101 protein-coding genes (2 of these 101 running past the window's edge) are annotated in these 115,343 nt (G+C 61.4%); 74 read left to right on the top strand and 27 right to left on the bottom strand.

Annotation, left to right across the window (positions count from 1 at the left end):
* The 10 genes from cbiB to CQ002_RS10960 all read left to right on the top strand — a co-directional run.
* On the top strand, positions 1 to 836 hold the 3' portion of the coding sequence (cbiB, locus tag CQ002_RS10915) for an adenosylcobinamide-phosphate synthase CbiB (protein ID WP_034108031.1). 73 nt of this gene lie to the left of the window's left edge; only the last 836 of its 909 coding nucleotides appear in the window; its start codon lies beyond the left edge, outside the window; its stop codon occupies positions 834 to 836.
* On the top strand, positions 829 to 1,818 hold the full coding sequence (gene cobD, locus CQ002_RS10920; protein WP_034108029.1) for a threonine-phosphate decarboxylase CobD: 990 nt from the start codon (positions 829 to 831) through the stop codon (positions 1,816 to 1,818). Before cbiB ends, cobD begins: the two co-directional genes overlap by 8 nt.
* Entirely contained in the window at positions 1,815 to 3,266 is a 1,452-nt protein-coding gene (locus tag CQ002_RS10925) for a cobyric acid synthase (RefSeq protein WP_105162660.1), read from the top strand. Before cobD ends, CQ002_RS10925 begins: the two co-directional genes overlap by 4 nt.
* 139 nt (positions 3,267 to 3,405) lie before the next feature.
* On the top strand, positions 3,406 to 3,927 hold the full coding sequence (gene cobU, locus CQ002_RS10930; RefSeq protein WP_105162659.1) for a bifunctional adenosylcobinamide kinase/adenosylcobinamide-phosphate guanylyltransferase: 522 nt from the start codon (positions 3,406 to 3,408) through the stop codon (positions 3,925 to 3,927).
* Entirely contained in the window at positions 3,924 to 4,979 is a 1,056-nt protein-coding gene (gene cobT / locus CQ002_RS10935; protein WP_034108024.1) for a nicotinate-nucleotide--dimethylbenzimidazole phosphoribosyltransferase, read from the top strand. Before cobU ends, cobT begins: the two co-directional genes overlap by 4 nt.
* On the top strand, positions 4,976 to 5,551 hold the full coding sequence (cobC, locus tag CQ002_RS10940) for an alpha-ribazole phosphatase family protein (RefSeq protein WP_105162658.1): 576 nt from the start codon (positions 4,976 to 4,978) through the stop codon (positions 5,549 to 5,551). The genes cobT and cobC overlap by 4 nt, the downstream gene beginning before the upstream one ends.
* Before the next feature lie 2 nt (positions 5,552 to 5,553).
* A complete protein-coding gene (locus CQ002_RS10945) occupies positions 5,554 to 6,282 on the top strand; it encodes an adenosylcobinamide-GDP ribazoletransferase (protein ID WP_105162657.1) in 729 nt (242 codons plus the stop codon).
* A 42-nt stretch (positions 6,283 to 6,324) separates the two neighbouring features.
* Positions 6,325 to 6,729 carry a MarR family winged helix-turn-helix transcriptional regulator gene (locus CQ002_RS10950; protein WP_034108018.1) on the top strand — a complete coding sequence of 135 codons (405 nt, stop codon included), beginning with the start codon at positions 6,325 to 6,327 and terminating at the stop codon, positions 6,727 to 6,729.
* Positions 6,730 to 6,792: 63 nt separating this feature from the next.
* On the top strand, positions 6,793 to 7,992 hold the full coding sequence (locus CQ002_RS10955; RefSeq protein ID WP_164403608.1) for an MFS transporter: 1,200 nt from the start codon (positions 6,793 to 6,795) through the stop codon (positions 7,990 to 7,992).
* A gap of 150 nt (positions 7,993 to 8,142) precedes the next feature.
* Positions 8,143 to 8,694 (top strand): glutathione peroxidase, encoded by a 552-nt coding sequence (locus CQ002_RS10960; protein WP_069077947.1) that lies wholly within the window; start codon positions 8,143 to 8,145, stop codon positions 8,692 to 8,694.
* A 64-nt stretch (positions 8,695 to 8,758) separates the two neighbouring features.
* Here the strand turns inward: CQ002_RS10960 and CQ002_RS10965 are convergent, their stop codons facing one another.
* The 4 genes from CQ002_RS10965 to CQ002_RS10985 all read right to left on the bottom strand — a co-directional run bounded on the left by CQ002_RS10965 (position 8,759) and on the right by CQ002_RS10985 (position 11,938).
* The gene (locus tag CQ002_RS10965) at positions 8,759 to 10,054 is read right to left on the bottom strand and encodes an OmpP1/FadL family transporter (protein WP_034108013.1); all 1,296 of its coding nucleotides are present in this window, start codon (positions 10,052 to 10,054) and stop codon (positions 8,759 to 8,761) included.
* 146 nt (positions 10,055 to 10,200) lie between these two features.
* Entirely contained in the window at positions 10,201 to 10,683 is a 483-nt protein-coding gene (locus tag CQ002_RS10970) for a hypothetical protein (protein WP_034108010.1), read from the bottom strand.
* A 280-nt stretch (positions 10,684 to 10,963) separates the two neighbouring features.
* On the bottom strand, positions 10,964 to 11,188 hold the full coding sequence (locus CQ002_RS10975) for a hypothetical protein (protein ID WP_034108008.1): 225 nt from the start codon (positions 11,186 to 11,188) through the stop codon (positions 10,964 to 10,966).
* Positions 11,189 to 11,632: 444 nt separating this feature from the next.
* Positions 11,633 to 11,938: a hypothetical protein gene (locus CQ002_RS10985; RefSeq protein ID WP_034108006.1), complete on the bottom strand. Its 306-nt coding sequence runs from the start codon at positions 11,936 to 11,938 to the stop codon at positions 11,633 to 11,635.
* A gap of 457 nt (positions 11,939 to 12,395) precedes the next feature.
* Between CQ002_RS10985 and CQ002_RS10990 the strand changes: the two genes are divergently transcribed.
* Complete coding sequence (locus CQ002_RS10990; protein ID WP_105162656.1) at positions 12,396 to 12,719, top strand: hypothetical protein; 324 nt, start codon at positions 12,396 to 12,398, stop codon at positions 12,717 to 12,719.
* Between the two features lie 175 nt (positions 12,720 to 12,894).
* On the top strand, positions 12,895 to 14,259 hold the full coding sequence (rmuC, locus tag CQ002_RS10995; protein ID WP_164403609.1) for a DNA recombination protein RmuC: 1,365 nt from the start codon (positions 12,895 to 12,897) through the stop codon (positions 14,257 to 14,259).
* Positions 14,260 to 14,318: 59 nt separating this feature from the next.
* Here rmuC and CQ002_RS11000 read toward each other — a convergent pair whose 3' ends face one another.
* The 3 genes from CQ002_RS11000 to CQ002_RS11010 all read right to left on the bottom strand — a co-directional run bounded on the left by CQ002_RS11000 (position 14,319) and on the right by CQ002_RS11010 (position 18,899).
* Entirely contained in the window at positions 14,319 to 17,789 is a 3,471-nt protein-coding gene (locus CQ002_RS11000; RefSeq protein WP_034108001.1) for a PAS domain-containing hybrid sensor histidine kinase/response regulator, read from the bottom strand.
* Positions 17,790 to 17,907: 118 nt separating this feature from the next.
* On the bottom strand, positions 17,908 to 18,291 hold the full coding sequence (locus CQ002_RS11005; protein ID WP_034107999.1) for a YbaN family protein: 384 nt from the start codon (positions 18,289 to 18,291) through the stop codon (positions 17,908 to 17,910).
* 20 nt (positions 18,292 to 18,311) lie between these two features.
* Positions 18,312 to 18,899, bottom strand: coding sequence for a YecA family protein (locus CQ002_RS11010; RefSeq protein WP_016972455.1), 588 nt, complete (start codon positions 18,897 to 18,899; stop codon positions 18,312 to 18,314).
* Positions 18,900 to 19,175: 276 nt separating this feature from the next.
* On the opposite strand from CQ002_RS11010, the gene recQ reads away from it, so the two are divergent.
* Together recQ and CQ002_RS11020 are read left to right on the top strand one after the other, a co-directional pair.
* Positions 19,176 to 21,302, top strand: coding sequence for a DNA helicase RecQ (gene recQ, locus CQ002_RS11015; protein ID WP_105162654.1), 2,127 nt, complete (start codon positions 19,176 to 19,178; stop codon positions 21,300 to 21,302).
* A gap of 121 nt (positions 21,303 to 21,423) precedes the next feature.
* On the top strand, positions 21,424 to 21,858 hold the full coding sequence (locus CQ002_RS11020) for a MarR family transcriptional regulator (protein ID WP_069077945.1): 435 nt from the start codon (positions 21,424 to 21,426) through the stop codon (positions 21,856 to 21,858).
* A gap of 134 nt (positions 21,859 to 21,992) precedes the next feature.
* On the opposite strand, the gene CQ002_RS11025 is transcribed toward CQ002_RS11020, so the two are convergent.
* Entirely contained in the window at positions 21,993 to 24,182 is a 2,190-nt protein-coding gene (locus CQ002_RS11025; protein ID WP_105162653.1) for a patatin-like phospholipase family protein, read from the bottom strand.
* 83 nt (positions 24,183 to 24,265) lie between these two features.
* On the opposite strand from CQ002_RS11025, the gene CQ002_RS11030 reads away from it, so the two are divergent.
* The gene (locus CQ002_RS11030; protein ID WP_034107991.1) at positions 24,266 to 24,553 is read left to right on the top strand and encodes a SelT/SelW/SelH family protein; all 288 of its coding nucleotides are present in this window, start codon (positions 24,266 to 24,268) and stop codon (positions 24,551 to 24,553) included.
* A 41-nt stretch (positions 24,554 to 24,594) separates the two neighbouring features.
* On the opposite strand, the gene CQ002_RS11035 is transcribed toward CQ002_RS11030, so the two are convergent.
* The 3 genes from CQ002_RS11035 to CQ002_RS11045 form a co-directional block, all read right to left on the bottom strand.
* On the bottom strand, positions 24,595 to 24,876 hold the full coding sequence (locus CQ002_RS11035) for a hypothetical protein (RefSeq protein WP_069077944.1): 282 nt from the start codon (positions 24,874 to 24,876) through the stop codon (positions 24,595 to 24,597).
* 132 nt (positions 24,877 to 25,008) lie between these two features.
* On the bottom strand, positions 25,009 to 25,893 hold the full coding sequence (locus tag CQ002_RS11040; RefSeq protein WP_034107987.1) for a DMT family transporter: 885 nt from the start codon (positions 25,891 to 25,893) through the stop codon (positions 25,009 to 25,011).
* 99 nt (positions 25,894 to 25,992) lie between these two features.
* Positions 25,993 to 26,742: a helix-turn-helix domain-containing protein gene (locus CQ002_RS11045; protein WP_105162652.1), complete on the bottom strand. Its 750-nt coding sequence runs from the start codon at positions 26,740 to 26,742 to the stop codon at positions 25,993 to 25,995.
* A gap of 136 nt (positions 26,743 to 26,878) precedes the next feature.
* Between CQ002_RS11045 and CQ002_RS11050 the strand changes: the two genes are divergently transcribed.
* The gene (locus CQ002_RS11050) at positions 26,879 to 27,688 is read left to right on the top strand and encodes a UDP-2,3-diacylglucosamine diphosphatase (protein WP_105162651.1); all 810 of its coding nucleotides are present in this window, start codon (positions 26,879 to 26,881) and stop codon (positions 27,686 to 27,688) included.
* 127 nt (positions 27,689 to 27,815) lie between these two features.
* On the opposite strand, the gene CQ002_RS11055 is transcribed toward CQ002_RS11050, so the two are convergent.
* The 3 genes from CQ002_RS11055 to phhA all read right to left on the bottom strand — a co-directional run bounded on the left by CQ002_RS11055 (position 27,816) and on the right by phhA (position 30,254).
* On the bottom strand, positions 27,816 to 29,009 hold the full coding sequence (locus tag CQ002_RS11055) for an amino acid aminotransferase (RefSeq protein ID WP_105162650.1): 1,194 nt from the start codon (positions 29,007 to 29,009) through the stop codon (positions 27,816 to 27,818).
* Positions 29,009 to 29,365 carry a 4a-hydroxytetrahydrobiopterin dehydratase gene (locus tag CQ002_RS11060; RefSeq protein WP_010208721.1) on the bottom strand — a complete coding sequence of 119 codons (357 nt, stop codon included), beginning with the start codon at positions 29,363 to 29,365 and terminating at the stop codon, positions 29,009 to 29,011. The genes CQ002_RS11055 and CQ002_RS11060 overlap by 1 nt, the downstream gene beginning before the upstream one ends.
* A gap of 97 nt (positions 29,366 to 29,462) precedes the next feature.
* Complete coding sequence (phhA, locus tag CQ002_RS11065) at positions 29,463 to 30,254, bottom strand: phenylalanine 4-monooxygenase (RefSeq protein ID WP_034107983.1); 792 nt, start codon at positions 30,252 to 30,254, stop codon at positions 29,463 to 29,465.
* A gap of 257 nt (positions 30,255 to 30,511) precedes the next feature.
* On the opposite strand from phhA, the gene CQ002_RS11070 reads away from it, so the two are divergent.
* From CQ002_RS11070 to flhB, 35 genes are all read left to right on the top strand, one after another.
* On the top strand, positions 30,512 to 32,077 hold the full coding sequence (locus CQ002_RS11070; protein WP_034107982.1) for a sigma-54-dependent phenylalanine hydroxylase transcriptional regulator PhhR: 1,566 nt from the start codon (positions 30,512 to 30,514) through the stop codon (positions 32,075 to 32,077).
* A gap of 307 nt (positions 32,078 to 32,384) precedes the next feature.
* A complete protein-coding gene (locus tag CQ002_RS11075; RefSeq protein WP_034107980.1) occupies positions 32,385 to 33,125 on the top strand; it encodes a flagellar basal body rod protein FlgF in 741 nt (246 codons plus the stop codon).
* Positions 33,126 to 33,196: 71 nt separating this feature from the next.
* Positions 33,197 to 33,982 carry a flagellar basal-body rod protein FlgG gene (gene flgG, locus CQ002_RS11080; RefSeq protein WP_005790105.1) on the top strand — a complete coding sequence of 262 codons (786 nt, stop codon included), beginning with the start codon at positions 33,197 to 33,199 and terminating at the stop codon, positions 33,980 to 33,982.
* 53 nt (positions 33,983 to 34,035) lie between these two features.
* A complete protein-coding gene (gene flgH, locus CQ002_RS11085; protein ID WP_034107976.1) occupies positions 34,036 to 34,731 on the top strand; it encodes a flagellar basal body L-ring protein FlgH in 696 nt (231 codons plus the stop codon).
* Between the two features lie 27 nt (positions 34,732 to 34,758).
* Positions 34,759 to 35,847, top strand: a complete 1,089-nt coding sequence (locus tag CQ002_RS11090; RefSeq protein ID WP_033901075.1) for a flagellar basal body P-ring protein FlgI — start codon at positions 34,759 to 34,761, stop codon at positions 35,845 to 35,847.
* Positions 35,848 to 35,851: 4 nt separating this feature from the next.
* Complete coding sequence (gene flgJ, locus CQ002_RS11095; protein ID WP_034107974.1) at positions 35,852 to 37,123, top strand: flagellar assembly peptidoglycan hydrolase FlgJ; 1,272 nt, start codon at positions 35,852 to 35,854, stop codon at positions 37,121 to 37,123.
* Positions 37,124 to 37,133: 10 nt separating this feature from the next.
* Positions 37,134 to 39,179 carry a flagellar hook-associated protein FlgK gene (gene flgK / locus CQ002_RS11100; protein WP_034107972.1) on the top strand — a complete coding sequence of 682 codons (2,046 nt, stop codon included), beginning with the start codon at positions 37,134 to 37,136 and terminating at the stop codon, positions 39,177 to 39,179.
* Positions 39,180 to 39,193: 14 nt separating this feature from the next.
* The gene (locus CQ002_RS11105; protein WP_034107971.1) at positions 39,194 to 40,798 is read left to right on the top strand and encodes a flagellar hook-associated protein 3; all 1,605 of its coding nucleotides are present in this window, start codon (positions 39,194 to 39,196) and stop codon (positions 40,796 to 40,798) included.
* Between the two features lie 275 nt (positions 40,799 to 41,073).
* Complete coding sequence (locus CQ002_RS11110; protein ID WP_034107968.1) at positions 41,074 to 42,003, top strand: ketoacyl-ACP synthase III; 930 nt, start codon at positions 41,074 to 41,076, stop codon at positions 42,001 to 42,003.
* Positions 42,004 to 42,267: 264 nt separating this feature from the next.
* Positions 42,268 to 43,692: a flagellin gene (locus CQ002_RS11115; RefSeq protein WP_034107966.1), complete on the top strand. Its 1,425-nt coding sequence runs from the start codon at positions 42,268 to 42,270 to the stop codon at positions 43,690 to 43,692.
* Between the two features lie 75 nt (positions 43,693 to 43,767).
* Entirely contained in the window at positions 43,768 to 44,118 is a 351-nt protein-coding gene (locus tag CQ002_RS11120; RefSeq protein ID WP_034107964.1) for a flagellar protein FlaG, read from the top strand.
* An 81-nt stretch (positions 44,119 to 44,199) separates the two neighbouring features.
* Positions 44,200 to 45,588: a flagellar filament capping protein FliD gene (fliD, locus tag CQ002_RS11125; protein WP_034107962.1), complete on the top strand. Its 1,389-nt coding sequence runs from the start codon at positions 44,200 to 44,202 to the stop codon at positions 45,586 to 45,588.
* Between the two features lie 140 nt (positions 45,589 to 45,728).
* Positions 45,729 to 46,133: a flagellar export chaperone FliS gene (fliS, locus tag CQ002_RS11130; RefSeq protein ID WP_025855861.1), complete on the top strand. Its 405-nt coding sequence runs from the start codon at positions 45,729 to 45,731 to the stop codon at positions 46,131 to 46,133.
* A gap of 25 nt (positions 46,134 to 46,158) precedes the next feature.
* Entirely contained in the window at positions 46,159 to 46,455 is a 297-nt protein-coding gene (locus CQ002_RS11135; RefSeq protein WP_034108515.1) for a hypothetical protein, read from the top strand.
* 170 nt (positions 46,456 to 46,625) lie between these two features.
* Positions 46,626 to 48,101 carry a sigma-54 dependent transcriptional regulator gene (locus CQ002_RS11140; RefSeq protein WP_034107959.1) on the top strand — a complete coding sequence of 492 codons (1,476 nt, stop codon included), beginning with the start codon at positions 46,626 to 46,628 and terminating at the stop codon, positions 48,099 to 48,101.
* A gap of 110 nt (positions 48,102 to 48,211) precedes the next feature.
* Positions 48,212 to 49,423 carry a PAS domain-containing sensor histidine kinase gene (locus CQ002_RS11145; RefSeq protein WP_105163154.1) on the top strand — a complete coding sequence of 404 codons (1,212 nt, stop codon included), beginning with the start codon at positions 48,212 to 48,214 and terminating at the stop codon, positions 49,421 to 49,423.
* Positions 49,424 to 49,430: 7 nt separating this feature from the next.
* Positions 49,431 to 50,807, top strand: a complete 1,377-nt coding sequence (locus tag CQ002_RS11150) for a sigma-54 dependent transcriptional regulator (RefSeq protein ID WP_034107956.1) — start codon at positions 49,431 to 49,433, stop codon at positions 50,805 to 50,807.
* Positions 50,808 to 50,955: 148 nt separating this feature from the next.
* Positions 50,956 to 51,285, top strand: a complete 330-nt coding sequence (gene fliE / locus CQ002_RS11155) for a flagellar hook-basal body complex protein FliE (protein WP_015885194.1) — start codon at positions 50,956 to 50,958, stop codon at positions 51,283 to 51,285.
* A 16-nt stretch (positions 51,286 to 51,301) separates the two neighbouring features.
* Entirely contained in the window at positions 51,302 to 53,083 is a 1,782-nt protein-coding gene (gene fliF / locus CQ002_RS11160; protein WP_034107954.1) for a flagellar basal-body MS-ring/collar protein FliF, read from the top strand.
* Positions 53,076 to 54,095 carry a flagellar motor switch protein FliG gene (gene fliG / locus CQ002_RS11165; protein WP_010208743.1) on the top strand — a complete coding sequence of 340 codons (1,020 nt, stop codon included), beginning with the start codon at positions 53,076 to 53,078 and terminating at the stop codon, positions 54,093 to 54,095. Before fliF ends, fliG begins: the two co-directional genes overlap by 8 nt.
* A gap of 10 nt (positions 54,096 to 54,105) precedes the next feature.
* A complete protein-coding gene (gene fliH, locus CQ002_RS11170; RefSeq protein ID WP_105162649.1) occupies positions 54,106 to 54,870 on the top strand; it encodes a flagellar assembly protein FliH in 765 nt (254 codons plus the stop codon).
* Positions 54,860 to 56,218: a flagellar protein export ATPase FliI gene (gene fliI / locus CQ002_RS11175; protein ID WP_034107950.1), complete on the top strand. Its 1,359-nt coding sequence runs from the start codon at positions 54,860 to 54,862 to the stop codon at positions 56,216 to 56,218. Before fliH ends, fliI begins: the two co-directional genes overlap by 11 nt.
* A 3-nt stretch (positions 56,219 to 56,221) precedes the next feature.
* Positions 56,222 to 56,671 (top strand): flagellar export protein FliJ, encoded by a 450-nt coding sequence (gene fliJ, locus CQ002_RS11180; RefSeq protein WP_028617325.1) that lies wholly within the window; start codon positions 56,222 to 56,224, stop codon positions 56,669 to 56,671.
* 88 nt (positions 56,672 to 56,759) lie between these two features.
* On the top strand, positions 56,760 to 57,065 hold the full coding sequence (locus tag CQ002_RS11185) for an STAS domain-containing protein (RefSeq protein WP_034107945.1): 306 nt from the start codon (positions 56,760 to 56,762) through the stop codon (positions 57,063 to 57,065).
* Positions 57,062 to 58,780 (top strand): fused response regulator/phosphatase, encoded by a 1,719-nt coding sequence (locus tag CQ002_RS11190; RefSeq protein WP_034107943.1) that lies wholly within the window; start codon positions 57,062 to 57,064, stop codon positions 58,778 to 58,780. Before CQ002_RS11185 ends, CQ002_RS11190 begins: the two co-directional genes overlap by 4 nt.
* Positions 58,781 to 58,810: 30 nt before the next feature.
* Positions 58,811 to 59,158, top strand: coding sequence for an Hpt domain-containing protein (locus CQ002_RS11195; RefSeq protein ID WP_025855872.1), 348 nt, complete (start codon positions 58,811 to 58,813; stop codon positions 59,156 to 59,158).
* Positions 59,159 to 60,035: 877 nt separating this feature from the next.
* Positions 60,036 to 61,376, top strand: coding sequence for a flagellar hook-length control protein FliK (locus tag CQ002_RS11205; RefSeq protein ID WP_034107941.1), 1,341 nt, complete (start codon positions 60,036 to 60,038; stop codon positions 61,374 to 61,376).
* 175 nt (positions 61,377 to 61,551) lie between these two features.
* Positions 61,552 to 62,052, top strand: a complete 501-nt coding sequence (gene fliL / locus CQ002_RS11210) for a flagellar basal body-associated protein FliL (RefSeq protein ID WP_105162648.1) — start codon at positions 61,552 to 61,554, stop codon at positions 62,050 to 62,052.
* Between the two features lie 9 nt (positions 62,053 to 62,061).
* Positions 62,062 to 63,030, top strand: coding sequence for a flagellar motor switch protein FliM (gene fliM, locus CQ002_RS11215; RefSeq protein ID WP_010208755.1), 969 nt, complete (start codon positions 62,062 to 62,064; stop codon positions 63,028 to 63,030).
* Between the two features lie 56 nt (positions 63,031 to 63,086).
* Positions 63,087 to 63,554: a flagellar motor switch protein FliN gene (gene fliN / locus CQ002_RS11220; protein ID WP_033900765.1), complete on the top strand. Its 468-nt coding sequence runs from the start codon at positions 63,087 to 63,089 to the stop codon at positions 63,552 to 63,554.
* A gap of 1 nt (position 63,555) precedes the next feature.
* Entirely contained in the window at positions 63,556 to 63,999 is a 444-nt protein-coding gene (gene fliO, locus CQ002_RS11225; protein ID WP_034107935.1) for a flagellar biosynthetic protein FliO, read from the top strand.
* Positions 63,999 to 64,742: a flagellar type III secretion system pore protein FliP gene (gene fliP / locus CQ002_RS11230; RefSeq protein WP_016976565.1), complete on the top strand. Its 744-nt coding sequence runs from the start codon at positions 63,999 to 64,001 to the stop codon at positions 64,740 to 64,742. Before fliO ends, fliP begins: the two co-directional genes overlap by 1 nt.
* Before the next feature lie 4 nt (positions 64,743 to 64,746).
* Positions 64,747 to 65,016 carry a flagellar biosynthesis protein FliQ gene (gene fliQ, locus CQ002_RS11235; RefSeq protein ID WP_010208761.1) on the top strand — a complete coding sequence of 90 codons (270 nt, stop codon included), beginning with the start codon at positions 64,747 to 64,749 and terminating at the stop codon, positions 65,014 to 65,016.
* Positions 65,017 to 65,020: 4 nt separating this feature from the next.
* The gene (gene fliR, locus CQ002_RS11240) at positions 65,021 to 65,806 is read left to right on the top strand and encodes a flagellar biosynthetic protein FliR (protein WP_034107933.1); all 786 of its coding nucleotides are present in this window, start codon (positions 65,021 to 65,023) and stop codon (positions 65,804 to 65,806) included.
* A gap of 3 nt (positions 65,807 to 65,809) precedes the next feature.
* Positions 65,810 to 66,946 (top strand): flagellar biosynthesis protein FlhB, encoded by a 1,137-nt coding sequence (flhB, locus tag CQ002_RS11245; RefSeq protein ID WP_105162647.1) that lies wholly within the window; start codon positions 65,810 to 65,812, stop codon positions 66,944 to 66,946.
* A 174-nt stretch (positions 66,947 to 67,120) separates the two neighbouring features.
* Here the strand turns inward: flhB and CQ002_RS11250 are convergent, their stop codons facing one another.
* Entirely contained in the window at positions 67,121 to 70,291 is a 3,171-nt protein-coding gene (locus CQ002_RS11250) for a hypothetical protein (RefSeq protein WP_105162646.1), read from the bottom strand.
* A gap of 396 nt (positions 70,292 to 70,687) precedes the next feature.
* On the opposite strand from CQ002_RS11250, the gene CQ002_RS11255 reads away from it, so the two are divergent.
* From CQ002_RS11255 to yegS, 17 genes are all read left to right on the top strand, one after another.
* Positions 70,688 to 70,888 (top strand): cold-shock protein, encoded by a 201-nt coding sequence (locus CQ002_RS11255; RefSeq protein ID WP_034107929.1) that lies wholly within the window; start codon positions 70,688 to 70,690, stop codon positions 70,886 to 70,888.
* A 44-nt stretch (positions 70,889 to 70,932) separates the two neighbouring features.
* Positions 70,933 to 71,136: a cold-shock protein gene (locus CQ002_RS11260; RefSeq protein ID WP_034108509.1), complete on the top strand. Its 204-nt coding sequence runs from the start codon at positions 70,933 to 70,935 to the stop codon at positions 71,134 to 71,136.
* A 271-nt stretch (positions 71,137 to 71,407) separates the two neighbouring features.
* Positions 71,408 to 73,522: a flagellar biosynthesis protein FlhA gene (flhA, locus tag CQ002_RS11265; protein WP_155003103.1), complete on the top strand. Its 2,115-nt coding sequence runs from the start codon at positions 71,408 to 71,410 to the stop codon at positions 73,520 to 73,522.
* A 12-nt stretch (positions 73,523 to 73,534) separates the two neighbouring features.
* The gene (flhF, locus tag CQ002_RS11270; protein WP_034107925.1) at positions 73,535 to 74,851 is read left to right on the top strand and encodes a flagellar biosynthesis protein FlhF; all 1,317 of its coding nucleotides are present in this window, start codon (positions 73,535 to 73,537) and stop codon (positions 74,849 to 74,851) included.
* Positions 74,852 to 74,956: 105 nt separating this feature from the next.
* The gene (fleN, locus tag CQ002_RS11275; protein ID WP_003192912.1) at positions 74,957 to 75,790 is read left to right on the top strand and encodes a flagellar synthesis regulator FleN; all 834 of its coding nucleotides are present in this window, start codon (positions 74,957 to 74,959) and stop codon (positions 75,788 to 75,790) included.
* Positions 75,787 to 76,527 carry an RNA polymerase sigma factor FliA gene (fliA, locus tag CQ002_RS11280; protein WP_034107923.1) on the top strand — a complete coding sequence of 247 codons (741 nt, stop codon included), beginning with the start codon at positions 75,787 to 75,789 and terminating at the stop codon, positions 76,525 to 76,527. Before fleN ends, fliA begins: the two co-directional genes overlap by 4 nt.
* Positions 76,528 to 76,695: 168 nt before the next feature.
* A complete protein-coding gene (locus CQ002_RS11285) occupies positions 76,696 to 77,070 on the top strand; it encodes a chemotaxis response regulator CheY (protein ID WP_015885173.1) in 375 nt (124 codons plus the stop codon).
* 18 nt (positions 77,071 to 77,088) lie between these two features.
* On the top strand, positions 77,089 to 77,877 hold the full coding sequence (locus tag CQ002_RS11290) for a protein phosphatase CheZ (RefSeq protein ID WP_034107921.1): 789 nt from the start codon (positions 77,089 to 77,091) through the stop codon (positions 77,875 to 77,877).
* Between the two features lie 11 nt (positions 77,878 to 77,888).
* A complete protein-coding gene (locus CQ002_RS11295; protein WP_105162645.1) occupies positions 77,889 to 80,096 on the top strand; it encodes a chemotaxis protein CheA in 2,208 nt (735 codons plus the stop codon).
* Positions 80,097 to 80,144: 48 nt separating this feature from the next.
* Positions 80,145 to 81,281 (top strand): chemotaxis response regulator protein-glutamate methylesterase, encoded by a 1,137-nt coding sequence (locus CQ002_RS11300; protein WP_034107917.1) that lies wholly within the window; start codon positions 80,145 to 80,147, stop codon positions 81,279 to 81,281.
* Entirely contained in the window at positions 81,281 to 82,021 is a 741-nt protein-coding gene (locus CQ002_RS11305; protein WP_010208778.1) for a flagellar motor protein, read from the top strand. The genes CQ002_RS11300 and CQ002_RS11305 overlap by 1 nt, the downstream gene beginning before the upstream one ends.
* A 15-nt stretch (positions 82,022 to 82,036) precedes the next feature.
* Positions 82,037 to 82,924 carry a flagellar motor protein MotD gene (gene motD / locus CQ002_RS11310; protein ID WP_034107915.1) on the top strand — a complete coding sequence of 296 codons (888 nt, stop codon included), beginning with the start codon at positions 82,037 to 82,039 and terminating at the stop codon, positions 82,922 to 82,924.
* A gap of 51 nt (positions 82,925 to 82,975) precedes the next feature.
* Positions 82,976 to 83,764: a ParA family protein gene (locus tag CQ002_RS11315; protein ID WP_010208781.1), complete on the top strand. Its 789-nt coding sequence runs from the start codon at positions 82,976 to 82,978 to the stop codon at positions 83,762 to 83,764.
* Entirely contained in the window at positions 83,764 to 84,558 is a 795-nt protein-coding gene (locus tag CQ002_RS11320; protein ID WP_105162644.1) for a CheW domain-containing protein, read from the top strand. The genes CQ002_RS11315 and CQ002_RS11320 overlap by 1 nt, the downstream gene beginning before the upstream one ends.
* A gap of 80 nt (positions 84,559 to 84,638) precedes the next feature.
* On the top strand, positions 84,639 to 85,121 hold the full coding sequence (locus tag CQ002_RS11325) for a chemotaxis protein CheW (protein WP_010564003.1): 483 nt from the start codon (positions 84,639 to 84,641) through the stop codon (positions 85,119 to 85,121).
* Positions 85,122 to 85,514 (top strand): DUF2802 domain-containing protein, encoded by a 393-nt coding sequence (locus CQ002_RS11330; RefSeq protein ID WP_034107911.1) that lies wholly within the window; start codon positions 85,122 to 85,124, stop codon positions 85,512 to 85,514.
* Positions 85,515 to 86,285: 771 nt separating this feature from the next.
* Positions 86,286 to 87,206, top strand: a complete 921-nt coding sequence (gene yegS, locus CQ002_RS11340) for a lipid kinase YegS (protein ID WP_105162642.1) — start codon at positions 86,286 to 86,288, stop codon at positions 87,204 to 87,206.
* On the opposite strand, the gene CQ002_RS11345 is transcribed toward yegS, so the two are convergent.
* The 3 genes from CQ002_RS11345 to CQ002_RS11355 all read right to left on the bottom strand — a co-directional run bounded on the left by CQ002_RS11345 (position 87,165) and on the right by CQ002_RS11355 (position 89,534).
* On the bottom strand, positions 87,165 to 87,824 hold the full coding sequence (locus CQ002_RS11345) for a response regulator transcription factor (RefSeq protein ID WP_034107907.1): 660 nt from the start codon (positions 87,822 to 87,824) through the stop codon (positions 87,165 to 87,167). The genes yegS and CQ002_RS11345 overlap by 42 nt on opposite strands.
* A complete protein-coding gene (locus tag CQ002_RS11350; protein ID WP_034107905.1) occupies positions 87,821 to 88,714 on the bottom strand; it encodes a sensor histidine kinase in 894 nt (297 codons plus the stop codon). The genes CQ002_RS11345 and CQ002_RS11350 overlap by 4 nt, the downstream gene beginning before the upstream one ends.
* 370 nt (positions 88,715 to 89,084) lie before the next feature.
* On the bottom strand, positions 89,085 to 89,534 hold the full coding sequence (locus CQ002_RS11355) for a hypothetical protein (RefSeq protein ID WP_177431165.1): 450 nt from the start codon (positions 89,532 to 89,534) through the stop codon (positions 89,085 to 89,087).
* Between the two features lie 540 nt (positions 89,535 to 90,074).
* Between CQ002_RS11355 and CQ002_RS11360 the strand changes: the two genes are divergently transcribed.
* Positions 90,075 to 91,010, top strand: coding sequence for a chemotaxis protein CheV (locus CQ002_RS11360; protein WP_034107902.1), 936 nt, complete (start codon positions 90,075 to 90,077; stop codon positions 91,008 to 91,010).
* 39 nt (positions 91,011 to 91,049) lie between these two features.
* Positions 91,050 to 91,856, top strand: a complete 807-nt coding sequence (locus CQ002_RS11365; RefSeq protein ID WP_105162641.1) for an MOSC domain-containing protein — start codon at positions 91,050 to 91,052, stop codon at positions 91,854 to 91,856.
* A 66-nt stretch (positions 91,857 to 91,922) separates the two neighbouring features.
* Here the strand turns inward: CQ002_RS11365 and CQ002_RS11370 are convergent, their stop codons facing one another.
* The 8 genes from CQ002_RS11370 to CQ002_RS11405 form a co-directional block, all read right to left on the bottom strand.
* The gene (locus CQ002_RS11370) at positions 91,923 to 92,207 is read right to left on the bottom strand and encodes a pyrimidine/purine nucleoside phosphorylase (RefSeq protein ID WP_034107898.1); all 285 of its coding nucleotides are present in this window, start codon (positions 92,205 to 92,207) and stop codon (positions 91,923 to 91,925) included.
* Between the two features lie 124 nt (positions 92,208 to 92,331).
* On the bottom strand, positions 92,332 to 92,874 hold the full coding sequence (locus CQ002_RS11375) for an exonuclease domain-containing protein (RefSeq protein ID WP_034107896.1): 543 nt from the start codon (positions 92,872 to 92,874) through the stop codon (positions 92,332 to 92,334).
* Positions 92,875 to 92,946: 72 nt separating this feature from the next.
* On the bottom strand, positions 92,947 to 94,830 hold the full coding sequence (locus CQ002_RS11380; RefSeq protein WP_105162640.1) for an acetyl/propionyl/methylcrotonyl-CoA carboxylase subunit alpha: 1,884 nt from the start codon (positions 94,828 to 94,830) through the stop codon (positions 92,947 to 92,949).
* A 183-nt stretch (positions 94,831 to 95,013) separates the two neighbouring features.
* Entirely contained in the window at positions 95,014 to 95,775 is a 762-nt protein-coding gene (locus CQ002_RS11385) for an enoyl-CoA hydratase/isomerase family protein (protein WP_034107892.1), read from the bottom strand.
* Positions 95,772 to 96,929 carry a citronellyl-CoA dehydrogenase gene (gene atuD, locus CQ002_RS11390; protein WP_034107890.1) on the bottom strand — a complete coding sequence of 386 codons (1,158 nt, stop codon included), beginning with the start codon at positions 96,927 to 96,929 and terminating at the stop codon, positions 95,772 to 95,774. The genes CQ002_RS11385 and atuD overlap by 4 nt, the downstream gene beginning before the upstream one ends.
* A gap of 16 nt (positions 96,930 to 96,945) precedes the next feature.
* Positions 96,946 to 98,562, bottom strand: coding sequence for a geranyl-CoA carboxylase subunit beta (atuC, locus tag CQ002_RS11395; RefSeq protein ID WP_069077920.1), 1,617 nt, complete (start codon positions 98,560 to 98,562; stop codon positions 96,946 to 96,948).
* 3 nt (positions 98,563 to 98,565) lie between these two features.
* Positions 98,566 to 99,438 (bottom strand): SDR family oxidoreductase, encoded by an 873-nt coding sequence (locus CQ002_RS11400; protein WP_105162639.1) that lies wholly within the window; start codon positions 99,436 to 99,438, stop codon positions 98,566 to 98,568.
* 13 nt (positions 99,439 to 99,451) lie between these two features.
* On the bottom strand, positions 99,452 to 101,230 hold the full coding sequence (locus CQ002_RS11405) for an acyclic terpene utilization AtuA family protein (protein WP_105162638.1): 1,779 nt from the start codon (positions 101,228 to 101,230) through the stop codon (positions 99,452 to 99,454).
* 153 nt (positions 101,231 to 101,383) lie between these two features.
* Between CQ002_RS11405 and CQ002_RS11410 the strand changes: the two genes are divergently transcribed.
* Together CQ002_RS11410 and CQ002_RS11415 are read left to right on the top strand one after the other, a co-directional pair.
* Positions 101,384 to 102,007: a TetR/AcrR family transcriptional regulator gene (locus CQ002_RS11410; protein WP_034107881.1), complete on the top strand. Its 624-nt coding sequence runs from the start codon at positions 101,384 to 101,386 to the stop codon at positions 102,005 to 102,007.
* Between the two features lie 94 nt (positions 102,008 to 102,101).
* Positions 102,102 to 102,890: an ABC transporter substrate-binding protein gene (locus tag CQ002_RS11415; protein WP_052211135.1), complete on the top strand. Its 789-nt coding sequence runs from the start codon at positions 102,102 to 102,104 to the stop codon at positions 102,888 to 102,890.
* 160 nt (positions 102,891 to 103,050) lie between these two features.
* Here the strand turns inward: CQ002_RS11415 and CQ002_RS11420 are convergent, their stop codons facing one another.
* Positions 103,051 to 103,602, bottom strand: coding sequence for an RNA polymerase factor sigma-70 (locus CQ002_RS11420; RefSeq protein WP_005789991.1), 552 nt, complete (start codon positions 103,600 to 103,602; stop codon positions 103,051 to 103,053).
* 302 nt (positions 103,603 to 103,904) lie between these two features.
* Between CQ002_RS11420 and CQ002_RS11425 the strand changes: the two genes are divergently transcribed.
* On the top strand, positions 103,905 to 104,657 hold the full coding sequence (locus CQ002_RS11425) for a thioesterase II family protein (RefSeq protein WP_105162637.1): 753 nt from the start codon (positions 103,905 to 103,907) through the stop codon (positions 104,655 to 104,657).
* A gap of 51 nt (positions 104,658 to 104,708) precedes the next feature.
* On the top strand, positions 104,709 to 115,343 hold the 5' portion of the coding sequence (locus tag CQ002_RS11430) for a non-ribosomal peptide synthetase (RefSeq protein ID WP_105162636.1). The gene runs 2,247 nt beyond the window's last position; 10,635 of the gene's 12,882 nt are visible here — the first part of the coding sequence; its start codon is at positions 104,709 to 104,711; the stop codon falls past the right edge of the window.

Raw genomic sequence — 115,343 nt, forward strand, 5'->3', positions numbered from 1 at the left:
CGCTGGTGGCGTTCGGCAATTTCGCCGGGCGCATCGAGCGACGTTTCAACTCCGGGGGGCGCGGCTGGCGCAGCCATGGCGTGACGGCGTGGTTTATCGCCGTGGTGCCGCTGACCCTGCTGGCCACGGCGTTGTCGTGGGCGCCATATATCGGTTGGGTCCTGGAGATCCTGGCGTTGTATTGCGCCCTCGGCATGCGCAGCCTCGGCGAGCATGTGATGCCGGTGGCCCAGGCCCTGCGCAGCGACGACCTGGAGCAAGCGCGCAAGCGCGTGAGCTACCTGGTCAGCCGCCAGACCAGTGAGCTGGACCGCACCGAAGTCGCCCGCGCCGCCACCGAATCGGTGCTGGAGAACGGCAGCGATGCAGTGTTCGCCGCGATTTTCTGGTTTGTGGTCGCCGGCGTACCGGGCGTGGTGCTTTACCGCCTGAGCAACACCCTCGACGCCATGTGGGGCTACCGCAACGAACGCTTCGAACGTTTCGGCTGGGCAGCGGCAAAAATCGACGATGTGCTGAACTACATTCCTGCGCGCCTGGTGGCCTTGACCTACGCGGTGCTGGGCAAGACGCGCCTGGCGCTCAAATGCTGGCGCACCCAGGGCCCGACCTGGGACAGCCCCAACGCCGGTCCGGTGATGGCCGCCGGTGCAGGTGCCCTGGGCGTGGCGTTGGGCGGTGCGGCGATCTACCACGGTGAGGTGCACCAGCGCCCGCAACTGGGCGAAGGTCCGGCGGCGGATGCCGATGCCATCGACCGGGGCTGGCAACTGGTGCAGCGCGGCGTATGGTTGTGGCTGCTGATCCTATGTGCAGGGGCGCAATTCTATGCTTGAACACGGTGGCCGGCTGCGCAAGGCAGCGATTCAGTACGGGATAGCCGAGGCCGACTGGCTTGATCTCTCCAGCGGCCTTGCGCCCTGGCCCTGGCCGATCCCCGAGATACCCCTGCGCGCCTGGGCACGCCTGCCCGAAACCGACGACGGCCTGGAGCAGGCCGCCAGCGAGTATTACGGCGCTGCGCATCTATTGCCGGTGCCGGGCTCCCAGGCGGCGATCCAGTTGCTGCCACGCCTGCGCCGCTCCGGCAAGGTCGGCGTGCTGTCGCCTTGCTATGCCGAACACGCTGAAGCCTGGCGCCGCGCCGGTTACGTGGTGCGCGAAGTGCAGGAGCAGGAAGTCGATTTCTTCCTTGATGGCCTCGACGTGTTGGTGGTGGTCAACCCCAATAACCCCACCGGCTTGACCCTCACCCCGCAACGCTTGTTGGACTGGCACTCGCGGCTGGCCCAGCGCGGCGGCTGGCTGGTGGTGGATGAAGCGTTCATGGACGTGACCCCGCAACTGAGCCTGGCGGGCCAGGCGCATCAGGTCGGCCTGATTGTGTTGCGCTCGTTCGGTAAATTCTTCGGCCTAGCCGGCGTGCGACTGGGCTTCGTGTTGGCCGAGCGCAAGCTGCTCAAGTTACTGGCCGAGCAGGTCGGCCCTTGGGCCGTCAGCGGGCCGACGCGGGTGTTGGGCCAAGTGTGTTTGCGCGACACGGCCGGGCAGGTGCAGCAACGCGTGCGATGCATCGAGGCCGGCCAGCGCTTGTTCGCCTTGCTGGAGCGCCACGGCTTTCAACCCCAGGGCGGCTGTGCCTTGTTCCAATGGCTGATCACGCCCCACGCCGAACGCATGCACGAATTCATGGCCCAGCGCGGCATCCTGCTGCGCCTGTTTGTCCACGACAGCAGCCTGCGCTTTGGCCTGCCCGATACCGAGGCCGACTGGCTGCGCCTCGACGAGGCCCTGATCGCCTACAAGGAAGCGACATGAGTACGCTGATGGTGCAAGGCACCACCTCTGACGCCGGCAAAAGTACGCTGGTGACGGCGCTGTGCCGCTGGCTGGTACGCCAGGGCGTCGCAGTGGCGCCATTCAAGCCACAGAACATGGCGCTCAATAGCGCGGTGACGGCCGAAGGCGGCGAGATCGGCCGCGCCCAGGCGGTGCAGGCCCAGGCCGCCAACCTGGCGCCGCACACCGACATGAACCCGGTATTGCTCAAGCCCAACAGCGACACGGGTTCGCAAGTGATCATCCATGGCCGCGCCGTGACCAGCATGAACGCGGTGGCCTACCACGACTACAAAGCCATTGCGATGCAGGCGGTGCTGGCTTCTCACGCTCGATTGAGCCACGCCTACCCGGTGGTGATGGTCGAAGGCGCGGGCTCGCCGGCGGAGATCAACCTGCGCGCCAATGACATCGCCAACATGGGCTTTGCCGAGGCGGTCGACTGCCCGGTGTTGCTGATCGCCGATATCAATCGCGGCGGCGTGTTTGCCCACCTGGTCGGCACCCTGGAATTGCTGTCGCCCACGGAACAGGCGCGGGTCAAAGGGTTCATCATCAACCGCTTTCGCGGTGACATCGCGTTGTTGCAACCGGGCCTGGACTGGCTGGAAGCGCGCACCGGTAAACCGGTGGTGGGCGTTCTGCCCTACGTGATGGACCTGCACCTGGAAGCCGAAGATGGCATCGACCAGCGCCAGATCGACAAGGCGGCGCAGGTGCTCAAGGTGGTGGTGCCGGTGTTGCCGCGAATCAGCAACCACACGGATTTCGATCCACTGCGCCTGCATCCTCAAGTGGACCTGCAGTTTGTCGGCCCGGGCCAGCCCATACCGGCCGCCGACCTGATCATCCTCCCGGGCTCGAAAAGCGTGCGCAGCGACCTGGCCTACCTGCGCGCCAACGGCTGGGAAACCGCTGTGGCGCGGCACTTGCGCTATGGCGGCAAGGTGCTCGGTATTTGTGGCGGCTTGCAGATGCTCGGCGAGCAGGTGCACGACCCGCTAGGCCTGGAGGGGCCTGCTGGCACCAGCGATGGCCTTGGGCTGCTGTCGTTCAGCACCACGCTGGAACAAGAGAAACAACTGCGCAATGTGCGCGGGCGGTTGTTGCTGGAGGATGCGCAAGTCAGCGGTTATGAGATCCATGCGGGCGTGACGACCGGCGAGGCCTTGTCGAATGCGGCGGTGTTGCTCGATGACGGTCGCAGCGATGGCGCCCAGAGTGACGACGGGCAGATCCTCGGCACTTACCTGCACGGGCTGTTCGAAAGCCCGGCTGCCTGCAGCGCCTTGCTACGCTGGGCTGGGTTGCAGGACGTGCAGGAGGTTGACTACCACGCCTTGCGCGAGCGCGATATCGAGCGCCTGGCTGACCTGGTGGAGAATCATTTGGATACTGAGTTGTTGCGCAATCTATGTGGGATTTAAGGGTGCGCACGCGTCCCTCCTGTGAGGACTGGCTTGCCTGCGATTTAACTGACGCACCACGCTCAAAATGTGGGAGCGGGCTTGCCCGCGAAGGCGGCCTGACGGTCAACCCATTTCAGCCCACCCGAGGTGCCATCCCATGCTTCAACTGATCCTCGGCGGCGCCCGCTCCGGCAAAAGCCGCCTGGCCGAAAAGCTCGCCAGCGACAGTGCCTTGCCTGTCACTTACATCGCCACCAGCCAGCCATTGGATTGCGAGATGAACGAGCGCGTCGCCCTGCACCGCCAGCGTCGTCCGGACCATTGGGGCCTGATCGAGGAGCCGATTGAACTGGCGCGAGTGTTGCGGGAAAACGCAGCCGCCGGGCAGTGCCTGCTGGTGGACTGCCTGACCTTGTGGCTGACTAATCTGCTGATGCTCGAAGACGCCGGGCGCCTGGCATTCGAGCGCGATCAACTGCTGGAAACCCTGGCCTCGCTGCCGGGTGAACTCATTTTTGTCAGCAACGAGACCGGTCTGGGTGTCGTGCCGCTGGGCGAATTGACTCGCCGCTATGTGGATGAAGCCGGTTGGCTGCATCAAGCCTTGGCCGAGCGTTGTCAGCGTGTTGTCCTGACCGTCGCCGGCCTGCCCCTGACTTTGAAAGGTACTGCGTTATGACTGACACCTGGTGGCTCAACCCTTGTAAGGCGATCGACGCGCAAGCGTACGAACACGCTCTGGCACGCCAGCAGCAGTTGACCAAGCCGGCCGGCTCCCTGGGCCAGCTGGAAGCGCTGGCAGTGCAATTGGCTGGCTTGCAGGGCCAGGTCAAGCCATCGGTGGATCGGCTGTGGATCGCCATCTTCGCTGGCGATCATGGCGTGGTTGCAGAAGGAGTGTCGGCATATCCCCAGGCAGTCACTGGGCAGATGCTGCAAAACTTCGTCAGCGGTGGCGCGGCCATCAGCGTATTGGCGCGGCAACTGGATGCGCAGTTGGACGTGGTCGACCTGGGGACAGTGACCTCGTCCCTGGACCTGCCCGGTGTGCGTCACCTGAACATCGGCACGGGCACCGCCAACTTCGTCCACGGTCCGGCGATGACCGAGGCCCAGGGGCAGCTCGCCCTGCAAGCCGGTCGTGACAGTGCACGGCGTGCGTTGGCAAACGGAACGCAACTGTTTATCGGTGGCGAGATGGGCATCGGCAACACCACCGCTGCCAGTGCGTTGGCGTGTGCCTTGCTTGATTGCCAGGTCAGCGACCTCACGGGGCCGGGCACCGGGTTGAACGCCCAGGGCGTCAGCCACAAGGTGGCGGTGATCGAACGCGCACTGGCGTTGCATGCCGGCCAGCGCGGTGATGCATTGCAGACGTTGTTCAATCTTGGCGGCTTTGAGATTGCCGCGCTGGTGGGGGCGTATCTGGCCTGTGCCCAGGAAGGCATCGTGGTGCTGGTGGATGGGTTTATCTGTACCGTCGCGGCGCTGGTCGCGACGCGCTTGAACCCGGCGTGCCGCGAGTGGCTGGTGTTCGGCCATGGCGGTGCCGAACCGGGTCATCGCCATGTGCTGCAGAGCCTCGACGCCAAGCCACTGCTGGAACTTGGCTTGCGCCTGGGTGAGGGCAGCGGTGCTGCGTTGGCGGTGCCGTTATTGCGCCTGGCCTGTGCGTTGCACGGGCAAATGGCGACCTTCGCCGAAGCCGCCGTGGCGGACCGCCCGGCATGATTTTGCACCTGGACCTGCTGCGCCACGGCGAAACCGAACGGGGTGGCGGCCTGCGCGGTAGCCTCGACGACGCGCTCACCGCCAAGGGGTGGGCACAGATGCGCGACGCGGTGGTGGCGCAGGGGCCGTGGGACCGTTTGGTCAGTTCGCCACTGCAGCGTTGCGCGCGGTTTGCCGACGAATTGGGTGCTCGGCTCAACCTGCCAGTGACGCTCGAGAAGGACCTGCAAGAGCTGCACTTCGGCGCCTGGGAAGGACAGAGTGCGGCAGCCTTGATGGAGACCGACGCCGAGGGGCTGGGGTTATTCTGGGCTGACCCCTACAGCTTTACGCCACCGGACGGCGAGCCCGTCAGCGCTTTTTCCGATCGGGTGCTGGGTGCAGTCGCACGCTTGCACCAGGCCTACGCTGGTGAGCGTGTGTTGCTGATCAGTCATGGCGGTGTGATGCGGCTGCTGCTGGCGCAGGCGCGCGACTTGCCCAGGGAGCAGCTGTTAAATGTCGAAGTCGGTCACGGTGGGTTATTCAACCTGCAGGTGCGCGCTGACGGCGCGCTGAAGGAAGTGGGGTAGACATGCTGCCGTTCTGGATCGCCCTGCAATTTCTCAGCAGCCTGCCGATTCGCCTGCCGGGCATGCCGCAGCCCCAGGAGCTGGGACGCTCATTGTTGTTTTATCCGCTCGTGGGCGTGTTGTTCGGCGTGCTGTTGTTGGCACTGAACACCGCGTTGATGGGCGCGCCGTTGTTGCTGCACGCGGCGCTGTTGCTGACAGCCTGGGTGTTGCTCAGTGGTGGCCTACACCTAGACGGCCTGGCAGACAGCGCCGATGCCTGGCTGGGTGGCTTCGGCGATCGCGAGCGTACGCTCACGATCATGAAAGACCCGCGCAGCGGGCCCATTGCCGTGGTCACCCTTGGGCTGGTGTTGCTTGTCAAATTCACCGCGTTGGTGGCTTTAATCGAGCAACATAACGGCGCGGCCTTGATCCTGGCACCGTTGATCGGCCGCGCATCGATGCTGGCGTTGTTTCTCACCACGCGCTATGTGCGTGCCGGTGGATTGGGCCAGGCATTGTCGGATCATTTACCGAGAATCGTCGGTCAACAGGTGCTGATCCTCAGCGGTCTTGCGTGCATCCTGATCGGTGGCTTCAGCGGTGGGGTTGCCGTGCTGCTTGCGGCTATCTGCTTTGTGGCGTTGCGCCAACTGATGGTCAACCGCCTGGGCGGTACCACGGGCGACACCGCAGGGGCCTTGCTGGAGCTGTTGGAAGTCGCGGTGTTGGTCGGCCTGGCCCTGTAACACTTTCTTGCATTTCCTCAATCGCGGGTATATACACCTACCATGCTTGCCTCCCAATGTTTGTGTACCAACCTGCGACGTGCCGCCCGTGGCGTCAGCCGGCATTACGACGGCGCCCTTGATGGCTTCGGGATTAACGTTGCCCAGTATTCTTTGCTTTGCAACCTGCAGCGACTCGACCAGCCAAGCATTTCCAGCTTGGCCGAAGCCATGGGCCTGGATCGCAGCACCCTGGGGCGCAACCTGCGGGTGCTGGAAGGCGAGGGCCTGGTGCAGTTGGTAGAGGGCGACGATTTGCGTAACCGCCTGGTGAAGTTGACCGAGGACGGTGAGGCACGACTCGCCGCCGCGTTGCCCGCCTGGGAGGCGGCGCAGCAGAAATTGATCGATCAACTCGGCGCGGAAAAACGCGAAACCTTGTTGGCCTTGCTGGACGAACTCGCCTGAACGCGGGTTGGTTCGACTATAAGCGGGTATATACCCGCGAGCGGAGAATAAGAAATGACCTCGATGTGGCGCACCAGTGGCTGGATTCTTGTGGGGAGTGCGCTGATCCTGGCGTTGTCGTTGGGCGTGCGACACGGTTTCGGCCTGTTCCTTGCGCCGATGAGCAGCGAGTTCGGCTGGGGTCGTGAGACCTTCGCCTTTGCGATCGCCTTGCAGAACCTGATCTGGGGGCTGGCGCAGCCGTTTACCGGTGCCCTGGCCGACCGTTTCGGTGCCACCAAAGCTGTGTTTGTCGGCGGTGTCCTCTACGCCGTGGGCCTGGTGTTGATGGGGATGTCCGATTCAGCGTGGTCGTTGTCCCTCAGTGCTGGCTTGCTGATTGGTATCGGTCTGTCTGGCACGTCGTTCTCGGTGATTCTCGGTGTGGTCGGCCGGGCCGTGGCTCCGGAAAAACGCAGCATGGCGATGGGCATTGCAAGCGCTGCTGGTTCGTTTGGACAGTTTGCAATGGTGCCGGGCACCTTGGGCCTGATCAGTTGGCTCGGCTGGTCTGCAGCACTGCTGGCACTGGGCCTGATGGTGGCCCTGATCCTGCCACTGGTCGCGATGCTCAAGGATAAGCCGCTGCCGGTGCTCGCCGGCCAGCAAACCCTGCGTGAAGCCTTGAAGGAAGCGTGCTCCCATTCCGGTTTCTGGCTGTTGGCCTTTGGCTTTTTCGTCTGCGGTTTCCAGGTGGTGTTCATCGGCGTGCACTTGCCGGCGTACCTGGTGGACCAGCATTTGCCGGCCACCGTCGGCACCACGGTATTGGCGCTGATTGGCCTGTTCAATATCTTCGGCACCTATACCGCCGGCTGGCTGGGTGGGCGCATGTCCAAGCCCCGTTTGCTGACAGGCTTGTACCTGCTGCGCGCGGTGGTGATCGTGCTGTTTCTGTGGGCACCGGTCACCGAGGTCACCGCCTACTTGTTTGGCATGGCCATGGGCTTCCTGTGGCTGTCCACCGTACCGCTGACCAACGGCACCGTCGCGACGTTGTTTGGTGTGCGAAACCTCTCCATGCTCGGTGGGATCGTGTTCCTGTTCCATCAGCTCGGCTCGTTCCTGGGTGGCTGGTTGGGTGGGGTGGTCTATGATCGAACCGGCAACTACGATTTGATCTGGCAGGTGGCAATTCTATTGAGCCTGCTCGCGGCGGCGCTGAACTGGCCGGTGCGTGAGCGGCCGGTGGCGCGATTGCAGGCGCAGATGGAGGCAGCATGAGCATAGCGGTACGCGGTGTGATACTCGTTGCCGGGGGCGTCCTGGTGCTGTTGGCCTGGTGGGGCTGGCAACACGGCGGGCTGGCGTTGATGCAACTGGGTATGTCGATCTGTTAAGTTGATTGTCTGAATATCGTCAAGGACACACGACATGCACATGCGCTGGCTCGCTGTACCCGTCCTGATGGCCATTGGCAGTGCCGCCCTGGCCGCCAGTTGCCCGCCGCTGCTAGAAGGCCAATTGCCCAAGCTGCGCGCCAAGGAATCCATCGACCTGTGCCAGCGCTTTGCTGGTAAACCGCTGGTGATCGTCAATACCGCCAGTTTCTGCGGGTTCGCTCCGCAATTCAAAGGCCTCGAAGCCTTGTATCAACGCTACAAGGGCGAAGGGCTGGAAGTGATCGGCGTGCCGTCCGATGACTTCAAGCAGGAAGCCAAGACGGGTGAAGAGACCGCCAAGGTCTGCTACGTGAATTATGGCGTGACCTTCACCATGACCGAGCCGCAAAAGGTCAAGGGGCCGGATGCGGTGCATCTGTTCAAGGTGCTGGCGCAGCAGACCGACGCGCCGCCGAAGTGGAATTTCTACAAGTACGTGGTGGATCGGCAGGGCAAGGTGATTGCCAATTTTTCCAGCCTGACCAAGCCGGACAGTCCGGACCTGATCAAGGCCGTGGAGGAGGCGATAGCGTCCAAGCCTTGATAGTGAGCCATTAAAAAGCCCCGCCTCCTTTGCAGGAGAGCGGGGCTTTTTTATACGGTTTTACTCAGAACTTGTAGGTCAAGCCCAGGCCGAAACCGTTGGCGCTGTTTTCGTACTTGGCATTGTACGTCTGACGCAGGGCGTTGGTGCGCTGCACTTTGACGTCTTCTTCCTTGAGGTAAGAGTAAGCCAGGTCGATGGTCATGTTATCCATGACCGCGTAGCCCAGGCCCACGCTGAAGATCGTACGGTCGCCTGTCGGGATGCGCGGTGAGCGATCGGTATTGTTGGTGGGCGACTGGTCGAAGGTCAGGCCGGTACGCAGTACAACCTGCTTGGTCAGCTGGTACGAAGTACCAACGGCATATGCCCAGGTATCGTGCCAGTTCTGGTCTTCTTTGATGGTGCCAACCAGGGCCGGGGCAACGCCGCCGCCGCTGACAGCGGTTACGCCTTCGTTGTTGACGGTGATGTCTTTCAGGCGGCTCCAGCGGGTCCAGGTGGCACCTGCATACAGTTTCCATGCATCGTTCATGTCCTGAGTGACCGACAGATCCCAAGACTCAGGGGTATCGATTTTCAGCGAAGCATCGTAACGGTTTCCGCGCAAGGCAATGCCTGGAACACCCGTGCCCGGGGTCACTTCAGTATGGCCTTCGAGCTTGTACTTCACTTTCGAGTGATAGGTCAGGCCCACGCGAGTGGTGTCGGTGGCTTGAACCAGAACACCGAAGTTAAAGCCCAGGGCGGTGTCGTCACCCTTGATCTTGATGTTATTCGGGCCGCTGCCTGGAACCTGAGGCAACGAAACATCTGACTCCAGTACACCAGAGATCCGGTTGATGGTCGGGCCGAAACCGATGGAAACTTTGTCGTTGAAAGCGTAGCTGACAGTCGGCTGGAAGGTCATGACCTTCACTTCGCTCTTGCTGCCGAAGCCACGGCCTTGGAAACCACTTTCGTAGTCTGTTACCAAGCCGAACGGAGCATAGACGCCGAAGCCGACAGCCCACTGGTCGTTGAGTTTGTTGGTGTAGAAGCCGAATGGAACGGCTGTGAAGGGCACCATGTCACCTTTGTTGCTACCGGTGGTGTTGGTATTGCCGCTGACATTGCTGATATCGGTCGAAGCATCAATGGCCGCAACACCGCCCGTGATTTGTTGGCCACTCAGGCGAGCCATACCGGCAGGGTTACCGTAAACAGTGCTTGCATCATCGGCAGAAGAAGAGCGACCTGCGAAACCCGTCCCCATTCCGCTGACGCTCTGTTCGTTCAATGCGAAACCGCTTGCAAACAGGTGGGAAGAGGCCATGGCAACGGCGAGGCTAAGTGTGGTCTTGAGCATTACTTTTTTCATTATTAGAACTCCGTGGTGATCACCGCTGCGGAAAGTAACAATAATTTTAAGATCGCGCTATAGGCTGTAATGCAGGAGATAGAGCGGTTTTGTAGGACAATCCGACCAAAATTTAGAGTTTTTAACGAATCTTGCAAATTGCCCGGTCAGCAAACCACCTGATTCATGGGTGAAACACAGGTTTGCCAGGCTTGAGTGAAATCGCGCAGCCGTCCTTGTGGGTGAAAAATTTCTTTCCAGATACGTGCCATTGCCAAGACATCGCCGGCCGGTGGCAGTGCGGGAGTGTGTTGTTCGACCAAAAGCCAGGCGATTGCCGTGGCGTAACGCAGGTTGACTGTGAGTTCCAGCTGCGGCGCACTGAGGAAGGCATGCTGGCTGGCCAGCCCGCGTACCAGGCTGGCGCGGTCGGGGTCCAGCGCCAGGTAGTTATCCCACAGGGCCCGATGGCGCGGTTCAGTGATGCTGTACAGGCCGTGCCCGCGCCGGTCGTGCAAGGCGGAACCGAGTTCCGACTGGCTGGCGGCAATGCCCAGCAGCAGGGATTCAGCCGTCGGGTTATGGCGGCCGAGGTACATTAAGGTCGGCCGGATCACATAACGACACAATTCGCTGGCAGCGATACCCATACAAGCCTCAATCCGTGAAAGTGGTCGGCGAGGCCTGAGAAGGGGGGGCTTGGCAGCAGTGGATCGGATCTCAGGCTCGCCGGAAGCGGATCATGCCGCTTGAGTTGAAGTGTAGTGTCATATTTATGATGTAAAGGACTGTTTTTAAAACATCTTTCTCATTTAGTTATAATGTTTATATCTATTTGAACTTAATGCAAAGCGTCAATGCACGAATCGCAGGCAATAAAAAACCCTGCTTTTTAAACAGGGTTTTTCGTGTTTCAGCGACTCGGGTCGATCAGGCAGTCAGTGCCTGACGGGTACGCTCGATCACGGCCTGCAGCGGTTCTGCGCTGGAGTATTGATCGGGGTACAGGCGTTCGCTGTGACGGGCGATGCCGTGTTCGTTGACCAGGGTGAAGCTGAAGCAGCCTTTGCGAGCGGCCATGATCAGGCAATTCATTGGAGCAAAAGCGTTGGTAAGGGTGCGAATGGCATCCTGAGTATGGATTTGAGCGTGCATATTATTGGTGTTCCTACAAATGACACGGATTAAGAACCGTGCAACGTTAAAACGTTCCAGTAACGTTGATCACCATTGATCAAACGAAGAACCCGACTGGAACAAAGCAGCCAGTTTGAAGCGCTATTAAGTTAGGCGCGCTTGGGCTGGCAGGTAGGTACTTAGGAGGGCAGGCAACACAACAGGGGCAAAGGTTCTGGGCCCAGGGTGAAGATCCTGATCAATCGGCAGGTTGGTTCGGTCAGCGTATGGATACTTCGCGGCACCCTTTGATTGTTCAAAGGCCGTGTCGTCGCAAGTGATACCTGGAAACCATCGAGGTGGTCGATCCCTTGTTGTTCAGGGGAGTTATTCGACCAGAATTGACTTTCAGCTTGGTACTAACGCTGCGGATAATAACGGATTGAAGCAGGTATTGGAAGTGTGCTAGCCAAAAAACTTCAGTCAGCCGCCCAACAGGCCCCGATAGACCAGCACCGTGGTTGCCGCTGCCAGCGAGCAACCCAGCCCGTAGGCGGCAAGGGTCAAGCGCAGGGACTGGCCGGTCTCGACCACCTTCATCACATCGCCCATGTCATTGATCCGGCCTTCGCCCAACTCAATGCATAAGCTGACGGCAGTAAATGCCGCCGACAGCAGGATGGCGATGGCGAACAGTGCGCCGTCAGGGGATGGCAGTGCCGCGTTGATCCCCAGTGAAATAGCGCAGATAGCCAGTAGCAACACGGCGAATAGCAGAATTCCTTTCATCGACCCTCCCTCTGTTGCGCTGCAGGTTGGGGAGTGTGGCGAGCCGGGAAAGATTTGAAAAGTCCCAGGTTTGCCCTGGCGGTAACATTTTTGCAGCGAGTTGCTTCAAAAAAAGCTGGCGATATAACCATCGGATGGGTACTTGTACACATGAGTTGTCAGGTGTGTAACCACGCTGTCACCTGCGCCGCAGGGGCGCCATTAGCCTGCAATGGAAATTTAAGTCAATGAAAAATCTGGCTTTTTTTTATTGGTGAAAAAATCGTCAGTTTGACTGCGGCCCCCATTCCATGGGCCTTTGCGCGAGTTAAAGGGGGGTTGTCCACTGAGTTATCCACAGCTTCTGTGGATTGTCCCGAGCGCTTGCTCTAGAACGGGCGTGCCGAGTTTTTTCAGCTTTACCTGTACGAAAAAAAGAGTAGAGTGGCGCGCCTTCCGTTCTGTCCCACAGTGCTTTATGAAGTTTCGCTCAGTATCACCTTCTGTTACCGATGCCCCTCACACTGTTACCGCCCCAAAGCGCTTTTCCTTGAAAGTTGCCTTGTGGTTGCTCGACAGTCCGCGCCTGGGCCACAACACCAACGTCAAACACTTCGCCGGACGTTTGCTCAAGCAGCCGGCCCGTGAGGGTGTGGTCGCTGCACAAAGCCGACTGGGCCAATTGATGTGCCGTGAGTGCGGGAATGCCCGTGACCGTCGCATCGGTCACGACCTCCTGCGCCAAGCGGCTCGCGCCGGTGACCGCCGTGCCCAGCGTGAACTGGGCCAGGTCGAAGACTGAGCTGTCCTCAGGCCCTGTGCTCCGCTAACCTTGGTTTTTTTCGGTGATGGCAGACATGTCTATGGCTTTTGACTGGACCAGTATCGCCTTGGGCCTCGCTGGCGCTGCCGTGCCTTTATTGGCCGTGTGCTGGCAGCTTCAGCGACGACTGGCCGCGCGCATGACCGGCTGGGAACTGCTCGAAGAGCGTCTGGCCACTGCGCAACTGGCTCAGGAAGGCCTCGCCGCGCAGCTAGATGCCAGTCGTGATGAAATCAGCGACCTGAGCCAGGCCAATGCTGCCAAGCAGGCTGACCTGGCCGCGGTGCGCCGGGAAGTCGAATTGCTGCAGATCGACCGCGACAATGCCCGCGACGCCGCCCACGCCTGGAACCTCGACCGCAGCGCCAAGGAGACCGAACTACGCCGCCTCGACGCGTTGGCCGCGGCCTTGCGCGCCGAACTGCGCGAGCAGCAGGACAGCCACCAGCAGCGTCTTGCCGACCTGCAAGGCTCGCGGGATGAATTGCGCGCGCAGTTCGCCGAGCTGGCCGGCAAGATCTTCGACGAGCGCGAACAACGCTTCGCCGAAACCAGCCAGGAACGCCTGGGCCAATTGCTCGACCCGTTGAAGGAACGCATCCAGTCCTTCGAAAAACGCGTCGAAGAGAGCTACCAGAACGAGGCGCGCGAGCGTTTTTCGCTGGCCAAGGAGCTTGAACGCCTGCAACAACTGAACCTGCGGCTGTCAGACGAGGCCACTAACCTCACGCGTGCACTCAAGGGCCAGAAAACCCAAGGCAACTGGGGCGAACTGATCCTCGAACGGGTGCTCGAGCATGCGGGCCTGGAGAAGGGCCGCGAGTATCAGACCCAGGTCAGCCTCAAGGGGCCGGACGGCGAGCGTTTCCAGCCGGACGTGCTGATCATGTTGCCCGGCGACAAGCAGGTGGTGGTGGATTCCAAGGTCAGCCTCACCGCTTATCAACAATACGTGGCCGCCGATGACGAAGTGATCGGTCAGGCGGCGTTGAAGCAACACGTGCTGTCGCTGCGCAATCACGTCAAAGGCTTGGCCAGCAAGGACTACAAGCGCCTGGAGGGGCTGCACAGCCTGGATTTCGTGTTGCTGTTCGTGCCTATCGAGGCCGCGTTTTCCGCCGCGTTGCAGGCTGAACCGAACTTGTTCCAGGAGGCGTTCGACCGTCATATCGTCATCGTCAGCCCAACCACGTTGCTGGCCACCCTGCGGGTGATCGACAGCCTGTGGAAGCAGGAGCGCCAGAGCCAGAACGCCCGGGAAATCGCCGAGCGTGCGGGGTGGCTGTACGACAAGTTCGTGCTGTTTATCCAGGACCTGGATGAAGTGGGCAACCGTTTGCAACAGTTGGATAAGGCTTACAGCGCAGCGCGAAACAAGCTGACAGACGGACGCGGGAATTTGGTCAGCCGTACCGAGCAACTGAGGCTACTCGGGGCGCGGGCCAGCAAGAGTCTTCCCGCTGATCTGCTGGAGCGGGCGATGACCGACTCCGATGGTGTAGCGCACCTGCCCGAATAAAACACGGTCGGTGGAGGAGCCGGCGAGCCAGCTCCTGCATGGGGCCGTTTCAGACCGGTCTACAGCGGCAAATGCCGGCTCAGCAACGCCCGTAACGCCGCCGGTTTCACCGGTTTGGCCAAGTAGTCCAACCCTGCCGCATGCACCTCGGCCACCATCTCCGGGCGGCCGTCGGCGCTGATCACCACGCCGGGAATCGGTTCTGCCAACTGCGCGCGCAGCCAACCCATCAGCTCAGTACCGGTTTCACCGTGGTCCAGGTGGTAGTCCACCAGTGCCAATTGCGGGCGCACGCCCTCGGCCAGCAACGCGGCGCATTGCGCCTGGTCGGTGGCGGTCCACACTTCACAGCCCCAGCGCGTCAACAGGCTGCGCATGCCGATCAGGATGCTCTCTTCGTTATCCACGCACAGCACCTGTGCACCGCTCAACGGCAGCCCGGTTTCCTGAGGCGTCTTGATCTGTGGGCTCGCCTGGTTACGCGCCAGCGGCACACGCACACTGAACACGCTGCCCTTGCCTGGCCACGAGCGCACGCTCAAGCGGTGTCCCAGCACGCGGCACAAACCGTCGGCGATCGCCAGGCCAAGGCCCAAGCCTTTCTCTGCACGGGTCTGGTGGCTGTCCAGGCGCTTGAACTCTTCGAAGATCACCTTCTGTTTATCCTGCGGGATGCCTGGGCCACGGTCCCACACTTCCAGGCACAGCTCGCCTTTGCGCCGGCGTACGCCCAGCAGCACCGGGCCGTCGGCATAACGGAAGGCGTTGGTAAGAAAATTCTGCAGAATCCGTCGTAGCAACTTGATGTCGCTGTCCACGCGCAGCCGACTGCCGCGCAGGCGGAAGCGCAAACCCTGGTCCTGGGCGAGTGCCTTGAACTCCGCGCCCAGGGTGTCGAACAGCTCGTTGAGCACAAAAGGCTGACGCTGTGGGTTGATCTTGCCGTTTTCCAGGCGCGAAATATCCAGCAGATCGCTGATCAGGTCTTCGGCGGAACGCAGCGAGCTGTCCAGGTGCTGCACCAATTGCCGGGCTTCGCTGGACAGGCCGTCGTTCTGGTGGGAGAGGGCGGCAGAGAACAGGCGTGCGGCGTTCAGTGGTTGCATCAGGTCATGGCTGACGGCCGCCAGGAAGCGTGTCTTCGACTGGCTGGCGGACTCTGCCACGCCCTTGGCATCCGTGAGGGCCACGTTGAGCTGGGACAGCTCGTGGGTGCGCTCGGTCACTCGCTGCTCCAGGCCTTCGTTGGCCTCGGTGAGCGCCTGCTCGGCCTCGCGGAACGCGGTAATGTCAGTGAAGCTCATGACGAAGCCGCCGCCGGGCATCGGGTTGCCGATCAGCTCGATCACGCGTCCATTGGGAAACAAGCGTTCGGAGGTGTGCGCACGGCCCTGGCGCATCCAGTGCAGGCGACGCGCCACGTGAACTTCGGCCTCGCCCGGCCCGCACAGCCCGCGCTCGGCGTTGTAGCGGATGATGTCGGCAATTGGACGGCCCACGCTGATCAGTCCGTCCGGGTAATTGAACAGCTCCAGATAGCGCCGGTTCCAGGCCACCAGCTTGAGCGACTGGTCGACCACGCTGATGCCCTGGGTGATGTTCTCGATAGCCCCTTGCAGCAACGCGCGGTTGAACTGCAGCACTTCCGACGCTTCATCGGCGATGCGTACGACGTCCTCCAGCTGCATTTCCCGCCCTTCGATTGCGGCTTTCACCACCGCACGGGTCGACGATGCGCCCAATACGCCGGCGAGCAGTCGCTCGGTGTGGGCGATCCAATCATTGTCGGCATTCTGGTTGGGGTTGAAGCCTTTGCCCTGGCGATAGGCGAAGCGGATAAAACTCTGCTGGGCACGTTCATCCCCGACAAAGCGGGCGGCCAGGCTGAGCAAGTCGCTGATCTGTACCGACAGCATCGAGCGGGCGCTGGCGCGCTGGCTGATTTCCTGGCCAATGAAGCGCCCGGCTTGCCAGTGCTCGGAGACCCGTGTGCGCGAGAGCATCGACACCCACACGAACAGCGTGAAGTTACCCGCAAGGGAGAACACCGTGCCGAGCGTCAACGAAGTGACGGACAACCCCAGCGGGTGCGAATGCATCCACGTCAGCCCTGGGAAAAGGCCAAGGGACCAACCCAGGCTTTTCGCTGTCACCGGTAGGACCAAGGTGTAGAACCACAGGAAGGTGCCCGCCGCCAGCCCGGCAAATACGCCGCGTCGGTTGGCCTGCTTCCAATACAGCGCACCTAGCATCGCCGGCGCCAATTGGGTCACGGCGGCAAAGGCGATCTGGCCAATGGTCGCCAGGCTGGCGGACGATCCCAGCAGGCGGTAACTGACGTAGGCCAGCAGCAGGATGATCACGATGCTGACCCGGCGTACCGACAGCATCCAGTGGCGAAACACTTCGAATGGTCGCTCGGCGCTGGAGCGGCGCAGCAACCACGGCAGCAGCATGTCGTTGGAAACCATGGTCGACAGCGCGATGCTCGCCACGATCACCATGCCGGTGGCCGCCGACGCGCCGCCGATAAACGCCAGCACGGCCAGTGCCGGGTGGGCTTCGGCCATGGGCAGGCTGATCACGTAGGAGTCTGGCAGCACCGAGCTGGGTAGCATCATCTTGCCGCCCAAGGCGATGGGTACTACAAACAGTGCGGCAAGAATCAGGTACGCGGGGAACACCCATTTGGCCAGGCGCAGGTCCTGCGGGTCGATGTTCTCGACCACCGTGACATGGAACTGCCGAGGCAGGCAGATGATCGCCATCATGGCCACCCCGGTCTGCACCACCATCGACGGCCAGTTGACGGTCTCCTTCCAGTATTCCTCCAGCCGTGGCGCCAGCATGGCCTGGCTTAACAGGTCGCCGAAACCGTCGTACAGGCCGAAGGTCACAAACGCGCCGACTGCGAGAAACGCGAACAACTTGACCAGGGATTCAAACGCGATCGCCAGCACCATGCCGCGGTGGTGCTCCGTGGCGTCGAGGTTGCGCGTACCGAAGACAATGGTGAACAGCGCCAGCACCAGCGACACGATCAGCGCGGTGTCCTGGGCGCGGGTGCCCGTGGTGTCGACGCCGGCGCCGATCAACAGGTTGACCCCCAGCACGATGCCTTTGAGCTGCAGCGCGATATAAGGCAGTACGCCCACCAGGCAGATCAGCGCGACCACGACTGCAAGGGACTGGGATTTGCCGTAGCGCGCCGCAATAAAGTCAGCGATGGAGGTAATGTTTTCCTGCTTGCTGATCAGAATCATCTTCTGCAGCACCCAGGGTGCCAGCACCAGCAACAGCACCGGCCCCAGGTAGATCGGTAAAAATGCCCACAACTGTTCTGCGGCCTGGCCAACGGCGCCGAAGAAGGTCCAGCTGGTGCAATAAACGGCCAGCGACAGGCTATACACCCAGGCACGCATGCGCGGCGGCAGTGGCGCACGGCGACGGTCACCGTAGAAGGCGATGGCAAACATAATGGCCATATAGGCCAGGGCAACGGCGGCGATCAGCCCGCTGGACAGCGTCATGGTAACTCCGAGCATAGGAACACCCGGGCATTCCAGACCCGGTTGGACAGTCTCGCATGATGCCTGGGGTTAGTCAGTGTCGACCAAGGTCGTGTGGGATCGAATGTCGCAGGGGCGTTCAGCGCGGCGGCAGGGTTTTCTGACGCAGGATGTAGATCGTCACCAGCACGGCGCTGGTCAGCATGAAGCCACGTGCCCACGGGAGCGGCACCAGGTAGCAGGACACGCCGATGCTCAGCCACATCAAGCCGATGGCGTAGACCTTGCCCTTGAGGGGGATACCGTTGCCGTCCAGGTAATCGCGGATCCACGGGCCCAGGCGCGGGTGTTGCACCAGCCAGTGGTAAAAGCGCGGGGAGCTTCGAGCGAAGCAGGCGGCGGCGAGCAGCAGGAAGGGCGTAGTCGGCAGTACCGGTAGGAAAATGCCGATTACCCCCAACGCCACGCTCAACCAGCCGATGGCCAGCAGGACGTAGCGCAGGAGCAGCGAACGATTGCCCATGGGTGTCACGGGCAAGCGGCTCAGTGGTGACGTGGCTTGAGGATCGCCGGTTTTTCGTCGGGTGCGTTGCACAGCAGGTACAGGGCGGTGAGCGCTTCCGGGATCTGTACGATCATGTCGTCCATCAGGTTGGCGTCGGCGGCGATGTCGGAAAACTCCGGCTGGTCGTCGAACAGGCCCGAACCGACCATGATCGGCAACAGCATTTCGCTGACTTCTTCTTCGGCGGTTTCAAACCAGGCGGCTTCGCGCAGGAACACGCCTTCCATGAAGCCGATGCACCAGCCGCGCAGGTCGGAGTCATCCGGTTCTTCGCCGAGGTCCAGCTCGCACGGCAGCTCGAATTCCTCGTCGGAAGCCAGTTGGCGACCGATGTGGGCCTTGAGGGCGAGCAGGGTGGATTCGATTTCTTCGCGTTGGGCGGCGTCGGTGTAGTGCGGCTCTTCGGCGAACAGTGCATCGATCCATTCACGGTCGGGCACGACCTCGGAGCAGATCGACAGGGCGGTCAGGTAGCCGTGGGCGGCCACGTAGTCCAGCGCCTCGTCATGCAGCTCATCGGCGTCGAGGAAGGCTTGCAGGCGGGTTAGTTGCTCAGCGAAGGACATTGAAGGACTACCTTGGGAATAAACGATGCTGAATTCTAGGCCTTCTTGAGCGCCCAGGCCAGCCACACTGCATATTTGCCAGGTTTTAGATAGCGCTCGCTGTTCGTCAGTGGCGCCCTTTGCCGGGTATCGCTCGGGTATACTGCCGCGTTTTGTGATGCCCTTGCAGGCTAGGCGCCAGTCCGCGAAAACTTCGCTTACGGATTATTTCCCGTGAAAGCGCATTTCTTCGGCCAGCCTGTACAGAGGGTTTTCGGCACTATTTTGGAGTTTTACATGCTCGAGCAGGCACAACGCGTCCTCAAGGACATCTTCGGCTACGACAGTTTTCGTGGCCGCCAGGGTGCGATCATTGAGCGCGTGGCCAGTGGCGGTGACGCACTGGTACTGATGCCTACCGGCGGCGGCAAGTCATTGTGCTTCCAGGTGCCGGCGCTGTTGCGCAACGGCCTGGCCGTGGTGGTGTCGCCTTTGATCGCGTTGATGGACGACCAGGTCGCGACCCTCGAAGAACTCGGTGTTGCTGCGGCGTCCTTGAACTCCACCCTCAGTGCCGAGCAGCAACGCGACCTGGCTGCGCGGATCAAGCGCGGTGAAGTGAAGATGCTCTACCTGGCCCCCGAGCGCCTGGTGCAGCCGCGCATGCTGGCCTTTTTGCAGAGCTTGGAAATCGCCCTGTTCGCCATCGATGAAGCCCACTGCGTATCGCAATGGGGCCATGATTTCCGCCGCGAATATTTGCAGCTTGGCCAGTTGGCGGAGCTGTTTCCCGATGTGCCGCGCATCGCTCTGACGGCCACTGCCGACAAGCGCACCCGCGAAGAAATCGTCGAGCGCCTGCATCTGCAGAACGCTGAGCGCTTCCTGTCGAGTTTCGACCGGCCGAATATTTTCTACCGCATCGTGCCCAAGGAGCAGCCGCGCAAGCAGTTGCTGGCGTTCCTCTCCGAGCGGCGCAGCGATGCGGGGATTGTCTATTGCCTGTCGCGCAAGAAGGTCGACGAAGTGGCGGCGTTCCTGTGCGAGCAGGGTTACCCGGCGCTGCCTTATCACGCCGGCCTGCCCAACGAAACGCGTTCGGCTCACCAGAAGCGCTTCCTCAACGAGGAAGGCCTGATCATGGTGGCCACCATTGCGTTCGGCATGGGCATCGACAAGTCCAACGTGCGCTTCGTCGCGCACATGGACCTGCCCAAGTCCCTCGAGGCGTACTACCAGGAAACCGGGCGTGCCGGCCGTGATGGTCTGCCTGCGGATGCGTGGATGGTCTACGGCCTGCAGGATGTGGTGATGCTCAAGCAGATGCTGCAGAACTCCGAGGGCGATGAGCGTCATAAGCGTCTGGAGCAGCACAAGCTCGACGCGATGCTCTCGCTGTGCGAGGAGACCCGTTGCCGTCGCCAGACCTTGCTGGCGTATTTCGACGAAGACATGCCTGAGCCTTGTGGCCATTGCGATAACTGCGTCGACGGCGTGCAGACCTGGGACGCCACTGAGCCGGCGCGCCAGGGGTTGTCTGCCATCTATCGCACGGGCCAGCGTTATGGCGTGGGCCATCTGGTGGACGTATTGCTGGGCAAGGACAACGAGAAAGTCCGCAGCTTCGGCCACGAGAAACTCTCGGTCTACGGCGTCGGCAAGGCCCGCGCAGAAGGCGAGTGGCGCTCGCTGTTCCGGCAGATGGTTGCGCGTGGGTTGGTAGATATCGATATCGAAGGCTTTGGCGGCCTGCGCCTGAACGACAGCTGCCGGCCGTTGCTCAAGGGTGAGGTCAGCCTGGAGTTGCGCCGCGACCTCAAGCCGCAGACCACCGCCAAGAGCAGCACCAGCCAGGCCAGCCAACTGGTGCGTGGCGAGGAGCGTGAACAGTGGGAAGCGTTGCGCACCCTGCGGCGCAAACTGGCGCAGGAACACAGCGTGCCGCCGTACGTTATTTTCCCTGACTCCACGCTGCTGGAGATGCTGCGCGAGCAACCCACCAGCATGGCCGAGATGGCGCGGGTCAGCGGCGTGGGCGCGCGCAAGCTGGAGCGTTACGGCCAGGCCTTCCTCGAAGTCCTCGGCGGCCAGGCCGAAGCGCCGAAGGAAGTCGCCGATATTCGCCACGAGCTGATCAGCCTGGCACGCGCCGGCATGACCCCGATCCAGATCGCCGGTCAGTTGCAGTGTTCGGAGAAGAACGTCTACACCTTGCTCGCTGAATCGATCGGCAAGCAGCAGCTGTCGCTGGAGCAGGCCCTCGATCTGCCAGAGGATCTGCTCGGGGAAATCCAGGACGCGTTCCTCGACGGAGAGGGCGAATTGCCATCGGTGGCGGAGATTGCGCCGCTGTTTACCGGGCGCGTACCTGAGGGTGTGTTGTATTGCGTGCGGGCGGCTTTGCAGTCTGAATTCGAGATTTAGTGCGCCGATCAGGACAATGTAACGAATCAGTACATAGCAACTCTTGCCTACTGGCAAAGCTCATGCTTAGCTGACTAATAATTAGCCACACTTTATTTTCAGTCTAAAACATGAGTTTTTTATGCCGTTAACCGATCAACACCGATTTGGCATGCAGCTGGCACAAATGTCCCGTGGTTGGCGTGCCGAGCTGGACCGTCGCCTGGCCGGGCTTGGGCTCTCCCAGGCGCGCTGGCTGGTGCTGCTGCACCTTGCTCGTTTCGAAGACGCACCCACCCAGCGTGAATTGGCGCAAAGTGTTGGCGTCGAGGGGCCGACACTGGCCCGCCTGCTGGACAGCCTTGAGGCCCAGGGCCTGGTGCAACGCCAGGCCGTGGTGGAAGACCGTCGTGCCAAGCGCATCCTGCTGTGTGACACCGCCCGACCGCTGATCGAACAGATCGAAACCATCGCCACCGCGCTGCGCCACGAGTTGTTTGTGGGTGTGGACGAAGCCGATTTGCGTGTGTGCATGCGGGTGCATGGGCACATCCTGGCGAATCTGGAAAAGTCCTGACCTCACCTACGCTGCAGGTCAAAAATGTGGGCGCTGGCTTGCCTGCGATAGCATCACCTCGGAGTCTCTGAACAACTGAGGTACCTGCATCGCAGACAAGCCAGCGCCCACATTTGGTTTAGCGCACAACCTTTTTAGAACGTCTGGCCCAGGTTCAGGTACACCGCCTTCTGGTTGTCATCGTTGAACCCATAGCTGAAGTTCAGCGGCCCCAAGGGTGTATCGAAGCCCAGGAAAATGCTGGCTGCGTTGATGTAGCCACTGTCGAATTCATTGTCGTTGTTCCACGCTCGGCCCCGTTCCAGCGAGGCTCCCAGGTACAGCGGGAAATCCAGCGGCAGGTACGAACGTGGCGTGAGCCGGCGGTAGTACACGGCCCGCATCAGGCTGATGTTCTGCCCTGAAATCGCATCCTGGCGGAAGCCCGACAATTGCCGCGCACCGCCCAGCAGGAAGCTGGAGATCACCACATCGGAATCATCCAGGGTGCGTCCGTAGCGTCCACCCAGCACCAGGGTGTCCGGGCCGTGGCTCATGGCCTTGTCCAATTTGAATTCCCATTGGCGATAGCGCTGGTCCGAACCCAGCCCCGGTTCGAATTCGCGGTAGGCCAGGCCGATGTCTTCGCCGGTGTGCGGGAAGTACACGTTGTCCAGGGAGTCGAAGGAGTACTTCAGCTCATAGAAGCCTTCGCTGAAACTCACACTGGGCAGATCGCGGTCGCCGATGCGCACGTCCGCCTTGCCCCAGGCTTCGCCGACGCCGAAGCGTATTTCGCCGCTGTTGCCGATCTGCCTGCCTACGTTCAAGCCGAAGCCGTAGCGTTCCAGGCGGTATTCGGAGATGGGATCGTTGTCCAGGATCAGCTCGACGTTCTGTACCTGGGCACTGATGTAAGGCGCGACAAAGTAACGCGAGCCGGTGTCCATCGGCTGGTAGAACTCGCTGTACAGCTCTTGCCGGTCACCGATCTGTACGCGCGTCAGCCATTCGGCGCCCAGGCGGTTGATGCCGTTCATGCGGTAGCTGGCGCCGAGGTTGAAGGCACTGTCGCCACGCATGTCATCGGAGAGGTTCAGGCCCAGGCGCAGGTAGTCTGTGCCGCTGCGCTTGCCGCGCGCGCTGATCACCAGGGTATTGTCCTGGCCTTTCTTGACCACGCGGTACTGCACCTGCTCGAAGTAATCCAGGCCGTACAAGGTGCCCATGTCCGACTGCAGGCGGCCGAGGTTCAGCGGTTCGCCCAGGGGTTGGCGGATGTAGTAGCGGATGACGTCGTCGCTGACTTTCGAGTCGTTCTCCACGTTGATGGCGGTGATCACCGGCGTACGTTCGCCGGGGGTACGGGCGGCCACCAATTGCGGGTCGATCGGTTCGGCGGGGCGCAGGTGTGCCAGGCGCGCATCAAGGGCGCGCGTGGCGCGGTAGCCGGCGTCGATCATGTCTTTGGCGCGGCCGAAGTCGGTCACCCCAAAGGCGGCGAGGGGCGGCTGGATCAGTACGTCCTTGGGGTGCAGGTCCTTGAGTTGTTCTTCGGAGTTGCGCCGGGTCATCAGCGTGATTGACTGGTTGAGCACGTCCACCACCGTGGCCAGTTGTTTGCGCGAGCGCAGCGGGGTGCCGATGTCGACGACGATGGCGATGTCCACGCCCATTTCCCGCGCCACATCCAGCGGGATGTTATCGGTCATGCCGCCGTCCACCAGCAGCCGGCCGTCCAGCTCCACCGGGGCGAACACCGCCGGGATCGACATGCTGGCGCGGATCACCTGGGGAAGGTGGCCCTTGCGGAACACCACCTTCTCGCCGGTGGTGATATCGGTGGCCACCGCCCTGAAGGGAATGGGCAGCTTGTCGAAATTACGCGTATTGCTGCTGTGGGCGAACATGCTTTCCAGCAGCAGCGCCAGGTTCTGGCCCTGGATCACCCCCAATGGCAGGCCCAGGCTGCCGTCGTCACGGAAACTGAGTTTTTGTTTCACCAGGAAATCCCGATCATCCTGCTTGCGCCGGAACGGCACGTCTTCCCGGGGTGGTGCGTCGGACAGCGCCTGTTGCCAGTCGATGCTCAGCGCCAGCTTTTCCAGCTCGTCGATCTTGTAGCCCGAGGCGTAGAGCCCTCCGATCACCGCGCCCATGCTGGTGCCGGCAATCGCATCGACCTGGATGCCTTGCTCTTCCAGCGCCTTGAGCACGCCAATATGGGCCAGGCCACGGGCGGCGCCGCCGGACAGCACCAGGCCGATTTTCGGGCGCGGCGATTCAACGGCATCGGCAAGAACAGGGAGCAGGCACAGAAGCAGGCAGGACAGCAGGCGGCGCATCATGAATCTCGAGGCTGGGCGATAAAGGCCGGTATTATAGCCACTCGATCCGCTGAGTCCGTTACGCCAGGAGCCTCCAAGTCATGTCTTCGATCAAACCCGAGATCGTTATCACCTATTGCACACAGTGTCAGTGGCTACTGCGCGCGGCGTGGTTGGCGCAGGAATTGTTGAGTACGTTTGCCGATGACCTGGGCAAGGTGTCGCTGGCACCGGCTACCGGTGGCGCATTCCGCATCACCTGCGATGGCGTGCAGATTTGGGAACGCAAGGCCGAGGGTGGCTTTCCCGAAGCCAAGGTGCTCAAGCAGCGCGTGCGCGACCAGATCGACCCGCAGCGTGACCTGGGGCACAACGACCGTACGCAGTGACAGTCACCGTCGTAAGCCGGCGGTGACCGTGCTGGGGGGGATTATTTGGTGGCCATCTTTTGCTTGATGAAGCCAATCAGCCAAGTCAGCACCAGCCCGCCGACGCCACCGCCGACAATATTGCTGCCGACTGCCGCCACATCCAGCGCTTCGCCACCGGAGGTGCCCGTGAGCGCCGCGACGACCTGGCCCAGCACCAACCCGCCGACACCTCCTATCACTGTATTAAGCCCCGTCCCAAGACTCTGCTTGGTCATTCCGGCGAGGTTGCCGCCGACGGCGCCGCTGATGATCTGCACCAACAAACTGATGAACATTTCCATGGTAAAGCTCCCGCATCGCGTTGAGGTTTTGACCACTCGCGTGCAGCAACTTCGGAGAACACCCAGGCTGTCGTCGAGCTGTCGATTATCCGGTGAACGACGACAAACTGTTGCGGATGTTCAAAGTGTAGATCAAGCCGCTGCCACGGGCTGTTTGGCCTGGCTGGCGCCGCCCATCAAGCCGGACAGCACAATGGCGATGATGATCAGCACGCCGCCCAGAAGCATGCGCAATGTCGGGGTTTCGGCAAACAGCAGCCAGGCCGCAGTGATGCCGTAGACCGGCTCCATGGCGAACACCACCGAGGCGGTGCGCGCCTTGATCACTGCGAGGCTGGCGACAAACAGGCTATGGGCCAGGCCCGTGCAGAACACCCCGAGCAAGCCGATCCACAGCCAGTCGAGCGCCCGCACCTCGGAGAGCCCCGGTGCCGCCACGGGCAACAGGCACAGCGCAACCACCACGTTCTGGCACAGCGCCGCCTGCACCGCCGGGATGCGTCCGGAGCTGGCGCGGTTGTTCAGTGACAACAGGGAAAACAGCAGCCCCGAGGCGATCCCCCAGAGCAACCCGCCGGTGGCTTCACTGGCGAGGTTGAAGTCGGGGGTCACCAGCACCAGGCCGACGCTGACCAGCACTACCAGCACCACTTCGTTGGCGCGGATGCGCTCGCGGAAGATCAGCCCTTCGAGGATCACGGTAAAGGCTGGGAAAGCGGTAAAACCCAGGGTTGCAACGGCCACGCCGGCGACTTTTACCGCCATAAAGAAGGTCACCCAATGCGCCGCTAGCAATACGCCGCTGACCAGCAGCCGGCGCCAGTCGCGCAGTTCCAGCGTTTTCCAGGCGGTGTTGCTGGCAAACCGGGCAAAGATCGCCAGGGCCAGCACGGCAAACACGGCGCGACCAAACACGATGATGGCCGGCGAGGCCGCCGCCAGTTTGCCGAATACGCCGGTAAGGCCAAACATCAGTGCGCCGATATGCAGGGCGCCGAGGGCTGAGCGGGGAGTCATTGCGGTCCTTGAATCAAGCGGGTGGCAGAAGCGCAGTCTAGTGGGTCACTTGTGCAGGCGTCTGTCGTCCGGCTCGCGATTTTTATCGCAAGACTCTTCCTACGCGTTGCGTCGCAATGCGCCCGGGGAGGCGCCAAATTCACGCAGCATCGCGGCGGCAAATGCACTTTGCGAGGTATAGCCGACGCGGTCAGCGATCTCACCAATGGGCAGCGGCGTCTTGCGCAGCAGGTCCAGGGCCATTTGCAGGCGGCGACTGCGGATATAGTCCATGGGCGTTTGCCCGCGTTCCGCCATGAACCGTGCATGCAGGCGTGCCACCGACAGGTCGGCGATGCGTGCCAGGTCTGCCACTTGCAACGGGTGTGCAACGTGGCGCTCGATGTGCGCATCGAACGCCGCATACGGCAGGCGCCGTCCCGGCAGTGGTTGGGCCTGCGGATGATTGAGGCTGGCCAGCAATAGCACCGCGCCTTGCTGCACGATCAGCGGGTCATCCACCGGGCTCTGCGCCAGCCATTGCACCAATTGGTTTTGCCGCGGGTCCAGGGCCAGCCGCGCGGGTTGGTCGAGCAGGCGGCGACTGGCATCGGCATGCTCGCCCAAGGATTGCAGCACCCAATGTTCGGTGGGCACATCCAGCACCAGGCAGCGGCTGCCATCGCGACTGCCGCACGCATGATGCGCGCGGAAGGGCAGCACCATCACGCTGCTTTCGCGCACTTGGCTGCCACGCCCATCGACTTCCAGGTCCAAATGCCCGGACAGGCCGAACACCAACTGCGCATGGTCATGGCTGTGGGCGAGGGGCGCTTCGACGTAGTGGCGTAGCGTGAGAGTGGGGCTCATCGCGGTCTCCTGGGTGGCTGGCGTCAGTCTACAACGCTTCGCGGTCGGCGAGCGCTGTCATCAGACTGACGCACATCTGTCATGGGCTATTAATCGCGCTGGCGCAAGCTCGCGAAAACACCGTCGAGGGACGCCCATGACCAGTGCCGAATTCACCAAGCCCAGCCGCAAGCAACGGGTGCGTACCCTGTGGATTTCCGATGTGCACCTGGGCACCCGGGATTGCCAGGCCGAACATCTGTCGCAGTTCCTCAAGGGCTACCACGCCGATAAGGTCTACCTGGTGGGTGACATCATCGATGGTTGGAAGCTGCGTGGCGGCATGTATTGGCCCCAGGCCCACACCAACGTGATCCGTCGCCTGCTGACCATGGCCAAGCGCGGCACCGAGGTGATCTACGTCACCGGCAACCACGACGAATTCCTGCGTCGCTATTCCAAGCTGATCCTGGGCAATATCCAATTGGTGGACGAAGCCGTGCACGTGACCGCCGATGGCCGGCACCTGCTGGTGATCCACGGTGATCAGTTCGATGTGATCACCCGCTATCACCGCTGGCTCGCTTTCCTCGGTGACTCGGCCTACGAATTTACCCTCACGTTGAACCGCTGGCTGAACCACTGGCGAGCGCGCTATGGCTATGGCTATTGGTCGCTGTCGGCGTACCTCAAGCACAAGGTCAAGACGGCGGTGAACTTCATCAGTGATTTTGAAGAGGCCATCGCCTACGAAGTGACCAAGCGCGAGTTGCATGGTGTGGTCTGCGGGCATATCCACCATGCGGAGATCCGCAAGGTGGGCGAGGTGGATTACCTCAATTGTGGGGATTGGGTGGAGTCGTGCACGGCATTGATCGAGCACTGGGATGGGAGCATCGAGTTGTATCGCTTGGCGGATGCGCAGGCCAAGGAAGCGCTGCTCAAGGCTGAGATGGTCGCGGGTTAAAAGGGTGTGCTCGATCCAAATGTGGCGGCGGGCTTACTCGCGAATCCAGAGTGTCAGTCACCTGATGCATTGACTGATACACCGCATTCGCGAGCAAGCCCGCTGCCAACGTGTTGATTCGGTTCCGTCAGTTGGAGACGTCCGCGATGGCTTCGGCGAGCAGCGCCAGGCGCGTCGCATCAATCCCCGCGACGTTAGCCCGTCCCGAGCTCACCATGTACACGCTGTGTTTTTCCCGCAGCTGTTTCACCTGCTCGGCACTCAAGCCGGTATAGGAAAACATCCCGCGCTGCGCGCCGATGTGCGCAAACCGCTCCGACAGGCCGTGGGGCGCCAATGCCTCTACCAGCCCGGAACGCAGGTGTGCGATGCGCGAACGCATGGCTTCGACCTCGTCGCTCCAGCGCTTTTTCAGCTCGGCGTCACCCAGGATGGTCGCCACCACCGCGGCACCATGATCCGGGGGTGTCGACCACAGGTTGCGCGCAGTATTTGCCAGCTGGCTGCGCACGTCCGTCAGCTTCTCGGCATCCTCCGCGCACACGATCAATGCGCCGACGCGGTCGCTGTACAGGCCGAAGTTCTTCGAGCAGGAGCTGGTGACCAGCACTTCCGGCAGTTCGGTCGCAAACAGCCGCACCGCCCAGGCGTCCTGCTCCAGGCCATCGCCAAAGCCCTGGTAGGCGAAGTCGATCAGCGGCAATAGCTGGCGTTCGCGCACGAGCTGCAGCACTTGGCGCCAGTCATCCTGCGACAGGTCGAAACCGGTCGGGTTATGGCAGCAGGCGTGCAACAGCACGACATCGCCCTTGGGCACAGTGGACAGGGTGGCGAGCATCGCCGCCACGTCCAGGCGATTGTCGGCGCCCACATACGGGTAATGGCTGACCGGGATCCCGGCCTTGGCGAAGATGGTTTCGTGGATCGGCCAGGTTGGGTTGCTCAACCAGACGCCACGGCCCGGCAGGTTGTGCGCGATGAAATCAGCGCTGAGGCGCAGGGCGCCGGTGCCGCCTGGGGTCTGGGTGGCGCCGGCACGGTGTTCACGGATCAGTGCGGAGTCCGCGCCGAGTACCAGCTCACTGATCAACTTGCCGAACGCGGCGTTGCCGTGGCCACCGATGTAGGTCTTGGTGGCCTGGGTGTCCACCAGGCGTTGTTCAGCCAGTTTCACTGAGTGTGGGATCGGCGTCAGCCCCTGATCATCCTTGTAGACACCAACGCCCAGGTCGAACTTGTTCGGGTGGGTGTCCTGGGCATACAGGTCCATCAACCCCAGGATAGGGTCGCCGGGCACGCGGCCAATGGCATCGAAATGCATTACTTGCGGCCCTCGGCGTCCTTGGCCACTTCGTCGGTGCGTGCGGCCATGATGAAGTCGTTGCGGTGCAGGCCCTTGATGGAGTGGCTCCACCAGGTCACGGTGACTTTGCCCCACTCGGTGAGCAGGCCTGGGTGATGGCCTTCGGCTTCGGAAATCTCGCCCATGGCGTTGGTGAACGCCAGGGCGAATTTGAAGTTCTTGAACAGGAAAACCTTTTCCAGCTGCATCACGCCGTCGCGGACTTCGATGTTCCAGTCAGGGATCTGCTTGAGCAGTACCGGCAATTCTTCATCGCTGACTTGCGGGGCATCGGCACGGCAGGCTTCGCAATGGGCTTGGTTCAAGGTGGTCATGGGGGTGTCCTGAATTCGAATGTGTGAAGGTCAGTAGCGTCACCCTAAAGCAACGCGGGGCCAGGGAACAGACTCACCTGGCCTCAATATGCAAGGTTCAAGCAGCCTTGGGCTTTGGCGGAAATTTCGGGGCATGCAGACCCAACTGCATGCCGCGCTCGACCATGCCCATGATGTCTTCCTGCGCCACTTCGAACAGACGCTTGAGGTTGGGCAGCACGAAGTACACAGGTTGCAGGATGTCGATGCGATAGGGCGTGCGCATCGCCTCCAGCGGGTCGAACAGCTGATGCTCAGGCTCGGACGACAGGCTGTACACCGTCTCCTTGGGCGACGACAGAATGCCGCCACCGTAGATGCGCCGGCCTTCGGGCGTGTCCACCAGGCCGAATTCGATGGTCATCCAGTACAGGCGCGCCAGGTACACCCGTTGCTCTTTGGTCGCCGCCAGGCCGAGCTTGCCGTAGGTGTGGGTGAATTCGGCGAACCAGGGGTTGGTCAGCAGCGGGCAGTGGCCGAAGATCTCGTGGAAGATATCCGGCTCTTGCAGGTAGTCCAGTTCTTCGCGGGTACGGATAAACGTCGCCACCGGAAACTGTTTGTTGGCGAGCAATTCGAAGAAGGTCTGGAAGGGGATCAGGGCCGGCACGCGTGCGACTTGCCAGCCAGTCGTCTCGGCAAGCACTTCGTTGATTTCGCCCAGTTGCGGAATACGGTCCATGGGCAGGCCGAGCTTGTCGATGCCGTCCAGGTATTCCTGGCAGGCGCGACCCTCGATCACTTTCAATTGGCGAGTGATCAGGGTGTTCCACACCGCGTGTTCTTCCGGCGGGTAGTGGATAAAACCTTGCGCGTCGGGCTCGCGGGCCACGTACTGCGTCTGCTTCATACGGCTCTCCTGCTAGGCATTCGTTCTTGTTATGTCCTGCGATGAGCCTATTGATAACCCGTTCGCGGCCCGATTCCATCTGTTTAAAGCGCTTTCCTGTAGGAAAAGTTACCGGTTTTCGTAAAGTATTCGTTACGCTTGCGCACGTGGTCGCCGCAATGGGCTGGGAAAACCGTCTGGGCTGTCACATAATCTTGACGACTATCTGCGAGCAGCGACAAAAAGACGCGGCGCCTACCCATTTTCAGAGCCTTCTCATGCGTATCAAAGTGCACTGCCAGAACCGCATCGGCATCCTGCGGGACATTCTCAACCTGCTGGTGGAGTACGGCGTCAACGTCGCCAAGGGCGAAGTGGGCGGTGAGCATGGCAACGCCATTTACCTGTATTGCCCCAACCTGGTGAACATGCAGTTCCAGGCACTGCGCCCGCAGTTCGAGGCGATTGCCGGGGTGTTCGGGGTAAAGAGGGTAGGGCTGATGCCCAGCGAGCGGCGGCATATGGAGCTCAATGCGCTGCTCGGCGCCTTGGAGTTTCCGGTGCTGTCGATTGACATGGGCGGCTCCATCGTCGCCGCTAATCGCGCAGCGGCGCAGTTGCTCGGGGTGCGGGTGGATGAGGTGCCGGGTATCCCGTTGTCGCGCTATGCCGAGGACTTCGATTTGCCGGAACTGGTGCGCGCGAGTAAATCGCGAATCAATGGCCTGCGGGTCAAGGTCAAGGGTGACGTGTTCCTGGCGGACATCGCGCCGCTGCAATCGTCCGAACATGATGACAGTGAAGCCATGGCCGGTGCGGTACTGACCCTTCACCGTGCGGACCGTGTCGGTGAGCGCATCTACAATGTGCGCAAGCAGGAGCTGCGCGGCTTTGACAGCATTTTCCAGAGCTCCAAAGTCATGGCTGCCGTGGTGCGCGAAGCTCGCCGCATGGCGCCGTTGGATGCGCCTCTATTAATAGAAGGCGAAACGGGCACCGGCAAGGAACTGTTGGCCCGCGCTTGTCACTTGGCCAGCCCGCGTGGGCAGTCGCCGTTGATGGCCCTTAACTGCGCCGGCCTGCCCGAGTCGATGGCCGAGACTGAACTGTTCGGCTACGGGCCCGGCGCCTTCGAAGGCGCGCGGGCCGAAGGCAAGCTGGGGCTGCTTGAGCTGACGGCCGGCGGTACGTTGTTCCTCGATGGTGTGGGGGAGATGAGTGCGCGCTTGCAGGCGAAACTGCTGCGCTTTTTGCAGGACGGCTGCTTCCGTCGCGTGGGCAGTGATGAAGAGGTGTACCTGGATGTGCGGGTGATTTGTGCCACGCAGGTGGACTTGTCCGAGCTGTGCGCCCGCGGCGAATTCCGCCAAGACCTCTACCACCGCCTCAACGTGCTGTCCCTGCATATTCCGCCGCTGCGCGAATGCCTTGACGGCCTGGCGCCGTTGGTTGAGCACTTTCTCGACCAGGCCAGCCGCCAGATAGGCTGCCCGCTGCCCAAGCTGGCCCCCGCCGCGATGGATCGCCTGAGTCATTACCACTGGCCAGGCAACGTGCGGCAGTTGGAAAATGTGCTGTTCCAGGCGGTGTCGTTGTGCGATGGCGGGACGGTCAAGGCCGAGCATATCCGCCTGCCGGACTACGGCGTACGCCAGCCCCTTGGCGATTTTTCCCTGGAAGGCGGCCTGGACGAAATCGTCGGGCGGTTCGAGAAGGCGGTCCTGGAAAGCTTGTACGCCGAGCATTCCAGTAGCCGGCAATTGGGCAAGCGACTGGGGGTATCCCACACCACCATCGCCAATAAATTGCGTGATTACGAAATCCTCAAGGCTGAGCGCGGTTAAGACCCGTGGGCGCTGGCTTGCCTGGGATTGCGGTCCTTCAGTCACTGATGAGCAAAAGGACACTCCGCTGTCGCAGGCAAGCCAGCGCCTACATGTGATCTTTGTCGCCAATAAGACCGCTCCTTGCCGCAGGCGGCAGTAGTCCGCCGTTTTTTCGACTCGCGCTCAACCCTGAAATCCTCACGCCTCGCCGCAAACCCCCGTCCCGCCTGCACTTTCTGCGCTTTTCAAAAGTTGGTTCGCAAATTGCTTAAGCCTCATCAGTACAGCGGTGGGCGGCAAGCGTCCGTCAGAAAGAGGAAAGAGCGTGGACAAGTACCTTTATGTGGCAATGACCGGCGCCAGCCAGAATGCGCTGGCGCAGAAGGCCCATGCCAACAACCTGGCGAACATCTCCACCAATGGTTTCCAGCGTGACCTGGAACAGGCACGTTCGATGCCGGTGTTCGGTGACAGCTTTCCGGCGCGGGCGTTTGCCATGACCGAGCGCCCAGCCACCGACTTCACCCCGGGTGCCATGATCGAGACCGGTCGTGACCTGGACGTGGCCGTCAACGGTAATGGCTGGATGGCCGTGCAGACCCCGGACGGCAGCGAAGCCTACGTGCGCAGCGCCAGCATGAACGTCGACGCATTGGGTGTGCTGCGGGCCGGCAACGGCATGCCGATCATGGGCAACGGTGGCCCGATCGCCGTGCCGCCCCAGCAGAAAATTGAAGTAGGTGCTGACGGCACCATCAGCATCCGCGCCATGGGCGAAGGCCCGCGGGTCATGGCTGAAGTGGACCGCATCAAGCTGGTCCAGCCAGACCTCAAGAACATGAATAAAGGCTTGGACGGCACCATCCATACCAAGGATGGCCAGCCGGCCCAGGCCGACGCGAACGTCACGCTGACGTCTGGCTTCCTGCAGGCGAGCAACGTCAATGCCGTGGAAGAAATGACCGCGGTGCTGGCGCTTTCCAAACAGTTCGAGCTGCACATCAAGATGATGAACAGCGCCAAGGAAGACGATCAGGCCATGACACGCGTCATGCAGATGAGCTGATAGTCACATCACTGACTCACTACTAATTTTGCAGCGCAGCGCCAACAAACAGGCGCACGAAGGAGAACAGCATGCTTCCGGCTCTATGGGTTGCCAAAACAGGTCTGTCCGCCCAGGACACCAACCTGACCACCATTTCCAACAACTTGGCCAACGTGTCGACCACGGGCTTCAAACGCGACCGTGCCGAGTTCCAGGACTTGCTCTATCAGATCAAGAAGCAGCCAGGCGCCCAGTCGACCCAGGACAGCGAACTGCCGTCGGGCCTGCAATTGGGTACCGGTGTGCAGATCGTCGGCACCCAGAAGAACTTCAGCGCCGGTAACCTGCAGCAGACCGGCCAGCCGCTGGACATGGCCATCAACGGCCGTGGTTTCTTCCAGATCCTGCAACCGGACGGCACCACGTCCTACACCCGTGACGGTACTTTCCACCTGGATTCCAACGGCCAGATCGTGACCGCCAACGGTTTCGCCCTGGAGCCGGCTGTTGTCGTTCCAGCAGATGCCAAGACCTTCACCGTCGGCAACGACGGCACCGTGTCCATCACCGTTGCCGGCAACCCGGCGTCGCAGGTGATCGGCAACCTGCAAACCGCCGACTTCATCAACCCGGCCGGCCTGCAGGCCATGGGTAACAACCTGTTCCTGGAAACCGCCTCCAGCGGCGCGCCACAAATCGGCACCCCTGGCTTGAACGGTTTCGGCACCACGCTGCAAAGCACCCTGGAAACGTCCAACGTGAGCACCGTTGAGGAGATGGTCAACATGATCACCACCCAGCGCGCCTACGAGATGAACTCCAAGGTGATTTCCACCGCCGACCAGATGCTTTCGTTCGTAACGCAGAATCTGTAATCAAGTCTATGGGGCGCTCTTGAGGGCGCCTGCAGCACCGTGAGGTAAGGGTCATGAATCGCTATGTTTCTGTTCTGGCATTGAGTGGGATTGCCGTGCTCGCGGGCTGTGTCGCCCCGACGCCAAAACCCAATGACCCGTACTACGCGCCGGTGTTGCCACGCACGCCGTTGCCGGCGGCCGCCAACAATGGCTCGATCTACCAGGCCGGTTTCGAGCAGAACCTGTACAGCGACCGCAAGGCGTTCCGGGTCGGTGACATCATCACCATCACCCTGAACGAGAAGACCCAGGCCAGCAAGAACGCCAACTCGCAGATCGGCAAGACCAGCAAGGCCGGCATTGGCCTGACCTCGTTGTTTGGCGCCGTACCGAACACCAATAACCCATTGGGCAGTGGCGACCTGAGCCTGGACGCCGGCTACAGCGGCGACCGTGCCACCAATGGCAAGAGCGCGGCGGGGCAGGGCAACAGCCTGACGGGTTCGATTACCGTGACCGTGGCCGATGTACTGCCCAACGGCATCATCGCCGTACGCGGTGAAAAGTGGATGACGCTCAACACTGGTGACGAGCTGGTGCGTATTGCCGGCATGGTCCGCGCCGATGACATCTCCACCGACAACACCGTGCCGTCGACGCGGATTGCCGATGCGCGCATTACCTATTCGGGTACAGGTTCGTTTGCTGATGCGAGTCAGCCGGGCTGGTTCGACCGTTTCTTCCTTAGCCCGCTGTTCCCTTTCTAGGTGGCCACTTTGAACTTCAAACAGCTGATGGCGGCCGCACTCCTGCTTTCCTTGAGCGCTGTCGCCCAGGCCGAACGCCTGAAGGACATCGCCAGCATCTCCGGCGTGCGTTCCAACCAGTTGATCGGCTACGGCCTGGTGGTAGGGCTCAACGGCACGGGTGACCAGACCACCCAGACCCCGTTCACCCTGCAGACCTTCAACAACATGCTGTCGCAGTTCGGCATCAAGGTGCCGGCCGGTTCGGGCAACGTGCAGCTCAAGAACGTCGCGGCCGTGTCCATCAGTGCCGACTTGCCGGCGTTTTCCAAGCCGGGGCAGGTGGTGGACATCACCGTGTCGTCCATCGGTAACTCGAAAAGCCTGCGCGGCGGCACCTTGCTGATGACGCCTCTGAAGGGTATCGACGGCAACGTCTATGCCATCGCCCAGGGCAACCTGGTCGTGGGCGGGTTCGATGCCGAGGGGCGCGACGGTTCGAAGATCACCGTCAACGTGCCGTCGGCCGGTCGTATCCCTGGCGGCGCCACGGTTGAACGCACCGTGCCGAGTGGTTTCAACCAGGGCAACAGCCTGACCCTGAACCTCAACCGCTCCGACTTCACCACTGCCAAGCGTGTGGTCGACAAGATCAACGACATGCTCGGCCCTGGCGTGGCCCAGGCCATCGACGGCGGCTCGATCCGTGTGACGGCGCCGCTGGACCCCAGCCAGCGTGTCGACTATTTGTCGATCCTGGAAAACCTTGAGGTCGACCCGGGCCAGGCCGTCGCCAAAGTCATCATCAACTCGCGTACCGGTACCATCGTGATCGGCCAGAACGTCAAGGTGTCGCCAGCGGCCGTGACCCACGGCAGCCTGACCGTGACCATCACCGAAGACCCGATCGTCAGCCAGCCTGGGCCGTTGTCCAACGGCCAGACGGCGGTAGTGCCGCGTTCGCGTGTCAATGCCCAGCAAGAAGCCAAGCCGATGTTCAAGTTCGGCCCTGGCACCACCCTGGATGAGATTGTCCGTGCGGTGAACCAGGTGGGCGCAGCGCCCGGCGACTTGATGGCGATCCTCGAAGCGCTGAAACAGGCCGGCGCCTTGCAAGCCGACCTGATCGTGATCTGAGGCGATGGCCATGGATATGCGCAAGAGCGGCATCAGCAGCACGGCGGACTCGGGGTCTTACTCCGACTTGAACCGGCTTAACCAGCTCAAGGTCGGCGACGACAAGAACAGCGAAGGCAACATGCGCAAGGTGGCGCAGGAGTTTGAGTCGCTGTTTTTGAGCGAGATGCTCAAGTCCATGCGTTCGGCCACCGAAGCGTTGGGTAAAGACAACCCGATGAACACGCCAGCGGCCAAGCAGTACCAGGAAATGTACGACCAGCAACTGGCCGTCTCGATGTCGCGCGAGGGCGGTGGTATCGGCCTGGCCGATGTGCTGATGCGCCAGATGCAGAAGAACAAACCGGTGGAGGCCCAGGCCGCTACCCTGCAAGGCCCGGCGGCGGCCGAGCCGGTGAAGAAGGTTGATGTGCCGACGGAAATTGCGGCAGGCACCCAGGCGCAAGGGCCGCTGGGCCGCTCCAATGGTCAGCGCCCGTTGTGGGCTTATCGCGTGGCGGAGCCACAGGCCGGCGCTGCAGCGTCCCACAGCAATGACATGGAGCTGATGAATCAGCGCCGCATTGCCTTGCCAAGCAAGCTGACGGATCGCCTGCTCGCCGGCATCGTGCCGAACGCGCCGGTCGCGATCGATGCCAAAAGCGCGCCGCTGCGTAACAGTGCGGCCGACGACAACGTGGTCAACAGCACCGCACGCACGTTTGCCGTGCCGAGCGGGCGCATGCAGGTCTACGGCCGTGCCGTGGCCCAGCCGCCGTTGGCGCCGGCGAAGAAGGCCTTCAGCTCGCAGGATGAATTTGTCGCCACCATGTTGCCGATGGCCAAGGCGGCCGCCGCGCGCATTGGTGTCGATCCGAAATACCTGGTGGCCCAGGCCGCCCTGGAAACCGGTTGGGGTAAATCGGTGATGCGCGCCGAAGATGGCAGCAGCAGCCACAACCTGTTCGGCATCAAGGCCGGCCAGAGTTGGCAGGGCGGCCAGGCCCGCGCAATCACCAGTGAGTTCCGTGACGGCGCGATGGTCAAGGAAACGGCGCAGTTCCGTTCCTACAACTCGTACCAGGACAGCTTCCATGACCTGGTGACATTGCTGCAAAGCAATGATCGCTATAAAGAAGTTGTGAAGTCGGCCGACAACCCGGAACAGTTTGTGCGCGAGTTGCAAAAAGCCGGGTACGCAACCGATCCGGACTACGCCAGCAAGATTTCGCAGATCGCAAAAACTATGAACAGTTACCAGAACTACGCTGCCGCGGGCGCAACCACACATTTATAAGGTCTGAACCATGAGTTTGCTCAGTATCGGGATGTCAGGGCTTAACGCCTCTCAAGGATCGTTGTCGGTCTTGAGTAACAACATTGCCAACGCCAATACCTCGGGATACTCGCGCCAGCAGACCACCCAGAATGCGAGTGCGTCGAACCCCTATGGCGGCGTGTTCATCGGCAGCGGCACGACCCTGGCTGACGTGCGCCGGGTCTATAACGAATTCCTCGATGCGGCCTACCAGAACAGTACCGCGCTGAATAATGACGCCAAGGCCTATTCGAGCCAGGCCAGTGCCATCGACAAGACCCTGTCGGACAAGACCACCGGTATGTCCTCGGTGCTCAGTGCGTTCTTTGCTGCCGTGCAGACCTCTGCGGCCAACCCCAGCGATGTGTCCGCACGCCAGGTGCTGCTGACTAGTGCCCAGACCTTGAGCAACCGCTTCAACTCGATCTCGACCCAGCTGAACCAGCAGAAAGAGTCGATCAATGGTCAACTCAAGACCATGAGCGATCAGGTCAACCAGTTGACCTCCTCGATTGCCTCGCTCAACAAGCAGATCACCCAGGCGCAGGGCTCCAGCAACAGTGCTCCGGCCAACCTGCTGGATGCGCGCAACGAGGCGGTGCGCTCGCTGAACGAATTGGTTGGCGTCACTGCTGTCGAGAAGAACGGTGTGTTCAGCGTCAGTACCGGCACTGGCCAGTCCTTGGTGCTGGGTGACCAGTCCAACAGTATTTCGGCCGTGCCGAGCGCGAGCGACCCGAGCCAGTACACCATCCAGCTCAATGCGGGCGGCGGCACCTCGGTGGACCTGGGTAACGTACTCAGTGGCGGCAGCATCGGTGGCTTGTTGCGTTATCGCAGCGATGCCTTGATGCCGGCCATCAATGACCTGGGGCGTATCGCAATTGTCACTGCGGACGCGGTCAACAGCCAGCTGGGCCAAGGCCTGGACCTGAACGGTGACTTTGGTTCGTCGTTGTTCAAGGACATCAACAGCGCCGCGGCCATTGCGCAGCGTAGCGTGGGCTCGGGGAACAACAGCACCGGTTCCGGCAACTTGAACGTGTCCATCAGCGACACCAGCAAGCTGACGACCTACGACTATAAAGTCACTTTCACCAGCGGCAACAACTACACGGTGATGCGTTCCGACGGCAAGTCCATGGGGGCGTTCGACACCACGACCACGCCGCCGCCGGTGATTGACGGGTTCACCCTGGCCTTGGACGGCAAGGGGCCGATGGCGGCAGGTGACAGCTTCAAAGTCAGCCCTACTGCCAATGGCGCGACCAGCATTGGCACCGATTTGAAGGACGCCAATAAGATCGCCTTCGCCGGGCCGTTGCTGGGCGAGGGCAGCAAGACCAACGAGGGTACCGGCACCTTTACGCCGCCGACGCTGACCTTGCCTATCGATATTCATGGCGGCGCCGACACCGCCCAACTGCGCACCGGGATTGAACACTCGATGCCGGTGAAGATGGTGTTTGGCAAGCCGGCGACCGACGGCACCCAGACCTATACGGTCAACGATGCGCAGGGCAACCCGATTGGCACCGGCAGCATCATTCCGGGCCAAAGCAACAACATCACCATCAACGTGCCAATGCGTGACGCCAACGGTGCGCTGGTCGTACCCGCCAAGAGCTTCAAGTTCGACACCACTGTCGGCGGTGCGCCCGCCGATGGCGACAGCACGACCTTTTCCTTCAATGCTTCGGGCAAGTCGGATAACCGTAATGCCCAGGCATTGCTCGACCTGCAGACCAAGGCGACCGTCGGCCTGGCGGATGGCAGCGGTGGCGGTGTGAGCTTGGTGGCGGCCAACAGCCGGCTGGTGTCGACCGTGGGTGCCAAGGCCGCTTCGGCCATTACCGACACCACCGCCACGGGCGCATTGCTCAAGGCCAACCAGGACGCACGCAACTCGGTATCCCAGGTCAACCTGGATGAAGAGGCGGGCGACATGATCAAGTTCCAGCAGTACTACACCGCGTCGTCGCAAATCATCAAGGCTGCGCAAGAAACCTTCAGTACGCTGATCAATAGTCTTTAAGGGAGTCTGGGACGATGCGCATTTCCACAGCACAATACTTCGAAACCAGTTCCGCCAAGTATTCGGATAACTACTCAAGCGTCGTGAAGGCCCAGAATCAGGCCAGCACCGGTGTGCGCGTAGAGACCGCCTCCGATGACCCGGTCGCGGCAGCGCGCCTGTTGATGCTGCAACAGCAGAAAGACATGCTGGGCCAGTTCAACGGCAACATCACCAGCTTGAAGAACTCGCTGACCAACGAAGAAAGCGTGTTGGGTTCGATCAACGACGCACTACAAGCCGCCAGTACCCTGGCCCTCCAGGCGGGTGGCTCGCTCAGTGATGCCGACCGCAAATCTATTGCCGGTCAGGTCGCGGCCTTGGAAGACCAGGTGCTGGGCCTGCTCAACAGCAAGGATTCGTCGGGTAACTACCTGTTTTCCGGTTCCAAGACGTCGACGCCGCCTTACAGTCGCAACAGTGACGGGACCTACACCTATCAGGGCGATGAGACTCCGTTGAGCCTGCAGGTCTCAGACACGTTGAAGGTCAGTGCTGGCGATACCGGCAAGAGCATCATGGGCGGTGCAGTCAACTCGGGCCGTACCCAATCGACATGGATCGTACCGCCGATCGTGCCGCCGGCAACGGCGCCGGTGCCCAATGACAACAAGGTCTCGTTGTCGGCCGGCCTGGTGACGTCGGGCACCGACTACACCAAGAAGTTCGCGGAAGGCCAGCCTTACAAGCTGACCTTTACTAGCAGCACCCAGTACAAGGTGTCTGATAAAGACGGCAACGATATCACTTCGGAAATTCCGGGCAACGGCACGTTTGATTCCACTAAGGAAGGCGCTTCCACGGTGAGCCTGCGGGGCGTGAACTTTGACATCAATCTCGATCTCAAGGGGGTTGCCCCGGGACCTGACTCCGATGCGTTGGTCAAGGACCGTTCGTTCAGCCTAGCCGCCAAACCCGACACTTTCAGTGTCTCGCGTACGCCGAGTAACACGTCCACAGCACAGTTGAATAATGCGACCGTGAGCGATCAGGCGGCGTATTCCAGTACCTTCCCTGCCAACAGTGGCGCGGTGATCAAGTTCACCTCCGGCACTGCGTATGAGGTGTATGCCCAACCGTACACGGCTGACAGCAAGGCCATTGCCACGGGCGACACCGGTGGCGGAACGACGGTGACTGCCGCCGGTGTGACTTTTGATATCAGCGGTACGCCACAAAACGGCGATCAGTTTGCGGTGGCTGCCAGTACGCAAAAGACCCAGAACGCGCTGGATACTTTGAGCCAGCTGCGCCAGGCGCTGGAGCAGCCAGCCGATGGAAACCCGGCGGCGATGCTCAAGTTGAAGGATGTCCTGAGCTCGTCGGTGGCCAATCTGGCCAACTCCCGTGCCCAGGTTGACAACGTGCGTGGCTCCATTGGCGCGCGCGGCGCGGCGCTGGACATCCAGGCCAGTGAAAACAACAGCATCGGCCTGGCCAATACCAGCACCATGAGTGACTTGGGCAACATCGACACGGCCCAGGCCGCGATCAACCTGACCTTGCAGCAAACCATGCTGCAGGCCTCGCAACTGGCCTTCGTGAAAATCTCGCAGTTGAGCCTGTTCAGCAAGATGTAAGTGGCGTTACTTCAAGCGGCTCGCTCTGGAAACAGGGCGGGCCGTTGCCGTTTCTAGGGTTTAATTGTTTGAAGGTTTTGCACAAAGCACGGACAATTGAGTGACCTGTGAGTCATAAAGCGCATCTTCACTGTATCGTGTGAAAAGGATAAGTCGTCACAGGGGCCTTGCGGGGCGGCTTTCAGCGAGATTTTTATGGGGTTATCCCCTTTATTGTCAGCACTCCGGGCGTGGTCCAGGGGTGTTCTCCAGCTATTTAGTATTGGGAAGCCACAATGATTGGCATAAAAAGCATCGCCAGTTACGTGCCGGCAGACGGGATCGATAACTACGCCCAGGGTGCCAAATTCGCCAAGGATGAAGAGTTCATCATTGGCAAGATCGGTTCCGCGTTCCTGCCGCGCAAGGAAGCTGCACAGGAAACCTCCGATCTGTGTGTCGAGGCGGTCAACGCTTTGTTTGCCAACAATCCGGACCTGAAGCGCGAGTCCATCGATGCGCTTATCGTTGTCACCCAGAACGGTGATGAAGAAGGCCTGCCGCACACGGCCGCCATCGTCCAGGACAAGCTCGGCCTGCCGACCCATGTGGCGGCCTTTGATATTTCCCTGGGCTGCTCCGGTTACGTCTACGGCATCTACGCGATGAAGGGCTTCATGGAAGCCGCCGGCCTGAAAAACGGCCTGTTGATCACCGCCGACCCGTATTCGAAGATCGTCGACCCGGAAGACCGCAACACCACCATGCTGTTCGGCGATGCGGCCACCGCCACCTGGATGGGCGAAGACGCCCCGTGGTTGCTGGGCAAGTCCAAATTCGGCACCGACGGTTCAGGCGCACCGCACCTGAAGGTCAGCGACGGCGTGTTCTTCATGAACGGCCGCCAGGTGTTCAACTTCGCCTTGCTCAAGGTGCCGGCGCATTTGCACGAGCTGCTCAATGAGTCGGACCTCAAGGCTGACGACATCGATGCCTTCTGCATTCACCAGGGCAGTGCGGCAATTGTCGACGCAGTAGCACGCCGCTTTGAAGATGCGCCGGTGGACAAGTTCATCAAGGACATGGTCGAGACCGGCAACACCGTGTCGTCGAGCATTCCGTTGCTGCTGGAAAAGCATGTGATGGACGCCACCTGGAAGCGCGTGGCCATCAGCGGGTTTGGTGTGGGCCTGTCGTGGGGCTCGGCGATTCTCTATCGTCCCTGATGCCTTGATAGCTTCAACAAAAAACGCCGATGATCGAACGACCATCGGCGTTTTTTATTTGACGCCAGAAAACCCAATGAAATCGGGGGGTTAAGCCCGCGTAAACCCTTGAATTGCAAGGGGTGGCACGGCGCCAGTAAAAAAATCAAAAAAAATCCTCAAGCAACCGGCTGCCACGACGATAACTATTACGTAGGTTCTCAGGCCACACCCGGCGGTTGCCAGGGCCGGAAGCCGCAGTATCCATCCAACGAGGATTTCGTCATGGCTTTAACAGTAAACACCAACATTGCTTCCATCACTACCCAGAACGGCCTTGGCAAAGCGGCCAGCTCGCTGCAAACCTCCATGCAGCGTCTGTCCACTGGTCTGAGCATCAACAGCGCTAAAGACAACGCCGCCGGCCTGCAGATCTCCAACCGCCTGACCAGCCAAATCAACGGCCTGGGTCAAGCTGTCAAGAACGCCAACGATGGTATCTCCATCGCGCAAACCGCTGAAGGCGCAATGCAGGCTTCGACCGACATTCTGCAAAAGATGCGTACCCTGGCTCTGTCCTCGGCTACCGGTTCCCTGAGCGACGCTGACCGTACTTCCAACCAGGAAGAATACCAGGCTCTGACTTCGGAACTGACCCGTATCTCCCAGACCACCACTTTCGGTGGCCAGAAGCTGTTGGACGGTTCGTACGGTACCAAGTCGATCCAAGTCGGCGCCAACGCCAACGAAACCATCAACCTGTCCCTGGACAACGTTGCTGCCAACAACATCGGTTCCCAGCAGATCAAGAGCGTTGCAGTTGCTCCTAGCACCACGGGTGTAGGCGCAGGTGCCATCGGCGTGACCGGCAACGGCCAGAGCAAGAGCATTGCAGTAACTGCCGGCGACTCGGCTAAAACCATCGCCAGCAACCTGAACGGCGCAGTGGGTGGCCTGAGCGCTACCGCTAGCACTGAAGCTCAGTTCGTGGTTGGCGCTGCTGCCAAGACTGCTCCTGCTACCTTCACCATGACCGTTGGTGGCCAAGCCACTACGTTCACTGGCGTTACCGATACCGCCAGCCTGGCAGACCAACTGAAGTCCAACGCTGCCAAGCTGGGCATCAGCGTTAACTACGATGAATCCAAAGGCGCTCTGTCGGTTAAGTCCGATTCTGGCGAAAACCTGGTGTTCAGCGCTTCGACCGACGCCGGCTCGATCACTGTCAACACCCGTGACGGCAGCGGCAACTTCGCAGCGGCTGGCGTTGCCCTCGCTGACGGCCTGATCGCCACCGGCGCTGTAAACCTGGACTCGTCCAAAGGCTACGCTCTGAACGGCGCTGGTGTAACTGGCCTGTTCGCAGCTACCGGTACTGCCGCTGCTTCGACCAAGACCTCTGTTGCTCAAACCGACGTGACCAGTGCCTTCAACGCACAGTCCGCCATCGCTGTAATCGACAAAGCCATCGGCGGCATCGACAGCGTACGTTCGGGCCTGGGTGCTGTTCAGAACCGTCTGACCACTACCGTAGACAACCTGACCAACATTCAGAAGAACTCCACCGCTGCACGTTCGACTGTACAGGACACCGACTTCGCTGCTGAAACAGCTGAGCTGACCAAGCAACAAACTCTGCAGTCGGCTGCTACTGCGATCCTGTCGCAAGCCAACCAACTGCCATCCGCTGTACTGAAGCTGCTTCAGTAATAACGGCGCTTGGTAAATGACGGAAGGGCGCGTTTACGTGCCCTTTCGTCTTTTCGGTTTCAGAGGAGATTGGACATGGACATGAGTATAAAGCTGGCCTCGTCTTATCCACCGGTTGCACCTCAAAGCGCACCCGTCCCAGCAGTTGCGGACAAAGACAAAACCAAGGTCGAGGCGATTGCGCCGACCGCGGGTGAGCCTGAGCGGGCTGACCTGGAAAAAGCAGTCACCGATATTCGAGAATTCGTACAAGCGGCCCAGCGCAAACTGGATTTTTCCATTGATGATTCCACCCATCGGGTCGTGGTCAAGGTCATTGCCACTGAAAGTGGTGAGGTGATCCGCCAGATCCCTTCGGAAACGGCCTTGAAACTGGCCCAGAGCCTGGCCACGGCCAGCCACGTGCTGTTCGACGAAAAGGTCTGAGCTGGCACGAAACTTGTTGCGATGATTTCTTGAAGTGTTGTTCGTCAAGAAAGCGGCAACAACCGCATTAGGAGAAAGACGATGGCGAGTACAACTGTTAACGGTGTTGGTTCTGGCATCGACATCCAGGGTATCGTGAAGTCCCTGGTGGACGCCGATCGGGCGCCGAAGCAGACCCAGATCAACACCCAGTCACAGAAAGCGACCACCCAGCTGTCGTCGATCGGCAAGATCCAGGCGGCCCTGGACGCGTTTCGTGGCTACCTCAAGAGCACGACTGACGACAACAGCTTCAGCGGCTTGACCGGTACGTCTTCGAACGAAAAAGTCGCCACCATGACCACCGGCAAGGGCGCTGCCAACGGCAGTTTCAACCTGGTGGTCAATAAGTTGGCCCAGCCGTCGAAACTTTCGACCGCTACGCTGGCGGGCGGCGCCTCGACGGTCGTCAACAAGGGCAGCACCGCCACCACATTGTCGATCTCCCAGTCTGGCAAGAAGTTCGACGTGAGCATCCCGCCCGGCGCGACGCTACAGAGCGTACGTGACTCGATCAACACGCAGTTTGGCACGTCGGGGCTCAGCGCAAACATCGTGACCGACGCCAGTGGCTCGCGCATGGTGTTGACCTCCACCACCGGCGGTGTGGGGTCGGACCTGACATTGTCGGGCAATTCGGGAATCGATACAGGCTACAAGGTGATCGATGAGCCTCAGAACGCCGAATACACTATTGACGGTGTTGCCTACACCTCCAAGACCAACAACATCACCGAAGCGGTCAGTGGCGTGAGCATCAAGCTGCTGTCGGTCTCGCCGCCGGTAAGCAGTACCGACTCCACCAAGTCTGTGACCACTATCTCCGTGAGTACGAGCAGCGCCGCCCTCAAGTCCGGGGTGAAAGGCTTTGTCGACAGTTACAATGCCCTGCTCAAGGCGATCAATACCGAAACCAAGGTGACCAAGGATGCGGCGGGTAACTCCGTGTCGGCAACCTTGACCGGTGATGCGAACATGCGTTCGCTGCAAAGCGCCCTGCGGACAGAGTTCAACGCACTGTCCGGCAACGGCGCGCTCAAGTCCCTGGCGCAGTTCGGGATCAGTACTGACTCCGGCACGGGCCTGCTGACCATGGATGACAAAGCCTTTGACAAGGCCGTACTGACCAACGCAGCTGACATCAACAGCATGTTGGGTGGCAAGGATGGTCTGCTGGCCCGCATGAACGCTGCGACCGAGGATTACGCCAAGCCCACCACCGGCGTGTTCGCGACCCGCACCACGGCGCTGTCCGACAGCCTCAAGAAGCTGTCCAAGGATCAGTCCGACCTCGACGCCCACGTCCAGGACCTGACCGACAGCCTGACCCGCAAATACGCGGCGATGGACTCCCTGGTCGCCCAGCTGCGTCAGCAAAGTAACAACATCATGGGTACCCTCAACGCGCTGAACAACCAGAAGAGCAGTTGATCGCGCGCCCATGAAAAAGCCCAGGTCCACTGACCTGGGCTTTGTTCTTCAAAAGACCATCGGGTTAAAGTTTTTTGCGACCCAGTCGACACAATGGTTACTGAAATCCTTTTCGCTGTTACCTGTCACGAGGTAGAACCATGAATCCCATGAGAGCCCTTCGCCAATACCAGAAGGTCAATTCCCATGCCCAGATCTCCGAAGCCAGCCCGCATCGCCTGGTGCAAATGCTGATGGAGGGCGGGCTTGACCGCATGGCGCAGGCCAAAGGTGCATTGGCTCGTGGGGACATCGCACAGAAGGGCCTGATGCTCGGCAAGGCGGTGGACATCATCATCGGCCTGCGCGATGGCCTGGATGCGGAGAAGAGCGAAGATCCGGCTTACGTCCAGCAATTGGAAAGTCTGTACGCGTACATGACCAACCGTTTGATGGAAGCCAATCTGCACAACGATGCCAGCATGATCGACGAAGTCGCTCGGTTGCTGATTACCGTGAAAGAAGGCTGGGATGCCATCGCAACACCACAAGGTGCCGCACAATAAGGCCATCGGCCTTGAGGAACACATCATGAGCCACGCACTGCAACGCATAGACGAAACCCGCGAAGCCCTGATCGGCGCGCTGGCGGAACGGAATTGGGACGCCATCGGCGAACTCGACCTGGGCTGCCGCAACGTGATCGAGGAAGTGCTCAGCGAGGTGCCAGTGAACGAGGACGTGCTGCGAGAGAAGTTGGAGAGCTTGCTGGCGGTGTATCAGCAGTTGCTTGAGGTGACGACCGGCGAGCGCCAGGCGATTTTTGAAGAGATGTCGCTGATCAACCGAGCGAAAAACGCGTCAAAGGTTTACCATCTGTTCGGCTGAATGGGCTCAGTTAGTCCGAACGGCGCGTCATATATTTGACTGTGCCAGCATTTTTGACTTAACTAGTGCTGTTTTCAGATTTCAGACGTCTAGTAAGGTACAAAGTCTTACAGACGTCTCGATTGCCCTCACTTCGGGGCAGGAAGTTTTACTAGGGAAGTTGCTATTGCATGTGGCGTGAAACCAAAATTCTGCTGATTGATGACGATAGCGTCCGCCGCCGCGATTTAGCGGTGATTTTGAATTTTCTTGGCGAAGAAAATCTGCCCTGCGGCAGCCATGATTGGCAGCAGGCGGTCAGCTCATTGTCGTCGAGCCGTGAAGTCATTTGTGTGCTGATCGGGACGGTAAACGCTCCTGGCGGTGTTTTGGGCTTGTTAAAGACACTGTCTACGTGGGATGAGTTCCTTCCCGTGTTGCTAATGGGCGATATTTCTTCCGTCGACCTGCCGGAAGACCAGCGCCGCCGAGTGCTTTCTACCCTGGAAATGCCCCCCAGCTACAGTAAACTGCTGGACTCCCTGCACCGTGCCCAGGTCTATCGCGAGATGTACGACCAGGCGCGCGAGCGCGGTCGCCACCGTGAACCCAACCTGTTCCGCAGCCTGGTCGGCACCAGCCGTGCCATCCAGCACGTGCGCCAGATGATGCAGCAGGTTGCCGACACCGACGCCAGCGTGCTGATACTCGGCGAGTCCGGTACCGGCAAGGAAGTGGTCGCGCGCAACCTGCACTATCACTCCAAGCGCCGCGACGGGCCTTTCGTGCCGGTCAACTGCGGGGCGATCCCGGCAGAGCTGCTCGAAAGCGAATTGTTCGGCCACGAGAAGGGCGCCTTTACCGGGGCGATCACCAGCCGTGCCGGGCGTTTCGAGCTGGCCAACGGCGGTACGCTGTTCCTCGACGAAATCGGCGACATGCCGCTGCCGATGCAGGTCAAGCTGTTGCGCGTATTGCAAGAGCGTACCTTCGAGCGCGTGGGCAGCAACAAGACCCAGAGCGTCGACGTGCGCATCATCGCGGCGACTCACAAAAACCTCGAGAGCATGATCGAGGTTGGCAGCTTCCGCGAAGACCTGTACTACCGCCTCAACGTATTCCCGATCGAGATGGCTCCCCTGCGTGAGCGCGTGGAAGACATCCCGTTGTTGATGAATGAACTGATCTCGCGCATGGAGCATGAAAAGCGCGGTTCGATCCGCTTCAACTCCGCAGCAATCATGTCCCTGTGCCGCCACGGCTGGCCGGGCAACGTGCGCGAGCTGGCCAACCTGGTGGAGCGCATGGCGATCATGCACCCCTATGGTGTGATCGGCGTGGTCGAGTTACCGAAGAAATTCCGCTACGTCGACGACGAAGACGAGCAACTGGTCGACAGCCTGCGCAGCGACATGGAAGAGCGCGTGGCCATCAACGGCCATACCCCGGACTTCGGCTCTACCGCCATGCTGCCGCCCGAAGGCCTGGACTTGAAGGACTACCTCGGCAACCTGGAACAAGGCTTGATTCAACAGGCGTTGGACGATGCCAACGGCATCGTCGCCCGTGCCGCCGAGCGCCTGCGCATCCGTCGAACCACCTTGGTGGAGAAGATGCGCAAGTACGGTATGAGCCGCAAAGAAGGTGATGAACAGGCGGATGATTGACGCCTGTTTTTCAACTGACTGAAAAGTAAGACTATTTTTTTCGGCACGGGTATTGCTACAGCCCTCGCAACGTTCCGTTTAACTGACGGTCAGCCAAGCGAGAGAGCATGATGCCCCACGCCGCCCAACATTCTTCCAGCCCTGCCATCGCGGGGCTCGTTCCGTCTGTAGAACAGCAAAGCCGCCAGGGCCTGGAACAGGCCTTTTCGCTGTTCAACCAGATGTCCAGCCAATTGACCGACTCCTACAGCCTGCTCGAAGCCCGGGTCTCCGAGCTTAAAGGCGAGTTGGCGGTGGTCAGTGCCCAGCGCATGGAAGAGTTGGCCGAGAAAGAGCGCCTCGCCAACCGTCTGCAGAACCTGCTGTCGCTGCTGCCCGGTGGCGTGATCGTCATCGACGAAGAAGGGCGCGTGCGCGAGGCCAACCCGGCTGCCTGCGACATGCTCGGCCTGCCGCTGGAGGGTGAACTGTGGCGCCACGTCATCACCCGCTGCTTTGCACCGCGTGAAGACGATGGCCACGAAATCTCCCTCAAGGACGGCCGTCGCCTGTCTATCGCGACCCGCTCCCTGGACGCGGAGCCGGGCCAGTTGGTGCTGCTCAACGACCTGACTGAAACCCGTCATCTGCAAGACCAGTTGGCGCGTCACGAGCGTTTGTCGTCGTTGGGGCGCATGGTTGCTTCCCTGGCGCATCAGATCCGTACACCGCTGTCGGCGGCGTTGATCTACGCCAGTCATTTGACTGATGAACAGTTGCCTGCCGCGACCCACCAACGGTTTGCCGGGCGCCTCAAGGAGCGCCTGCACGAATTGGAACACCAGGTGCGCGACATGCTGGTGTTTGCCCGCGGCGAATTGCCGCTGACCGACCGCATCACCCCGGCCGAGTTGATGCAGGCCCTGCAGGCGGCGGCCGCTACCCATGTTCAAGAGGTACAAGTGCGCTGGCAGTGCGACAGCCACCTCGGTGAGTTGCTGTGCAACCGCGACACGCTTGTTGGTTCGCTGCTCAACTTGATCGAGAACGCCATCCAGGCCAGCGGCCCCGGTGCGCGGCTCAAGGTGCACCTGTACAACCGCGAGCAAAACCTGCGCCTGTGCATCAGCGACAGTGGCAGCGGTATCGAGCCCGCCGTATTGCAGCGTCTGGGCGAACCTTTTTTCACCACCAAGACCAACGGTACCGGCCTGGGCCTGACCGTGGTCAAGGCAGTAGCGCGTGCCCATCAGGGAGAATTGCAGCTGCACTCCCGGGTTGGGCGTGGCACCTGTGCATTGATGACCTTGCCGCTGTTTTCATGCGCGGCAAGCGCGGAGTAGAAAGGTTATGGCTATCAAGGTTCTGTTGGTGGAAGACGATCGCGCCCTGCGTGAAGCATTGGCTGACACGCTGCTGTTGGCGGGCCATGACTACCGGGCGGTCGGTTCTGCCGAAGACGCCTTGGAGGCGGTGGAGCAGGAGTCCTTCAGCCTGGTGGTCAGCGATGTGAACATGCCTGGCATGGACGGGCACCAGTTGCTTGGCCTGTTGCGTGCGCGTCAGCCGCAACTGCCAGTGTTGCTGATGACCGCCCACGGCGCCGTTGAGCGTGCAGTCGATGCCATGCGCCAGGGCGCGGCGGATTACCTGGTCAAGCCATTTGAACCCAAGGCCTTGATCGAGTTGGTCGCGCGGCATGCCCTGGGTGTGATCCCGGCCAGTGATGGCGAGGGTCCGATTGCCTTCGAACCGGCCAGTGCACAATTGCTGGAGCTGGCGGCCCGCGTGGCGCGCAGCGATTCCACGGTGTTGATTTCCGGCGAGTCCGGCACGGGCAAGGAAGTGCTGGCCCGCTACATCCACCAGCAATCGACCCGCGCCAAGCAACCTTTTATCGCCATCAACTGCGCGGCGATTCCCGACAACATGCTCGAAGCCACGCTGTTCGGCCACGAAAAAGGCTCGTTCACCGGCGCCATTGCGGCCCAGGCGGGCAAGTTCGAGCAGGCCGACGGCGGCACCATCCTGCTCGACGAGATTTCGGAGATGCCCCTGGGCCTGCAAGCCAAGTTGCTGCGGGTGCTGCAGGAGCGTGAAGTGGAACGCGTCGGCGCACGCAAGCCGATCCAGCTGGACATCCGCGTGGTGGCCACCACCAACCGCGACCTGGCGGGCGAAGTGGCGGCGGGGCGCTTCCGTGAGGACCTGTTCTATCGACTTTCCGTATTCCCCCTGGCCTGGCGCCCGTTGCGCGAGCGTCCGGCGGACATCATTCCGCTGGCCGAGCGCCTGCTCAACAACCACGTCAAAAAAATGAAGCATGCCCAGGCGCGCCTGTCGCCCGAGGCCCAGGCTTGCCTGATCGGCTACCCGTGGCCGGGGAATGTGCGCGAACTCGACAACGCCATCCAGCGGGCGTTGATCCTGCAACAGGGTGGCCTGATCCAGCCGCAGGATTTTTGCCTGGCCATGGGCAGCGGTGTCGCGCCGCTGCCGACCCTGGCGCCCGCGCCAGTGATTGTCGAAACCGAAACCGCCGGTGCCTTGGGCGATGACCTGCGGCGCCGCGAATTCCAGATGATCATCGACACCCTGCGATCCGAGCGTGGCCGCCGTAAAGAGGCCGCCGAGCGCCTGGGAATAAGCCCGCGTACCTTGCGCTACAAGCTGGCGCAGATGCGCGATGCCGGCATGGATGTGGAAGCGTATCTGTTCGCCACCTAAGTAATTATCCAGGCCATTGGTACCAAGGCCGACAAGGTTTGTCGCCTTTTCTTACGAGTTGATACAGAGCTGGCACCCTTGTTGCTACCTCCCCTAGTAATTGCGGCGTAGCGTCAAAAAAAATGCGGGTTGTCGGAGAGAGAAGTTCATGAGCCAGGGTATTGAGTTCAATCGGTTGATGTTGGATATGCGCTCCATGCAAATGGATGCCATGGCTCAACCGAAATCCGTCGCGCCAGCGCCGGAATTGGGCCAAAGCAGCTTCGCCGACATGCTCGGCCAGGCCATCAACAAAGTCAGTGACACCCAGCAAGCTTCCAGCCAGTTGGCCAACGCGTTCGAGATCGGCAAAAGCGGCGTGGACCTCACCGATGTGATGGTCGCCTCGCAAAAGGCCAGCGTTTCGTTCCAGGCGCTGACCCAGGTGCGTAACAAGTTGGTTCAGGCTTACCAAGACATCATGCAGATGCCGGTTTAAGGACGAGATTTAAGTCATGGCAGAAGCAGTCGTGGACAACGCACCCGCCAAGGCAGACGGCAAGCCGCCGCTGTTTGGCCTGTCGTTCCTGGAAAACCTTTCCGAAATGACCATGTTGCGTCAGGTAGGCCTGATGGTCGGCCTGGCTGCCAGCGTGGCGATTGGTTTTGCCGTGGTGTTGTGGTCGCAGCAACCCGATTACCGGCCGCTTTACGGCAGCCTGGCGGGCATGGACTCCAAGCAGATCATGGAAACCCTGGCCGCCGCCGACATCGCCTACACCGTGGAGCCCAACTCCGGGGCCCTGCTGGTCAAGGCCGACGATGTGGCCCGCGCGCGCATGAAGCTCGCCGCCGCTGGCGTGACCCCGTCCGACAGCAACATCGGTTTTGAAATACTCGACAAGGACCAGGGCCTGGGTACCAGCCAGTTCATGGAAGCCACCCGCTACCGTCGTGGCCTGGAAGGCGAACTGGCGCGCACCATCTCCAGCTTGAACAACGTCAAGGGTGCCCGCGTGCACCTGGCCATCCCGAAAAGCTCGGTGTTTGTGCGCGATGAGCGCAAGCCGAGCGCCTCGGTGTTGGTCGAACTGTTCGCTGGCCGCTCCCTGGAACCTGGGCAGGTGCTGGCGATCGTCAACCTGGTCGCCACCAGCGTGCCTGAACTGAGCAAATCGCAGATCACCGTGGTGGACCAGAAGGGCAACCTGCTGTCCGATCAGGCGGAAAACTCCGCGCTGACCCAGGCCGGCAAGCAGTTCGACTACAGCCGTCGCGTCGAAAGCATGCTGACCCAGCGTGTGCATAACATCCTGCAACCGGTGCTGGGCAACGACCGCTACAAGGCAGAAGTGTCCGCCGACGTGGACTTCAGTGCCGTGGAGTCGACCTCCGAGCAGTTCAACCCCGACCAGCCGGCGTTGCGCAGCGAGCAGTCCACGAGCGAACAACGCACCGCCGCCAATGGCCCGCCGCAAGGTGTGCCGGGTGCCCTGAGCAACCAGCCGCCAGCGCCGGCCTCAGCCCCGCAAACCACTGGTGGTGCGGCGGCCAGCGCAGGTGCGGTGCAACCTGGCCAGCCATTGCTGGACGCCAACGGCCAGCAGATCATGGACCCGGCTACCGGCCAGCCCATGCTCGCACCGTACCCGGCGGACAAGCGTAACCAGTCCACCAAGAACTTCGAACTCGATCGTTCCATCAGCCACACCAAGCAGCAACAAGGCCGCGTCAATCGCCTGTCGGTGTCGGTGGTGGTGGATGACCAGGTCAAGGTCAATGCCGCAGATGGTGCCGTTACCCGTGCCCCATGGAGCGCCGACGAGTTGGCACGCTTCACTCGCCTGGTACAGGACGCCGTCGGTTTTGACGCCAGCCGTGGTGACAGTGTCAGCGTGATCAACATGCCGTTCTCCGCAGAGCGCGGCGAAGTGATTGCCGAGCCGGCGTTCTACTCGCAGCCGTGGTTCTGGGACATCGTCAAGCAAGTGCTGGGTGTGTTGTTCATCCTGGTACTGGTATTCGGCGTGCTGCGCCCGGTGCTCAACAACATCACCGGCAACGGCAAGAAACAACTGGCCGCTTTCGGGGGCAGTGACGTCGAGTTGGGTGGCATGGGCGGCCTGGACGGCGAACTGGCCAACGACCGCGTCAGCCTCGGTGGCCCGCAAAGCATCCTGTTGCCAAGCCCGAGCGAAGGCTATGACGCTCAGCTGAATGCAATCAAGAGTCTGGTGGCAGAAGACCCGGGCCGTGTGGCCCAGGTCGTGAAAGAGTGGATCAACGCAGATGAGTGATAATCGAGCCGCTGTTGCCAAGCTCACCAAGGTCGACAAAGCCGCAGTCCTGCTGCTGTCCCTCGGTGAAACCGACGCCGCCCAAGTGCTGCGCCACATGGGCCCCAAGGAGGTTCAACGCGTGGGCGTGGCCATGGCGCAGATGCGCAATGTGCACCGCGAGCAAGTCGAACAGGTGATGAGCGAATTCGTCGAGATCGTCGGCGACCAGACCAGCCTGGGCGTCGGCTCCGACAGCTACATCCGCAAGATGCTCACCTCGGCCCTGGGCGAAGACAAGGCCAACGGCCTGATCGACCGCATCCTGCTCGGTGGCAACACCAGCGGCCTCGACAGCCTTAAATGGATGGAGCCCCGCGCCGTCGCTGACGTGATCCGCTATGAGCACCCGCAGATCCAGGCGATCGTAGTGGCCTACCTCGACCCGGACCAGGCCGGTGAAGTACTCGGCCATTTCGACCATAAAGTGCGCCTGGACATCATCCTGCGCGTGTCGTCGCTGAACACTGTGCAGCCGGCGGCCTTGAAAGAACTCAACACGATTCTGGAGAAGCAGTTCTCCGGCAACTCGAATGCCTCGCGTACCACCCTGGGTGGTATCAAGCGCGCGGCCGATATCATGAACTTCCTCGACAGCTCGGTCGAAGGCCAGTTGATGGATTCGATCCGCGAGATCGACGACACCCTGTCCGGCCAGATCGAAGACCTCATGTTCGTGTTCAACAACCTGTCCGACGTCGACGACCGTGGCATCCAGGCGTTGCTGCGCGAAGTGTCCTCCGACGTGCTGGTACTGGCCCTCAAGGGCTCGGACGAAAACGTCAAAGAGAAGATCTTCAAGAACATGTCCAAGCGTGCCTCGGAACTGTTGCGCGACGACCTGGAAGCCAAAGGTCCGGTACGTGTCAGCGACGTGGAAACCGCGCAGAAAGAAATCCTCACCATTGCCCGCCGTATGGCCGAAGCCGGAGAAATCGTTCTCGGCGGGAAGGGCGGCGAAGAAATGATCTAAGGCGCCTCTCATGTCGAACAAAGATGAGGCGCCCAGCGATCTGATTCGCGCACGGGACGTCGGTGGGTTCGACATCTGGTCGTTGCCCAGCTTCGATCCGCATGTGCCCGAGCCTGAGCCCGAGCCGGTTGAAGAGCCGCCAGCAGAAATGGAAGAAGTGCCGCTGGACGAAGTCCAGCCACTGACCCTTGAAGAGCTGGAAACCATCCGCCAGGAGGCCTACAACGAAGGTTTTGCTGCTGGCGAAAAAGACGGTTTTCGCAGCACCACCCTCAAGGTGCGCCAGGAAGCCGAGGAGGCACTGAGCCTCAAGCTCGCCAGCCTGGAACGCTTGATGGGGGTGTTGTTCGACCCGATCGCCGAGCAGGACTCGCAGATCGAAAAAGCCATGGTCGACCTGGTGCGGCACATCACTCGCCAGGTGATCCAGCGCGAGCTGACGCTGGACTCCAGCCACATCGAAAGCGTGATGCGCGAAGCCCTCAAGTTGTTGCCCCTGGGCGTCGGCAATGTGCGGCTGTACATCAACCCCCAGGACTTCGAACAGGTCAAGGCCTTGCGCGAGCGGCATGAAGAAACCTGGCGTATCGTCGAGGATGCCTCGCTGCAGCCCGGTGGTTGCCGCGTCGAAACCGAACACAGCCGCATCGATGCCACGGTGGAGACCCGCATCAGCCAGATCATGGCCAAGCTCTTTGATCAACTTCACGAACAGGCCCTGCACCCGGCAGAGCCCGACCTGAGCGTGGACCTGGACGCCCCCGATGCGCCTTGATCGCACCAGCTTCGCCAAGCGCTTGAGCGGTTATACCGAGGCCACCGAATTACCTGGCCAACCGATCCTCGAAGGGCGCCTGTTGCGCATGGTCGGCCTCACCCTCGAAGCCGAAGGCCTGCGCGCCGCCATGGGCAGTCGCTGCATGGTGATCAACGACGACAGCTACCACCCGGTGCAGGTCGAAGCCGAAGTGATGGGCTTTTCCGGCAGCAAGATTTTCTTGATGCCCGTGGGCAGCCTGGCGGGCATCGCCCCCGGCGCCCGCGTGGTGCCATTGGCCGACACCGGCCGCCTGCCGATGGGCATGGGCATGCTTGGCCGCGTGCTGGACGGCGCCGGTCGCGCGCTGGATGGCAAGGGCGGCATGAAGGCTGAGGACTGGGTGCCAATGGACGGCCCCACCATCAACCCGCTCAACCGTAACCCGATCAGCGTGCCGCTGGACGTCGGTATCCGCAGTATCAACGGATTATTGACGGTCGGCCGCGGTCAGCGTCTGGGCCTGTTTGCCGGTACCGGCGTGGGTAAGTCGGTGTTGCTGGGCATGATGACCCGCTTCACCGAGGCTGACATCATCGTGGTGGGGCTGATTGGCGAGCGGGGTCGCGAGGTGAAGGAATTCATCGAGCATAGCCTGGGTGAAGAAGGCCTCAAGCGCTCAGTGGTGGTCGCCTCCCCAGCGGACGATGCGCCGCTGATGCGTTTGCGTGCTGCCATGTACTGCACGCGTATCGCTGAATATTTCCGCGACAAGGGCAAGAACGTCCTGTTGCTGATGGACTCGCTCACGCGTTTCGCCCAGGCCCAGCGGGAAATCGCGCTGGCCATTGGCGAGCCGCCGGCTACCAAGGGTTACCCACCGTCGGTGTTCGCCAAGTTGCCCAAACTGGTGGAGCGTGCCGGTAATGCCGAGGCGGGCGGGGGTTCGATCACCGCGTTCTACACCGTACTGTCCGAAGGCGATGACCAGCAGGACCCCATTGCCGACTCGGCACGGGGTGTGCTCGATGGTCACATCGTGCTGTCGCGGCGTTTGGCCGAGGAAGGGCACTACCCGGCTATCGACATCGAAGCGTCCATCAGCCGGGTGATGCCGGCGGTGGTCACGCCTGAACACATGGCTCGCGCGCAACAATTCAAGCAATTGTGGTCGCGCTACCAACAGAGCCGCGATCTGATCAGCGTCGGCGCCTACGTGGCGGGCGGTGATCGCGACACCGACTTGGCCATCGCCCTGCAGCCGCAGTTGGTGACCTACCTGCGCCAGGGGCTCAACGACAAGATCAGCATGGGCGAAAGCGAAGCGCACCTGCAGTCGATCTTCGCCCCCGCACCGGGCGGCTAAGCCATGGCCAACAGCCGCGCAGCGCGCCTGGCCCCGGTGGTGGACATGGCCGAAAAGGCCGAGAAAACCGCCGTCCAGCGCCTGGGTTATTTCCAGGGTCAAGTCCGTTTGGCGGAAAGCAAACTGGGCGACCTGGAGCGTTTTCGTGGCGAGTACCAACAGCAGTGGATCGAACGCGGCAGCAAGGGCGTTTCCGGCCAATGGCTGATGGGCTACCAGGGCTTCCTCAACCAACTGGAAACTGCCGTTGGCCAGCAACGCCAAAGCCTGGCGTGGCACCAGAACAACCTCGATAAAGCGCGCGAGAGCTGGCAAGCGGCATTTGCTCGAGTCGAAGGCCTGCGCAAGCTGGTGCAGCGCTACATCGACGAAGCCCGGGCGCTTGAAGACAAGCGTGAGCAGAAGCTGCTCGACGAACTGTCCCAGCGTCTTCCGCGCCAATCCCAGTTCTAACCCGCTCCTTCAATTGATCTGAGTTGTTGCTCAGAACCGGTTCGCCTGCTAAACCTTGTGTCATTGCCAATGACAAGGAAGCAGTCGCATGTCAGTCGAGTCAGAAGTATCCCTGGATGGGACCAAATTGACGATCGCCATAAGAGGCCGGTTCGATTTCGGCAGCCACCAAGCGTTTCGCGATGCCTACGAGCGTTACTATAAAGTGCCTGAGTTGTACGTCGTCGACTTGAAGGAAACCACCTACATGGACAGTTCGGCCCTGGGCATGCTCCTGCTGCTGCGTGATCACGCCGGTGGCGACGAGTCGCAAGTCAGCGTAGTCAACAGCAACTCCGATGTGCGCAAGATCCTCGCCATCTCCAACTTCGACAAACTGTTCGACATCAGTTGAGCGTCCTGGCCCCGGTTCTTGAACCGCTGACGATCCTGATCGCCGAAGACAGTGCCGCCGATCTGCTGTTGCTGTCGACCATCGTGCGGCGTCAGGGCCATCAGGTACTCACCGCCACCAACGGCGCTGAAGCGGTGGAGGTGTTTACCCGCGAGCGTCCGCAGCTGGTGTTGATGGACGCGCTGATGCCGGTGATGGACGGCTTTGAGGCGGCGCGCCGGATCAAGCAATTGGCGGGTGAAGAATTGGTGCCGCTGATCTTCCTCACGTCGCTGCGCGAGAGCGAAGCGCTTGCCCAGTGCCTGGATGCTGGCGGCGATGACTTTTTACCCAAGCCCTATAACCAGCTGATCCTGGCCGCCAAGATCAATGCCATGGATCGCCTGCGTCGGTTGCAGGCCACGGTCTTGCAGCAGCGCGACCTGATCGCCAAGCATCACGGCTATCTCCTGCATGAGCAGCGGGTGGCCAAGGCGGTGTTCGATAAGGTCGCGCATTCCGGTTGCATCAATGCCGCGCCGAATATCCGCTACCTGCAATCGCCCTATGCGCTGTTCAATGGCGACCTGTTGTTGGCGGCCTACACCCCCTCTGGCGATATGCACGTGCTGCTCGGAGACTTCACCGGTCATGGCTTGCCGGCAGCGGTGGGGGCCATGCCCCTGGCGGAAGTGTTCTACGGCATGACCGCCAAGGGTTACGGCCTGGCACAGACCCTGCGGGAGATGAACGCCAAGCTCAAGCGCATCCTGCCGGTGGACATGTTCTGCTGCGCCACCTTGCTGTGCCTGAGCACGCAGCGGCGGGTGGTGGAGGTGTGGAACGGCGGCATGCCCGATGGTTATGTGCATGAAGTCGCCACCGGCAAGCGCACGCCGCTGGCGTCACGGCATTTGCCGTTGGGGGTGCTGTCGGCCGAAGCCTTTGATGATCGCACCGAAGTCTGGCCCATGGCGTTGGGCGATCGGGTGTTCCTGCTGTCCGATGGGGTGTTGGATACCGCCGATGCCAATGACCAGTTGTTCGGCGCCGAACGCTTGCAGCAGGTGTTCGCCGACAACCGCGAGCCTGACCGTTTGTTTGAAGACATTGAACGGGCCCTGGCGGCCTTTCGAGGCGAGGCGCGGGATGACGTGAGCATGGTGGAAATCACCCTGCACACCGGCCAGCAACTGCGTGCCACCGGGCCGTTGTATGCCGACAGCGGGCAGTCGTGCCCGCTGGATTGGTCGGTGAGTTTCGAATTCCGTGCCGAGACCCTAAAGCGTTACAACCCCTTGCCGTACCTGCTGCAGCTATTGCTGGAGATCCACGGCCTGCGGGAGCAGAGCGGGGCGCTCTACAGCGTGATGGCCGAGTTGTATTCCAATGCCCTGGAGCATGGCGTGCTGGGCCTGGATTCACGGCTCAAATGCGATGCACGAGGGTTCGCCGAGTATTACCGCCAGCGTAATGACCGCCTGGCGCAGCTCAATAGCGGCTACATACGCGTGCATGTGCAGGTCGTACCGACCGAGGCAGGCGGCAAGCTGACCCTGCGCGTCGAAGACAGTGGCCCGGGGTTCGATGTGGAGCAGGTGCTGGCGCGGCCCCTGGGTATCGACCGCCTGTCTGGCCGGGGCTTGAGCCTGGTGCGTCAGTTGAGCAGCGATGTACGCTGGTCCGATGGAGGGCGCAGTGTCTGCGTGGAGTTTTCCTGGGGCGCTCTGGCATAATTCGCCGATTCTTGATCAAGGAGCGAGCAAGTGGTTGATCTACATCTGGACCCGCAGGTGCTGTCGGGTTTGCAGGAAGTCATGGAAGGCGAATATCCCAAGTTGCTCGATACCTTTCTCGATGATTCCCAAAAGCGCGTCGAAGCGCTGCGCAAGGCCAGGGATGATGCGAAGGCGTTGGGAAGGATTGCGCATAGCTTCAAGGGGAGCAGTGGGAACTTGGGGGCGGTGCGGTTGGCGCAGTTGTGTCAGCGGTTGGAGGTTGAGTCGGTTGAGTCTGCGGTTGGTGATCTGGGGGAGCTGGTCGATCAGATTGATCGGGAGTTTGCGTTGGTGAAGCCGTTGTATGAGTCGGAGCGGCAGCGGTTTCAGGTTTGATTGTGTACATATCCGTTTCTTCGGTAACGGCTACTTATGGTTCCGCTCTTACAGCGGGTCACTTTTTGAAGAGCGCAAAAAAAACCAAAAACGCTTCGCCCCAACACTCGGCACCTCGCCTAGGCTCGGTGTGCCCTCACTCCGGCTTGAATCCGTGGGCCGCCGCCACGCGCCATCCATGGCGAGGGGCGGCTAACCCGGCGTCCTGCCGGGTTACCCACGGATTCAAGCCTGCGTTCGGCCAGCGTGTTTGACGGGGCGCTCCAGATCAAGATCAAGAGCGACTCGCTTCGCATCGTAGATACGCTTTTTGTTCTGTCTAGCCGCCTTACTGTGTTGCCGCCTTACTGTGGCGAGCGGGCTTGCCCCGCGTTGGGCTGCGAAGCAGCCCTAAAACCAGTGAGCGCGCCGCGTTTATCCTGGTTTCCCGCGTCATCGTTAACGACCTTCGCGGGCAAGCCAGCTCCACAGGGGAACGCGTACGCCTCAACGATCCGGTCGGCTACCAGGCCGCCGCGCTTTGCTTTTGATTTTGAACTTAGGCGCCCCGTCAAACACGCTGGCCGGAATTCGGCAGGGATTTGGGGGGTAAACCGGCAGGGATGCCGGTTTAGCCGCCCCGCGCCATGGAGGGCGCGTGGCGGCGGCCCCCCAAATCCCTGTCGGATTACGGGCACACCGAGCCTAGGCGAGGTGCCGAGTGTTGGGGCAAGAGCGCTTTGGTTACTTTCGCGCTTTTCGAAAGTAACCCGCCGTAAGGGCGGAACCATAAGCCGCCGTTGCCCAAATAATGGATATACACACAAAACCTGGCCCGACTCTTGCTCTACCTCCAGATACTGCATCCCCGATCCCCATGCAGTGGAGACCTTTACCTATGCCAGTCGCCCCGAATTCGCTCCTTCAGGCTGCCCCCGCGGCCAAGCCTCAAGCGCCCGCCGCCAACTCACCGGCTGTGGCTGCGGACCCACGGGACAAGGGCCCTGGCTTCGCTCAAGTGTTTGCCAACCAGGCCTCCAAACCCACGGCGAAGGCCGACGACAACGCGTCCAAACCCACCGCGGGCAAGTCGTCCGACGCCAGCGCCAAGCCGGCATCAGGCAACGACAAGCCTGCCGCCAGCACGCCAGCGGTTGCCGATAGCGGCAATACCTTGCCTGCCAAGCCGCCGGCCAGTACCGACGACAGTGCCAGCAAGGATGACGACGCACCTACCGATCCGACGCTGGTGCAGCAGCCTCCCGCTGACCCGGTGGTCGACCCGGCATTGATTGCCGCCGTCACCCCGGTGGCGGTGCCGGTGCCGGTCGAGACCCCGGCGCCCGTCACCACCGCCAAGGATGAGAAAGCCCAGCCGGTGGCTGCAGCCCCGGTTGCCGCGACCGAGGAGGCCAAGCCGGCCTTCGACCCGGAAGCCGATCCCCTCGACGCCATGCCGGCCGTGCGACTGGCGATGGAGCAGGGCGGGCATGTGTCGGCCAGCAGTCAGGCTCCGGCGAAAACCGCGCCGGCGCCGACTCAGGATCAGCCGACCGCCGCGCAGAATTTTGCCGCCGGCCTGGCCAATATGGTCGACCAGCAAGCCACCAAGGACAGCACCGACCAGGGCGGCGACAAGGCATTCAGCGGGCTGATCGAGGACGGTCTCAAGGACCTGAAGAACGCCAGCAGCGATACCCGTGTGGATGACTTCGCCAATCGCCTGGCCGCATTGACCCAAGCCGCTACGCCGAAAACCGCCAACGCCTTGCCGCCCGTGGCCAATGCGCCGTTGGCCATGCACCAGAGCGGCTGGACCGACGAAATCGTCAACCGTGTGATGTACCTGTCCAGTGCCAACCTCAAGTCGGCGGAGATCCAGTTGCAGCCGGCTGAGCTCGGTCGCCTGGATATCAAGGTCAACATGACTGCCGACCAGCAGGCCCAGGTCAACTTCATGAGCGCCCACCCGGTGGTGCGTGAAGCGCTGGAAAGCCAGTCGGGCCGCTTGCGGGAGATGTTCGCCCAGCAGGGGATGGGCCAGGTGGACGTCAACGTATCCGACCAGTCCCGTGGCCAGGAACAACAGCAACAGCAGGCCCAGACCCGTGGCGTGAGCAGCAGCGGGGGGCGCGGCGGCGATAATGGCGACAGCGGCAACCACGCTGATGTGGCTGAAGCCGTGACGCCGGTGACGTCGACCGTGATCGGCTCCAGCGCGGTCGACTACTACGCCTGATCCCTGTCAAAACACGCTCAGTGTGGGAGCTGGCTTGCCTGCGATGGCGGTGAGTCAGCTCCCACAAATGATTGATGGTGTCCCTTCTTCCCCGGTTGCCAGACAACTCTGGCATAACACTTGCTCTTGCCTTTCCGTAGATCTATGAATTCCCGAATAGTGACGGATTATTGGCATGGCGAAGAGCGACGACGCAGCAAAAGCACCCGCAGGCAAAGGTAAGCTTAAGCTTATCCTGTTGATAGTCCTGGGCTTGCTCCTGGCCATCGGCGCCTCGATAGGCGGCACCTGGTACATCATGCACAGCAGCGCTAGCAAACCGGCGCCCGCCGCCGAAACCGCCAGCAACGTCAAGCAACCGGCAATCTTCGAGCCGATGCTTCCGGCCTTTGTCGCCAACTTCAGTCAGAACGGTCGCCAGCGCTACCTGCAGGTAAGCATCACCTTGCTGGCGCGCAACCAGTCGGACCTGGACGCCCTCAAGGTGCATATGCCAGTGATCCGCAACAACCTGGTGATGCTGTTCTCCGGTCAGAGCTTCGACACACTTGCCACCCCGGTGGGCCAGGAAATGCTGCGCCAGAAGGTCACTGCCAGCGTGCAGGAAGTGGCCCAGAAGGAACTCGGCAAAGTCGTGGTCGAGCAGGCGCTCTTCACTAACTTCGTATTGCAGTAGGATCACGACATGGCCGTGCAAGACCTGCTGTCCCAGGATGAAATCGACGCGCTGCTGCATGGCGTGGACGATGGTCTGGTACAGACCGAAATGGCTGCCGAGCCCGGCAGCGTCAAAAGTTATGACCTCACCAGCCAGGATCGCATCGTCCGTGGACGCATGCCGACCCTGGAGATGATCAACGAGCGTTTTGCCCGCTATACCCGGATCAGTATGTTCAACATGCTGCGCCGCTCGGCGGACGTGGCCGTGGGTGGCGTGCAGGTGATGAAGTTTGGCGAGTACGTGCACTCGCTGTACGTGCCGACCAGCCTCAACCTGGTCAAGATCAAGCCGCTGCGCGGCACCGCGCTGTTCATTCTTGACGCCAAGCTGGTGTTCAAGCTGGTGGACAACTTCTTCGGCGGCGACGGCCGCCACGCCAAGATCGAAGGCCGTGAGTTCACCCCTACCGAGCTGCGGGTGGTGCGCATGGTGCTGGAGCAGGCCTTCATCGACTTGAAGGAAGCGTGGCAAGCGATCATGGAAGTCAATTTCGAGTACATCAACTCGGAAGTGAACCCGGCCATGGCCAATATCGTCGGCCCCAGCGAGGCCATTGTGGTGTCGACCTTCCACATCGAACTCGATGGCGGTGGCGGCGACCTGCACGTGACCATGCCGTACTCGATGATCGAGCCGGTGCGCGAGATGCTCGACGCCGGCTTCCAGTCCGACCTGGACGACCAGGACGAGCGCTGGGTCAAGGCCCTGCGCGAAGACCTGCTGGATGTCGACGTACCGCTGAGCGCCACCGTGGCCCGTCGCCAGTTGCGTTTGCGCGACATTTTGCACATGCAGCCGGGGGACATCATCCCCGTCGAATTGCCGGAAGAAATGATCATGCGCGCCAACGGCGTGCCGTCATTCAAGGTCAAGCTCGGTTCCCACAAGGGCAACCTGGCGTTGCAAGTGGTTGAGCCGATCAACCGTCGCTGACTCAACCCGATGATGCATACCCTATTTATGAATGTTTGCTCCGCCGAGGACATGTAATGGCTACCGAACACGAAAACACTTCCGCCGAAGACCAGGCTCTGGCTGACGAATGGGCGGCTGCCCTGGAAGAAACCGGCGATGTTGGCCAGGACGATATCGATGCGCTGCTGGCGGCTGACGCTGCCACCGCGCCGGCTGGCAACCGCCTGCCCATGGAAGAATTCGGCAGCGTGCCGAAAAACAACGACCCGGTGACCCTCGACGGCCCGAACCTGGACGTGATCCTCGACATCCCGGTGTCGATTTCCATGGAAGTGGGCAGCACCGAAATCAACATCCGCAACCTGCTGCAACTCAACCAGGGCTCGGTGATTGAACTCGACCGCCTGGCCGGTGAGCCACTGGACGTGCTGGTCAACGGCACCTTGATCGCCCACGGCGAAGTGGTCGTGGTCAACGAGAAGTTCGGCATCCGCCTGACGGACGTGATCAGCCCGAGCGAACGCATCAAGAAGTTGCGCTGACATGAAGTATTCGATGGCGGGACTGTTTCTGGCGCTGCCATTGAGCGCCCTCGCGGCTGAGCCGGTCGCGCAGGCGACTGCCGCAGCGGCACCGGTGGTGAGCAGCGGCATCGGTGGGCAATTGACCCAACTGGTGCTCGGCCTGTTGCTGGTGGTGGGCCTTATTTTTGTGTTGGCCTGGCTGATGCGCCGCGTGCAGCGCGTCGGCCCGGGCAACGGCCAGGTGATCGAGATGATCGGTTCCCGTGCCCTCGGTCCGCGTGATCGGCTGGTGCTGGTGCAAGTGGGTGAGGAACAGATTCTGTTGGGCATCACTCCAGGGCGCATCACCCCGCTGCATGTGCTCAAGACTCCGGTGAACGTGGACCAGAGCCAGTCCGCCACGCCAGAATTCGCCCAGCGCCTGATGGAGTTGCTGGGCAAGGATCAGAAGGATAAGAAGTAATGCGCGTTTTATTGACGCTCATGCTGTTGCTGGCGGCGCCATTGGCGTTCGGCGCCGACCCGCTGTCGATCCCGGCCATTACGCTGGGCACCAACGCGGCGGGCGCACAGGAGTATTCGGTCAGCCTGCAGATCCTGCTGATCATGACCGCGCTGAGTTTTATCCCGGCGTTCGTGATGCTGATGACCAGCTTCACGCGGATCATCATCGTGTTCTCGATCCTGCGCCAGGCCCTGGGGCTGCAGCAGACCCCGTCGAACCAGATCCTTACCGGCATGGCGTTGTTCTTGACGCTGTTCATCATGGCGCCCGTATTCGACAAGGTTAACCAGCAAGCCCTGCAACCCTACCTGGCAGAGAAAATGACGGCCCAGGACGCGATCGACAAGGCCCAGGGCCCGATCAAGGATTTCATGCTGTCGCAGACTCGCTCCAGCGACCTTGAGCTGTTCATGCGCCTGTCCAAGCGGACCGACATCGCCACCCCGGACCAGGCGCCACTGACCATCCTGGTGCCGGCGTTCGTCACGTCGGAGTTGAAGACCGCGTTCCAGATCGGCTTCATGATCTTCATTCCGTTCCTGATCATCGACCTGGTGGTGGCGAGCGTGCTGATGGCCATGGGTATGATGATGCTGTCGCCGCTGATCATCTCGTTGCCGTTCAAGATCATGCTGTTTGTGCTGGTGGACGGCTGGGCGCTGATTATCGGCACCCTGGCCGGCAGTTTCGGCGGGGTATAGCGCGATGACGCCAGAAGTTGCTGTCGACCTGTTTCGTGAAGCGCTGTGGCTGACCACCGTGATGGTCGCCGTGCTGGTGGTGCCGAGCCTGTTGGTGGGCCTGCTGGTGGCGATGTTCCAGGCTGCGACGCAGATCAACGAACAAACCTTGAGCTTCCTGCCACGCTTGTTGGTGATGCTGGTCACCCTGATCGTGGCCGGCCCGTGGCTGGTGCAGACCTTCATGGAATACATCCTGCAGTTGTACGGCAGTATTCCGCAGTTGATCGGCTGACCTGATGCAGTCCTTGCTGGCATTGACCGACACCCAGATCAGCACCTGGGTGGCGTCCTTCATCCTGCCGCTGTTTCGCGTGACGGCGATGTTGATGGCTATGCCAGTGTTCGGCACCACCCTCGTACCACGGCGCGTACGCTTGTACTTCGCGGTGGCGATTACGGTGGTGATCGTGCCGGGGTTGCCGCCGATGCCGCCGGTCAACGCCATTGATCTCAGCGCATTGCTGCTGATTGCCGAGCAGATCCTGATCGGCGCGTTGATGGGGTTTTCCCTCACGTTGTTTTTCCAGGCGTTTGTGATCGCCGGGCAAATCATTTCGATCCAGATGGGCATGGGCTTCGCATCCATGGTCGACCCCACCAACGGCGTGTCGGCGGCAGTGATCGGGCAATTCCTGACCATGCTGGTGACCCTGCTGTTCCTGGCCATGAACGGCCATCTGGTGGCCTTTGAAGTGATGACCGAAAGCTTTACCACCTTGCCGGTAGGGTCGGGGCTGGTGGTCAATCACTTCTGGGAGGTCGTGGGGCGTCTCGGTTGGGTGTTGGGCGCCTCCCTGTTGCTGGTATTGCCGGCGATCACGGCGTTGCTGGTGGTCAACATCGCGTTTGGGGTGATGACCCGTGCGGCGCCGCAGCTGAACATTTTCTCGATTGGTTTCCCGTTGACCCTGGTGTTGGGCATGGGGATTTTCTGGATCGGCCTGGCCGACATTCTCAATCAGTATCAACCGCTGGCGACCGACGCCCTGCAGTTCTTACGTGATCTGGCACGGGCGCGCTGAGCCATGGCCGAGAGCGAGAGTGGTCAGGACAAGACAGAAGACCCCACGGAGAAACGCAAAAAGGACTCCAGGGAAAAGGGCGAAATTGCGCGCTCCAAAGAGCTCAATACCGTCGCCACCATGATGGCGGGTGCCGGTGCCTTGCTGATCTACGGCGGCGGCCTGGCGCTGGACTTGATGGAATTGATGAAGCACAACTTTGCCTTGCCCCGCGAAGTGCTGCTCAACCCCGACGCCATGGGCCAGTACCTGTTGCACTCGGGCAAGATCGCGATCCTGGCGGTGCAGCCGATCCTGATCACGTTGCTGCTGGCCGCGCTGATCGGCCCGGTCGCCCTGGGTGGCTGGCTGTTCGCCGCCAGTAGCATGGCCCCCAAGTTCAGCCGCATGAACCCCGCGGCCGGGCTCAAACGTATGTTTTCTGCCAAGGCCTTGGTGGAATTGCTCAAGGCATTGGCAAAATTCATCCTGATTCTGTTCGTGGCGCTGATGGTGTTGTCGTCCGACATCGACGACCTGCTGCGCATCGCCCACGAACCGCTCGAGTCGGCGATCATCCACAGCGTGCAGGTGGTGGGCTGGAGCGCCCTGTGGATGGCGGCCGGGCTGATCATCATTGCCGCGGTGGACGCGCCGATCCAGCTGTGGGAAAGCCACAAGAAGCTGCTGATGACCAAGCAGGAAGTGCGCGACGAGCATAAGGACCAAGAGGGCCGCCCCGAGGTCAAGCAGCGTATTCGCCAACTGCAGCGGGAAATGTCTCAGCGCAAGATGATGGCCTCGGTGCCCGACGCCGACGTGGTCATCACCAACCCGACCCACTATGCCGTCGCCCTCAAATACGACCCGGAGAAGGGCGGCGCGCCGATGTTGCTGGCCAAGGGCAGCGACTTTACCGCGTTGAAGATCCGCGAAATCGCGGTGGCCAATGACATCCTGCTGCTGGAGTCGCCGGAGTTGGCGCGGTCGATCTTCTACTCCACCGACCTCGACCAGGAAATCCCCGCCGGGCTGTACCTGGCCGTGGCCCAGGTGTTGGCGTACGTCTATCAGATTCGCCAATACCGCGCGGGCAAGGGCAAGCGACCGGATCCGCTGAAGGACCTGCCGATTCCGCCGGATTTGCGTCGGGATTCTTAATTCGTTGAGAAGGTTTTTATGTCGTGTGGCACGCATTAAGTTTGTTAGAGTTGCGTGAAGTATAATTTTTTAAAAAAACGAAGTGGTTGTGCAATTGCTTTTGTCACTTACGATGCATAAAACATGCCCGTATTGCTACGGGCGTTTTTATTTGGGGATTTAACAACGGGCTTTTTATTCGCGAGTGACTATAATGTTGTCAAGCTGAAAGTCGTTTCCTCCTTCTGTTCCGCTCCCCGAACCACGTTCTTGGTGGTTGTGGATTCTGATTGTATACTCCCCGCTTTCATTAAATGAGAAAGTATTTGCCAATGTCTTCCATTTGGCATCCCTTGGAACGGTATATCGCGGGATTATAGTCATGTTTGGGGCGAACACCTCAAGTATAGGTGCCACATTATCGCTATGAGGGCTGTAATTCAGTACGTCAAGGGTGAACCGGTATTGTTGGTTTTTGGTGAATGTAAAGTCCCTATACAGTACAGTCCCACTGTTGTCTGGATAGATTGTTATCACGTCCATTGTTCCTAGTCTGAAAATTGCATCTCTCCCTGCGGTGCCGATAGTCCATTCGCCGGATGTGCCATCATTAAAGTTGGTGATTGAGTCTAGCCAGTTATCGAAAATGTAGTGAGTGGGGGGGAACTCGATAGCTTTATCTCTGTTGGGGGTTGCGTCGAGTGCAACTTTAAAATCGAGCTGTATTCTTGCGCCTGCATCAATTTGGCTGAACCAGGTACGAATTGCTTCCTTGTCTTTTATCCCGGTACCAATCTCCGTAGATTTAACTTTGTAGTTTTTAAGTATATCCAAAGGCTCAATCCCAGCGCTGCTAAGAGTCATCCAGGCTCGCTGGTCAGCTCTTATTAATGGCCATGGTAGAACGCTGGCTTTTGGATTCTCCGTAAATGACGCTAAATTTAATGTGGCACCTGACACCAAGCCGTTGATAGTCGCTTGAGGTAGCGGATTTCCACCGGGGAGTTCGTGGAAGTTCAGAACCCGTAATTCCAGTACACCCGAGTCGTATACGGCACCCGCACGTGATACGTGATACTGAATTTTTAGAATCTCACCAATGTGATCGGCAATATTGGTATTGGAAACCGTGAAATCTACATACCCTTGACTAGGGTTTCCGGGTTTGGGCGTAATGATTGGTGCGGTCAAGCCTGGCTTCACGATGAGTTTCACTGTGATGTCATCGCTGGCGAACATTGGCGAATAGTCGACGCGAACGGTGAAAACCGGCGGGCTAACGACGTGGGTTGGGTTAAGCGTCGAGCTGGTCGGGCTCACGACGGTGGCTTCCAGCACGGTTGGGACGCCCAACTCAGGCGCACTGCCCACGTTCATGTCCACCTGATGAGAAAACCGTGTTGGCGCATGCAACCGCTCACGCGCGTAGTAGATACGCATCACGGTATTGGGCAGCACGTTCGCGCGCGGCAGTGTGAACGGAAGCGGGCGTCCTTCCCAAAAGTCCGTGATAGGGAAGGGTTGTAGTGTCGGCGTACCGCCTGGCGCATTGCCTAGGGCATACAGCCTTACGGTATCGCCCTCCTTGATATCGGTGTCTGGCTGAACCCGAACACTGGCATTGCCCAGTGAAACAGCAGGATCGAATTGATAGCCAGGCGCGGGCGCCTCCAGTACAAGTGGTTCAAGCAAGGAGGCCGCTGGCTGACCGACGTTGTATAGGTTGCCCCGGGACGCACGCACGCCGCTTTCGTTCTGGACGGTGTAGTAGATCTCCAGCGTGCCCCCCTCCAGCTTGTTAATGTCGCCAAGGGGGCCGTTGGAGATCAAGCGAATTCCCTCTCCATCCCCGGCAACATCTATATCTTCGCGGTAATAGGCGTTGCCATTGGCGTAGGTGCCGGCAAAGACCAGCGTTACCAGATCGAAATAGTTCTGACCCTGGTAGCTGGGGATCACCACATTGAAGAACAGCTCCTGAGGATTGAGCGTGTCGCCGGTGGCCTCGATCACATAAGGCGGCGCGAGGCCGACAGGCAGGGCAGTACCGATCACATCGACGATATTGCTGCGCGAGTTTCGATCAGGCACATCGCTGCGGATTCGTTTGTAGCGCAGCTGAAAGCGTCCGCCCACCAGTGCTTTGATATCCGCATTGGGAACAGGGACCGTGATGTAGACGGCGGTGGTAGAGGTCAGGGGCGCTGAGTCGTAGGTCGTGACAAGGGGCTCGCCCTCTACCGTACGGCCATTGACCGTGACCCGGATAATGTCGCCCAGGGCATAGCCATTGCCACTGATAAAAATGAACACATGAGCATCGCCCACCAAGGCATCGTGGTCCAGGATGTTCTCCGGTGCTTCCTGGACAAAGGTCATGGGCAGCAGTGGCTCGGAGCCGTCGTCCAACTGCACGTCAAGGATTTGTGCAGGTGACCAGCCATCGGAGTGGTTACCGGCTTCATCGACCACTTCATATTCGCAGACATGCGAACCACTGCCGATAGATGTCCAGGTCGATGTATTGACCATGATAACGATGTCACCGGCGCCGCCTGCTTCGGCCTCCGTCACGCTATGCACAACGATCACGCCGCCAATGCTCAGGCGAATCCGGTCGCGTGGCTTGCGAAAGGTGTCGTCGGGTAGCGCGGTATTGACGGGGTAGGGTTTGATTTGCACAGGGATGGGCGAGCCGATGTCCTCTTGGCCTACGCCAAAATCAATGAGGTGTTGTGGGAACACGGGCAGGGCCAGGTTTTCGTTTTGCACCGTGCTGGCGACCGGGTTTCTGCCGCCTGGACGCGCCAGGTCGATAAACAGGTTCAGGTGTAGCGTTTCATTAGTGCTGCCCCCCAGCCGAGTCAATCTTACGAAGACCGGGTTGGCAGGCCCATGAATGATTCGGGTGGGAGGCACGTACAATGGAATAGCGCGGCCGCTGTCGACATCGTCCTGGTTGATGGTGTAGCTGGCGACGGGATCTGACGGGTCCTTGAAAAACAATTCCAGATGGTCGAACTCGGCTTTATCCAGGTAGGGCATCAAAATGAATAACAGGCCTTTTTCCTTGTTGACCTCTACCCCGGCAATGTTGATTGCGCCATTAAAACTGACATAGGGCGCTCGAATGTTCGGAATGTAGTACGGCAGATCGGAGAACGGAACTGATTTGAATGAGTCGGTTGTCCTGGGGCGGCTTCCTGGTTGGGGTGGGACCAGGAACTTGCGGTTCACTAGCGATGGTGGCGCCGGAATATCGTCGGGATTCGCTACATGTTCCTGTTGGTTTACCACGAGGTTACGCGCTGGCGTATTCGAGGCATCTGGGCAAGCGGAAATGGGGAGATCCGAGTCTTTTTTCATGATGAGAGTCCTTTGCTGACATGAGCGTTACTGTCTGTACGCCCGAGACATTGAGCGGGCTGTAGCTGCAAAGAGGTGTAACACCGGCAGTATTTGGCAACTACCTGTGAGAAATGACAGTGCCGACCAGCGGTTGAAGTGAGGTGTTTGCTCGAACGCCTGTTTCGCCAAGGCGACGGTGGTGTTGCTCGAGGACCTGCTTGTTCCTCCGGATTCCCTGCGACATCGTCAACGACCCTCGCTGGCAAGCCCGCGCCTCCAGTAGGCGAGCGACCTGCCGTTCGTCGAAAGCCGTGCGCAAGCTGTCAACTTTGACAGTAGCCAGCGTCGCGTTCTTGCGGTTCCATGGCAGCACACACTGCGTACACGTTGTTATGAGATGCAGAAGGAGTGGTGATGGAAGCGTTGACGGGCACGATCAAATCCTACAGCCGAAAAACCGGGGAAGGCTTGATTGCACTGGATGGCGAGGACGAGCCTGTGCGGGTGGACCTCCACAGCTCGGCTGGGGTCTGGCTGAAGGAAGGCCTGCGCGTGCAGTTCGCGAGGATTCATCGACCCAAAGGCGTTTTTGCGTTTCGTATCAAGCTCATTTAGCGATGTTCGTAAGCGGCATCGAGCGAGAGATCAGGAGAACGGCAATGGCAACAGGTACTGTGAAGTGGTTTAACGCGGAGAAGGGCTTTGGGTTTATTGCTCCGGATGACAAAAGCGCGGACGTGTTTGTCCACTTTTCGGCCATCGCCGCCGCAGGGTTCAAGACCCTTGAAGAAGGGCAAAAGGTTGAGTTCGGCGTAACCCAGGGCCCAAAAGGGCTACAGGCCGCTGATGTGAAGCCGTTGTAGATAACCCTCGTGAGGCGTTGGCGCTATTGGTCTGGGGCCATCATGCGCCCGACCCGCCAATCACCAGCCCGTTCAATCAGCTGCGCAGCTGACTCAAGCGCATCAGTGCACTGGCGCAAGCCCAGGTTTGCCGCGGCGGACCGGGCCGGCGCCAGCGATCTACGGCCTGAAGCAAAAGTTGGAAGGCTTCTTGCAATACCGCCACCAGGACGCCTCCCGGCGTCAAAAGTTTGCTTCACGGTGACGAGGAATACTGGTGGAACGTTCTCAAATGCTCAGCACGGCCCGTGGCACCCTGACTGACCTCTCGCGGGGCAATCTGGGTGTGCCGTTGTTGTTGCTGGTGATGCTGGCAATGATGATGTTGCCAATGCCGCCGTTCCTGTTGGACGTGTTCTTCACCTTCAACATTGCCTTGTCCGTCGTGGTGCTGCTGGTCTGCGTCTACGCCTTGCGGCCGCTGGATTTCGCCGTATTCCCGACAATCCTGCTGGTGGCGACCTTGCTGCGCCTGGCGCTCAACGTGGCCTCGACCCGAGTGGTCATGCTCCATGGCCAGGACGGCCACGCCGCTGCCGGTAAGGTGATCCAGGCCTTCGGTGAGGTGGTGATCGGCGGTAACTACGTGGTCGGTATCGTGGTGTTCGCGATCTTGATGATCATCAACTTCGTGGTGGTCACCAAGGGCGCCGGGCGGATCTCCGAGGTGAGCGCGCGGTTTACCCTCGACGCCATGCCCGGTAAACAGATGGCCATCGACGCCGACCTCAACGCCGGCCTGATCGACCAGAACCAAGCCAAGTCGCGCCGCCTGGAAGTGGCCCAGGAGGCCGAGTTCTATGGCTCCATGGACGGTGCCAGTAAATTCGTGCGCGGTGACGCCATCGCCGGCCTGCTGATCCTGTTCATCAACCTCATCGGCGGCATGGCGGTGGGTATCTTCCAGCACGGCATGACCTTCGGCGATGCCGGCAAGGTCTATGCCTTGCTGACCATTGGTGACGGTTTAGTGGCGCAATTGCCATCACTGTTGTTATCTACAGCGGCGGCGATCATGGTGACCCGTGCTTCGGGCTCCGAAGACATGGGCAAGCAGATCAGCCGGCAGATGTTTGCCTCGCCCAAGGCCCTGGCCGTGGCGGCGGGCATCATGGCCATCATGGGGATCGTGCCGGGCATGCCCCATGTGTCGTTCCTGAGCATGGCGGCCATGGCGGGCGGCGGTGCCTACCTGTTCTGGAAAAAGCAGAATGCGGTCAAGGTCCAGGCCCAGCAAGAGATTGCGCGCCAGCAGGAACTGCTGCCATCCCCGGCTCGCGCCCAGGAAACCAAGGAGCTTGGCTGGGATGACGTCACCCCGATCGACATGATCGGCCTGGAAGTCGGCTACCGCCTCATCCCTCTGGTGGACCGTAACCAGGGCGGCCAATTGCTCGCGCGGATCAAGGGCGTACGCAAGAAGCTGTCCCAGGACCTGGGCTTCCTGATGCCCACCGTGCATATCCGCGACAACCTCGACCTAGCGCCGAGCGCCTACCGCCTGACCCTGATGGGCGTGATCCTGGCCGAAGCCGAGATCTACCCGGACCGCGAACTGGCAATCAACCCCGGCCAGGTGTTCGGTAGCCTCAACGGCATTACCGCCAAAGATCCGGCTTTTGGCCTGGACGCGGTGTGGATCGAAATCAGCCAGCGCAGCCAGGCGCAGTCGCTGGGCTACACCGTGGTGGACGCCAGCACCGTGGTCGCCACCCACCTCAACCAGATTCTGTACAAGCACTCCCACGAGCTGATCGGGCACGAGGAAGTCCAGCAATTGATGGGTTTGCTCGCCAAAGCCTCGCCAAAACTCGCCGAAGAACTGGTGCCGGGCGTGCTGTCGCTGTCGCAGTTGCTCAAGGTGTTGCAGGCGTTGCTGGCCGAGCAGGTGCCGGTACGCGACATTCGCAGCATTGCCGAGGCTATCGCCAACAACGCCGCCAAGAGTCAAGATACTGCCGCCCTGGTGGCCGCGGTGCGCGTCGGATTGTCCCGTGCAATCGTCCAAAGCATTGTAGGGATTGACTCCGAGCTGCCTGTGATCACCTTGGAACCAAGGTTGGAACAAATATTGCTCAATAGTATTCAGAAGGCGGGACAAGGCCAGGAAGAGGGCGTCCTGCTGGAGCCAAGCATGGCTGAAAAGCTGCAGCGCTCGTTGATCGACGCTGCACAGCGCCAGGAAATGCAGGGCCAACCGGTGATTCTGCTGGTGGCCGGCCCAGTCCGGGCGATGTTGTCGCGGTTTGGACGCCTGGCAGTACCGAATTTGCACGTTTTGGCTTATCAGGAAATTCCTGACAACAAGCAAGTGACTATCGTCGCGACAGTAGGGCCCAACGGCTGAGGGTAGTGGGTTATGCAAGTTAAGCGTTTTTTCGCCGCCGATATGCGTCAGGCCATGAAACTGGTTCGTGATGAGTTGGGCGCCGACGCCGCGATTATTGGTAACCGTCGTATTGCCGGCGGTGTCGAGCTGACGGCTGCCCTGGATTACACGCCTTCGGCCTTGGCGCCGCGCGTGCCGAACATGGAGCTCGAAGACGAGCTGCGCAAGACTGCGTCGCGGATTGTCTCGGCCCAGGCTGAACTGAGCATGCGTGGCGACAGCGATGCCACCACCAATCGCCAATTGTTCGCCGGCTTGCCGCTGACCGCGGCCGAGCCGCTGGTCGAACCTACGTTCAAGGAGCCGCCGCGCCCTGCTGCGCCTGCTCCGGCGCCGGCTGTCGACCCGCGTGTGTTCGACTCGATGCGTTTTGAACTCAATGGCCTGCGCGAACTGCTGGAAGTGCAGCTCGGCTCGCTGGCCTGGACGCAACTGCAAGGCAGCAAGCCGCAACAGGCCAACCTGTGGCGTCGCCTGCAACGCATCGGCCTGTCCGGCCCGTTGTCCCGCGACCTGTTGGCCCTGACCACTGAAATCGAAGAGCCGCGCCAGGCCTGGCGCATGTTGCTGGCCCACCTGGCGCGGATGATTGCCACCCCGGAAATCGAACCGTTGGAAGAGGGCGGTGTGATCGCCATGGTCGGCCCTGCCGGCATGGGCAAGACCACCACCCTGGCCAAGCTGGCGGCCCGCTACGTGCTCAAGTACGGCGCGCAGAATATCGCGCTGGTGAGCATGGACAGTTATCGTATCGGTGCCCAGGAGCAACTCAAGACCCTGGGCCGGATCCTCAATGTGTCGGTGACCCATGTCGACCCGGGCCAGTCCCTGGCCAACGCCCTCGACCCACTGCTGCGCAAGCGCGTGGTGCTGATCGATACCGCCGGCCTGCAAGCCAGCGATCCGGCGTTGCGCATGCAACTGGAAAGCCTGGCTGGGCGTGGCATCCGGTCAAAGAATTACCTGGTGCTTGCAACCACCAGCCAGAAACAGGTTCTTACCGCTGCTTATCATAGTTACAAGCGTTGTGGCCTGGCCGGTTGCATCCTTACCAAGCTCGATGAAACCGCGAGCCTGGGCGAGGTGCTGAGCCTGGCTATCAGTCATGAATTACCGGTCGCCTACCTGACCGACGGCCCGCGGATCCCGGATGATCTGCATCTGCCGCGCCGTCATCAGTTGGTCAGCCGTGCAGTCAGTGTGCAAATGCAAGACGAGCCTAGCGAGGAAGCGATGGCCGATATGTTCGCCGACCTTTACCACAGCCCGGCAAAGCGGGTGGGTTGAGTCAGGATGAACGCCGTGAAATGTATCTACATCGATGGTCTGCAAGCGATTCACGCGGCCAAGCCATGTAGCCTGCGTCTAAGCAAGACAAGGTAAAGAAATAAAATGGGCAGCATGCATCCCGTACAGGTGATCGCGGTGACCGGCGGCAAAGGTGGCGTCGGGAAAACTAACGTGTCAGTGAATTTGTCCCTGGCCCTGGCAGAGCTTGGCCGTCGCGTCATGCTGCTGGATGCTGACCTGGGGCTGGCGAACGTCGACGTTCTGCTGGGGCTGACGCCCAAACACACCCTTGCCGATGTGATCGAAGGCCGCTGTGAGCTGCGCGATGTGCTGCTGCAGGGCCCCGGTGGCATACGCATCGTGCCAGCGGCTTCCGGCACCCAGAGCATGGTGCACCTGAGCCCGGCGCAGCATGCCGGCCTGATCCAGGCATTCAGTGATATCGGTGACAACCTCGACGTGCTGGTGATCGACACCGCCGCCGGGATCGGCGAGTCCGTGGTCAGCTTCGTGCGCGCCGCGCAGGAAGTCTTGTTGGTGGTCTGTGATGAACCCACCTCGATCACCGACGCCTACGCCCTGATCAAACTGCTTAACCGTGACTACGGCATGAACCGCTTCCGCGTGCTGGCCAACATGGCCCAGAGCCCGCAGGAAGGACGCAACCTGTTCGCCAAGTTGACCAAGGTCACGGATCGGTTCCTCGATGTCGCCTTACAATACGTCGGCGCAGTTCCCTACGACGAGTGTGTGCGCAAGGCTGTGCAAAAGCAGCGTGCAGTCTACGAAGCGTTCCCTCGTTCCAAGTGCGCATTGGCGTTCAAGGCTATTGCCCAGAAGGTCGATACCTGGCCGTTGCCCGCCAACCCTCGGGGGCATCTGGAGTTTTTCGTCGAGCGATTGGTGCATCAGACGAGCGCAGGACCGGTGCTATGACAGCCAGCGGCTACAACCTTTACAAGAAATCGGCACGTGACAGCCAGGGTGAATTGATCGAGCGCTATGCGCCCCTGGTCAAGCGCATCGCCTATCACTTGCTGGCACGCCTGCCCGCCAGCGTCCAGGTCGAAGACCTGATCCAGGCGGGCATGATCGGCCTGCTCGAAGTGTCGACCAAATACGACGCGAGCAAGGGCGCGAGTTTCGAAACGTATGCGGGTATCCGTATCCGTGGCGCGATGCTCGATGAAGTGCGTAAAGGTGACTGGGCGCCGCGTTCGGTACATCGCAATACACGCATGGTCAGTGACGCAATTCGCGCAATTGAAGCAAAAACCGGTCGCGACGCTAAAGATCACGAAGTTGCGGCCGAACTCCAATTGAGTCTCGACGATTACTACGGGATTTTGAACGATACCTTGGGCAGCCGCCTGTTCAGTTTCGACGACCTCTTGCAGGACGGCGAGCACGAAGGGCTGCACGAGGACGGCGCGAGTGCTCATATGGAGCCATCGCGTGACCTGGAAGATGAGCGTTTCCAGGGGGCGTTGGCGGATGCGATTGCCAATTTGCCGGAGCGTGAGCGACTGGTGTTGGCGCTGTACTACGACGAAGAGCTGAACCTCAAGGAAATCGGTGAGGTCCTGGGCGTCAGCGAGTCGCGGGTCAGCCAGTTGCACAGCCAGTGCGCAGCCCGCTTGCGGGGGCGTTTGGGAGAGTGGCGAGCGCGCTGACAGGCAGTGTGGGGACACTGCAGACGATACCGCGAGGGCAACCAGCCTTCGCGGTTTCGACCCGTGGTGCCCCCGGCAGTCCTTTTTGTGTAATGCCTGTTGATTGAAATGGCGCGTCCAGGTGCTGGGCGCGTTTAAGACTGCTTGGAGGTCGAATTGGACAAGAACATGAAAATCCTCATCGTTGATGACTTCTCAACGATGCGGCGGATCATAAAAAACCTGTTGCGTGACCTTGGGTTCACTAACACGGTCGAGGCGGATGACGGCATTACGGCGATTCCGATCCTCAACAGCGGGAGCATCGACTTTCTGGTAACAGACTGGAACATGCCGGGCATGACCGGTATCGACTTGCTGCGCCACGTGCGCGCTGACGAAAAGCTGCGCAGCCTGCCTGTGCTGATGGTAACCGCCGAAGCCAAGCGTGAGCAGATCATCGAAGCCGCCCAAGCCGGGGTTAACGGTTACGTGGTCAAGCCATTCACTGCATTGGCCTTGAAAGAGAAGATCGAAAAAATCTTCGAACGCATCCACGGCTAATGCCATCGCGGGGGAGCTATGGAGCATAAAGAAACGTCACAGGGAGACTTCGAGTCGACCCTGAAAAAGCATGCTCACCAATTGGTCGAAAGCCTTGAAAGAGGCCAGTTCGGCGACGCGGTGCAGTTAATCCATGAGCTCAACCAGACCCGTGACCGCGGCCTGTACCAGGAAGTGGGCAAGCTCACGCGCGAGCTGCACAGTGCAATCGTCAATTTCCAGATTGACCCGCACATGCCCCAGGCCGAAGAAATTTCCCAGATCACGGATGCCACCGAACGCCTGTCCTATGTGGTCAGGCTGACTGAGGCGGCGGCCAACCGCACCATGGACCTGGTGGAAAATGCCACGCCTCTGGTCAATGGCATGGCCACTGAAGCCCAGGCCCTCAGCGTTGACTGGGGCCGTTTCATGCGCCGTGAAGTGGGGGCTGAAGAGTTTCGTGAGCTGGCGCGCCGGGTCGAAGGGTTCTTGTCACGCAGTGAGCAGGAAAACCGCACGGTTTCCAGCAACCTCAACGACATTCTGCTCGCCCAGGATTACCAGGACCTCACCGGTCAGGTGATCAAGCGTGTGACCCAGTTGGTCACCGAAGTGGAAAGCAACTTGCTCAAATTGGTGCTTATGGCAGGCCAGGTTGACCGTTTTGCCGGCATTGAACATGACCGCGAAGCGATCCTCTCGGAAAAAGATCCACAAAAACATCTCGCCAAGGGTGAAGGTCCGCAGATTCATGCCGATAAACGTGAAGACGTTGTGTCAGGTCAGGATGACGTAGATGACCTGTTATCCAGTTTAGGCTTCTAAGGAGCACCCACATGAGCTTCGGCGCCGATGAAGAAATCCTTCAGGATTTCCTTGTAGAGGCCGGCGAAATTTTAGAGCAACTGTCCGAACAACTGGTCGAGCTGGAAAGCCGCCCGGATGATGCGAACCTGCTCAATGCAATTTTTCGCGGTTTTCACACTGTAAAAGGGGGCGCCGGCTTCCTCCAGCTCCATGAGCTGGTGGAGTGCTGCCACATCGCCGAGAACGTGTTCGACATCCTGCGCAAGGGTGAGCGGCACGTTGACTCGGAGTTGATGGACGTGATTCTCGAAGCACTGGACGCGGTCAACGGCATGTTCGGCGAAGTCCGCGAACGTGCCCCGATCACCGCGGCCACGCCGGAGCTGCTAGCCGCCCTGGCGCGCTACGCAGAGCCTGCCGACTTATCGGCTGCGCCGGTGGCTGAAGCTGCGCCGGAACCGGTGGCAGAGCCCGAAGCGGATGTGACGGACAGCGAGTTCGAACAACTGCTCAACTCGCTCAGTGCGGTGAAGGCCGAGGCTGAAGCACCCGCTGCGCCTGTTGCCGCACCGACCAGCGAAGACATTACCGACGCCGAGTTCGAGTCCCTGCTTGACCAGTTGCATGGCAAAGGCCAGTTCGCGGCTGACGCCGTGGCACCGGTCGCTGCGCCTGAGGCGCCTGCCGCCAGTGGCAGTGCCAGCACCGATATCACCGACGATGAATTCGAAGCGTTGCTCGACCAACTGCACGGCAAGGGCACCTTTGCGGCCGACGCCTTGCCGGCAGTCGCCGCCACCGTCGCAGCGCCTGCCGCCAGTGCCGCACCTGCTGGCGATGGCTTGATCTCCGATCAGGAGTTCGAATCCCTGCTGGACGAATTGCACGGCAAGGGCAAGTTCAGTGAAGTGGCGCCGGCCGCTGCGGTGGCGACCGCTGCACCGGTTGCCGCCAAAGCCGCGGCGCCGGCACCCGCTCCGGCGGCCAAACCTGCACCGACTCCAGCCGCCGCCCCGGCGCCGGCGCGTGCTGCCGCCGCGCCGGTGGCCGAGAAACCTGCCAGTGAAGCCGAAACCACCGTGCGCGTTGATACCGCGCGCCTGGACGACATCATGAACATGGTCGGCGAACTGGTACTGGTGCGTAACCGCTTGGTGCGCCTGGGCTTGAGCAGCGGCGATGAAGCCATGCAAAAGGCCGTGTCGAACCTCGACGTGGTGACCGCCGACCTGCAGACCGCCGTGATGAAAACGCGGATGCAGCCGATCAAGAAAGTCTTCGGCCGCTTCCCACGCCTGGTTCGTGACCTGGCGCGTCAGCTGAAGAAAGAGATCAACCTGGAGCTGGTGGGTGAAGAAACCGACCTCGACAAAAACCTTGTCGAGGCCCTGGCCGACCCGCTGGTCCACTTGGTGCGCAACGCCGTCGACCACGGCGTGGAAACCCCGGAAGAACGCGAGGCGTCGGGCAAGTCGCGCAACGGCAAGGTCATCCTGGCAGCCGAGCAAGAAGGCGACCATATCCTGCTGTCGATCACCGATGACGGCAAGGGCATGGACCCGACCATTCTGCGCAATATCGCCGTCAAGCGTGGCGTGATGGACAAGGACGCCGCCGATCGCCTGACCGACACCGAGTGCTACAACCTGATCTTCGCCCCGGGTTTCTCCACCAAGACCGAGATTTCCGACGTGTCCGGCCGTGGCGTCGGCATGGACGTGGTGAAGACCAAGATCAGCCAGCTCAACGGCTCGATCAACATTTACTCGACCAAGGGCCAAGGCTCCAAGATCGTCATCAAGGTGCCGTTGACCCTGGCGATCATGCCGACCTTGATGGTGATGCTGGGTAACCAGGCCTTCGCCTTCCCGCTGGTCAACGTCAACGAGATCTTCCACCTCGACCTGTCCCGCACCAACGTGGTGGACGGCCAGGAAGTCGTGATCGTGCGCGACAAGGCGTTGCCACTGTTCTACCTCAAGCGCTGGCTGGTGGCATCGGCCAAGCATGAAGAGCAGCGCGAAGGCCATGTAGTGATTCTCTCCGTGGGCACCCAGCGTATCGGCTTTGTGGTCGATCAACTGGTTGGCCAGGAAGAAGTGGTCATCAAGCCTTTGGGCAAAATGCTGCAGGGAACCCCGGGCATGTCGGGTGCGACCATCACCGGTGACGGTCGGATCGCGCTGATTCTCGATGTTCCGAGCATGCTCAAGCGTTACGCCGCTCGGCGTATTTGATTCTGGTGGGGCAGGGCGGTATTGCCCGCCCCGCCTAACGGAGTGTTTATGGCAGTCAAGGTCCTGGTGGTGGACGATTCGGGTTTCTTCCGCCGCCGCGTCTCGGAAATTCTTTCCGCCGATCCAACGATCCAGGTGGTCGGCACGGCCACCAACGGCAAAGAGGCGATTGATCAAGCCATTGCGTTGAAACCGGACGTGATCACCATGGACTACGAGATGCCGATGATGGATGGCATCACGGCAGTTCGACACATCATGCAACGCTGCCCGACCCCGGTGTTGATGTTCTCCTCGCTGACCCACGAAGGCGCCCGGGTCACCCTGGATGCGTTGGACGCCGGCGCGGTGGACTTCCTGCCGAAAAATTTCGAAGACATCTCGCGCAACCCCGAGAAGGTCAAGCAGATGCTGTGCGAGAAGGTGCACAGCATTTCGCGCAGCAACCGTCGCAGCCTGTTCAGCACGCCGGCGCCGTCGCAAGCACCTGCTCCCGCTCCCGCCGCGGCACCGACAACCTCGTTCGGGCGTCCTGCGCCGGCACCGGTTGCCCGCCCCGTGTCGCCTGCGCCCGTGCGTGCCGCTGCGCCTGCGGCGGCTCATTCACCCGCGCCCAAGCGCAAGGCCTACAAGCTGGTGGCGATCGGTACGTCCACTGGCGGCCCGGTTGCCCTGCAGCGCGTATTGACCCAATTGCCGGCCAACTTCCCGGCGCCCATCGTGTTGATCCAGCACATGCCCGCTGCGTTCACCAAGGCTTTCGCCGAGCGCCTGGACAAGCTGTGCCGCATCAGCGTCAAGGAAGCCGAGGATGGCGACATCCTGCGCCCTGGCTTGGCGTTGCTGGCCCCAGGTGGCAAGCAAATGATGGTCGACGGGCGTGGCGCGATCAAAATCCTGCCGGGCGATGAGCGCCTGAACTACAAGCCGTGCGTGGACATCACCTTCGGTTCGGCGGCCAAGTCCTACGGTGACAAAGTTCTGGCGGTGGTGCTCACCGGCATGGGCGCCGACGGCCGCGAAGGCGCGCGTCTGCTCAAGCAGGGCGGCAGCGCCATCTGGGCCCAGGATGAAGCCAGCTGCGTGATCTATGGCATGCCCATGGCCATCGTCAAGGCGGACCTGGCCGACGCCGTCTACAGCCTGGACGACATTGGCAAGCATCTGGTGGAGGCCTGCCTCTGATGGATGTCTTGAGCCTGATCGGTATCATCATGGCGTTTGTCGCGATCATTGGTGGCAACTACCTCGAAGGCGGTCACCTCGGCGCGTTGGCCAATGGCCCGGCGGCGCTGATCGTGATCGGCGGCACGGTGGGGGCGGCATTGCTGCAGTCACCCTTGAGCTCGTTCAAGCGCGCCATGCAGATCCTGGTGTGGATCATTTTCCCGCCACGCGTGGACCTGCCCGGCGGCATCGATCGCGTGGTCAACTGGAGCCTCACCGCCCGCAAGGAAGGCCTGCTGGGCCTGGAAGGCGTAGCCGATGCCGAACCCGACAGCTACGCACGCAAAGGCCTGCAGTTGCTGGTGGACGGTGCCGAACCGGAAGCGATCCGCAGCATCCTCGAGGTGGACTTCTACACCCAGGAAAGCCGTGACATCAATGCCGCCAAAGTCTTTGAAAGCATGGGCGGCTACGCGCCGACCATCGGCATTATCGGTGCGGTGATGGGCCTGATCCACGTGATGGGCAACCTGGCCGACCCGTCCCAATTGGGCAGCGGGATCGCCGTGGCGTTTGTCGCCACCATCTATGGTGTGGCCAGCGCCAACCTGGTGTTGCTGCCGGTGGCGAGCAAGCTCAAGTCGATCGCCATGCGCCAGTCGCGTTATCGCGAAATGTTGCTCGAAGGTATCCTCTCGATCGCCGAGGGCGAGAACCCGCGCTCCATCGAATTGAAGCTCCAGGGCTTCATGGATTGATGGGAGGTATGTGTTGTGAGCCGTCGCCGTCGCGAACCTGAAGAACACGTCAACCATGAACGCTGGCTAGTGTCCTACGCCGACTTCATTACGCTGCTGTTCGCGTTTTTCGTGGTGATGTACTCCATCTCGTCGATCAACGAAGGCAAGTACAAAGTCATTTCCCAGGCGTTGATCGGGGTGTTCAACGACGCCGACCGCGCCCTCAAGCCGATCCCCATCGGCGAAGAGCGGCCCAAGACCGTGACGCCGGCCAAGCCGCTGGTCAACGACAGCGATGAAACCGCTGCCGGCGTGGGCGGCACCAGCGATCCGCTGAAGAGCATCGCCGATGACATCAGTGCCGCGTTTGGCGATTTGATCAGCTCCAACCAGATGACCGTGCGTGGCAACGAACTGTGGGTGGAGATCGAACTCAACTCCAGCCTGCTGTTTGCCAGTGCCGATGCGATGCCCAGTGACCAGGCGTTCACCATCATTGATAAGGTGGCGGCGATCCTGCGGCCATTCGAGAACCCGATCCACGTTGAAGGGTTTACCGACAATTTCCCGATCAGCACCGCGCAGTACCCGACTAACTGGGAGCTGTCCTCGGCGCGTGCCGCGAGCATCGTGCGCATGCTCGCGATGCAGGGCGTGAACCCAGGGCGCCTGGCGTCGGTGGGGTATGGCGAGTTCCAGCCGGTGGCCAATAACGCCACGGTTGAGGGGCGCGCACGTAACCGTCGAGTGGTACTGGTGGTGTCGCGCAACCTGGATGTGCGTCGCAGCCTGACCGGCACCGGTACCGCCAATGCAACACCGGATGCGGCCTTGAAGCGGGCTGGCACACAAACTGCACCGGCCCCTGTAAAGCCGCCGGTTCGTCAGAGTGCCGTCAATTCTCCGTCGCCGGCTCAATAACCCTATGCAATGTCTCGGTCGCGCCTGTGCCTGCCGGGAGGAACCAACCGAATGAGAGTCTGGGCAGTTGCCAATCAAAAAGGTGGGGTCGGCAAGACCACTACCTCCATCGCCTTAGCCGGATTGCTGGCCGAGGCGGGCAAGCGTGTGGTCGTGGTGGACCTGGACCCTCACGGCTCCATGACCAGCTATTTCGGCTACGACCCGGATGCCCTGGAACACAGTAACTACGACCTGTTCCTGCACAAGGGCAGCGTGCCCGCCGATTTGCCTGGGCAATTGCTGCTGCCCACCAGTAACGAAAGCATTTCCCTGCTGCCTTCCAGCACCGCCCTGGCCACCCTTGAGCGTCAGTCGCCTGGGCAGAGCGGCCTGGGCCTGGTGATCGCCAAGACGCTGGCGCAACTGTGGCAGGACTTCGACTACGCGATCATCGACAGCCCGCCGTTGCTGGGCGTGTTGATGGTCAACGCCTTGGCGGCCAGCCAGCAGTTGGTCATCCCGGTGCAGACCGAACACCTGGCGGTCAAAGGCCTGGAGCGCATGGTCAGCACCCTGGCGATGATCAACCGTTCGCGCAAACAGGCGCTGCCGTTCAGCATCGTGCCGACCCTGTTCGATCGCCGGACCCAGGCGTCCCTCGGCACTTTGCGCGTGTTGCGCGATGCCTACCCGGACACTATCTGGAACGGCTACATCCCGGTGGACACGCGCCTGCGTGACGCCAGCCGTGCCGGCCTGGCGCCGTCGCAGTTCGACTCGAAAAGTCGTGGCGTACTGGCCTACCGCGCGTTGCTCAAGCACCTGCTGTCCCAGCAGCTTGTGGCGCAGGTGGCGTGATGAACCGTCCCGTAGAGCTCAAGACCCGGCCGCAACTGGCACTGGAATCCTACCTGGATGCCTTGCTGCAGGATGCGACGGCGGAAGAACTGCAGGAACCGATCCTGGTGCTGGAGCCTGCTGTAGAACCAGAAAGCACGCTGGACGAATTCCAGCTGGCTGTATTGGAAGAGCAGGCGCGCGACGCACAGGTTGCGCCGGTTGCGGCTGTCGTCGTTCCGATTGCGCCGGTGGTGGTGGCGCCTGTGGTGGTCGAGCCGGTGGTGGAAGTGCACCTGCCACCGAGCATTACGCCGCCTCCCGTCACTGGCGATGACCGCCCCAGCTGGGCTGCCGAACCGTTCGAATGCCTGCTGTTCGACGTCGCCGGGTTGACGCTGGCAGTGCCGTTGGTGTGCCTGGGGTCGATCTATTCCCTGGAAGGCCAGGAGTTGACGCCGCTGTTCGGGCAGCCGGAATGGTTCCTTGGCATCCTGCCCAGCCAGGCCGGCAACCTCAAGGTGCTCGATACCGCGCGTTGGGTCATGCCCGACCGCTACCGTGACGACTTCCGCCAGGGCTTGCAATACGTGATCTCGGTGCAGGGCTACGAATGGGGGCTGGCGGTGCATCAGGTCAGCCGCTCGTTGCGCCTGGACCCGAACGAAATCAAATGGCGCAGCCACCGGGGCCAACGGCCTTGGCTCGCAGGCACCGTGATCGAACACATGTGCGCGTTGCTTGACGTCGCCGAACTGGCGGAGTTGATTGCCAGTGGCGCGGTCAAGGCGATGCCACAGAACAAACGCAGTTGATTGAACAATAAGGGCCGCATGCGAATGCGGTCAGCGAAGCACACACGCCGTGTAAAACGGCACTTGAAGGGGTCAGGGGTATGAATAAGTCAGCGTCCGCACAAGGTTTGGATGATCCGATCCTGCAATGGGTTACCTTCAAACTGGACAACGAGTCCTATGGCATCAACGTGATGCGCGTGCAGGAAGTACTGCGCTACACCGAGATCGCTCCGGTTCCGGGTGCGCCAAGCTACGTGCTGGGCATCATCAACCTGCGCGGCAACGTGGTCACGGTGATCGACACCCGCCAGCGTTTCGGCCTGGTACCGACTGAAGTGAACGACAACACGCGTATCGTCATCATCGAAGCCGACAAGCAAGTGGTCGGGATCATGGTCGACAGCGTGGCGGAAGTGGTCTATCTGCGCCAATCGGAAGTGGAAACCGCGCCGAACGTGGGCAACGAAGAATCCGCCAAGTTCATCCAGGGCGTGTGCAACAAGAACGGCGAGCTGCTGATTTTGGTTGAGCTGGACAAGATGATGAGCGAAGAAGAGTGGTCGGAACTGGAGAGCATCTGATTGTTCCTCGAGGCCGCGGTAATTGTCCTGGCCCTGTTGTGGGCCGGGACCTTGGCATTCCTGCTGCGCTATGTGCGCCAGCAGCGCGAATTGTTCTTGCAGCAGGCCGAGCGTGATGCTGTGCGTGATCGGCGCATTCTTGAGTTGGTCAAGCGGGTTGATCATTACCAGCAGAGCGCGGTGAGGGTGGGGGATGAGGTGCATGAACTGCGCGCCATTCTTGCGCCGTTGCCCGACAAGCTGGCGCAGATTGAGCAGCGCGATCCTTCCAGCCTTTCGTTTGCGCAGGCTGCGAAGTTGGTGGGGATGGGGGCTACGGTGGATGAGCTTACCCAGTCGTGTGGGTTGACTCAGGCTGAGGCGCAGTTGATGAGTAAGTTGCATAAGAGTTGATTGGGTTTTGAGTACATATCCGTTGCTGCGGTAACGGCCACTTAGGGTTCCGCCCTTACGGCGGCTCACTTTTGGAAAGGCCCAAAAGTAAGCAAAAGGCCTTCGCCCCAACACTCGGCACCTCGCCTAGGCTCGGTGTGCCCTCACTCCGGCTTTGGCCAGCGTGTTTAACGGGGCGCCTCAGATCAAGATCAAGAGCGACTCGCTTCGCATCGTGGATACGCGGTCTTGTAGGAGCCGGCTTGCCGGCGAAAAACGTGAGACCGCCGCGTTCATCCAGACACCCCACGTCATCGTTAACGACCATCGCTGGCAAGCCGGCTCCTACAATGAACCACGTTTGCCTTTGCCTTTGCTTCACACCACTCAAGCCGGCTGTCAGGCCGCTGTGCTTTTGCTTTTGATTTTGATCTTAGGCGCCCCGTCAAACACGCTGGCCGGAATTCGACAGGGATTTGGGGGGTAAACCGGCAGGGATGCCGGTTTAGCCGCCCCGCGCCATGAATGGCGCGTGGCGGCGGCCCCCCAAATACCTGTCGGATTACGGGCATACCGAGCCTAGGCGAGGTACCGAGTGTTGGGGCAAGAGCCTTTTGGTTACTTTTGGGCTCTTTTCAAAAGTGACCCGCCGTAAGGGCGGAACCAATACCAGCCGTTACCCAAAAAACGGATATGCACTCAATCATCCAATTTTTTTCCCATCCAATGGCTTTTTTCTCCCCGGCCAAGGTCCACATCCTCCAAGCACCCTTGAATCAGGAGATTCCCGCAATGATCACCCCCAAAGCCCTGTTAATCCTCCACGGCAAGCAAGCCCTTAACGAGGACGTGCGCGCAGCCGTGCAGGCCCGGCGTGAGCAAGGCGGGGAATTGGCGGTGCGGGTCACGTGGGAGGGCGGCGACGCCGAGCGCATCGTCACGCAAGCCCTGGCTGACGGCTACACCCACATCATCGCCGGTGGCGGCGACGGCACTCTGCGCGACGTCGCCGAAGCCATGGCCCAGGCCAAGACCGACGCCGGCCTGGTGCTGATGCCCCTGGGCACCGCGAACGATTTCGCCAAGGCCGCTGGCGTCCCGCTGGAGCCTGACCAGGCCCTGGCGCTGCTGGATGTGCCGCCAAGGGCCATCGACCTCGGCCAAGTCGGCGGGCAGATCTTCCTCAACATGGCAACCGGCGGATTCGGCAGCCAGGTCACCGCCAACACCTCCGAGGACTTGAAGAAGGTCCTCGGCGGTGCGGCCTACCTCTTCACGGGCTTGACGCGGTTCAGCGAGTTGAAGGCTGCCTACGCCGAGCTGGATGGCCCCGATTTTCATTGGAAAGGCGAGTTGCTTGCCCTGGGGATCGGCAATGGTCGCCAGGCGGGCGGTGGGCATGAGCTATGCCCAGGCGCCATGGCCGATGATGGCCTGCTGGACGTCAGCATCCTGCCGGCGCCCCAGGAAGTGGTCGGCACCTTGCGTGAGCTGATGAACAACGGCTGGGGCCTGGACACTATGTTCGTGCGGGCGCGGTTGCCGTGGGTGAATATCAAGGTTGCGCAGGGCCTGTACATCAACCTCGATGGCGAGCCGCTAGAGGGCGATGACCTGCATTTCGAGGCCTTGCCCAAGGCCTTGCGCGTGCACCTGCCGGTGCATTCGCCGTTAGTCGTCCAGGCTGATGATCTGCTCGCGCACCGCGAATAGCACCAGGCCGGCCACGTCGAAAATCTGCAGGCGTTTCATGATCTGCGAGCGGTGGGCTTCCACGGTCTTGATGCTCAGGCCCAGGCCGTGGGCGATTTCCCGGGTGGACTTGCCACGCACGATCAGGCGCAGGATCTCCAGCTGCCGCGCCGTGAGGTTGTGGCTATGGCCGGCAGGCGTGGTTGGGCCCTGGCTGCGCACCAGCGCCTGGTTGATGACAGTGTGGGCAATCGCCGGGCTCAGGTAGCGTTCGTTGTTGCGCAAGGCCAGCAGTGCGTGTTCCAGCTCGTTGGCGGTGGTGTCCTTGAGCAGGTAGCCATGGGCGCCGGACTCCAGGGCGCACATGATCAGTTCCGGGTCGGTGTGCATCGACAGGATCAGCACTTTGCTCTTGGGGTAGGCACGCTTGAGTTGCTGCAGGGCGTCCAGGCCGCCGGTGTGCTTCATCGACAGGTCCAGCAGCACGATATCCGGCAACAGGGCGCTGAACTGCTCCAGCAACTGTGCGCCATCGCTGGCTTCGCCAATCACGGTATAGCCGGGAATGTCCTGGACCAGCGCGCGTACGCCGGCCCGGATCAGTGCATGGTCATCCACCAGGAGTAATTTGCAGGTCACTCGAGAACCTTAGGGGAACTGGCCCGTTCGAGGGCGCGTGGCGCCCAGGGGAAAAGCGCGTCGATCCGTGTCCCTTTGCCTGGCTGGCTACTGACGGATAACGAACCGCCAAGCTGATCAATCCGCTCGGACATGCCGGCCATGCCCCGTTGGCCTTCCAGGCCTGGGTTGATGGCGGGCGAAAAGCCCTGGCCGTCATCGCAGATACTCAGCGACAGGCCTTCGGGCAGGCGTTGCAGGCGCACCAGCAGATTGCGCGCCTGGGCGTGGCGCAGCATGTTGGTCACCGCTTCCTGGGTGATGCGAAAGGCTGCCACGGCCATTTCTTCCGGGATACCGGTGAGCCGTTGCTGGCATTCCAGGCTCCAGTGAATCGGGGTGTTTTCCAGGGTCTTGAGCAGATGCGCGCGCAGGCTGGCTTCCAGGCCCAGGCTGGCCAACTGGCGAGGATTGAGGATGGCGGACACGTCGCGCACCTTGGCCAGGGTTTCATCCAGGGTGTTGCACAACACCGTGCACTGGCTTTGCAGGTCGTCGGGCAGGCGACGCTTGAGCCATTCGCTTTGCAGCTTGGCGGCGGTGAGCAGTTGGCCGATATCGTCGTGCAGTTCACGGCTGAGGCGGTGGCGTTCGTTCTCCTGGACCTGCAGCAAACGGTCGGCCAGTTCCTGAGGCTGGAACTTGATGGACTTGCGTGAACGCCATTGTTGCAGGCCCACCACCACCAGGGTGGCCAGGTTGAGCACAATCACCAGCAACGGCAATGGCGCGGCCCGGGTGTAGGCCCACAGGCTCAGCAGCAGTGAGCCAAGGCACAAGGCGAGGACTAATCGGCGTGCATTGCTGCGGGACGCGGACCTTGCGATGAGTGTCTTGAGGTTGGCGTACATAGCGGATGGAGCCAATGAAGGTTCACTGCGGAAAGACCGGTCACGGCGGCTGACGGGGCTCTGTTTGGAATGCGTGATCGAATCGTTTTTATGCATGATGAAGTTGAGTCACTTCGAGTGGGGCATAGTACCACCACTATTACCGTTGGTCGCCTGGTGCCGTGCCTGGCCGGGTTATTACCCGCGCAAATGCTCCGGGCGGTATTCCCAGAGTTCATCAAGTGGGGGAGTTATATTGTTTTCGTGTGTTTGTATCGTTATTACCGTTAGTGGCTAATTGATATCTTCGCCTGCGCGATTCAACTCCATTGGATTAATGGCGTATGTCGTTTTCAGATAACTTCAGGTTTAAATACGACCTGATATCTGCTCAAGACGCGTGGTGCATCCGCTGCTGCGGTTTATAACTGAAGTCCTTTTGCGGAATCTGCAACGTGACCGTTGCAATCAATGTCGCCTGCTCACTTTCATCCATGCCCAGTTCGCCTGTGCGGGTATCGATCAGTTCCAGTTGCCACGCCAGTAGAGTCAGGCACGCGTGCAAGGCATCCAGCGCCTGATCATGCAATTGCATCGGGCTGGCGGCATTGGCGATCAGGTATTGGATATGCCGGGAAAACTCGCTGATCGCCTGCAACGCCAGGCTGTCGGCCTTTTCAGCCAGTTTGGCCAGGCTGGACTTCATGCAGTCGATGGCATCGCTGTCGTCGCGAATCAGGTGCAGATGGCTCAAGCACTCTTCTGACTTGGCCAGTAGGGTTTCTGCTTCCAACAAAAACTCGGGAAGTGTGGTCTGCCATTCATTTGCGCTGTTCATCATGCAAGTCTCCACAACATACGGTCGGGTGATGAGAGGTCGCACCGGGTGAATGGCTTAAAAGTAGCGCTGAAATATGACTGGGATCTGTAGGTCGCTTCTGAGTTTTCAGTGGGACGTGTATTAGAGTGACGGCAACGGCGGTGCGCGGCCCTCATGAGCGGGGTCATTTGCACACCGTCAATTACCGACATCTGTATGTCTGGAAGGCCTGTGGGCCGAGGGCTTGGGATGGCAAACAAAAGCCTGACTCCATTCATGCATTGAGAATGGCGTCACATTAATGGCTATTAGATATTGCGAATATCAGGTTGGGCCTGATTGTGCATAGGGGAATCCCTTACATAGCGGAACCTTGCGTCGAATTGAATGTCGCGCAACGTCGCTATACCACCGTCTGGAGAGGCCAGCGCAGTAAAGCATGATGTCAGTGTGACATCAATGAATTTACGTGGCATTTTACTCGGGTCAAGGTCTGGCGTTCGCCGCCGATAACCCAACTTATGTGAACTGCACAATTCCTCAGCGCATCAGGAGCTTTTAATGGCCGGCATTCTCGACACGGTAGATCAACGCACGCAATTGGTGGGTGAGAATCGCCTGGAGATCCTCATGTTCCGCCTGGCCGGGCGCCAGTTGTTCGCGATCAACGTGTTCAAGGTGCAGGAAGTGCTGCAATTGCCCAAGCTGACCTTGATGCCACAACGTCACCCCTTCGTGTGCGGCGTGGTCAACCTGCGTGGCCAGACGCTGCCAGTGATCGACCTGTCCCAGGCCATTGGCATGCGCCCGCTGGTGCCGGGTCCCAACAGCACCATTATTGTCACTGAGTACAACCGCTCGGTGCAGGCGTTCCTGGTGGGCGGTGTGGACCGCATCGTCAACATGAACTGGGAAGCCATTCTGCCCCCACCGACCAGTGCCGGGCGCCAGCATTACCTCACCGCCATCAGCAAGGTCGACGACCAGTTGGTGGAAATCATCGACGTGGAAAAAGTCCTGGCCGAGATCGTGCCGTACAACGCCAAGGTCTCCCGCGAGAAACTCGAAGACCCGGTGCTGGAGCGCGCCCGTGGCCGTGAAGTGCTGCTGGTGGATGACTCCAACGTGGCCCTGTCGCAACTGCGCGACACCCTCGGCCAACTGGGCGTGAAGATGCACATTGCCAGCGACGGCCTCAAGGCGTTGAACATGCTCAAGGCCTGGGCTGACAGCGGCCAGGTGATGACCGACAAGCTGCTGATGATTTTCACCGATGCCGAAATGCCCGAGATGGACGGTTACCGCCTCACCACCGAGATCCGTAACGACCCGCGCCTGCGCAAGCTGTACGTGGTGCTGCACACCTCGCTGTCGGGCAGTTTCAACGACTCGATGGTGAAGAAGGTCGGCTGCGACAACTTCCTGTCCAAATTCCAGCCCGACAAGCTCGTGGATGTGGTGCGTCAGCGTCTGATGCTGGACGAAGTGCCCGCTTGACCTTAGGGTGACGGCTTTGCCCCTCAGGAATGCAGGCCCATGCTTCGTCTCAGCGCGTTGTACCGTTACCCCTTGAAGTCCGGCAAGGCCGAGACAGTGCAGCAGGTCGGCCTGGATAAACTTGGGGTAGAGGGTGATCGACGTTGGATGCTGGTGGACGAGGCCAGTGGGCGTTTCCTCACGCAGCGCGCCGTGGCAAAGATGAGCCAGCTGTCGGCACTCTGGAACACCCGCGGCGGGCTCACCCTGAGTTCGCCGGGCTACACGTCGTTGGACGTGGCCGTGCCCGGCAGCGATGCCCTATTGCGCGGTGTGACCATCTGGCGTGACACCTTGCGTGTGCCGGACGCGGGCGCAGAAGCTGCCGCCTGGGTCAGTGACTTTATCGGCAAGCCGACGCGCCTGGTGCACATCCCCCTCGAACGCGCCCGCACCACCGAGGCCGGTTATGGCAAGGACGACGACCAGGTCGCGTTTGCCGACGGTTACCCGCTGCTGGTGATCGGCCAGGGCTCACTGGACGATCTCTCGCAACGCATCGGCCGCCCCATGGAAATGCTGCGTTTTCGTCCCAACCTGGTGATCGAAGGCAGCGAAGCCTTTGCAGAAGACGGCTGGAAACGCCTGCGCATCGGCGATGTGGAGTTCCGTGTGGTCAAGCCGTGCTCGCGCTGCATCCTCACCACCATCGACCCGCAGACCGGCGAACGCAGCGCCGACCGCGAACCTTTCGCGACGCTGGAGTCCTATCGCAAGACTGAAAATGGCGCGATTTTCGGCCAGAACCTGGTCAACGATGGTATTGGTCGCCTGGAAGTCGGGATGCCAGTGACGATTCTCGAGTAGTTTTGCGCGGTCATAAAAAATGCCCGTCTCCTGCGAGACGGGCATTTTTTTGTTTGCCAGGAACCCTTAGCCGCGGTATTCGCACAGGTAAGCAGTGTCCACGGCAACCTTCAGCTGGAACTTGCTGTTGGCCGGCACGTTGAACTGGCTCCCAGCGGCGAAGGTTTCCCACTCGCTGGCGTCAGGCAGCTTGACGGTCAGTGCGCCGGACACCACGTGCATGATTTCACGCTGGGCGGTACCGAACTCATATTCGCCGGGGGCCATTACGCCGATGGTCGCCGGACCTTCTGGGGTGCCGAAAGCGATCGACTTGACGGTGCCGTCGAAGTACTCGTTGACTTTGAACATGGGCGATTCCTCGGAAAGTGGGTTAAGGCTTACTGCTTCCTGCTGGCGCCGGTGTGCCGGTGCCTGCAGCAAGAGCAGATTACGGAAAAAGGCCGGCCAGTATGCCCAAGCCTTCGAGAGCTGCCTAGACCGGTAGAATCAGCGGCAGCAGGCGTGCGGTGTTGCGTGCATCCTCCAGCGCCCGATGTTGCTGGCCATGGAACTGCAGCCCCGCCAACTGCAAGGCGCCGTTGAGCCCCAGCGGCTTGTCCAGGCGCCGGGCCTTGGCGAAGCGTTGCTTGAGATTCACATGGGGGGTTTGGGCGAGTGCGCTGGCCAGTCCGTGGCGTTGCCACTCCAGCTCCAGCTGCTTGCGATCATAGTCGCCCCAGCTGGCCCAACCCTCCAAGCGTGGCTGATGCTGGCCCAGCCAGCGTTCGAACAGCGGCCACACCTCAGTGATGGGGGCCGCGCCATCGATGTTCGCCTGGGTGATGTGTGTCAGTTGGCGACAGAAGGGCGTCAGCAATGGTCGGCGCAGTGGCCGCACAAAGCGCTGGAAATGATCCAGCTCGCGGCCCTGGCGGTTGACCAGGCTCGCGCCGATCTCGATGACTTCCATCTCCGTCACGGGCCAGCCGCCTTCATCCGTTGTGGCTTCAAGGTCAATAATCAGCCAATGAGGCATCGCGCAGGTTCCCGTACTCTTCCTTTCCGTTGGGGATAGAGCGTAGCCCGGCCTTGTAGTTCCGCCCAGGGGTTAGACGATCTCCAGTAAAACCTGACGATTGCGCACTTGATCACCGGTGACCACTTGCACGCCCTTGATCACTCCGTCGATACCGGCCGTCAGCGGATGCTCCATTTTCATGGCTTCGAGCACCAACAGCAGTTGGCCTTTGGTGACGCTGTCGCCGGCGCTGACCCGCACATCGACAATCGCACCGTCCATCGGCGCCTTGACCGTGCCGCTGCCGGCGTCGGCCTGGCGACTGGCGATGTGCTGGGTGCGGTCGATCACGGTGAGGCCGGGTAGCCACAGTCGGTTGCCGTCGAGGTGATAGGCGATGCGGCGGCGGATGCCATTGAGTACCAGCGTGGCATAGCGACCGTCGGTGGTGAGGTGCAGGTGCTCAGCGCTGACGTTGTGGATGGCGCCGTTGACTTCAAGGCGGTAGGTGCTGGGCGCGCTGGCGGTGTTGCGCCACCCCGCGAGTGCTTGGGAATGCTGGTGTGCGCTGTGTGCGTAAAACAGCGCGGCGGCGAGGTCGAGCTGTTCTTTTGATGGGGCCTGGGGCGGAATTTCGTTGAAGTGCTGCGCGATAAACCCGGTGCTGAAATCGCCAGCGATAAAGTCCGGGTGCTTGAGCAGGTCAGCCAACAGCTGCCGATTGGTCTCCAGGCCCAGCAACACCGTGTCTTCCACGGCTCGCAGCAGTTTACGCCGGGCCTCCTCGCGGGTGGTGCCATGGGCGATGATCTTGCCCAGCATGGGGTCGTAGAACGGGCTGATACGCTGGCCTTGCACCACGCCATGATCGATGCGCACGCCAGCCGCCGGTTCCCAGTGCAGCACCTCGCCGGTTTGCGGCAGGAAGCCCTGGGCCGGGTCTTCGGCGTATAGCCGCACTTCCATGGCGTGGCCGCTCAGGGTGACGTCCGCCTGCGTCAGCGGTAGCGCTTGGCCGGCGGCGATGTGCAGCTGCCAGCCCACCAGGTCGAGGCCAGTGATCAGCTCGGTCACCGGGTGTTCCACTTGTAGGCGCGTGTTCATTTCCAGGAAGTAGAACCGGCCCTGGCGGTCGAGCAGGAATTCCACGGTGCCCGCACCGACGTAGTTCACCGCGCGCCCGGCCTTCAGGGCGGCTTCACCCATCGCCTGGCGCAGCGCGGGCGTCATGACGGGGCAGGGCGCTTCCTCGATGACTTTCTGATGGCGGCGCTGGATCGAGCAGTCGCGTTCGCCAAGGTAGATCAGGTTGCCGTGGCTGTCGCCAAACAGCTGGATCTCGACGTGGCGTGGGTCGATCAGGGCTTGTTCGAGGATCAGTTCATCGCTGCCAAAGGCATTCCTGGCTTCCGAGCGGGCAGTCTGCAGGTTGTTCAACAGGTCTTGTGGCTGGTGCACCAGGCGCATGCCGCGACCGCCGCCACCGGCGCTGGCCTTGATCATCAGCGGGTAGCCGATGCGCTCGGCTTCGCGTTGCAGGGTGGCGTCGTCCTGGGCGCTGCCCTGGTAGCCGGCGATACAGGGCACGCCGGCGTCGAGCATGGCGAGTTTGGACAGTCGTTTGCTGCCCATCAGTTCGATGGCCTCGACACCGGGGCCGATGAAGGTGAGGTTGGCGTGCTGGCAGGCGCGGGCGAAGTCGGGGTTTTCGGAGAGGAAGCCGTAGCCGGGGTGGATGGCGTCGGCGCCGGTGAGCCTGGCAGCGTCGAGGATGGCTTCGATGTTGAGGTATGACTGTTGGACGGGCGCAGGGCCGATGTGCACGGCTTCGTCGGCCATTTGTACGTGCAGGGCCTGGGCGTCGGCATCGCTGTAGACCGCCACCGTGCGGTAGCCCAGGGCTTGGGCGGTGCGTTGGATGCGGCAGGCGATTTCGCCACGGTTGGCGATCAGGATTTTTGTTAGCTGCGGCATTGATTGCTCCGGGTACATGTCCGTTGTTCAGGTAACGGCGGCTAGGGGTCCGCTCTTGCAGCCCTCACGTTTGGAAAGGCCGCAAGTCAGCAAAAGGCCTTCGCCCCACATCAAAAGCAACAGCGCGGCGGCCCAGTAGCCGACCTCGGTCAAACGGTGGGAGCTGGCTTGCCTGCGATGACGTCACTTGCACCACCGAGGCTTTCTTTTCTGCACAAACGCCTGCGTCCCCTCAATCCCTTCCTCACTCCTCACCGCGTCGGCAAACCACTGCGCTCCACGGTCCAGCACCGCCTCAAGCGGTTCATCCACACTCGCCAGCAACAGGGATTTGGTTCGTGCATTCGCGTCCGGCGCGCAGCGCAGCACCTGCCCCAACACCTCGTCCACGCGCTCCGCCAACGCCTGCGGATCACGTTCGGTAAAGTGCACGACGCCCAGCCGCTCGGCTTCCAGGCCGTCAAATCGCGCAGCTGTCAGCGCCAGTCGGCGTGCCTGGGTCAGCCCGATGCGCTTGACCACAAACGGCGCAATCTGCGCCGGCAGCAAGCCCAGGCTGGTCTCCGGCAGGCCGAATTGCGCCTGGTGATCGGCGATGGCGATATCACTCACGCACGCCAGGCCAAACCCGCCGCCCAGCACCGCGCCTTGCAGCACCACGATCACGACTTGCGGCACCGCTTCGACTTCCTGCAGCAAGGTGCCGAACGCGCGGTTCAGCGCCTGCAATTGATTGCCTGCCGTGACGAGGTCTTTCACATCGGCCCCGGCGCAGAAATGCCCGTCGGCCCCACTGATCACCAGCGCACGCACTTGGCTGTCCAGCTGTGCCAGCACCGCGCGCAGTTCATTGACCATCTCCAGGCTCATGGCGTTGCGCTGTGCCGGGCGGTTGAGGGTGATGTGCAGCACGCCGTTATGGGGTTCGAGCAGCAGGGTGTTCATGGTTTTTTCCCAGGCAAGGTGCCCATCAGTTTGCAGATGATGCCCAGCATGATTTCGTCGGCGCCGCCACCGATCGAGACCAGTCGCACATCGCGGTAGGCGCGGGCCACGGGGTTGTCCCACATGAAGCCCATGCCGCCCCAGTATTGCAGGCAACTGTCGCTGACTTCGCGGCCCAGCCGTCCGGCCTTGAGCTTGGCCATGGAGGCCAGGCGAGTCACGTCCTGGCCTTTGATGTATTGCTCGGTGGCCTGGTAGACCAGCGCGCGCAGGCATTCGATTTCGGTGGAGAGTTCAGCGAGGCGAAAGTGAATGACCTGGTTGTCGATCAGAGCCTTGCCGAAGGTCTGGCGCTCCTTGCAGTACTCGATCGTGCTGTCGATGCAATGCTCCAGGCCCTTGATCATATTGGCCGCGCCGAACAGGCGTTCTTCCTGGAACTGCAGCATCTGCATCATGAACCCCGCGCCCTCGTGGCCGATGCGGTTGCGTTGGGGCACACGCACGCCGTCGAAGAACACCTGGGCGGTCTCGGAGCTGTGCATGCCGAGCTTCTCCAGGGGCGGACTGACACTGATGCCAGGGGTGCCCATCGGCACCATGATCAGTGACTTGTTGATGTGCGGCTTGTCGTCGGAGGTGTTGGCCAGCAGGCAGATGAAGTCAGCGCTGGGCGAGTTGGTGATCCACATTTTGCTGCCGTTGATCACATAGTCGTCGCCGTCCTTGCGCGCGTGGGTTTTCAACCCGGCCACGTCGGAGCCGGCGCCGGTTTCCGAGACACCGATGCAGCCGACCTGTTCGCCGCTGATGGCCGGGCGCAGGAATTCGTCGCGCAGTTCATCGGAACCGAAGCGGGCGAGGGCGGGGGTGCACATGTCGGTCTGCACGCCGATGGACATGGGAATGCCGCCGCAACGGACGGTGCCGAACTCTTCGGCGGCGACGATGGAATAGCTGTAGTCCAGGCCCATGCCGCCGAACTTCTCCGGCTTGGAAATGCCCAGCAGGCCAAGGGCACCGGCCTTGCGGAAGATCTCGTGGATGGGAAAACGCCCGGCCTTTTCCCATTCATCCACGTGAGGGTTGATCTCGCGGTCGACGAAGGCGCGGACGGTGCGGCGCAGTTCCTGGTGTTCCTGGGTGAAGATCATTGTTGTTGTTCTCCTGTTAGAAACGCGCCACTGCGAAGCTGTTGGGCTGCAACACCCGGGCTTCGGCCTCATGGCAGACATCCAGCAAAAAGCCGAGCAGCGTGCGGGTATCCCTGGGATCAATCAGCCCGTCATCCCAAAGATTCGCGCTGCCGTAGAGCGCGGTGGACTGGCTATCGAGCTTCTGCGCGGTGACCTGCTCCAGCATGTCCAGCACCTTGGGATCCGGCACAAGGCCGTCCTTCAACTGCTTGGCCTCGGTGACGATGCGCAGTACCTTGCCCGCCTGCGCACCCCCCATCACCGCCGTGCGGCTGTTAGGCCAGGCGAAGATGAAACGCGGGTCCAGGCCGCGGCCGCACATCGCATAGTTACCCGCGCCGTAGGAGCCGCCTACCACCAGCGTAAGTTTAGGCACTCGCGCATTGGCCACCGCCTGGATCATCTTCGCGCCGTGCTTGATCACCCCTTGCTGCTCCGACTCGGTACCCACCATGAAGCCGGTGGTGTTGTGCAGGAACAGCAGCGGCGTGCGGCTCTGGTCGCACAGTTGGATAAACTGCGCGGCCTTGCTGGCCCCCTTGGGCGTGATCGGGCCGTTGTTGCCAATCACGCCGACAGCACGCCCCTGGATGTGCAGGTGACCGCAGACGGTATGGGCATCGAACTCGCCCTTGAATTCAAGAAAGTGCGAGCCGTCTGCCAGGCGCGCGAGGATTTCGCGGACGTCATAGGGTTTTTTCGGATCATCCGGGATCAGGCCCAGCAGCTCTTCAATGGGGTACAGCGGCTCTGTGTAGACACGCTTTTGCGCAGCTGGCAGGCGATCATTCCAGGGCAACAGGCTGACAATCTCACGGGCGATGCGCACGCCGTCGGCGTCATTTTCCGCCAGGTATTCGGCGGTGCCGGCAATTTGCGCGTGCATCTCGGCGCCGCCCAGTTCTTCATCGGTCGCCACTTCACCGGTCGCGGCCTTAAGCAGCGGCGGGCCTGCGAGGAACAGCTTGGCCCGGCCGCGCACTACCACCACGTAATCCGACAGCCCCGGCTGATACGCGCCGCCCGCCGTGGCCGAGCCATGCACCACGGTAATCTGCGGCAAGCCCATGGCTGACATGCGCGCCTGGTTGGCGAAACTGCGCGCACCTTCGACGAAAATCTCCGCGGCATAGTTGAGGTTGGCGCCGCCGCTTTCGGCGAGGGTTACCACCGGCAGTTTGTTCTCCATGGCGATCTGCTGCAGGCGCAGGGATTTCTTCAGGCCCGTGGGGGAAATGGTGCCGCCCTTGATCGCGCTGTTATTGGCCACCACCAGCATGCGCACGCCGCTGACATAACCGATGCCGGCGATCAACCCACCACCGGCGGCGCTGCCGTCCTTGTCGTCGTGCAGCTTGTAGCCGGCCAGGCTGGCCAGTTCCAGGAACGGTGCGCCGGGGTCGAGCAGCCGGTTGAGGCGCTCACGGGGCAGCAGTTGGTCGCGCTTGTCGAACTTGGGCTTGGCTTCCTGCGCCTTGCTCAGCAGGTTGTGTTCCAGTTGGCGCAGCTGAGCGATGACCGCCAGCATGGCCTCGCGGTTTTGCGCGAACTGGGCACTGTGGGGGTCGATCGAGGATTCAATCACCGGCATGGTCTATTGCTCCGCCTTGAGTACATCTGGCAGGTAGGCGCGGTGGAAGCCGTTGAAGGGTTCGCTCGGCGACTGCGCCTTGTGCAGCGGCCAGGCGCGGCTGCCCAGGCTGGCGGCGCCGTCGATGCGCAACGTGCTGCCACTGATAAAGGCAGCGGCGGGGCTGAGCAGGAACGCAATGGCCGCGCTGACTTCCGACTCGGTGCCGATACGCTTGAGCGGCACGTGTTCGCGCAGCGTCGGGATCACCGCCTTGAACGCGCCTTCGTAGGTGTCCATGCCGCTGGAGGCGATCCAGCCCGGCGCCACGGCATTCACGCGGACGCCGGCATAACCCCATTCAAAGGCCGCGGTCTTGGTGAAGTTGTCCATGCCGGCGCGCGCGGCACCCGAGTGGCCCATGCCGGGCATACCACCCCACATGTCGGCGAGCATGTTGACGATGGCGCCGCCGTGCTTGCTCATGGACTGGTTGAACACCTCCCGCGCGACCAGGAAGCCGCCGACCAGGTTGGTGCGCAGCACCGTTTCGAAGCCTTTTTGATTGATCGCAGCCAGCGGCGACGGATATTGGCCACCCGCATTGTTGACCAGGCCGTGGATCGGACCGTGCGCGTGAATGATGTGTTTGACCAGCGCCTTTACCGCCTCTTCATCGCGAATGTCGCACACCTGCCAATCGGCGGTGCCGCCATCTTCGGCAATTTCTAGTGCGACATTCTGCAGTTTTTCCGCCTTGCGTCCGACCAAGATGACGTGAGCGCCGAGCGCTGCCAGTTCATGGGCGGTGCAGCGGCCAATACCACTGCCACCGCCGGTGACCATCACGGTTTGCCCCTGGAACAGGTCGGCTTTGAAGATTGAGTCGAAGGCCACGGCAACGCTCCTGTTAATTGAGAGAATCTGCGATGTGTTGCGGCACAGCGATGGGGATTTCCAGCAGTTGCTGGGCGAAGGCTTTGCCCTGCGGGTCGATGCGCAGGCTGGCAATGCCGCCACCGCCCAAGGCGTTTTCCAGCAGGAAGTTGAGGCTGTGGCTGCCGGGCAGGTACCAGCGCTCGACGCGGCCGTGCACGGGGTCAAGCACATGGCCCATCCAATCGACGACGACTTCCGAGGTCAGCGCCTCGGCGATCCACGGCAGGTAGTCGGGGTCGCGGGCGATCACGCCAATATTGCTGTGGTTACCCTTGTCGCCGGAGCGCGCCACCGCCAGTTTCACCAGCGGCACGCTGGCATCGGCACGACCTTGGGGCTTGGGTGGCTCGATCGGTGCATCGGGCAGCGTCGCAGCATCGGTCCTTGGCAGTGTGCAGGCGTGGCGCTCGCCCTGGAAGTCGATCAGTACGTCACAGGACGCCTTGTCGACCAGGAACGAAAACAGCCGGATCAACGGGTACACCGTCGGCCGCCCGCCGACGATGCCGGTCAGGCCCGGCGCCATGCCGGTCGCGGCTTGGGCGATCTCGCGGGCAAACAGCACCAACGCCTGTTTGCTGGGGTGACGCACCGCCAGCTTTACCACCACCTCGCGGCAGTCCTGGCGCCTGGCGTGAGCGCCGTAGGTGGCTTCGCTGCCGAGCAATTCGATGTTCACTTCGGTGTAAGGCGCCCAGCCACGCTCGCTGAACAGTTCCGAGGTCTTGTTGATGATCGCCTGGCTGACCCGTTCGGCCTTGGCCACCGCATCGATCCCGGCGATCAGGCAACTGGCGGTGCAGCGAAAACCATCCGGGTACGTGGCGCTGACTTTGTACTGGTCGGTGGGTGGCAAGCCCTTGGCACCGTGCAGGCGTACGCAATGCTTGCCTTGCTGGTGCAACTTGACCTGGCTGAAGTCGCAGATCACATCCGGCAGCAGGTACGCGCGTGGGTCGCCGATTTCGTACAGCAGTTGTTCGGCCACGCTGAGTTCGCTGATCAATCCGCCCGTGCCGTCGACTTTGTTGACGGTGAACTGGCCGTCGGCGCTGACTTCGACGATGGGAAAGCCGATGTGTTCGTATTCCGGCACGTCGCGCCAGTCGGTGAAGTTGCCCCCGGTGCATTGCGCGCCACATTCGATGATATGCCCGGCCAGTGCGGCCTGGGCGAGGCGGTCGTAGTCCTGCCATGACCAGTCGAATTCATGCACCAGTGCGGCGCTCACCACCGCGCTGTCCACCACGCGGCCGGTGATGACGATATCCGCGCCCAGCGTCAGCGCCTGGGTAATGCCTGGTGCGCCCAGGTAGGCGTTGGCGGACACACACATCGGCGGCAGCGGCGTGCCGTTGAACATGTCGGTGATGCCGTGCAGGAGCTTGAGTTGGGGTTGCAGGTCATCGCCCAGGAGCACGGCTATTTTCAGCCCGACGCCTGCCTTGTCGCAGGCCGCTTGCAGGGCGGCGGCACAGGCCTGGGGGTTGATACCGCCGGCATTGCTGATCACCCGCACGCCCTGGCGCTGGATCTCGACCAGCAGCGGGGTGAGCACTTCGACGAAGTCCGTGGCATAGCCGGTGTGGGGATCTTTCATCCGCGCGCCGGCGAGGATCGACATCGTGACTTCCGCCAGGTAGTCGAACACCAGGTAATCGAGCTTGCCGCCGTGCACCAGTTGGGCGGCGGCGGTGCAGGTGTCACCCCAGAAGGCGCTGGCGCAGCCGATACGAACCGTCTTGCTCATGAGAAATCCTTCCTCGAATGGCTGGCAACGAGACTACCAAGCAAGCGCTTGGTTTGTAAACTCCAGGCGCAAGTTTTAGCCAAGCGCTTGCTTGGGTGGCCGGCACGGCCTAAATTGCGGGCCAAGACGTCCGTGGAAGTAGAGGAGAGAGGCATGGATGAGCACAAAGCCCTTCGGGTCATGCGCACCATGGTCGATGGCGGCCAATTGACCGACCCCGACAGTGCTCGCGGCAAACTGCTGCAAACCGCCGCCCATCTGTTTCGCAACAAGGGCTTCGAGCGCACCACGGTGCGCGACCTGGCCAGCGCCGTGGGCATCCAGTCCGGTAGCATCTTTCATCACTTCAAGAGCAAGGACGAGATCCTGCGCGCGGTGATGGAGGAAACCATCCACTACAACACGGCGATGATGCGCGCTTCGCTGGAAGAAGCCACTGATGTGCGCGAACGTGTGCTGGCGCTGATCCGCTGCGAATTGCAGTCGATCATGGGCGGCAGCGGCGAGGCCATGGCGGTGCTGGTGTACGAGTGGCGCTCGCTGTCGGACGAAGGCCAGGCCCAGGTGTTGGCCTTGCGCGATGTGTACGAGGCGATCTGGCTGCAGGTACTGGGCGAGGCCAAGGACGCTGGCTATATTCGCGGTGATGTATTTATTACCCGGCGTTTCCTCACGGGGGCCTTGTCCTGGACCACCACCTGGTTTCGCGCCGAGGGCAGCCTGACGCTCGAGCAGTTGGCCGAAGAAGCCCTGCTGATGGTTCTGAAAGCCGATTGAGGTGCAAGCTATTAATTTGCCGACGGAAAGTTGTCTCGCCAGACAAAAACGCCTAGCTTATCGCCATTAGCGTTTTTGAACGGTGTGTGCCTTGATGTTTTCGCCATGGCGGCTGGCTGCAGGACTTACCTTTTGGGCACTGGGCACCGCAGGGTGGATGCCAGCGTCGGCTGCGCAATTGGTGCGCATCGGCGCGGCGCATTTCCCACCCTACACCGTGCGCCCCGAGCAGGGCGCCGATACCGGTTTGCTGCCACAACTGGTCGAAGCCCTGAACGCCTCGCAAACCGATTACCAGTTTGTACTGGTGCCCACCTCTATACCGCGGCGCTTTCGCGATTTCGAGCAGGGCCGGATCGATATGGCCATCTTCGAAAACCCCGACTGGGGCTGGCAGAAGATTGCCCATACCAGCGTCGACATGGGCCTGGAAGACGCAGAGATATTTGTCGCCCAGCGTGAGCCTGGTCGCGACCAAGGCTATTTCGCCGACCTCAAAGGCAAACGCCTGGCGGTATTCAGCGGTTATCACTACGCCTTCGCCAACTTCAACCCCGACCCCAAGTCCATGGCCGAGCACTTCAACGCCACGTTGACCTACTCCCATGACAGCAACCTGCTGATGGTCGCGCGCGGGCGTGCCGACATCGCCTTGGTGACCCGTTCGTACTTGAGTGATTTCATGGTGCGCAACGCGGAAATGGCGGGGCAGTTCCTGGTGTCCGAGCGCATCGACCAGGTCTATCACCATTACGCGTTGCTGCGCCCGAAGGCGCCGATCACAGGCGAAGCGTTTTCCGCCTTGCTCAAGCGCCTGCGCGATGACGGCGAGATGCTGAAGATTTTCGAGCCGTATCGCATCGATGTAATGCCCACGCCCTGATAGGCACACCACAGGTTAAAGAAGTGGGGAGCGCGCTTGTGTGGGCGCTGGCTTGCCTGCGATAGCATCACCTCGGCGCCACTGGAAAACCAAGGTTCCTTTCATCGCGGGCAAGCCACGCTTCGACACACGCCAGCCCCCACCTTTCATCTGCTGAGTCTCAAACCCTGCGTGCAAACGTATCGCTATGGCTGCCCGACACCTTGCGGCAGTGCACCAGCGCGTCACGGATCATGAAGTTCACCAGGGTCGGCGATACGCCCAGTTCCTTGGCGATGTCCTTTTGCGGGACGCCGTGCAGGCGATACATCTCGAACGCGTAACGCGTGCGCTGCGGCAGCTCGGTCAGGGCGTCGGCGATGTTTTCCAGGGTGTTGAAATTGATGTGCGAGGTTTCCGGTGAAGCGCCGTGAATAACCACATTCAAGCCTTCCTCTTCCGTCCCGGAGTATTTGAGCTCCAGGGCCTGCTTGCGGTAGTGATCGATCGCCAGGTTGCGCACGATCTGGAACAGATAACTCAATTGAGCCTTGAACGATGACGTGATTGTCGGCGCCGATTGCAGCCGGAAGTAGGCGTCCTGCACTACGTCTTCGGCTCGGGAGCGGCAGCCGGTAATGCGGGCCGCGATCTTCACCAGAATCAGCCGATTATCGACGAATGCCTGGAGAAGCGGTGAGTCGCACCTGCCTGTGGATACTTGTTCCGTCATGGAAATCACCTTGTCGCAAAAGAGGTTAGGGGAGGGCGTCCTTGCTGAGGCCTCCTACACATCGGGCAACAAATTATGCTTAATGATAATGATTGTCAAATGAGAAGGCGAACTAATCTTATGCTTTCTTGTGAGGTGTGAACCACGTCTCGCTCGTACCCACCGACTAATTATTTGCCGATGCCGTCCGTTCTTCTGGGTGACAGGTTCGTTAGTAAAACGACCAAGGATCAGCACCCGCAGGAGGACGAAATGGGTTTTTATCGTGCACACAGCGTGTTTCAGTTTGGCGTCGTCGCTCGATGAGTGCGCCGACTCGACTGCGCCTGTTCTGCCTGCCCTATTCGGGCGCCAGCGCCATGGTCTATGCGCGTTGGCGCCGTGCCCTGCCTGAGTGGTTGCAGGTTTGCCCGCTGGAATTGCCCGGCCGTGGCATGCGCATGGACGAGCCGTTGCAGCGCGATATCAAGGCCTTGGCTGCGCAGCTCGCGGACGAAGTCAGCCGCGACTTGGACGGTCCCTATGCGCTGTTCGGCCATAGCCTCGGCGGCCTGCTCGCCTTTGAACTGGCGCATGCCTTGAGTGCTCGCGGCGGGCCCGCGCCGCTGGCGCTGTTTGCCTCCGGCACGGCCGGGCCGGCGCGTCGTGATGTCAGCGAATACGCCATCGAGAAGACCGACGCGCAATTGATCGCCCGCCTGCGCGAACTGCAGGGCACCACCGAAGAAGCCCTGGCCAACCCCGAGTTGATGCAGTTGATGCTGCCGATCCTGCGCGCTGATTTCCTGCTGTGCGGCAGCTTCACCTACGGCGAGCGTGCACCGCTGGAGATGCCGATCCACGTGTTCGGCGGCAAACAGGACAGCGTGCGCGCCGATCAGTTGCTCGACTGGCAACTCGATGCCGCCAGCGGCTTTTCCCTGGACATGTTCGACGGTCACCACTTCTTCCTCATGCAGCACGAAAGCGCCGTACTGCGCTGCGTGCGGCGCTACGCCGACGAACACCTGGCCCGCTGGCGCAATGGCGCGGCGCGGCAACTGGCCACTGGCTAAACGCTCCCCACTTCCCGAATTTCCCGTAAGCCGATTTCAGGCAGGAACCCCATGATGGACGCCTTCGAACTTCCCCGCACCCTGGTCCAGTCCCTTCAGCGTCGCGCCGCGCAGACCCCGGACCAGGTCGCCCTGCGCTTCCTCGCCGAGTCCGCCGAGCACAGCGTCGTACTCAGTTACCGCGACCTGGACCAGCGCGCCCGCACCATTGCCGCTGCCCTGCAAGCCAATGCGGAACTGGGCGACCGTGCGGTGCTGTTGTTCCCCAGTGGCCCGGATTACGTCGCGGCGTTCTTTGGTTGCCTGTACGCCGGGGTCATTGCGGTGCCGGCCTATCCGCCGGAGTCCACCCGTCGTCATCACCAGGAGCGCCTGCTGTCGATCATCAGCGATGCCGAGCCGCGGCTGTTGCTGACCATCGCCAGCCTCGCCGACGGCTTGTCGCAGATCGAAAACGCGCCGCCGGTATTGAGCGTCGATGGCCTGGAGAACGCGGGTAACTGGGTTGCCCCCGACCTGCACCCCGACGACATCGCCTTCCTGCAATACACCTCCGGTTCCACCGCGCTGCCCAAGGGCGTACAAGTCAGTCACGGCAACCTGGTGGCCAACGAAGTGCTGATCCGTCGCGGCTTTGGCATCGACCTCAACCCGGACGACGTGATCGTCAGCTGGCTGCCGCTGTACCACGACATGGGCCTGATCGGCGGCCTGCTGCAACCGATCTTCAGTGGCGTGCCCTGTGTGCTGATGTCGCCAGCCTACTTCCTCGGCCGGCCGTTGCGCTGGCTCGAAGCGATCAGCGAATACGGCGGCACCATCAGCGGTGGCCCGGATTTCGCCTATCGCCTGTGCAGCGAGCGGGTCAGCGAGTCGGCCCTGGAACGCCTGGACCTGAGCAAGTGGCGCGTGGCCTATTCCGGTTCCGAACCTATCCGCCTCGACACCCTGGAACGCTTCGCCGAGAAGTTCGCCGCGTGCGGTTTTACCCCGAACAATTTCTTCGCTTCCTACGGCCTGGCCGAGGCGACCTTGTTTGTCGCCGGCGGTACCCGTGGCCATGGCATCCCCGCGTTGCGCGTCGACAAGCAGGCGCTGGCCGCCAATCGCGCCGAGCCGGGGCAGGGCAGTGCAATCATGAGTTGCGGCACTAGCCAGCCCGAGCATGCGGTGCTGATCGCCGACCCGGACACCCTCACTGAGCTGGCCGACAACAGTGTCGGCGAACTCTGGGCCAGTGGTCCGAGCATCGCCCACGGCTACTGGCGCAACCCCGAAGCCACCGCCAAAACCTTCGTGCAACAGGCCGGCCGTACCTGGCTGCGCACCGGCGACCTGGGTTTTATCCGTGACGGCGAGGTGTACATCACCGGTCGCCTCAAAGACTTGCTGATCGTGCGCGGTCACAACCTGTATCCCCAGGACATCGAGCAAACCATCGAACGCGAAGTGGAGGTGGTGCGCAAAGGCCGGGTCGCCGCATTTGCGGTAAATGACCAGGGCCTGGAAGGCATCGGCATTGCCGCCGAAATCAGCCGCAGCGTGCAGAAAATCCTGCCGCCCGAAGCGCTGATCAAGGCGATCCGCCAAGCCGTTGCCGAGGCCTACCAAGAGGCGCCAAGCGTGGTGGTGTTGCTCAATCCCGGTGCATTGCCCAAGACTTCCAGCGGTAAGGTGCAACGTGCCGCGTGTGCGCTTCGCCATGCGGATGGCAGCCTCGACAGCTATGCGCAGTTCCCCGATCTGCAGGCAAAGGCGAGCGATGGAGGGCTGCAGTCCGAGCTGCAACAGCAGATCGCCGCGATCTGGTGCGAGCAGCTGCAGGTGGCAACAGTGGCCGCCGACGATCACTTCTTCCTGCTCGGCGGTAACTCCATCACCGCTACCCAGGTCGTGGCGCGCCTGCGTGAAACCCTCGGCCTGGAACTGAACCTGCGCCTGCTGTTCGAGGCGCCGACCCTGCAGGGCTTTGCAGCGAATGTCGCGCAGTTGCAACAGGACGGCGGCGTGGCCCAAGGCGCGATCCACAGCCTGTCACGCCAGGACGAACTGCCCCAGTCCCTGGCGCAGAATCGCCTGTGGATCACCTGGCAACTGGACCCGCACAGCAGCGCCTACACCATCCCCGGTGCCCTGCGCCTGCGCGGCGAGCTGGATGAAGACGCCGTGCGCGCAAGCTTCCAGCAACTGATCCAGCGCCACGAAGCCCTGCGCACCCGCTTCTATGAAAGAGACGGCCAGGCCTTCCAGCGTATCGAGGCCAAGACCGATTTTGAGCTGCAAGTCATCGACCTCAGTGACGTGCCCGCTGGCGAGCGCGAAGCCCGTGCGCAGCAGATCCGCGAGGATGAAGCTCGCACCCAGTTCGACCTGGAAAAGGGCCCGCTGCTGTGGGTGACCCTGGTGCGCCTGGATGATGAGGACCACCAGTTGCTGGTGACGCTGCATCACATTATCGCCGATGGCTGGTCGCTCAATATTCTCATCGACGAGTTCTCACGCCTCTACGCCGCCGCTGCCCAGGGCCAAGCCCTGGAGCTGCCGCCGCTGGCCCTGCAATACGCCGACTACGGCACGTGGCAACGCCAATGGCTGGCCGAGGGTGAAAGCCAGCGGCAACTGGCGTACTGGAAAGCGCAGTTGGGTGAAGACCCTCCCGCCCTGGGCCTGGCCACCGACCACCCGCGCTCGGCACACCATCGGCACACGGCCTCGCGTCACACCGTGCGCCTCGGCGTAAGCCTCAGCGAAGCGATTCGCCAGACCGCCCAGGCCAATGAGTCGACCCCCTTCATGCTGTTGCTGGCGGCGTTCCAGAGCCTGCTCTACCGCTACAGCGGCCAGCGCGATATTCGCATCGGCGTACCCAGCGCCAACCGTCCACGCCAGGAAACCCAAGGCCTGGTCGGCTTCTTCATCAACACCCTGGTGCTGCGGGCCGAGCTGGACGGGCGCCTGCCGTTCAACCAGTTGCTGGCCGCGACACGCCAGGCTGCACTGGGCGCCCAGGCGCATCAGGACCTGCCCTTCGAACAACTGCTGGAAGCTTTTCCGCAAGCCCGTGAACAGGGGCTTTTCCAGGTCATGTTCAACCACCAGCAACGTGATCTGAGCGCGTTGCGCCGCCTGCCAGGCCTGCTCGCCGATGAGTTGCCATGGCACAGCCGCGAAGCCAAGTTCGACCTGCAACTGCACACCGAAGAGGACCGCAATGGGCGCGTGAGCCTGTCGTTCGACTACGCCGACGAACTGTTCGATACCGCGACCATCGAGCGCCTGGCCGAGCACTACATCACCCTGTTGCAGGCGGTGTGTGAACAACCGCAGCAAGCCCTCGGCGACCTCAAGCTGATGCACAAGGATGAGCAGCAGCCGTGGAGCGAAGCCCCGTGTGCGCCGGCCCGGCAGTGGCTGCCCGACCTGCTCAACCAGCAGGCCTCGGACAGCACCGCCCTGGTCTGGGACGGCGGCAGCCTGACGTACGCCCAACTGCACACCCAGGCCAACCGCCTGGCCCACTACCTGCGCGATAAAGGCGTCGGCCCAGATGTGTGCGTGGCCATCGCCGCCGAGCGTTCGCCGCAACTGCTGATCGGCCTGCTGGCGATCATCAAGGCCGGTGGCGCGTATGTGCCGCTCGACCCGGATTACCCCGCCGAGCGCCTGGCCTACATGCTCAAGGACAGTGGTGTGCACCTGTTGCTGACCCAGACCGCGTTGCTGGAACAGGTGCCGAGCGCCGAAGGCGTGTGCGTGATAGCGATGGACAGCCTGCACCTCGACAGTTGGCCCACCCAGCCGCCTGGCCTGCACCTGCACGGCGATAACCTTGCCTACGTGATCTACACCTCCGGTTCCACCGGCCAGCCCAAGGGCGTGGGTAATACGCATGCGGCATTGGCCGAGCGCTTGCAGTGGATGCAGGCCACCTACCAACTCAACGGCACCGACGTGCTGCTGCAAAAGGCGCCGATCAGTTTCGACGTGTCGGTGTGGGAATGCTTCTGGCCCCTGATCACCGGTTGCCGCCTGGTACTGGCTGGCCCCGGTGAGCACCGCGACCCGCATCGCATCGCGCAGCTGGTACAAGAACACGGCGTGACCACGCTGCACTTTGTGCCGCCGCTGTTGCAGCTGTTTATCGATGAGCCATTGGCGGCCGAATGCACCAGCCTGCGCCGCGTGTTCTCCGGCGGCGAAGCCTTGCCCGCCGAACTGCGCAACCGCGTGTTGGCGCAGTTGCCGACGGCGCAATTGCACAACCGTTATGGCCCGACCGAAACCGCGATCAACGTGACCCACTGGCACTGCCGCGTGGAAGACGGCGAGCGCTCGCCGATTGGCCGCCCCTTGGGCAATGTGATCTGCCGCGTGCTGGACGAACAGCTCAACCCCGTGCCCGTCGGCGTGCCGGGCGAACTGTGCATCGGTGGTATCGGCCTGGCCCGGGGTTACCTCGGCCGCGCCGGGTTGACGGCTGAGCGTTTTGTCGCCGACCACCAGGGGGCGCGCCTGTATCGCACCGGTGACCGCGCTCGGTGGAACGCCGACGGTGTGATCGAGTACCTCGGGCGCCTCGACCAGCAGGTCAAGCTGCGTGGCTTTCGCGTCGAGCCGGAAGAAATCGAAGCACGCATGCTCGCCCTGGAAGGCATCGCCCAGGCCGTGGTGCGGGTGCGTGATGCACAGCTGATCGGCTATTACACCGCCCATTCCGAGCTGGACGAACAGCAGGTCAAGACCGCCCTGGCAGCCGAGCTGCCGGAATACATGGTGCCTGCGCTGTTGATGCGCCTGGACGCCATGCCCCTGAGCCCCAGCGGCAAGCTGGACCGCCGTGCGCTGCCGGAGCCGGTGTGGCACGTGCGCGAACATGTCGAGCCCGAAACCCCGCTGCAACAGCAGGTTGCGGCGATCTGGCGCGAAGTCCTTGGTTTGCCAAGCATCGGCCTGCGCGATGACTTTTTCGCCCTCGGCGGCCACTCGTTGCTGGCTACGCAAATCATCTCCCGTACCCGCCAGGCCTGCGATGTCGAGCTGCCGTTGCGCACCCTGTTCGAAGCCAGCGAGTTGGGCGCGTTCGTCGAGCAGGTCGGACTGATCCAGGCATCGGGCCAACGCAACCAACAAACCGCCATCGCCAAGGTCGATCGCAGCCAGCCGGTGCCCTTGTCCTATTCCCAGCAGCGCATGTGGTTCCTGTGGCAGATGGAGCCGGACAGCCCGGCCTACAACGTCGGCGGCATGGCGCGCCTGCGGGGTGTGCTGGATGTGGGGCGCTTCGAGGCGGCGTTGCAGGCCTTGGTCATGCGTCACGAAACCCTGCGCACCACCTTCCCGAGTGTCGACGGCGTGGCTTGCCAGAAGGTTTCGCCGCAGACCGGGCTGCGCATGGACTGGCAGGACTTCTCCGCGCTGGACGAAACCGAACGCCAGCAACGCTTGCAACAACTGGCTGATCACGAGGCCCATACACCGTTCAACCTGGAGACCGGGCCGTTGCTGCGTGCCTGCCTGGTCAAGGCCGCCGAGCGCGAACACTACCTGGTGTTGACCCTGCACCACATCGTCACCGAAGGCTGGGCCATGGACATCTTTGCCCGTGAGCTCAGTGCGTTGTACGAGGCCTTTATCGACGAGCGCCTGTCGCCGTTGGCACCGTTGCCGGTGCAATACCTCGACTACAGCGTGTGGCAGCGCCAATGGCTGGAGGCCGGCGAACGCCAGCGTCAACTGGACTACTGGACCGCGCAACTGGGCAGCGACCACCCCTTGCTGGAACTGCCCGGCGACCGTTCACGCCCGCCTGTGCAAAGCCACCGTGGCGAGCTCTACCGCTTCGACCTGAGTGACGATCTGGCGGCGCGCGTGCGTGCCTTCAATGCCGAGCGTGGCCTGACCCTGTTCATGACCATGACCGCAACCCTGGCCGTATTGCTCTACCGCTATAGCGGCCAGACCGACCTGCGCATTGGCGCGCCCGTGGCCAACCGCATCCGTCCGGAAAGCGAAGGGCTGATCGGCGCCTTCCTCAACACCCAGGTACTGCGTTGCCAGCTCAATGGGCAGATGAGCGTCGCTGAGTTGTTCGAGCAGGTGCGCCACACCGTGATCGAAGGCCAGTCCCATCAGGACCTGCCGTTCGACCACCTGGTGGAGGCCCTGCAGCCGCCGCGCAGTGCGGCGTACAACCCGCTGTTCCAGGTGATGTGCAACGTGCAGCGCTGGGAATTCCAGCAGAGCCGCCAACTGGCCGGCATGACCGTCGAGTACCTGGCCAATGATGCGCGTGCGACCAAATTCGACCTCAACCTGGAAGTCACCGACCTCGATCATCGCCTGGGTTGCTGCCTGACCTACAGCACCGACCTGTTCGACGAGCCGCGCATTGCGCGCATGGCCGGACACTGGCGCAACCTGCTGGAAGCCTTGATCGCTTCCCCCGAGCAGCGCCTCAGCGAATTGCCGTTACTGACCGCCACCGAGCAGCGTGCGTTGCAGGACAGCCTGGGCATCGAGGCGGGCGAGCATCGCCTTGATCAATGCATTCATGCCATGTTCAGCCAGCAAGCGACAGCCCGTGGCGATGCGCCCGCGCTGACCTTCGCGGGTGAAGCGCTGAGCTACCGCGAGCTGGATGCCCGCGCCAACCGCCTGGCCTGGATGCTGCGCGAGCGCGGCGTCGGCCCCCAGGTGCGAGTGGGCCTTGCGCTGCCGCGCTCGCTGGAAATGGTGGTTGGCCTGCTGGCGATTCTCAAGGCCGGGGGCGCCTATGTGCCGCTCGACCCGGAATACCCGTTGGACCGCCTGCACTACATGATCGAAGACAGCGGCATCGGCCTGTTGCTCAGCGATGCGGCGATGTTCGAAGCCCTCGGCGAGTTGCCCGCGAGCGTGGCGTGCTGGTGCCTCGAAGATGACTCGCCGGTGCTCGCCAACTACCCGTCCGGCGAGCTGCCGTTTATCAGCCTGGCGCAACACCAGGCGTACTTGATCTACACCTCCGGTTCCACCGGCAAGCCCAAAGGCGTGGTGGTGTCCCACGGTGAAATCGCCATGCATTGCGCGGCGGTGATCGAGCGGTTTGGCATGCGCCCAGACGACTGCGAACTGCACTTCTATTCGATCAACTTCGACGCCGCCACCGAGCGTTTGCTGGTGCCGCTGCTCAGTGGCGCGCAGGTGGTGCTGCGTGCTCAGGGCCAGTGGGACGCAGAAGAAATCTGCGCGCTGATCCGGACCCATCGCATCAATATTCTGGGCTTCACGCCGAGCTACGGCAGCCAGTTGGCGCAATGGCTGGCGACCCAGCAGCAGACCTTGCCGGTGCGCATGTGCATCACCGGTGGTGAAGCGCTCACCGGCGAACACCTGCAGCGCATCCGCGCCGCGTTCCAGCCGCAGGTGTTTTTCAATGCCTATGGCCCAACTGAAACGGTGGTGATGCCGCTGGCCAGCCTCGCGCCCGAGCAGTTGGAAGAGGGCGCTGCGAGCGTACCGATCGGCAGCATAATCGGTGACCGCGTGGCCTATATTCTCGATGCCGACCTGGCGTTGGTGCCGCAGGGGGCGACCGGCGAGCTGTACGTCGGTGGCGCCGGCCTGGCCCAGGGGTATCACCAGCGCCCGGGGATGACCGCCGAGCGTTTTGTCGCCGACCCATTTTCGCGCAATGGCGCACGCCTGTACCGTACCGGCGACCTAGTGCGCCAACGCGCCGATGGCCTGGTTGAGTACCTGGGGCGTATCGACCATCAGGTGAAGATTCGCGGTTTCCGCATTGAACTGGGCGAGATCGAAACCCGCCTGCTGGAGCACGAAGCCGTGCGCGAAGCGGTGGTGCTGGCGCTGGATTCGCCGAGTGGCAAACAGCTGGTGGCGTACCTGGCCAGTGATGCCGAGCACGGCGCAGTACGCGATGCGCTCAAGGCGCACCTCAAGGCGCAACTGCCGGACTACATGGTGCCCGCGCACTTCATCGTGCTCGACAGCATGCCGCTGACGGCCAACGGCAAACTTGACCGTCGTGCCTTGCCGCAGCCGGATCCGCAAGCCAACCGCCAACAGTACGTCGCCCCGCGCGATGAGCTTGAAAGCACGTTGGCCGCCATCTGGTGCGCCGTGTTGAACGTGCAGCAGGTGGGCCTGGACGATAACTTCTTTGAACTGGGCGGCGACTCGATCCTGTCGATCCAAGTGGTCAGCCGTGCGCGGCAGGCCGGGATTCATTTCAGCCCGCGCGACCTGTTCCAGCACCAGACCGTGCAAACCCTGGCGGCGGTCGCCACGCGCGCCGAGCAGGTCACGGCCGAGCAGGGCGTACTGACCGGCCGTTCTGGCCTCACGCCGATCCAGCACTGGTTCTTCGATACCGAGATTCCACAGCGCCAGCACTGGAACCAGGCGCTGGTCCTCAAGCCGCTGCAACTGCTGGACCCCCATCGCCTGGAGCGAGCGTTGCTGGCAGTGCTGGAGCATCACGATGCCCTGCGCCTGAGCTTCTCCCAGCGCGACGCGCACTGGTATGCCGAACACCTGGCTGTGCCGCAGGGCGGCGTGCTGATGCAGGCGCAAGTGCGCGATATGGCGCAGTGCACCGCGCTGTTCACCGACACCCAGCGCAGCCTTGACCTGGAACACGGCCCGCTGCTGCGCGCCTTGTTGGTGGACGGTCCCGAGGGGCAGCAGCGCCTGTTGATCGCGATCCATCACTTGGTGGTGGACGGCGTGTCGTGGCGCGTATTGCTTGAAGATCTCCAAACTGTTTATCGCCAACTGAGCGACGGCCAGTCCGTCAGCCTGCCGGCCAAGACCAGCGCCCTGCGTGATTGGGCCGCGCGTTTGCAGGCCTACGCCGGCAGCGAATCGTTACGTGAAGAATTGAGCCTCTGGCAGGCCCAGTTGGCGGGCCCTGATGTGGCTTTGCCGGTGGCCCGCCGGCAAGGTTCGCTGCGCAATCGCGATGCCGATACCGTCAGCGTGCGCCTGGATGCCGAGCAGACTCGCCAGTTGTTGCAACAGGCCCCGAGCGCCTACCGCACCCAGGTCAACGACTTGCTGTTGACCGCCTTGGCCCGTGTGGTGTGCCGCTGGAGCGGCCACGCTTCGGCGCTGATCCAGCTGGAAGGTCATGGCCGCGAAGCCCTGTTCGATGACATCGACCTGACCCGCAGCATCGGCTGGTTCACCAGTGCTTATCCGCTGCGCCTCACCCCGCAAGCGGCCCTGGGCGACTCGATCAAGGCGATCAAGGAACAACTGCGCGGCGTGCCGCATAAAGGCTTGGGGTATGGCGTGCTGCGCTACCTGGCCGACAGCCCGTGCAAACAGAGCATGGCCGCACTGCCGAGCGCGCAGATCACTTTCAACTACCTGGGCCAGTTCGACCAGAGCTTCGGCGCCGATGCGCTGTTCCATCCGCTGGACGAGTCTGCAGGCCTGGCCCATGACCCGGATGCGCCGCTGCCCAACGAGTTGAGCGTCGACAGCCAGGTGTATGGCGGCGAGCTGGTGCTGCGCTGGACCTTCAGCCGCGAGCGCTTCGATCAGCCGACCGTGCGCGAATTGGCCGAGGCGTATCTGGCCGAACTGCAAAGCTTGACCCAGCACTGCCTTCAGGACGATGCCGGTGGCCTTACACCGTCCGACTTCCCGCTGGCCCAGTTGTCCCAGTCGCAACTCGACAGCTTGCCAGTACCGGCCAGTGCCATCGAAGACGTCTACCCGCTGACCCCGATGCAGGAAGGCCTGTTGCTGCACACGCTGCTGGAGCCGGGCACGGGTCTCTATTACATGCAAGACCGCTACCGCATCAACAGCGCCCTCGACCCCGTGCGTTTCGCCCAGGCCTGGCAGGCGGTGATTGCCCGTCACGAGGCCCTGCGCGCCTCGTTCTGCTGGAACGTCGGCGAAGACATGCTGCAAGTGATCCACAAGCCGGGCAGCACGCCGATCGAATACCTGGACTGGAGCCAGGAACCGGAAGGCGAACACGAACCGCGTCTGCAAGCGCTGCTCAAGCAAGAGCGTGAAGCCGGTTTCGATCTGCTCAACCAGGCACCGTTCCACCTGCGCCTGATCCGCGTCGGCGCGGAGCGCTACTGGTTCATGATGAGCAACCACCACATCCTCATCGATGCCTGGTGCCGTTCGTTGCTGATGAATGACTTCTTCGAGATCTACATGGCCCTGGGCGAAGGCCGCGAGGCGCAATTGGCCATGCCGCCGCGTTATCGCGACTACATTGCCTGGCTGCAACGCCAGAACCTCAACGAGGCACGCCAGTGGTGGCAACACAACCTGCAAGGGTTCGAGCGCACCACGCCGATCCCGAGCGACCGGCCGTTCCTGCGTGAACACGCGGGCCACAGCGGCGGCATGGTGGTGGGCGATTGCTATACCCGCCTCGACGCCCGTGACGGTGCACAACTGCGCGAGTTGGCCCAGGCCCATCAACTGACCGTCAACACTTTCGCCCAGGCGGCATGGGCCTTGGTGCTGCGACGCTTGAGCGGCGACCGTGACGTGTTGTTCGGCGTCACCGTGGCCGGGCGCCCGGTGGAAATGCCGGAGATGCAACGTACGGTGGGCCTGTTCATCAACAGCATTGCGCTGCGGGTGAAATTGCCCGAGGACGACCAGCGTTGCAGCGTGCGCCAGTGGTTGAGCGGCCTGCTCGACAGCAAC

Source organism: Pseudomonas sp. MYb13 (assembly GCF_002980075.1).
GTDB classification, from domain to species: domain Bacteria; phylum Pseudomonadota; class Gammaproteobacteria; order Pseudomonadales; family Pseudomonadaceae; genus Aquipseudomonas; species Aquipseudomonas lurida.

Bases quoted from the DNA above. Each gene is read 5' to 3' on its own strand.
- cobD (WP_034108029.1), top strand. From the start codon at position 829: ATGCTTGAACACGGTGGCCGGCTGCGCAAGGCAGCGATTCAGTACGGG.
- CQ002_RS10925 (WP_105162660.1), top strand. From the start codon at position 1,815: ATGAGTACGCTGATGGTGCAAGGCACCACCTCTGACGCCGGCAAAAGT.
- cobU (WP_105162659.1), top strand. From the start codon at position 3,406: ATGCTTCAACTGATCCTCGGCGGCGCCCGCTCCGGCAAAAGCCGCCTG.
- cobT (WP_034108024.1), top strand. From the start codon at position 3,924: ATGACTGACACCTGGTGGCTCAACCCTTGTAAGGCGATCGACGCGCAA.
- cobC (WP_105162658.1), top strand. From the start codon at position 4,976: ATGATTTTGCACCTGGACCTGCTGCGCCACGGCGAAACCGAACGGGGT.
- CQ002_RS10945 (WP_105162657.1), top strand. From the start codon at position 5,554: ATGCTGCCGTTCTGGATCGCCCTGCAATTTCTCAGCAGCCTGCCGATT.
- CQ002_RS10950 (WP_034108018.1), top strand. From the start codon at position 6,325: ATGCTTGCCTCCCAATGTTTGTGTACCAACCTGCGACGTGCCGCCCGT.
- CQ002_RS10955 (WP_164403608.1), top strand. From the start codon at position 6,793: ATGTGGCGCACCAGTGGCTGGATTCTTGTGGGGAGTGCGCTGATCCTG.
- CQ002_RS10960 (WP_069077947.1), top strand. From the start codon at position 8,143: ATGCACATGCGCTGGCTCGCTGTACCCGTCCTGATGGCCATTGGCAGT.
- CQ002_RS10965 (WP_034108013.1), bottom strand. From the start codon at position 10,054: ATGAAAAAAGTAATGCTCAAGACCACACTTAGCCTCGCCGTTGCCATG.
- CQ002_RS10970 (WP_034108010.1), bottom strand. From the start codon at position 10,683: ATGGGTATCGCTGCCAGCGAATTGTGTCGTTATGTGATCCGGCCGACC.
- CQ002_RS10975 (WP_034108008.1), bottom strand. From the start codon at position 11,188: ATGCACGCTCAAATCCATACTCAGGATGCCATTCGCACCCTTACCAAC.
- CQ002_RS10985 (WP_034108006.1), bottom strand. From the start codon at position 11,938: ATGAAAGGAATTCTGCTATTCGCCGTGTTGCTACTGGCTATCTGCGCT.
- CQ002_RS10990 (WP_105162656.1), top strand. From the start codon at position 12,396: ATGAAGTTTCGCTCAGTATCACCTTCTGTTACCGATGCCCCTCACACT.
- CQ002_RS11000 (WP_034108001.1), bottom strand. From the start codon at position 17,789: ATGACGCTGTCCAGCGGGCTGATCGCCGCCGTTGCCCTGGCCTATATG.
- CQ002_RS11005 (WP_034107999.1), bottom strand. From the start codon at position 18,291: ATGGGCAATCGTTCGCTGCTCCTGCGCTACGTCCTGCTGGCCATCGGC.
- CQ002_RS11010 (WP_016972455.1), bottom strand. From the start codon at position 18,899: ATGTCCTTCGCTGAGCAACTAACCCGCCTGCAAGCCTTCCTCGACGCC.
- recQ (WP_105162654.1), top strand. From the start codon at position 19,176: ATGCTCGAGCAGGCACAACGCGTCCTCAAGGACATCTTCGGCTACGAC.
- CQ002_RS11020 (WP_069077945.1), top strand. From the start codon at position 21,424: ATGCCGTTAACCGATCAACACCGATTTGGCATGCAGCTGGCACAAATG.
- CQ002_RS11025 (WP_105162653.1), bottom strand. From the start codon at position 24,182: ATGCGCCGCCTGCTGTCCTGCCTGCTTCTGTGCCTGCTCCCTGTTCTT.
- CQ002_RS11030 (WP_034107991.1), top strand. From the start codon at position 24,266: ATGTCTTCGATCAAACCCGAGATCGTTATCACCTATTGCACACAGTGT.
- CQ002_RS11035 (WP_069077944.1), bottom strand. From the start codon at position 24,876: ATGGAAATGTTCATCAGTTTGTTGGTGCAGATCATCAGCGGCGCCGTC.
- CQ002_RS11040 (WP_034107987.1), bottom strand. From the start codon at position 25,893: ATGACTCCCCGCTCAGCCCTCGGCGCCCTGCATATCGGCGCACTGATG.
- CQ002_RS11045 (WP_105162652.1), bottom strand. From the start codon at position 26,742: ATGAGCCCCACTCTCACGCTACGCCACTACGTCGAAGCGCCCCTCGCC.
- CQ002_RS11050 (WP_105162651.1), top strand. From the start codon at position 26,879: ATGACCAGTGCCGAATTCACCAAGCCCAGCCGCAAGCAACGGGTGCGT.
- CQ002_RS11055 (WP_105162650.1), bottom strand. From the start codon at position 29,009: ATGCATTTCGATGCCATTGGCCGCGTGCCCGGCGACCCTATCCTGGGG.
- CQ002_RS11060 (WP_010208721.1), bottom strand. From the start codon at position 29,365: ATGACCACCTTGAACCAAGCCCATTGCGAAGCCTGCCGTGCCGATGCC.
- phhA (WP_034107983.1), bottom strand. From the start codon at position 30,254: ATGAAGCAGACGCAGTACGTGGCCCGCGAGCCCGACGCGCAAGGTTTT.
- CQ002_RS11070 (WP_034107982.1), top strand. From the start codon at position 30,512: ATGCGTATCAAAGTGCACTGCCAGAACCGCATCGGCATCCTGCGGGAC.
- flgG (WP_005790105.1), top strand. From the start codon at position 33,197: ATGCTTCCGGCTCTATGGGTTGCCAAAACAGGTCTGTCCGCCCAGGAC.
- flgH (WP_034107976.1), top strand. From the start codon at position 34,036: ATGAATCGCTATGTTTCTGTTCTGGCATTGAGTGGGATTGCCGTGCTC.
- CQ002_RS11090 (WP_033901075.1), top strand. From the start codon at position 34,759: ATGGCGGCCGCACTCCTGCTTTCCTTGAGCGCTGTCGCCCAGGCCGAA.
- flgJ (WP_034107974.1), top strand. From the start codon at position 35,852: ATGGCCATGGATATGCGCAAGAGCGGCATCAGCAGCACGGCGGACTCG.
- flgK (WP_034107972.1), top strand. From the start codon at position 37,134: ATGAGTTTGCTCAGTATCGGGATGTCAGGGCTTAACGCCTCTCAAGGA.
- CQ002_RS11105 (WP_034107971.1), top strand. From the start codon at position 39,194: ATGCGCATTTCCACAGCACAATACTTCGAAACCAGTTCCGCCAAGTAT.
- CQ002_RS11110 (WP_034107968.1), top strand. From the start codon at position 41,074: ATGATTGGCATAAAAAGCATCGCCAGTTACGTGCCGGCAGACGGGATC.
- CQ002_RS11115 (WP_034107966.1), top strand. From the start codon at position 42,268: ATGGCTTTAACAGTAAACACCAACATTGCTTCCATCACTACCCAGAAC.
- CQ002_RS11120 (WP_034107964.1), top strand. From the start codon at position 43,768: ATGGACATGAGTATAAAGCTGGCCTCGTCTTATCCACCGGTTGCACCT.
- fliD (WP_034107962.1), top strand. From the start codon at position 44,200: ATGGCGAGTACAACTGTTAACGGTGTTGGTTCTGGCATCGACATCCAG.
- fliS (WP_025855861.1), top strand. From the start codon at position 45,729: ATGAATCCCATGAGAGCCCTTCGCCAATACCAGAAGGTCAATTCCCAT.
- CQ002_RS11135 (WP_034108515.1), top strand. From the start codon at position 46,159: ATGAGCCACGCACTGCAACGCATAGACGAAACCCGCGAAGCCCTGATC.
- CQ002_RS11140 (WP_034107959.1), top strand. From the start codon at position 46,626: ATGTGGCGTGAAACCAAAATTCTGCTGATTGATGACGATAGCGTCCGC.
- CQ002_RS11145 (WP_105163154.1), top strand. From the start codon at position 48,212: ATGCCCCACGCCGCCCAACATTCTTCCAGCCCTGCCATCGCGGGGCTC.
- CQ002_RS11150 (WP_034107956.1), top strand. From the start codon at position 49,431: ATGGCTATCAAGGTTCTGTTGGTGGAAGACGATCGCGCCCTGCGTGAA.
- fliE (WP_015885194.1), top strand. From the start codon at position 50,956: ATGAGCCAGGGTATTGAGTTCAATCGGTTGATGTTGGATATGCGCTCC.
- fliF (WP_034107954.1), top strand. From the start codon at position 51,302: ATGGCAGAAGCAGTCGTGGACAACGCACCCGCCAAGGCAGACGGCAAG.
- fliG (WP_010208743.1), top strand. From the start codon at position 53,076: ATGAGTGATAATCGAGCCGCTGTTGCCAAGCTCACCAAGGTCGACAAA.
- fliH (WP_105162649.1), top strand. From the start codon at position 54,106: ATGTCGAACAAAGATGAGGCGCCCAGCGATCTGATTCGCGCACGGGAC.
- fliI (WP_034107950.1), top strand. From the start codon at position 54,860: ATGCGCCTTGATCGCACCAGCTTCGCCAAGCGCTTGAGCGGTTATACC.
- fliJ (WP_028617325.1), top strand. From the start codon at position 56,222: ATGGCCAACAGCCGCGCAGCGCGCCTGGCCCCGGTGGTGGACATGGCC.
- CQ002_RS11185 (WP_034107945.1), top strand. From the start codon at position 56,760: ATGTCAGTCGAGTCAGAAGTATCCCTGGATGGGACCAAATTGACGATC.
- CQ002_RS11205 (WP_034107941.1), top strand. From the start codon at position 60,036: ATGCCAGTCGCCCCGAATTCGCTCCTTCAGGCTGCCCCCGCGGCCAAG.
- fliL (WP_105162648.1), top strand. From the start codon at position 61,552: ATGGCGAAGAGCGACGACGCAGCAAAAGCACCCGCAGGCAAAGGTAAG.
- fliM (WP_010208755.1), top strand. From the start codon at position 62,062: ATGGCCGTGCAAGACCTGCTGTCCCAGGATGAAATCGACGCGCTGCTG.
- fliN (WP_033900765.1), top strand. From the start codon at position 63,087: ATGGCTACCGAACACGAAAACACTTCCGCCGAAGACCAGGCTCTGGCT.
- fliO (WP_034107935.1), top strand. From the start codon at position 63,556: ATGAAGTATTCGATGGCGGGACTGTTTCTGGCGCTGCCATTGAGCGCC.
- fliP (WP_016976565.1), top strand. From the start codon at position 63,999: ATGCGCGTTTTATTGACGCTCATGCTGTTGCTGGCGGCGCCATTGGCG.
- fliQ (WP_010208761.1), top strand. From the start codon at position 64,747: ATGACGCCAGAAGTTGCTGTCGACCTGTTTCGTGAAGCGCTGTGGCTG.
- fliR (WP_034107933.1), top strand. From the start codon at position 65,021: ATGCAGTCCTTGCTGGCATTGACCGACACCCAGATCAGCACCTGGGTG.
- flhB (WP_105162647.1), top strand. From the start codon at position 65,810: ATGGCCGAGAGCGAGAGTGGTCAGGACAAGACAGAAGACCCCACGGAG.
- CQ002_RS11250 (WP_105162646.1), bottom strand. From the start codon at position 70,291: ATGAAAAAAGACTCGGATCTCCCCATTTCCGCTTGCCCAGATGCCTCG.
- CQ002_RS11255 (WP_034107929.1), top strand. From the start codon at position 70,688: ATGGAAGCGTTGACGGGCACGATCAAATCCTACAGCCGAAAAACCGGG.
- CQ002_RS11260 (WP_034108509.1), top strand. From the start codon at position 70,933: ATGGCAACAGGTACTGTGAAGTGGTTTAACGCGGAGAAGGGCTTTGGG.
- flhA (WP_155003103.1), top strand. From the start codon at position 71,408: ATGCTCAGCACGGCCCGTGGCACCCTGACTGACCTCTCGCGGGGCAAT.
- flhF (WP_034107925.1), top strand. From the start codon at position 73,535: ATGCAAGTTAAGCGTTTTTTCGCCGCCGATATGCGTCAGGCCATGAAA.
- fleN (WP_003192912.1), top strand. From the start codon at position 74,957: ATGGGCAGCATGCATCCCGTACAGGTGATCGCGGTGACCGGCGGCAAA.
- fliA (WP_034107923.1), top strand. From the start codon at position 75,787: ATGACAGCCAGCGGCTACAACCTTTACAAGAAATCGGCACGTGACAGC.
- CQ002_RS11285 (WP_015885173.1), top strand. From the start codon at position 76,696: ATGAAAATCCTCATCGTTGATGACTTCTCAACGATGCGGCGGATCATA.
- CQ002_RS11290 (WP_034107921.1), top strand. From the start codon at position 77,089: ATGGAGCATAAAGAAACGTCACAGGGAGACTTCGAGTCGACCCTGAAA.
- CQ002_RS11295 (WP_105162645.1), top strand. From the start codon at position 77,889: ATGAGCTTCGGCGCCGATGAAGAAATCCTTCAGGATTTCCTTGTAGAG.
- CQ002_RS11300 (WP_034107917.1), top strand. From the start codon at position 80,145: ATGGCAGTCAAGGTCCTGGTGGTGGACGATTCGGGTTTCTTCCGCCGC.
- CQ002_RS11305 (WP_010208778.1), top strand. From the start codon at position 81,281: ATGGATGTCTTGAGCCTGATCGGTATCATCATGGCGTTTGTCGCGATC.
- CQ002_RS11315 (WP_010208781.1), top strand. From the start codon at position 82,976: ATGAGAGTCTGGGCAGTTGCCAATCAAAAAGGTGGGGTCGGCAAGACC.
- CQ002_RS11320 (WP_105162644.1), top strand. From the start codon at position 83,764: ATGAACCGTCCCGTAGAGCTCAAGACCCGGCCGCAACTGGCACTGGAA.
- CQ002_RS11325 (WP_010564003.1), top strand. From the start codon at position 84,639: ATGAATAAGTCAGCGTCCGCACAAGGTTTGGATGATCCGATCCTGCAA.
- yegS (WP_105162642.1), top strand. From the start codon at position 86,286: ATGATCACCCCCAAAGCCCTGTTAATCCTCCACGGCAAGCAAGCCCTT.
- CQ002_RS11350 (WP_034107905.1), bottom strand. From the start codon at position 88,714: ATGTACGCCAACCTCAAGACACTCATCGCAAGGTCCGCGTCCCGCAGC.
- CQ002_RS11355 (WP_177431165.1), bottom strand. From the start codon at position 89,534: ATGATGAACAGCGCAAATGAATGGCAGACCACACTTCCCGAGTTTTTG.
- CQ002_RS11360 (WP_034107902.1), top strand. From the start codon at position 90,075: ATGGCCGGCATTCTCGACACGGTAGATCAACGCACGCAATTGGTGGGT.
- CQ002_RS11365 (WP_105162641.1), top strand. From the start codon at position 91,050: ATGCTTCGTCTCAGCGCGTTGTACCGTTACCCCTTGAAGTCCGGCAAG.
- CQ002_RS11370 (WP_034107898.1), bottom strand. From the start codon at position 92,207: ATGTTCAAAGTCAACGAGTACTTCGACGGCACCGTCAAGTCGATCGCT.
- CQ002_RS11375 (WP_034107896.1), bottom strand. From the start codon at position 92,874: ATGCCTCATTGGCTGATTATTGACCTTGAAGCCACAACGGATGAAGGC.
- CQ002_RS11380 (WP_105162640.1), bottom strand. From the start codon at position 94,830: ATGCCGCAGCTAACAAAAATCCTGATCGCCAACCGTGGCGAAATCGCC.
- CQ002_RS11385 (WP_034107892.1), bottom strand. From the start codon at position 95,775: ATGAACACCCTGCTGCTCGAACCCCATAACGGCGTGCTGCACATCACC.
- atuD (WP_034107890.1), bottom strand. From the start codon at position 96,929: ATGATCTTCACCCAGGAACACCAGGAACTGCGCCGCACCGTCCGCGCC.
- atuC (WP_069077920.1), bottom strand. From the start codon at position 98,562: ATGCCGGTGATTGAATCCTCGATCGACCCCCACAGTGCCCAGTTCGCG.
- CQ002_RS11405 (WP_105162638.1), bottom strand. From the start codon at position 101,230: ATGAGCAAGACGGTTCGTATCGGCTGCGCCAGCGCCTTCTGGGGTGAC.
- CQ002_RS11410 (WP_034107881.1), top strand. From the start codon at position 101,384: ATGGATGAGCACAAAGCCCTTCGGGTCATGCGCACCATGGTCGATGGC.
- CQ002_RS11415 (WP_052211135.1), top strand. From the start codon at position 102,102: ATGTTTTCGCCATGGCGGCTGGCTGCAGGACTTACCTTTTGGGCACTG.
- CQ002_RS11420 (WP_005789991.1), bottom strand. From the start codon at position 103,602: ATGACGGAACAAGTATCCACAGGCAGGTGCGACTCACCGCTTCTCCAG.
- CQ002_RS11425 (WP_105162637.1), top strand. From the start codon at position 103,905: ATGAGTGCGCCGACTCGACTGCGCCTGTTCTGCCTGCCCTATTCGGGC.